This window comes from Caulobacter sp. BE254 (assembly GCF_031457295.1).
In the GTDB taxonomy this organism is placed as follows: Bacteria; Pseudomonadota; Alphaproteobacteria; order Caulobacterales; family Caulobacteraceae; genus Caulobacter.
Genome location: NZ_JAVDWJ010000001.1, coordinates 57,672 through 169,045 on the forward strand (window position 1 = coordinate 57,672; position 111,374 = coordinate 169,045).

The 111,374-nt window shown below is 69.0% G+C and carries 104 protein-coding genes, 1 tRNA gene and 3 pseudogenes (2 of these 108 cut by a window edge); 55 read left to right on the plus strand and 53 right to left on the minus strand.

The genetic code is table 11. From position 1 onward, the window contains the following. The 4 genes from J2X41_RS00235 to J2X41_RS00250 all read left to right on the plus strand — a co-directional run. On the plus strand, positions 1-779 hold the 3' portion of the coding sequence (locus tag J2X41_RS00235; RefSeq protein ID WP_310078712.1) for an MFS transporter. It extends 406 nt beyond the left edge of the window; the window shows 779 of its 1,185 coding nt (coding positions 407-1,185); the start codon falls outside the window, past its left edge; its stop codon occupies positions 777-779. 67 nt (positions 780-846) lie between these two features. Beyond that, positions 847-1,548 carry a TetR/AcrR family transcriptional regulator gene (locus J2X41_RS00240; protein ID WP_310078714.1) on the plus strand — a complete coding sequence of 234 codons (702 nt, stop codon included), beginning with the start codon at positions 847-849 and terminating at the stop codon, positions 1,546-1,548. Between the two features lie 40 nt (positions 1,549-1,588). Beyond that, positions 1,589-2,863 carry a D-arabinono-1,4-lactone oxidase gene (locus J2X41_RS00245; protein WP_310078716.1) on the plus strand — a complete coding sequence of 425 codons (1,275 nt, stop codon included), beginning with the start codon at positions 1,589-1,591 and terminating at the stop codon, positions 2,861-2,863. 11 nt (positions 2,864-2,874) lie between these two features. Continuing rightward, positions 2,875-4,026: a DSD1 family PLP-dependent enzyme gene (locus J2X41_RS00250; protein ID WP_310078718.1), complete on the plus strand. Its 1,152-nt coding sequence runs from the start codon at positions 2,875-2,877 to the stop codon at positions 4,024-4,026. Here the strand turns inward: J2X41_RS00250 and J2X41_RS00255 are convergent. Together J2X41_RS00255 and J2X41_RS00260 are read right to left on the minus strand one after the other, a co-directional pair. After that, positions 4,023-4,646 (minus strand): flavin reductase family protein, encoded by a 624-nt coding sequence (locus J2X41_RS00255; RefSeq protein WP_310078719.1) that lies wholly within the window; start codon positions 4,644-4,646, stop codon positions 4,023-4,025. The two genes, J2X41_RS00250 and J2X41_RS00255, sit on opposite strands and share 4 nt — an antisense overlap. A 105-nt stretch (positions 4,647-4,751) precedes the next feature. Continuing rightward, positions 4,752-5,441, minus strand: coding sequence for a sigma-70 family RNA polymerase sigma factor (locus J2X41_RS00260; RefSeq protein WP_310078721.1), 690 nt, complete (start codon positions 5,439-5,441; stop codon positions 4,752-4,754). 322 nt (positions 5,442-5,763) lie between these two features. Here J2X41_RS00260 and J2X41_RS00265 point away from each other — a divergent pair, with 322 nt between their 5' ends. The 4 genes from J2X41_RS00265 (at position 5,764) to J2X41_RS00280 (ending at position 8,235) form a co-directional block, all read left to right on the plus strand. Then, positions 5,764-6,432 (plus strand): response regulator transcription factor, encoded by a 669-nt coding sequence (locus J2X41_RS00265; RefSeq protein ID WP_310078723.1) that lies wholly within the window; start codon positions 5,764-5,766, stop codon positions 6,430-6,432. A 1,176-nt stretch (positions 6,433-7,608) separates the two neighbouring features. Continuing rightward, positions 7,609-7,860, plus strand: coding sequence for a hypothetical protein (locus tag J2X41_RS00270; RefSeq protein ID WP_310078725.1), 252 nt, complete (start codon positions 7,609-7,611; stop codon positions 7,858-7,860). Continuing rightward, on the plus strand, positions 7,857-8,039 hold the full coding sequence (locus tag J2X41_RS00275; protein ID WP_310078726.1) for a hypothetical protein: 183 nt from the start codon (positions 7,857-7,859) through the stop codon (positions 8,037-8,039). Before J2X41_RS00270 ends, J2X41_RS00275 begins: the two co-directional genes overlap by 4 nt. 1 nt (position 8,040) lies before the next feature. Further along, the gene (locus J2X41_RS00280; protein WP_310078727.1) at positions 8,041-8,235 is read left to right on the plus strand and encodes a hypothetical protein; all 195 of its coding nucleotides are present in this window, start codon (positions 8,041-8,043) and stop codon (positions 8,233-8,235) included. Positions 8,236-8,288: 53 nt separating this feature from the next. On the opposite strand, the gene J2X41_RS00285 is transcribed toward J2X41_RS00280, so the two are convergent. The 11 genes from J2X41_RS00285 to J2X41_RS00335 form a co-directional block, all read right to left on the minus strand. Further along, positions 8,289-8,981 (minus strand): response regulator, encoded by a 693-nt coding sequence (locus J2X41_RS00285; protein ID WP_310078728.1) that lies wholly within the window; start codon positions 8,979-8,981, stop codon positions 8,289-8,291. A 7-nt stretch (positions 8,982-8,988) separates the two neighbouring features. Beyond that, complete coding sequence (locus J2X41_RS00290) at positions 8,989-11,667, minus strand: sensor histidine kinase KdpD (RefSeq protein WP_310078729.1); 2,679 nt, start codon at positions 11,665-11,667, stop codon at positions 8,989-8,991. Next, positions 11,667-12,260 carry a potassium-transporting ATPase subunit KdpC gene (gene kdpC, locus J2X41_RS00295; RefSeq protein WP_310079831.1) on the minus strand — a complete coding sequence of 198 codons (594 nt, stop codon included), beginning with the start codon at positions 12,258-12,260 and terminating at the stop codon, positions 11,667-11,669. Before kdpC ends, J2X41_RS00290 begins: the two co-directional genes overlap by 1 nt. Before the next feature lie 42 nt (positions 12,261-12,302). Then, on the minus strand, positions 12,303-14,387 hold the full coding sequence (gene kdpB / locus J2X41_RS00300) for a potassium-transporting ATPase subunit KdpB (protein WP_310078730.1): 2,085 nt from the start codon (positions 14,385-14,387) through the stop codon (positions 12,303-12,305). An 18-nt stretch (positions 14,388-14,405) separates the two neighbouring features. Then, positions 14,406-16,118, minus strand: coding sequence for a potassium-transporting ATPase subunit KdpA (kdpA, locus tag J2X41_RS00305; protein WP_310078731.1), 1,713 nt, complete (start codon positions 16,116-16,118; stop codon positions 14,406-14,408). Between the two features lie 13 nt (positions 16,119-16,131). After that, positions 16,132-16,224 (minus strand): potassium-transporting ATPase subunit F, encoded by a 93-nt coding sequence (locus J2X41_RS00310; protein WP_310078732.1) that lies wholly within the window; start codon positions 16,222-16,224, stop codon positions 16,132-16,134. Positions 16,225-16,422: 198 nt separating this feature from the next. After that, complete coding sequence (locus tag J2X41_RS00315) at positions 16,423-17,226, minus strand: MBL fold metallo-hydrolase (RefSeq protein WP_310078733.1); 804 nt, start codon at positions 17,224-17,226, stop codon at positions 16,423-16,425. After that, the gene (locus tag J2X41_RS00320) at positions 17,223-18,002 is read right to left on the minus strand and encodes a TatD family hydrolase (protein WP_310078734.1); all 780 of its coding nucleotides are present in this window, start codon (positions 18,000-18,002) and stop codon (positions 17,223-17,225) included. The genes J2X41_RS00315 and J2X41_RS00320 overlap by 4 nt, the downstream gene beginning before the upstream one ends. 4 nt (positions 18,003-18,006) lie before the next feature. Next, complete coding sequence (locus J2X41_RS00325) at positions 18,007-19,011, minus strand: DNA polymerase III subunit delta' (RefSeq protein ID WP_310078735.1); 1,005 nt, start codon at positions 19,009-19,011, stop codon at positions 18,007-18,009. Positions 19,012-19,014: 3 nt separating this feature from the next. Then, positions 19,015-19,641, minus strand: a complete 627-nt coding sequence (gene tmk / locus J2X41_RS00330) for a dTMP kinase (RefSeq protein ID WP_310078736.1) — start codon at positions 19,639-19,641, stop codon at positions 19,015-19,017. Positions 19,642-19,694: 53 nt separating this feature from the next. Next, positions 19,695-20,702, minus strand: coding sequence for a septal ring lytic transglycosylase RlpA family protein (locus J2X41_RS00335; protein WP_310079832.1), 1,008 nt, complete (start codon positions 20,700-20,702; stop codon positions 19,695-19,697). A gap of 140 nt (positions 20,703-20,842) precedes the next feature. On the opposite strand from J2X41_RS00335, the gene J2X41_RS00340 reads away from it, so the two are divergent. Continuing rightward, positions 20,843-20,932: transfer RNA gene (locus tag J2X41_RS00340), tRNA-Ser, on the plus strand. Positions 20,933-21,037: 105 nt separating this feature from the next. Here the strand turns inward: J2X41_RS00340 and J2X41_RS00345 are convergent. After that, a complete protein-coding gene (locus tag J2X41_RS00345; RefSeq protein ID WP_310078738.1) occupies positions 21,038-21,370 on the minus strand; it encodes a hypothetical protein in 333 nt (110 codons plus the stop codon). A gap of 238 nt (positions 21,371-21,608) precedes the next feature. On the opposite strand from J2X41_RS00345, the gene J2X41_RS00350 reads away from it, so the two are divergent. Next, positions 21,609-23,234 (plus strand): DUF6880 family protein, encoded by a 1,626-nt coding sequence (locus tag J2X41_RS00350; RefSeq protein WP_310078739.1) that lies wholly within the window; start codon positions 21,609-21,611, stop codon positions 23,232-23,234. On the opposite strand, the gene J2X41_RS00355 is transcribed toward J2X41_RS00350, so the two are convergent. Beyond that, positions 23,206-23,709: a hypothetical protein gene (locus tag J2X41_RS00355; RefSeq protein ID WP_310078740.1), complete on the minus strand. Its 504-nt coding sequence runs from the start codon at positions 23,707-23,709 to the stop codon at positions 23,206-23,208. The two genes, J2X41_RS00350 and J2X41_RS00355, sit on opposite strands and share 29 nt — an antisense overlap. Before the next feature lie 215 nt (positions 23,710-23,924). Between J2X41_RS00355 and J2X41_RS00360 the strand changes: the two genes are divergently transcribed. The 3 genes from J2X41_RS00360 to J2X41_RS00370 are packed head-to-tail and all read left to right on the plus strand — an operon-like array spanning position 23,925 to position 25,820. Continuing rightward, a complete protein-coding gene (locus tag J2X41_RS00360) occupies positions 23,925-24,848 on the plus strand; it encodes a class I SAM-dependent methyltransferase (protein ID WP_310078742.1) in 924 nt (307 codons plus the stop codon). Then, positions 24,845-25,582: a pseudouridine synthase gene (locus J2X41_RS00365; protein ID WP_310078744.1), complete on the plus strand. Its 738-nt coding sequence runs from the start codon at positions 24,845-24,847 to the stop codon at positions 25,580-25,582. Before J2X41_RS00360 ends, J2X41_RS00365 begins: the two co-directional genes overlap by 4 nt. Then, positions 25,575-25,820 (plus strand): sulfurtransferase TusA family protein, encoded by a 246-nt coding sequence (locus tag J2X41_RS00370; protein WP_310078746.1) that lies wholly within the window; start codon positions 25,575-25,577, stop codon positions 25,818-25,820. The genes J2X41_RS00365 and J2X41_RS00370 overlap by 8 nt, the downstream gene beginning before the upstream one ends. Here the strand turns inward: J2X41_RS00370 and J2X41_RS00375 are convergent. Both J2X41_RS00375 and J2X41_RS00380 read right to left on the minus strand, forming a co-directional pair. Continuing rightward, entirely contained in the window at positions 25,792-26,742 is a 951-nt protein-coding gene (locus J2X41_RS00375; RefSeq protein ID WP_310078748.1) for a YihY/virulence factor BrkB family protein, read from the minus strand. The genes J2X41_RS00370 and J2X41_RS00375 overlap by 29 nt on opposite strands. 227 nt (positions 26,743-26,969) lie before the next feature. After that, the gene (locus J2X41_RS00380; RefSeq protein WP_310078750.1) at positions 26,970-28,106 is read right to left on the minus strand and encodes a CaiB/BaiF CoA-transferase family protein; all 1,137 of its coding nucleotides are present in this window, start codon (positions 28,104-28,106) and stop codon (positions 26,970-26,972) included. A 205-nt stretch (positions 28,107-28,311) separates the two neighbouring features. Between J2X41_RS00380 and J2X41_RS00385 the strand changes: the two genes are divergently transcribed. The 4 genes and pseudogenes from J2X41_RS00385 to J2X41_RS00400 all read left to right on the plus strand — a co-directional run bounded on the left by J2X41_RS00385 (position 28,312) and on the right by J2X41_RS00400 (position 31,113). Continuing rightward, positions 28,312-29,637, plus strand: coding sequence for a PleD family two-component system response regulator (locus tag J2X41_RS00385; protein ID WP_310078751.1), 1,326 nt, complete (start codon positions 28,312-28,314; stop codon positions 29,635-29,637). A gap of 15 nt (positions 29,638-29,652) precedes the next feature. Further along, positions 29,653-29,744 (plus strand): annotated as a pseudogene (locus J2X41_RS00390) (hypothetical protein); the annotation flags it as partial. Positions 29,745-29,885: 141 nt separating this feature from the next. Then, the gene (locus J2X41_RS00395) at positions 29,886-30,530 is read left to right on the plus strand and encodes a DsbA family oxidoreductase (RefSeq protein WP_310078753.1); all 645 of its coding nucleotides are present in this window, start codon (positions 29,886-29,888) and stop codon (positions 30,528-30,530) included. A 61-nt stretch (positions 30,531-30,591) separates the two neighbouring features. Beyond that, entirely contained in the window at positions 30,592-31,113 is a 522-nt protein-coding gene (locus J2X41_RS00400; protein WP_310078754.1) for a CcdC protein domain-containing protein, read from the plus strand. A gap of 831 nt (positions 31,114-31,944) precedes the next feature. On the opposite strand, the gene J2X41_RS00405 is transcribed toward J2X41_RS00400, so the two are convergent. From J2X41_RS00405 to J2X41_RS00420, 4 genes are all read right to left on the minus strand, one after another. Then, positions 31,945-32,337, minus strand: a complete 393-nt coding sequence (locus J2X41_RS00405) for an SRPBCC family protein (RefSeq protein WP_310078755.1) — start codon at positions 32,335-32,337, stop codon at positions 31,945-31,947. A 73-nt stretch (positions 32,338-32,410) separates the two neighbouring features. After that, positions 32,411-33,121: an NIPSNAP family protein gene (locus J2X41_RS00410; protein ID WP_310078756.1), complete on the minus strand. Its 711-nt coding sequence runs from the start codon at positions 33,119-33,121 to the stop codon at positions 32,411-32,413. A gap of 84 nt (positions 33,122-33,205) precedes the next feature. Continuing rightward, positions 33,206-36,673 carry a transcription-repair coupling factor gene (gene mfd / locus J2X41_RS00415; RefSeq protein WP_310078757.1) on the minus strand — a complete coding sequence of 1,156 codons (3,468 nt, stop codon included), beginning with the start codon at positions 36,671-36,673 and terminating at the stop codon, positions 33,206-33,208. 79 nt (positions 36,674-36,752) lie between these two features. After that, on the minus strand, positions 36,753-37,046 hold the full coding sequence (locus J2X41_RS00420; protein WP_310078758.1) for a succinate dehydrogenase assembly factor 2: 294 nt from the start codon (positions 37,044-37,046) through the stop codon (positions 36,753-36,755). Between the two features lie 81 nt (positions 37,047-37,127). Between J2X41_RS00420 and J2X41_RS00425 the strand changes: the two genes are divergently transcribed. From J2X41_RS00425 to mazG, 5 genes are all read left to right on the plus strand, one after another. Beyond that, a complete protein-coding gene (locus J2X41_RS00425; protein ID WP_310078760.1) occupies positions 37,128-38,588 on the plus strand; it encodes a cobyric acid synthase in 1,461 nt (486 codons plus the stop codon). Between the two features lie 93 nt (positions 38,589-38,681). Continuing rightward, on the plus strand, positions 38,682-39,875 hold the full coding sequence (gene nhaA / locus J2X41_RS00430; RefSeq protein WP_310078761.1) for a Na+/H+ antiporter NhaA: 1,194 nt from the start codon (positions 38,682-38,684) through the stop codon (positions 39,873-39,875). 16 nt (positions 39,876-39,891) lie between these two features. Then, positions 39,892-40,389: a hypothetical protein gene (locus J2X41_RS00435; RefSeq protein WP_310078762.1), complete on the plus strand. Its 498-nt coding sequence runs from the start codon at positions 39,892-39,894 to the stop codon at positions 40,387-40,389. A 95-nt stretch (positions 40,390-40,484) separates the two neighbouring features. Further along, a complete protein-coding gene (locus J2X41_RS00440) occupies positions 40,485-41,900 on the plus strand; it encodes an MFS transporter (RefSeq protein ID WP_310078763.1) in 1,416 nt (471 codons plus the stop codon). Beyond that, positions 41,860-42,702 (plus strand): nucleoside triphosphate pyrophosphohydrolase, encoded by an 843-nt coding sequence (mazG, locus tag J2X41_RS00445; protein WP_310078764.1) that lies wholly within the window; start codon positions 41,860-41,862, stop codon positions 42,700-42,702. Before J2X41_RS00440 ends, mazG begins: the two co-directional genes overlap by 41 nt. Positions 42,703-42,830: 128 nt before the next feature. On the opposite strand, the gene hflX is transcribed toward mazG, so the two are convergent. The 8 genes from hflX to dusB all read right to left on the minus strand — a co-directional run bounded on the left by hflX (position 42,831) and on the right by dusB (position 52,795). Then, positions 42,831-44,186 carry a GTPase HflX gene (gene hflX / locus J2X41_RS00450; RefSeq protein WP_310078765.1) on the minus strand — a complete coding sequence of 452 codons (1,356 nt, stop codon included), beginning with the start codon at positions 44,184-44,186 and terminating at the stop codon, positions 42,831-42,833. Between the two features lie 10 nt (positions 44,187-44,196). After that, on the minus strand, positions 44,197-44,445 hold the full coding sequence (hfq, locus tag J2X41_RS00455) for an RNA chaperone Hfq (RefSeq protein WP_012286640.1): 249 nt from the start codon (positions 44,443-44,445) through the stop codon (positions 44,197-44,199). Positions 44,446-44,581: 136 nt separating this feature from the next. After that, positions 44,582-45,445: a D-amino-acid transaminase gene (locus J2X41_RS00460; RefSeq protein ID WP_310078766.1), complete on the minus strand. Its 864-nt coding sequence runs from the start codon at positions 45,443-45,445 to the stop codon at positions 44,582-44,584. Between the two features lie 87 nt (positions 45,446-45,532). Then, on the minus strand, positions 45,533-46,921 hold the full coding sequence (locus tag J2X41_RS00465) for a sigma-54 dependent transcriptional regulator (protein WP_310078767.1): 1,389 nt from the start codon (positions 46,919-46,921) through the stop codon (positions 45,533-45,535). Further along, positions 46,918-49,161: a PAS domain-containing sensor histidine kinase gene (locus tag J2X41_RS00470; protein WP_310078768.1), complete on the minus strand. Its 2,244-nt coding sequence runs from the start codon at positions 49,159-49,161 to the stop codon at positions 46,918-46,920. The genes J2X41_RS00465 and J2X41_RS00470 overlap by 4 nt, the downstream gene beginning before the upstream one ends. 81 nt (positions 49,162-49,242) lie before the next feature. Further along, positions 49,243-50,664, minus strand: a complete 1,422-nt coding sequence (gene ntrC / locus J2X41_RS00475; protein WP_310078770.1) for a nitrogen regulation protein NR(I) — start codon at positions 50,662-50,664, stop codon at positions 49,243-49,245. After that, positions 50,661-51,791, minus strand: coding sequence for an ATP-binding protein (locus tag J2X41_RS00480; RefSeq protein WP_310078771.1), 1,131 nt, complete (start codon positions 51,789-51,791; stop codon positions 50,661-50,663). The genes ntrC and J2X41_RS00480 overlap by 4 nt, the downstream gene beginning before the upstream one ends. After that, positions 51,788-52,795 (minus strand): tRNA dihydrouridine synthase DusB, encoded by a 1,008-nt coding sequence (gene dusB / locus J2X41_RS00485; protein ID WP_310078772.1) that lies wholly within the window; start codon positions 52,793-52,795, stop codon positions 51,788-51,790. The genes J2X41_RS00480 and dusB overlap by 4 nt, the downstream gene beginning before the upstream one ends. A 98-nt stretch (positions 52,796-52,893) precedes the next feature. On the opposite strand from dusB, the gene J2X41_RS00490 reads away from it, so the two are divergent. The 4 genes and pseudogenes from J2X41_RS00490 to J2X41_RS00505 form a co-directional block, all read left to right on the plus strand. Continuing rightward, positions 52,894-54,060 carry a bifunctional 2-C-methyl-D-erythritol 4-phosphate cytidylyltransferase/2-C-methyl-D-erythritol 2,4-cyclodiphosphate synthase gene (locus J2X41_RS00490; RefSeq protein ID WP_310078773.1) on the plus strand — a complete coding sequence of 389 codons (1,167 nt, stop codon included), beginning with the start codon at positions 52,894-52,896 and terminating at the stop codon, positions 54,058-54,060. Positions 54,061-54,095: 35 nt separating this feature from the next. Continuing rightward, on the plus strand, positions 54,096-54,587 hold the full coding sequence (locus tag J2X41_RS00495) for a CinA family protein (protein WP_310078774.1): 492 nt from the start codon (positions 54,096-54,098) through the stop codon (positions 54,585-54,587). Further along, positions 54,588-55,703: an FUSC family protein gene (locus J2X41_RS00500; RefSeq protein WP_310078776.1), complete on the plus strand. Its 1,116-nt coding sequence runs from the start codon at positions 54,588-54,590 to the stop codon at positions 55,701-55,703. A 27-nt stretch (positions 55,704-55,730) separates the two neighbouring features. Further along, positions 55,731-55,828 (plus strand): annotated as a pseudogene (locus J2X41_RS00505) (hypothetical protein); the annotation flags it as partial. A 1-nt stretch (position 55,829) separates the two neighbouring features. Here the strand turns inward: J2X41_RS00505 and J2X41_RS00510 are convergent. Next, positions 55,830-56,225, minus strand: coding sequence for a hypothetical protein (locus J2X41_RS00510; RefSeq protein ID WP_310078777.1), 396 nt, complete (start codon positions 56,223-56,225; stop codon positions 55,830-55,832). A 2-nt stretch (positions 56,226-56,227) separates the two neighbouring features. Next, entirely contained in the window at positions 56,228-57,214 is a 987-nt protein-coding gene (locus J2X41_RS00515) for a glycosyltransferase family 9 protein (RefSeq protein WP_310078778.1), read from the minus strand. Between the two features lie 97 nt (positions 57,215-57,311). On the opposite strand from J2X41_RS00515, the gene J2X41_RS00520 reads away from it, so the two are divergent. Genes J2X41_RS00520 through J2X41_RS00530 form a run of 3 tightly spaced genes read left to right on the plus strand, consistent with a single transcriptional unit; the run spans position 57,312 to position 59,198 of the window. After that, positions 57,312-57,872 carry a helix-turn-helix domain-containing protein gene (locus J2X41_RS00520; RefSeq protein WP_310078780.1) on the plus strand — a complete coding sequence of 187 codons (561 nt, stop codon included), beginning with the start codon at positions 57,312-57,314 and terminating at the stop codon, positions 57,870-57,872. Positions 57,873-57,888: 16 nt separating this feature from the next. Then, the gene (locus tag J2X41_RS00525; protein WP_310078782.1) at positions 57,889-58,674 is read left to right on the plus strand and encodes a lysophospholipid acyltransferase family protein; all 786 of its coding nucleotides are present in this window, start codon (positions 57,889-57,891) and stop codon (positions 58,672-58,674) included. An 11-nt stretch (positions 58,675-58,685) separates the two neighbouring features. Then, positions 58,686-59,198, plus strand: a complete 513-nt coding sequence (locus J2X41_RS00530) for a CDP-alcohol phosphatidyltransferase family protein (protein WP_310078784.1) — start codon at positions 58,686-58,688, stop codon at positions 59,196-59,198. A gap of 16 nt (positions 59,199-59,214) precedes the next feature. Here the strand turns inward: J2X41_RS00530 and J2X41_RS00535 are convergent, their stop codons facing one another. The 10 genes from J2X41_RS00535 to J2X41_RS00580 all read right to left on the minus strand — a co-directional run bounded on the left by J2X41_RS00535 (position 59,215) and on the right by J2X41_RS00580 (position 67,017). Further along, a complete protein-coding gene (locus J2X41_RS00535; protein WP_310078785.1) occupies positions 59,215-59,415 on the minus strand; it encodes a hypothetical protein in 201 nt (66 codons plus the stop codon). Further along, entirely contained in the window at positions 59,415-59,807 is a 393-nt protein-coding gene (locus J2X41_RS00540) for an iron-sulfur cluster assembly accessory protein (protein WP_310078786.1), read from the minus strand. The genes J2X41_RS00535 and J2X41_RS00540 overlap by 1 nt, the downstream gene beginning before the upstream one ends. Before the next feature lie 14 nt (positions 59,808-59,821). Then, positions 59,822-60,190, minus strand: a complete 369-nt coding sequence (locus tag J2X41_RS00545) for an SUF system Fe-S cluster assembly protein (RefSeq protein WP_310078787.1) — start codon at positions 60,188-60,190, stop codon at positions 59,822-59,824. A gap of 5 nt (positions 60,191-60,195) precedes the next feature. Beyond that, a complete protein-coding gene (locus J2X41_RS00550; protein ID WP_310078788.1) occupies positions 60,196-61,410 on the minus strand; it encodes a cysteine desulfurase in 1,215 nt (404 codons plus the stop codon). Between the two features lie 160 nt (positions 61,411-61,570). Then, on the minus strand, positions 61,571-62,731 hold the full coding sequence (sufD, locus tag J2X41_RS00555; RefSeq protein WP_310078789.1) for a Fe-S cluster assembly protein SufD: 1,161 nt from the start codon (positions 62,729-62,731) through the stop codon (positions 61,571-61,573). A gap of 142 nt (positions 62,732-62,873) precedes the next feature. Next, positions 62,874-63,623 (minus strand): Fe-S cluster assembly ATPase SufC, encoded by a 750-nt coding sequence (gene sufC / locus J2X41_RS00560; protein ID WP_310078790.1) that lies wholly within the window; start codon positions 63,621-63,623, stop codon positions 62,874-62,876. Further along, positions 63,616-63,918: a hypothetical protein gene (locus J2X41_RS00565; protein WP_056750856.1), complete on the minus strand. Its 303-nt coding sequence runs from the start codon at positions 63,916-63,918 to the stop codon at positions 63,616-63,618. Before J2X41_RS00565 ends, sufC begins: the two co-directional genes overlap by 8 nt. Then, complete coding sequence (gene sufB, locus J2X41_RS00570) at positions 63,915-65,384, minus strand: Fe-S cluster assembly protein SufB (RefSeq protein ID WP_310078791.1); 1,470 nt, start codon at positions 65,382-65,384, stop codon at positions 63,915-63,917. The genes J2X41_RS00565 and sufB overlap by 4 nt, the downstream gene beginning before the upstream one ends. Beyond that, a complete protein-coding gene (locus J2X41_RS00575) occupies positions 65,384-66,517 on the minus strand; it encodes a cysteine desulfurase family protein (protein WP_310078792.1) in 1,134 nt (377 codons plus the stop codon). The genes sufB and J2X41_RS00575 overlap by 1 nt, the downstream gene beginning before the upstream one ends. Further along, complete coding sequence (locus J2X41_RS00580) at positions 66,514-67,017, minus strand: Rrf2 family transcriptional regulator (RefSeq protein WP_310078793.1); 504 nt, start codon at positions 67,015-67,017, stop codon at positions 66,514-66,516. The genes J2X41_RS00575 and J2X41_RS00580 overlap by 4 nt, the downstream gene beginning before the upstream one ends. A 198-nt stretch (positions 67,018-67,215) precedes the next feature. On the opposite strand from J2X41_RS00580, the gene J2X41_RS00585 reads away from it, so the two are divergent. The 3 genes from J2X41_RS00585 to J2X41_RS00595 all read left to right on the plus strand — a co-directional run bounded on the left by J2X41_RS00585 (position 67,216) and on the right by J2X41_RS00595 (position 69,737). Next, a complete protein-coding gene (locus J2X41_RS00585; protein WP_310078795.1) occupies positions 67,216-67,869 on the plus strand; it encodes an alpha/beta hydrolase in 654 nt (217 codons plus the stop codon). A gap of 101 nt (positions 67,870-67,970) precedes the next feature. Next, a complete protein-coding gene (locus J2X41_RS00590) occupies positions 67,971-68,369 on the plus strand; it encodes a VOC family protein (RefSeq protein WP_310078797.1) in 399 nt (132 codons plus the stop codon). A gap of 57 nt (positions 68,370-68,426) precedes the next feature. Next, on the plus strand, positions 68,427-69,737 hold the full coding sequence (locus J2X41_RS00595) for an FAD-dependent oxidoreductase (protein ID WP_310078799.1): 1,311 nt from the start codon (positions 68,427-68,429) through the stop codon (positions 69,735-69,737). Positions 69,738-70,559: 822 nt separating this feature from the next. Here J2X41_RS00595 and J2X41_RS00600 read toward each other — a convergent pair. Then, positions 70,560-71,693: an anhydro-N-acetylmuramic acid kinase gene (locus J2X41_RS00600; RefSeq protein WP_310078800.1), complete on the minus strand. Its 1,134-nt coding sequence runs from the start codon at positions 71,691-71,693 to the stop codon at positions 70,560-70,562. Between the two features lie 288 nt (positions 71,694-71,981). Between J2X41_RS00600 and tyrS the strand changes: the two genes are divergently transcribed. The 4 genes from tyrS to J2X41_RS00620 all read left to right on the plus strand — a co-directional run bounded on the left by tyrS (position 71,982) and on the right by J2X41_RS00620 (position 75,670). Continuing rightward, on the plus strand, positions 71,982-73,241 hold the full coding sequence (tyrS, locus tag J2X41_RS00605) for a tyrosine--tRNA ligase (protein ID WP_310078801.1): 1,260 nt from the start codon (positions 71,982-71,984) through the stop codon (positions 73,239-73,241). A gap of 136 nt (positions 73,242-73,377) precedes the next feature. Further along, entirely contained in the window at positions 73,378-73,854 is a 477-nt protein-coding gene (locus J2X41_RS00610; RefSeq protein WP_310078802.1) for a peroxiredoxin, read from the plus strand. Between the two features lie 204 nt (positions 73,855-74,058). After that, the gene (locus J2X41_RS00615; RefSeq protein WP_310078803.1) at positions 74,059-75,213 is read left to right on the plus strand and encodes a M23 family metallopeptidase; all 1,155 of its coding nucleotides are present in this window, start codon (positions 74,059-74,061) and stop codon (positions 75,211-75,213) included. After that, a complete protein-coding gene (locus J2X41_RS00620; protein ID WP_310078804.1) occupies positions 75,194-75,670 on the plus strand; it encodes a polymer-forming cytoskeletal protein in 477 nt (158 codons plus the stop codon). Before J2X41_RS00615 ends, J2X41_RS00620 begins: the two co-directional genes overlap by 20 nt. Before the next feature lie 57 nt (positions 75,671-75,727). Here J2X41_RS00620 and prfB read toward each other — a convergent pair. From prfB to J2X41_RS00635, 3 genes are all read right to left on the minus strand, one after another. Beyond that, positions 75,728-76,847 (minus strand): peptide chain release factor 2 gene (prfB, locus tag J2X41_RS00625; RefSeq protein ID WP_310078805.1). Its coding sequence is split into 2 segments (ribosomal slippage): positions 75,728-76,777 and positions 76,779-76,847, totalling 1,119 coding nucleotides; the frame shifts between segments, so codons are not numbered across the junction. 87 nt (positions 76,848-76,934) lie between these two features. After that, on the minus strand, positions 76,935-79,310 hold the full coding sequence (locus tag J2X41_RS00630) for a penicillin-binding protein 1A (RefSeq protein WP_310078806.1): 2,376 nt from the start codon (positions 79,308-79,310) through the stop codon (positions 76,935-76,937). Positions 79,311-79,486: 176 nt separating this feature from the next. Next, entirely contained in the window at positions 79,487-80,686 is a 1,200-nt protein-coding gene (locus tag J2X41_RS00635) for an N-acetylmuramoyl-L-alanine amidase (RefSeq protein WP_310078807.1), read from the minus strand. 414 nt (positions 80,687-81,100) lie between these two features. Between J2X41_RS00635 and J2X41_RS00640 the strand changes: the two genes are divergently transcribed. The 4 genes from J2X41_RS00640 (at position 81,101) to J2X41_RS00655 (ending at position 86,281) form a co-directional block, all read left to right on the plus strand. Further along, positions 81,101-81,319 (plus strand): hypothetical protein, encoded by a 219-nt coding sequence (locus tag J2X41_RS00640; protein ID WP_310078808.1) that lies wholly within the window; start codon positions 81,101-81,103, stop codon positions 81,317-81,319. Then, positions 81,243-83,942 carry a ribonuclease E/G gene (locus J2X41_RS00645; protein WP_310078809.1) on the plus strand — a complete coding sequence of 900 codons (2,700 nt, stop codon included), beginning with the start codon at positions 81,243-81,245 and terminating at the stop codon, positions 83,940-83,942. Before J2X41_RS00640 ends, J2X41_RS00645 begins: the two co-directional genes overlap by 77 nt. A gap of 147 nt (positions 83,943-84,089) precedes the next feature. Next, positions 84,090-85,520, plus strand: coding sequence for a M48 family metalloprotease (locus tag J2X41_RS00650; RefSeq protein ID WP_310078810.1), 1,431 nt, complete (start codon positions 84,090-84,092; stop codon positions 85,518-85,520). A 23-nt stretch (positions 85,521-85,543) separates the two neighbouring features. Continuing rightward, positions 85,544-86,281, plus strand: coding sequence for a DsbA family protein (locus tag J2X41_RS00655; protein WP_310078811.1), 738 nt, complete (start codon positions 85,544-85,546; stop codon positions 86,279-86,281). Here J2X41_RS00655 and J2X41_RS00660 read toward each other — a convergent pair. Together J2X41_RS00660 and thiS are read right to left on the minus strand one after the other, a co-directional pair. Then, positions 86,278-87,090, minus strand: coding sequence for a thiazole synthase (locus J2X41_RS00660; protein WP_310078812.1), 813 nt, complete (start codon positions 87,088-87,090; stop codon positions 86,278-86,280). The genes J2X41_RS00655 and J2X41_RS00660 overlap by 4 nt on opposite strands. A gap of 45 nt (positions 87,091-87,135) precedes the next feature. Next, on the minus strand, positions 87,136-87,336 hold the full coding sequence (thiS, locus tag J2X41_RS00665) for a sulfur carrier protein ThiS (protein ID WP_310078813.1): 201 nt from the start codon (positions 87,334-87,336) through the stop codon (positions 87,136-87,138). A gap of 79 nt (positions 87,337-87,415) precedes the next feature. Here thiS and J2X41_RS00670 point away from each other — a divergent pair, with 79 nt between their 5' ends. Genes J2X41_RS00670 through aat form a run of 4 tightly spaced genes read left to right on the plus strand, consistent with a single transcriptional unit; the run spans position 87,416 to position 90,439 of the window. Continuing rightward, a complete protein-coding gene (locus J2X41_RS00670) occupies positions 87,416-87,859 on the plus strand; it encodes a type II 3-dehydroquinate dehydratase (RefSeq protein WP_310078814.1) in 444 nt (147 codons plus the stop codon). A 40-nt stretch (positions 87,860-87,899) separates the two neighbouring features. Further along, positions 87,900-88,406 carry an acetyl-CoA carboxylase biotin carboxyl carrier protein gene (accB, locus tag J2X41_RS00675; protein ID WP_310078816.1) on the plus strand — a complete coding sequence of 169 codons (507 nt, stop codon included), beginning with the start codon at positions 87,900-87,902 and terminating at the stop codon, positions 88,404-88,406. Between the two features lie 5 nt (positions 88,407-88,411). Next, positions 88,412-89,755: an acetyl-CoA carboxylase biotin carboxylase subunit gene (gene accC / locus J2X41_RS00680; protein ID WP_310078817.1), complete on the plus strand. Its 1,344-nt coding sequence runs from the start codon at positions 88,412-88,414 to the stop codon at positions 89,753-89,755. A 30-nt stretch (positions 89,756-89,785) separates the two neighbouring features. Further along, complete coding sequence (gene aat, locus J2X41_RS00685) at positions 89,786-90,439, plus strand: leucyl/phenylalanyl-tRNA--protein transferase (protein WP_310078818.1); 654 nt, start codon at positions 89,786-89,788, stop codon at positions 90,437-90,439. On the opposite strand, the gene J2X41_RS00690 is transcribed toward aat, so the two are convergent. Both J2X41_RS00690 and J2X41_RS00695 read right to left on the minus strand, forming a co-directional pair. After that, positions 90,376-91,026, minus strand: coding sequence for a DUF2155 domain-containing protein (locus J2X41_RS00690; protein WP_310078819.1), 651 nt, complete (start codon positions 91,024-91,026; stop codon positions 90,376-90,378). The genes aat and J2X41_RS00690 overlap by 64 nt on opposite strands. Position 91,027: 1 nt before the next feature. Beyond that, positions 91,028-91,423 (minus strand): NADH:ubiquinone oxidoreductase subunit NDUFA12, encoded by a 396-nt coding sequence (locus J2X41_RS00695; RefSeq protein ID WP_310078820.1) that lies wholly within the window; start codon positions 91,421-91,423, stop codon positions 91,028-91,030. Between the two features lie 245 nt (positions 91,424-91,668). Here J2X41_RS00695 and J2X41_RS00700 point away from each other — a divergent pair, with 245 nt between their 5' ends. From J2X41_RS00700 to J2X41_RS00710, 3 genes are all read left to right on the plus strand, one after another. After that, a complete protein-coding gene (locus tag J2X41_RS00700; RefSeq protein ID WP_310078821.1) occupies positions 91,669-94,443 on the plus strand; it encodes a ribonucleotide reductase in 2,775 nt (924 codons plus the stop codon). Between the two features lie 69 nt (positions 94,444-94,512). Beyond that, complete coding sequence (locus J2X41_RS00705; RefSeq protein ID WP_310078822.1) at positions 94,513-95,007, plus strand: pentapeptide repeat-containing protein; 495 nt, start codon at positions 94,513-94,515, stop codon at positions 95,005-95,007. Positions 95,008-95,104: 97 nt separating this feature from the next. Next, complete coding sequence (locus J2X41_RS00710) at positions 95,105-96,040, plus strand: pentapeptide repeat-containing protein (protein ID WP_310078823.1); 936 nt, start codon at positions 95,105-95,107, stop codon at positions 96,038-96,040. 83 nt (positions 96,041-96,123) lie between these two features. Here the strand turns inward: J2X41_RS00710 and aspS are convergent, their stop codons facing one another. From aspS to J2X41_RS00720, 3 genes and pseudogenes are all read right to left on the minus strand, one after another. After that, positions 96,124-97,962 carry an aspartate--tRNA ligase gene (gene aspS, locus J2X41_RS00715; RefSeq protein WP_310078825.1) on the minus strand — a complete coding sequence of 613 codons (1,839 nt, stop codon included), beginning with the start codon at positions 97,960-97,962 and terminating at the stop codon, positions 96,124-96,126. A gap of 539 nt (positions 97,963-98,501) precedes the next feature. Next, positions 98,502-98,599, minus strand: a pseudogene (locus tag J2X41_RS25215) (hypothetical protein); the annotation flags it as partial. A gap of 286 nt (positions 98,600-98,885) precedes the next feature. Then, positions 98,886-99,599, minus strand: a complete 714-nt coding sequence (locus tag J2X41_RS00720) for an EcsC family protein (protein WP_310079833.1) — start codon at positions 99,597-99,599, stop codon at positions 98,886-98,888. Positions 99,600-99,692: 93 nt separating this feature from the next. On the opposite strand from J2X41_RS00720, the gene J2X41_RS00725 reads away from it, so the two are divergent. From J2X41_RS00725 to J2X41_RS00760, 8 genes are all read left to right on the plus strand, one after another. After that, positions 99,693-100,061, plus strand: a complete 369-nt coding sequence (locus tag J2X41_RS00725) for a hypothetical protein (protein WP_310078827.1) — start codon at positions 99,693-99,695, stop codon at positions 100,059-100,061. Beyond that, on the plus strand, positions 100,058-100,549 hold the full coding sequence (locus J2X41_RS00730) for a hypothetical protein (protein ID WP_310078828.1): 492 nt from the start codon (positions 100,058-100,060) through the stop codon (positions 100,547-100,549). The genes J2X41_RS00725 and J2X41_RS00730 overlap by 4 nt, the downstream gene beginning before the upstream one ends. 124 nt (positions 100,550-100,673) lie before the next feature. Then, on the plus strand, positions 100,674-101,375 hold the full coding sequence (locus tag J2X41_RS00735) for a chromosomal replication initiator DnaA (protein WP_310078829.1): 702 nt from the start codon (positions 100,674-100,676) through the stop codon (positions 101,373-101,375). Between the two features lie 242 nt (positions 101,376-101,617). Further along, the gene (locus tag J2X41_RS00740) at positions 101,618-103,846 is read left to right on the plus strand and encodes an RNA degradosome polyphosphate kinase (RefSeq protein WP_310078831.1); all 2,229 of its coding nucleotides are present in this window, start codon (positions 101,618-101,620) and stop codon (positions 103,844-103,846) included. Between the two features lie 79 nt (positions 103,847-103,925). Next, positions 103,926-105,305 carry an alpha/beta hydrolase gene (locus tag J2X41_RS00745; protein ID WP_310078832.1) on the plus strand — a complete coding sequence of 460 codons (1,380 nt, stop codon included), beginning with the start codon at positions 103,926-103,928 and terminating at the stop codon, positions 105,303-105,305. Positions 105,306-105,387: 82 nt separating this feature from the next. Further along, positions 105,388-106,878: a Ppx/GppA phosphatase family protein gene (locus J2X41_RS00750; protein ID WP_310078833.1), complete on the plus strand. Its 1,491-nt coding sequence runs from the start codon at positions 105,388-105,390 to the stop codon at positions 106,876-106,878. 303 nt (positions 106,879-107,181) lie between these two features. Beyond that, a complete protein-coding gene (locus J2X41_RS00755; protein ID WP_310078835.1) occupies positions 107,182-110,127 on the plus strand; it encodes a TonB-dependent receptor domain-containing protein in 2,946 nt (981 codons plus the stop codon). A gap of 185 nt (positions 110,128-110,312) precedes the next feature. Beyond that, positions 110,313-110,591, plus strand: coding sequence for a hypothetical protein (locus tag J2X41_RS00760; RefSeq protein ID WP_310078836.1), 279 nt, complete (start codon positions 110,313-110,315; stop codon positions 110,589-110,591). A gap of 143 nt (positions 110,592-110,734) precedes the next feature. On the opposite strand, the gene rnd is transcribed toward J2X41_RS00760, so the two are convergent. Then, a protein-coding gene (gene rnd / locus J2X41_RS00765; protein WP_310078838.1) for a ribonuclease D crosses the window boundary here: on the minus strand, positions 110,735-111,374 show its 3' portion. The gene runs 533 nt beyond the window's last position; only the last 640 of its 1,173 coding nucleotides appear in the window; its start codon lies beyond the right edge, outside the window; the stop codon is at positions 110,735-110,737.

Consider the following 111,374-nt stretch of genomic DNA (forward strand, 5'->3'; position numbering starts at 1 on the left):
GCATGATCGTCCGCGCGCCGCGTCCCGAGCGCTGGGCGGGCCTCTACCTGACCATCCAGACCCTGCTGCAGCTGGGCGTGGTCAGCGCGATCGGCGCCTTCGTCGTCGGACCGTTCGGACCGGACGGCGGCTTCGTGGTGCTGGCCGTCCTGACGGTTTCCGCGGTCTTGGTCAGCCTGGCCATACCCGCCGCCTACGCGCCCCTGGTCGAGACCGAGGACAACCCCAAGGGCCTGCCGAGCGCGCGCGGCTGGATCGCCCTGGCCGCGGTCTTCTGCTTCCAGGCTTTCATTCTGGCGCTGTGGATCTATGCCGAGCCCCTGTCGCGCCAGGCGGGACATCCGGCTAGCGTCGCCAGCGCCGCGTTCGCGGTGTCGCTGGCCGCCCAGGTCGCCGGCGGCGCGGCGGCCACGGCCCTGGCCGGGCGGTTGTCGTGGTTCTGGTCGCTGGCGGTCGCCGTGGCCCTGGCCATCGGCGCCCTGTTCGTGATGGCCGCCCTGCCCGCGGCCCCAGTGTTCCTGGCCGCCGCCGGGGTGTTCGGCTTCGTCTGGCTGTTCGCGTCGCCCTATCTGACGCCGCTGGCGATTGAGGCCGATCCCAGCCGTCGGGCCGCCCTGCTGGGGCCGGGCGCCAGCCTGCTGGGCTGCGGCGCGGGACCGCTGCTGGCGTCGTTCGTGGTCACCGGCGCCGATGTGCGGCCGGCGGCGTGGCTGGCCGTCGGCCTGGCCCTGGTCACCCTGGTGATCATCGCCTTCCTGCACCTGACAAGGTCGCGCTAAGACGGCGAAGCGATTGGTTTTTTCCTCAAAACGCTCTAGTTCGGAACGGACTTGAAGGAGAGACCGCATGCCGAAGGCGACGGCCCGGAAGACCGCCAGCCCCGACATCGCGCTGGACGCCAAGCTGCAGCCGACCCAGGCCCGCGGGCAGGACACCTACGAGATCGTCCTGGCCACGGCTGGCGAGATGCTGGGTGAGATCGGCTTCGAACAACTGACCACCAACGCCATCTGCAAGCGCGCCGGCCTGACCCCGCCGGCCCTCTACCGCTACTTTCCCAACAAGTACGCGATCCTCAAGGAACTGGGCGACCGGCTGATGAAGGCCCAGGACGACAGGGTCTTCGCCTGGATCGAGAGCGGCGGCCTGGAAGGCGACACGGCGGCCGAGCGCATCGACAAGAACGTCGCCATGCTGACCGAGATGATCGAGATGACCCGGCGCTTTCCTGGCGGGGCGGCGATCGGCCGGGCCCTGCGCGCCGTGCCCATGCTGCAGCAGCTGCGCTTCGCCTCCCGCGACATGGTGGCCGGCCAGTTCGCCAAGATCCTCAAGACGCGTTACCCGGCCGCGCCCGACGGCCGGGTCCGTCTGGCCATGCGGATGATGGTCGAGCTGACCTATTCGGCCACCGAGATGGCCGTCGAGGAGCCCGACCAGGACGCCCTTGCCCTCAGTCGCGAGGTCTGCCTGCTGTTCGAGCGCTATTTCGACACCTTCGGCGATCCTTCGCTGGTTCCGTGGAACGGCGCCTTGCAAGAACAGTAGTTTTTACTATCATACCGGCGTCGCAGACGGAGAGATGCGGATGACGGGGTGGAGCAACTGGTCGGGCAGCGTCGCGGCCTCCCCTCGCCTGGTCGCCCGGCCGCGCGACGCCGGCGAGCTGACGTCGCTGATCGGCCAGGCCGGCAAGGTCCGCGTGGTCGGGGCCGGCCACTCGTTCATGCCCCTGTGCCAGACCGACGACCTGCTGCTGAGCCTGTCCGACTACGAAGGCGCGATCGAGGTCGCGCCCGACCGCAAGACCGTCTGGGCCCCGGCCGGCTGGAGCCTCAAGGCGCTGACGGCCGCCCTGTGGGACCAGGGCCTGTCGCTGATCAATCAGGGCGACATCAACCCGCAGTCCCTGGCGGGGGCCATCTCGACCGGCACCCACGGCACGGGCGCGGAGCTGGGCAGCCTGTCGACCCAGGCCTGCGGCTTTCGGCTGATGACCGCCGACGGCGCGATCGTCGAATGCGGTCCCGACCAGAACCCCGAACTCTACCAGGCCCAGCGCCTGTCCCTGGGCCTGCTGGGCGTCGCCGTCGAGATCCGGATCCACGTCGTTCCCGCCTATCACCTGGAGGAACGGGTCGAGCGCCGCCCCCTGGCCGAGGTCGCCGAGCGGCTGGACGAGCTGGCCGCCGCCACCCGCCACATGGAGTTCTTCGTCTTCCCCTATTCGGACGAGGTGATCTTCAAGACCCTGCATCCGGTCGAGGTCGAGGCGACCGGCCCGCCGGCCCGGGAGATCGGCGAGGACAGCGAGGCGACGTTCAAGACCATCTGCGACCTCTGCGCCGCCATGCCGGTCCTGACGCCCTCCCTGCAGCGGCTGATGATGCGGATGATGGGCAAGGCCAGCCGTCGCGCCGGCCCGGCCTACGCCATCTTCCCGTCCGAGCGGAACATCCGCTTCGAGGAGATGGAATACGAGCTGCCGCGCGCCGCCGGCCTGCCGACCCTGAAGGCGGCCATGGCCCATATCCGCAAGCGCCGCCTGCCGATCACCTTTCCGTTCGAGTTCCGGCTGGCGGCCGGCGACGACATCTGGATGAGCCCGTTCAACGCCGGTCCCGGCGCCTCGATCTCGTTCCACCAGTACGCCAGGATGCCCTGGCGGCCCGCCTTCGCCGAGATGGAGGCGGTGCTGCGCGACGGCGCGGGCCGTCCGCACTGGGCCAAGCGCCACACCCTGACCACGGCCGACGTCCACCGGCTCTATCCGCGCGCCGGCGATTTCGTCGCCGCCTGCAAGACCTGGGATCCGGCCGGCAAGTTCGCCAACACCCACCTGACCCAGCTTTTCGGCCTCTGACGGGAACCGCCATGACCGACCAAGACTTGCATGCCGAGCTGATCGGCGCCCAAGGCTCGCGCCGCGACCTCAACACGCCGGTGCTGGTGATCGACCGCCCGGCCCTTGAGCGCAACATCGCCCGGATGGCGGCGTTCGCGGCCGAAAAGGGCGTCAAGCTGCGGCCCCACGCCAAGACCCACAAGAGCGTCGACATCGCCAAGCTGCAGATCGCCGCCGGGGCCGTGGGCCTGTGCTGCGCCAAGATCGGCGAGGCCGAGGTCCTGGCCGACGGCGGGGTGACGACGGGCCTGCTGATCACTTCGCCGATCGTCTCGGCCTCGGCCGTCGCCCGACTGGTCGCCCTGAACGGCAGGACCACCGACCTGATGGCCGTCGTCGACCATCCGGCCAATGTCGAGGCCCTGGGCGCGGCCGCCGAGACAGCCGGCAAGGCGCTGCGGGTGGTCATCGACCTGGATCCGGGCATCCACCGCACCGGCGTCGCCTCGCCCGAGGCGGCGGTCGCCCTGATGCAGGCGATAAAGGCCCAGCCGGGCCTGATCTATGCCGGCCTGCAATGCTATTGCGGCATGCAGCAACACATCGAGGGCTTCGCCGACCGCAAGGCCAACCTGGAGGACCGCGGGGCCTATATTCGCTCGGTGATCGACGCCCTGGCCGCGGCCGGCGGCCGGCCGCCGATCGTCTCGGGCTCGGGCACCGGTTCGCACCGGATCGACGCCGAGCTGGGGATCTACACCGAGTTCCAGGTCGGCTCGTACGTGTTCATGGACGGCCAGTACCTGGTCTGCGACATCGCCGGCGACGGGGCGGAACACAGCCCCTACGAGGCCGCCCTGCTGATCGACGCCCGGGTGGTCAGCGCCAACACGCCAGGCATGGTCACGGTCGACGCCGGCTTCAAGGCGCTGTCGACCGACGCCGATCCGCCCACGGTGCTGGGCGGCGCGCCGGACGGGTCGCGCTACTTCTTCATGGGCGACGAGCACGGCGCCATTCTGCCGCCGTCCGGAACCACCCCGCCGGGCCTGGGCGAGCGTGTGATCCTGGGCGCGCCGCACTGCGACCCTACGGTGAACCTCTACGACACCTACCACGTGGTGGACGGCGACACCCTGGTGGCGATGTGGCCGGTGTCGGCGCGGGGGCGCTCGCGCTAGGCGATCTCGGGCCGGAACATCTGGAACTTCCCCGCCTCGTCGATCCCGAAATAGTCGCCCGCCCCACCGCCCCGCAGGATGGGTTCGGCGGCCACGGTGTCGTAGACCCCGTCGACCAGCAGCGCTCGATCGATATGGACCATCACCACCTCGCCCAGGGTCAGCCAGGCGTCCACCGGCGCGCCCTCGGCGTCGCTGAGCCGCACGATCTGGGTCAGGCGGCATTCGAAGGCCACCGGACTTTCAGCGACGCGCGGCGCGGCGACCCGCTGCGAGGGCGCCGCCGTGAGGCCGGCCAGGGCGAACTCGTCGACATGGTCAGGGACGATCGCCGAGGTGGCGTTCACCGCCTGGGCCAGGGGCCGCGTCGCCAGGTTCCAGACGAACTGCCCGGTCTCCTGGATGTTGCGCACCGAATCCTTCCAGCCCGTGCTGGAAAAGCCGATGATCGGCGGCTTGTAGTTGAAGGCGTTGAAGAAGCTGTAGGGTGCGAGATTGGGCACGCCCGCGGCGCTGACCGTCGAGATCCAGCCGATCGGCCGGGGCGCGACGATGGCGTTCAGCGGGTCATGCCGCAGTCCATGGCCGGCCCTGGGCTCGTAGGAATGGATCGCGGTCATCGGCGCCTCGCTTGGTCGGTCCCGTCTTAGGGTGACGCGCCGCGATCCGCCAGCGGCCCGATGTTCACCGCCGTGGGCCGCAACGAGCGGGAGCGGTTTCGGGCGCTAGCCCGCTCGCGCCTCGGCCAGGGTCGACAGCTCGGTCATGATCAGATGGGCCGCCAGCGAGGCGGGTTCGGCGTCGCTGTCCACCTCGCCATGCTCCAGCAGCGACGCCAGCTTGGCGCGCGCGCGACAGACGCGGCTCTTCATCGTGCCTTCGGGCACGTCGCACATCCTGGCCGCCTCCCGATGGGAGAAGCCGCCCGCCCCGATCAGGATCATCGCCTCGCGTTGCTCGTCGCTCAGGGTGTTGAGCGCGTTGCGCAGGTCGTTGAGGAGCAGAGACTGGACCTGGCCGCCGCCGACGGTGGGGGTCTGGGCGCCGTTGGCGAGATCCAGCGGCGTCTCGCGCCACAGGCGACGGCGTTGCGAATAGAAGTGGTTGCGCGCGATCTTCAGCAGCCAGCCCTTGAGATTGGTGCCCAGCGTGAACTGCGCCCGATAGCGCCAGGCCTTGAGCAAGGTGTCCTGCGCCAAGTCGTCGCCCATCGTCGCGTCTCCGCACAGGCCGCGCGCGAAGGACCGAAGCACCGGGATGCTGGCCACGACCTGCCGCCTGAACTCGTCTTCGTCGAGCAGGGCCGAGCGGTCCGACGGGGCCGCGAAGCTGCGCGCCTCGTCCGCCAGCAGGACGCCCGCGCCGTCCCAGCGAGCGGAAGTCTCAAGAAGTTGCTCGTTCGGGCCGATGTTCATGGGAACTCCGAAAGTCAGGCGTAAGGCGCCATTCGGACTTTCCGCTCGGCGCGCGGCCGCCTCAATCGGGTGAAACCCTCGCCGTACGGATAGTGGTTCAGTTTAGCGTCACCTAAGCGTCGGCTCCGGGGAAGTTCGGGGGCGTCGGGGCCCGCCGTCGGCCGCCGCGTCGTGATTTCGCCTCATCGCGCGCAGGTGTTGAGCCGGACAACTAGAAGTTCGAACATGAGGTATCTCTCAGCTCCGCGCGGAAAATTCAGCAAGCGTTCCGTTCAAAAACGGACAATCATGGCGCACACCATCCTCGGAGCGAGAATCGAAGATGCCCTTGCCTAGCGCCCCGACCATTCTGCTCGCCGACGATCATTCGATCGTACGCGCAGGACTTCGCGAGGCGCTTGAATCACAGCCGGGCTGGACCATTTGCGGCGAAGCCTCCAACGGCCGGGACGCGATCCGTCTGGCCAAGGAGCTGGTCCCGGACGTGATGATCCTGGACATCAGCATGCCCGACCTCAGTGGCGTCATCGTCGCCCGCGACGTCCGCAAACTGAAGACCCATACCGAACTGTTGATCTTCACGATGCACGACAGCGAGCAGCTGGTACGAGAAGTGTTCAGCGCCGGAGCCAGGGGCTTCGTTTTGAAATCGGCCTCGACCGATCACATCATCGCCGCCGTCGCCTCGTTATTGAACCACAAGCCCTATTTCTGCCCCGGCATCACCGACGCCGTGCTGCGCGGCTATCTTTCGCCGGGCCCTCACGGGCTGGGCGAGATGATCGAAGGGGCCGAGACCCTGACCACGCGCGAGCTTCTGATCGTCCAACTTCTGGCCGAATCCCGCAGCAACAAGGTCATCGCCTCGATGCTCGACATCAGCGTCAAGACCGTCGAGAGCCATCGCGGCAACATCATGCGAAAGCTCGGCGCCCATTCACTGGCCGACATCGTGCGGTACGCCATCCGCAACAAGTTGATCGAAGCCTAGAGGCTGCCGAAGAGCCGCAAGGAGAGCCGGCCCGGCACATGCGTCGGGACATGGGGGCCGGCTCTCGGCCCGCGACCGCGGGCGCGCTCTTGGGGGTTGAGCGAGCCGCGGCTTGCCAAGGGAAATCGGGGGTGACGCCTTGGCGAGCGAGCCAGGCCAGATTGAGGCCCCGGTGACCCGAGCGCTATCAGGTCAAACCCTAGGTCAGCGCGAGAAAACCCTTACGACCGCGCCCTTAGGCCAGGTGGACCGAACTCTTGACCACGTCGGAGGCGGCCTGCTTTTGGCGAGCCCGTTCGATGGCCTCGTCCAATAACTTCAGGAACTCCGTCTGCATCTGTATCGACTCGACGTCCGTCGCCCTGACCCCATCCAAGGTCGATCGCCGGATTTCCTCGAGTTGCTCGAGCGACAACGCCGCGCAGAGGCGGAGGCTGAGGAACTGAAGGGCGGCTACTCGGATCTCAAGATTTGTCATCGGCATGTCGCTACGAAAACAAGGCGCGAGCAGATAGGAACGGTAAGGGGCGTCGAATGTCGGCGACAGGCCAACCATAGCCATCGAGCGCAAGCGTCGCCATGACGGACTCCCCGCAGGCGAATCCCACGGCGACACGAGACTAGAACGGACGAAACGCTGTTTGGCTCGCGTCAATTGTTAACTAATGCAAATCAGCGGCCGGAAAGATAAGGTCCAGCCGACCATTCGCGAAATTTTGCCGGACCTCGACCAAAAAGCGGGTGTGTACTCAAAAATTATCCCGCTACGCGTGGGGCGCGCAGCCGGCACGATACCGTCGGGTTCAAGGCCGTCCATTCTTATCCGAGCGTGCGGCCCCCTCGGAAATCCGGCAAATCCCTTCTCTGGCCGGGGGAAAAGACCCACGGCCAGGCGTGGTTCGGCTTTGGGAGAACCGCGGAGGCGGCCATGATCGCAAGCGCTGTTCTGGAGGCCGGGTCGATCTGCACGCCATGATCGGCCGCTTAGCCCAGGCATGGTGACAGCCCTGGCGGCCTGTTAGCTGGCCAGCGTCGATACCTGGTGAGCGCGCCTGAGGTCGAGGCTTTTTCCGGACGATAGAAAAGCATCGAAGCTATTGAGGCGCGGGCGCGTTATGGTGGATCGCGTCTGTGATCGCCCCGCGCCATGCGGGATCGCCGGCCTGAAAGGACCTCATGTCCGACCGACCGGACGCGCGTCAGGCCACGCGCTGGACCGCCCTGCTCGACCTGATCGGCTTCCACCAGATCACGGCGCAGGAAATCCGCGCCGAGACGCTGTTCCTGGGGAGCCGCCACCAGGGACGGATCGTCGAGGGCGCTCAGCTGGAACTGAAGGCGCCCGAGCTCTCCGCCCATCGCGGCGCCCTGCTGCGGGCCGTGATCCGCGCGGCCCCGCCGACCGCCGCCGTCGAGGCCGACCAATGACCGACGAGGAAGCCCAGGTCCTGAGTCGCGAAAACGACTATCTCAAGCGCCGCAACGCTCAGCTGCAGGATGACGTCACCAGCCTGGGCGGCCAGCTCCTGCGCCTGCAGCAGGAACTGGAGCGGATGAGCGGTCGCCGCGCCGCGGCCTCGCCCGATCCCCTGTCGGGCGGCCAATAGAATGACGCTTTCCCCGGGACAGCTCGTGGCCCTGAAGAACCTCGCCCGCAAGAAGGCCGGCGAGGCCGTCGACTGGATCAACATCGCCGATGCGCGCGGGTTGACCGATCTGGGCCTGGCCGAGCGCAACGGCGGCGGCTGGGTGATCACGACGGACGGCCTCGCCGCCCTGGCGAACCAGAACGCTTCGGAATAACGTCATAACTGATTGAAATCATGCCGCTATAGCTGTCAGAATTCGTGCGATACTCAGTCGGCGATGAAGCGGTAGCCGATCCCCGGTTCTGTCAGGATCATCGTCGGGGTCGACGGGTCGGCCTCCAGCTTCTGGCGCAGCTGGCCGACGAACACCCGCAGGTACTGGGTGTCCTGGGCGTGGGCCGGACCCCAGACCGCGGTAAGCAGGTCCTTGTGAGTCAGCACCTTGCCCCGGGCCTGGGCCAGGCGGGCCAGGACCTCGTATTCACGCGGCGAGACCTTCACCACGGCGCCGTCGCGGGTCACCAGATGCTTTTCCAGATCGATCTCGACCGCCCCCGCCCGGATCGGCGCCAGAGGGCCTTGAGCCTGGCCGCGCTGACGCAACGCCACGCGAAGACGCGCCAGCAACTCCCCGACTCCGAACGGCTTTTCCACATAGTCGTTGGCGCCCAGATCCAGGGCCTGGATCTTCTCGGCCTCGCGATCGCGCGCCGACAGGATGACGATCGGGCCCTCGTAGAAGGCGCGAGCCTTCTCCAGCACCGCCTTGCCGTCCATGTCGGGCAGGCCCAGGTCCAGCACCACGGCGTCCGGCGACCACAGGGCGATGCCGCGCAGCCCCTCCTGGCCGCTGTCGGCGCGCAGCGGCTCGTAGCCGGCGGCGTCCAGGGCCGGGCCGAGGAACCGATGGATCTGCGGCTCGTCGTCGATGATCAGGATGCGTTGGCGGACTGCGCTCATGGCTTGGTCATAGCAGATGATGCGGAGTCGCGATGGCCTTGGGCAGGCTGATCAGGATCCGCGTCCCCTTGCCGTCGTGGATCGGGCTGGCGGCGGCGATCCGCCCGCCCATGGCGTCGACGAAGCCCTTGGAGATCGACAGGCCCAGGCCCGCGCCCTGGTGGCGGTCGGTGGGCTCCTCCATGCGGCGGAACTTCTCGAAAACCTGCTCCAGCTCGGCGGTCGGTATGCCCCTGCCCTCGTCCTCGATGCTGATCACCACGTTGGAGCGGTCCTCGTAGGCGGCCATCTCGATCCTGGCGCCGTCCTGGCTGTAGGCGATGGCGTTCTCCAGGATGTTGACCACGGCCTGTTCCAGCAGGCTGGGGTCGGCGCGCACCAGGCTGAGCTCGACGGGGAAGTCGCGGGCCAGCACCCGGGTCTCCAGCCGACGCGAGACCCGCGCGGCCGCCGCGCCCAGCACATCGCGCACGTCGGTCCAGTCGGTGCGCAGCCGCAGCGCCCCGCCCTCCAGCCGGGTCATGTCCAGCAGGTTGCCGACATAGCGGTTCAGCCGCTCGGCCTCCTCGCGGATGCTGAGCAGCAGGTCGTCGCGCACCGCCGCCGTCATGCCCTTGCCGTAGTCGATCAGGGTGCTGGAAGCGCCCAGCACCGTCGACAGCGGCGTGCGTAGGTCGTGGCTGATCGAATTGAGCAGGGCCGAGCGGAAGCGGTCGGCGCGGCGCAGGGTCTCGGTCTCGACGGCCTCGGTGGCCAGTTCGGCGCGCTCCAGAGCCACGGCTCCCTGCTCCAGCAAGGCTAACAGCAGCCGTTCGTCCTCGGAGCCGGCGACCATGGCCCCGGCCTCGACGCCGGCCACCCCGGCCCGCGAACGCACGCCTTCCAGCGGCCAGAAGGTCCAGCGGGTCTGCGGCAAGGTGCCGGTGCCGAACCCCGCCGCCTCGCCCTTCTCCCAGGCCCAGCGCGCGGCGGCCATCGGCGCGGCGTCCAGCTCTTCCAGGGTCGGCGCGCCGGCGGCCGGCTGGAGTTCGCCATTGGCCGGCAGCAGCACCACGGCCTTGGCCCCGACCGCCGCCGCCGTCTGTTCCGCCAGGGCCTTGGCCGCCGCCTCGCGCCCGGCGGCCGCCGAGAAGGTGCGGCTGGCGGCCAGCAGGGCCGAGACCGCCGAGGCTCGCCGCTGGGCGTCGCGGCCTTGATCGCGCACCCGTCCCGCCAGCCCGCCGGCCGCCAGGGCCACGGCCCAGAAGACCACCAGGGTCAAAAAGTCGGTCGGCGTGCCGATCGCGAACGAATGGCGCGGCTCCAGGAACATGTAGTTGTAGACGAGGAAGGCCACGGTCGCCGCCGCCAGGGCCGGCCGCAGCCCGCGCAGCACCCCGGCCGCCAGCACCGCGGCCAGGAAGATCATCCCCAGGTCCACGCGGTCGAAGGCCACGTCCAGGCCCCAGGCCACGACCGTCGCGGCGGCGACGCAGCCGGCGGCGAGCAGGTAGGCCGTCCAATCCACCTTCGGCCGGCGGGGCGGAACCTCGACGACCGCCTCGTGGGTGGCCTCGGTGACCACGTGGATCGCCGCCCCGCGGGCCTCGCGCAGCAGGGCCGCCGCCAGCGACCGCCCCAGCAGCTCGCGCCAGCGGCTGTCGGCCGACTTGCCGATGACGATCTGGGTGACGTTGTTGCGGCGGGCATAGGCCATCACCGTGGCGACGATGTCGGCCCCGCTGAGCACCACGGTCGAGCTGCCCAGCTGCTCGGCCAGCTTGAGGGCGTCGCGCAGCCGGGCCGCCGCCGCCGGGCCCCTGGCCGGCTGGTCCAGGCGGTCGACGTGGGTCACCGTCCAGGGCGCGTCCATCATCATGTCCGACAGCCGCCGCCCGGCCCGCACCAGGCCCGAGGCCATGGCGTCGCCGCCGACCAGCACCAGGATCCGCTCGCCGGCCGCCCAGGGCCCCTCGACCCCCTTCTCGCGCATGGCGGCGACCAGTTGGTCGTCGACGGTCTGGGCCGCGCGGCGCAGGGCCAGTTCGCGCAGGGCCGTCAGGTTCTCGACCTTGAAGAAGTTCTCGGACGCCAGGCGCGCGGTCTCGGGCACATAGACCTTGCCCTCGCCCAGGCGGTCGCGCAGTTCCTCCGGGGTGATGTCGATTAGTTCGATGGCGTCGGCCCGCGACAGGGCGCTGTCGGGCACGGTCTCGCGCTGGCGCACGCCGGTGATGCGCTGGACGACGTCGACCAGGCTCTCCAGGTGCTGGACGTTCAGGGTGGTCCAGACGTCGATACCCGCCGCCAGCAGCTCCTCGACGTCCTGCCAGCGCTTGGGATGGCGCGAGCCCGGGGCGTTGGAATGGGCGTATTCGTCGACCAGCAGCAGAGCCGGCCGGCGGGCCAGGGCCGTGTCGAGGTCGAACTCCATCATCACGTGGCCACGATGGTCGATCGGCTTGCGTGGCAGCACGTCCATGCCGCGCAGCAGGCTTTCGGTCTCGCGCCGGCCGTGGGTTTCGACTAGGCCGACCAGCACGTCCTGACCGTCGGCCTTGCGGCGGCGGGCGGCGCGCAGCATCTCGTAGGTCTTGCCCACGCCGGGCGCCATGCCCAGGAACACCTTGAGGCGCCCCCGGCCGGCCTTGACGGCGGCGGCCAGGAGCGCCTCGGGATCGGGTCTTTTCGGATCGTCAGCCGGCACTAGCCGTCCTTCTTGCGCTGGGCCGCGAAGCGGGCGTCCAGCGCCCGGTTGACCGCCAGCACATTGACCCGCGGCTGGCCGACGAAGCCGAACAAGCGGCCCTGGACCTGGCTCTCGATCACCGCCTGTACGGCGGCGACCGGCGCCCCTCGCGCCCTGGCGATGCGCGGGGCCTGGAAGCGGGCGTACTCAGGCGAGATGTCTGGATCCAGGCCCGAGCCGGAGGTGGTCACGGCGTCGGCGGGGATGGCCGCGCCGGGGTTCTCGGCGCGCAGGGCGTCGGCGTCGGCCTTGATCCGCTTGGCGAGAGCTTCGTTCAGCGGACCCATGTTCGAGCCGCTGGAGGCCGAGGCGTCATAGCCGTCGGGGCCGGCCGCCGACGGGCGCGGGTGCAGGTAGCCGGGCTTGGCGAAGGCCTGGCCGATCAGGGCCGAGCCGACGACCGCGCCGCGGGCGTCGCGCACCAGGCTGCCGTTGGCCTGGGCCGGGAACGCGACCTGGGCGAGCCCCGTGACGGCCAGCGGATAGGCCAGGCCCAGCAGGACCGTGAACAGGCCCATCGACACCAGGGCCGGCCTCACGTTCGTGAACATCGGGTGGGAGAGCATGAGCTTCGAGTCTCCGAGAATTGCAGCTTAGGCCAAGCCGAGGCCGGATACGATCAGGTCGATCAGCTTGATGCCGACGAACGGGGCGACCAGGCCGCCCAGGCCGTAGACCAGCAGGTTGCGCGACAGGAGCTTTCCCGCCCCAACCGCCCGATATTTAACGCCTTTCAGGGCCAGCGGAATCAGGGCGACGATGACCAGGGCGTTGAAGATCACCGCCGACAGGATGGCGCTCTGCGGGCTGTGCAGACGCATGACGTTCAGCGCGCCGAGCGCCGGCAGGGCGACCACGAACATCGCCGGGATGATGGCGAAGTACTTGGCCACGTCGTTGGCGATCGAGAAGGTCGTCAGGGCCCCGCGGGTGATCAGCATCTGCTTGCCCACCTCGACGATCTCGATGACCTTGGTCGGGTCGCTGTCGAGGTCGACCATGTTGCCGGCCTCACGGGCGGCTTGGGCGCCGGTCTGCATGGCCACCCCGACGTCGGCCTGGGCCAGAGCCGGGGCGTCGTTGGCCCCGTCGCCGCACATCGCCACCAGCCGACCCTTGCCCTGTTCCTCGCGGATCAGCCGCAGCTTGTCCTCGGGCGTGGCCTCGGCCAGGAAGTCGTCGACCCCGGCCTCGGAGGCGATGGCGGCGGCGGTCACCGGATTGTCGCCGGTGATCATCACCGTGCGCAGGCCCATGCGGCGCAGGTCGGCGAAGCGTTCCTTGACGTTGGGCTTGACCACGTCTTTCAGGTGGATGACCCCGACCAGCACCCCGTTCTCGCTGACCGCCAGCGGCGTGCCGCCCGAGCGGGCGATGCGGTCGACGGCGGCCGTCACCTCGCCAGGGACCTGCCTGGGATCCAGGGCCAGCGACCGGTAGACGGCGTCCACCGCCCCCTTGCGCCAAGACATCCCGTCCGCGTCGAGGCCCGACTGGCGGGTCGTGGCGCTGAAGGCGATCGAGGTTGCGCCGACCGGCGCTTCGATGACGATCCCCTGGCTGCGGCCCAGCTCGACGATCGAGCGGCCTTCGGGCGTCTCGTCGGCCAGGGAGGCGCTGACGGCGGCGCGCAGGGCGGCGTCGGGACGCACGCCCGGCGCGGCGATCACCTCGGTGGCCATGCGGTTGCCGAACGTGATGGTGCCGGTCTTGTCCAGCAGCAGGGTGTCGACGTCGCCCGCCGCCTCCACGGCCCGGCCCGAGGTGGCCAGGACATTGTGCTTCATCAGCCGGTCCATGCCGGCGATGCCGACCGCCGACAGCAGCCCGCCGATCGTCGTCGGAATGAGCGTGATGAACAGCGCCCCCAGCACCAGCGGGTCCAGGGCCACGCCCGAGAACTGGCCCAGGCCCAGCAGGGTGACCACGGCGATCAGGAAGATCAGGGTCAGGCCGGCCAGCAGCACCGCCAGGGCGATCTCGTTGGGCGTCTTGCGACGGTCCGCGCCCTCGACCATGGCGATCATGCGGTCCAGGAACGTGCCGCCTGGCGAGGCGGTGACCCGCACCTTGATCCAGTCCGACACCACGGTGGTGCCGCCGGTGACGGCCGAGCGGTCGCCGCCGCTCTCGCGGATGACCGGCGCGCTCTCGCCGGTGATGGCCGCCTCGTTGACGCTGGCCATGCCCTCGATGATCTCGCCGTCGGTCGGGATGACGTCGCCGGCCTCGACCAGGATCACCTCGCCGGGGACCAGCTTGTGGGCGGCGGTCGGGATGATCGTGCCGGTCTTGTCATCGATGATCAGCTTGGCGTTCGTGGTCACGCGGGTGGCGCGCAGACTGTCGGCGGCGGCCTTGCCCCGCCCTTCGGCGACGCTCTCGGCCAGGTTGGCGAACAGCACCGTGGCCCACAGCCAGGCGGCCACCTGGACCGCGAAACCGGCCGCCTGGTGGTTCGCCAGCGCTGCGACAGCCGAGACCGTCGACAACAGGGCCACGATCCAGGTGGCGAAGATCACCGGATTGCCGGTCAGCTTGCGCGGGTCCAGCTTGACGAAGGCGTCCTTGGTCGCGCGGGTCAGGATGGCCGCGGACAGGCCGCCGGTCAGGGCGCTGGCCTTGCGCCGGCCCTCCCCGGTCTGGGGCTCGTCCAAGGGGGTTTGAAGGGTCGTCATCTTCAATCGCCTTTGCGATCAGGACGCGTGGGCGACCGCGGCGAGCACCTGGAAGTGCTCGACGATCGGACCCAGCGCCAATGCGGGGAAGAACTGCAGGCCGCCCAGGATCAGGATCACCCCGACCAGCAGGCCGATGAACAGGCCGCCGTCGGTGGGCAGGGTCCCGGCCGACGGGGCAAGCTTGGGCTTGGCGGCCAGCGAACCGGCCATGGCCAGGACGGCGATGATCGGCATGAACCGGCCCATGGCCATGGCCACGCCCAGGGTCGCGTCCCACCAGGGGGCGTTGGCGGTCAGGCCGGCGAAGGCCGAGCCGTTATTGGCCGTGGCCGAGGTGTAGGCGTAGAGGATCTCCGACAGGCCGTGCGGACCGGCATGCATCAGGCCCTTCAGCGCCTCGGGCAGGATCGCCGCGACGGCCGAGAAGCCCAGGGTCGAGACCGGGATGGCCACCACGGCCAGGATCGATAACTGCACCTCTCGGGCCTCGATCTTCTTGCCGAGATATTCGGGGGTGCGGCCCACCATCAGGCCGGCGACGAACACCGACAGCACGGCCATGACGACCATGACGGCGATGCCCGAGCCGATGCCGCCGGGCAGGATCTCGCCCAGGTGCATCAGGAACATCGCCATGCCGCCGCCCAGCGGCATCAGGCTGGAATGCATGCCGTTGACCGAGCCGTTCGAGGCCCCGGTGGTCATGGCGACCCAGGCGGCGGTGGCCGGCGCGCCGAAGCGGGTCTCCTTGCCTTCCATATTGACCGAGGCGTCGACATGGGCGGCGACCAGGGCCGGCGCGCTCTGCGTCTCGGTGACGTAGATCGTCGCCGCGCCGGCCGACAGCAGGACCATGCCCGCTACCACTAGGGCCCGAATGTCCTTCTTGGCCAAGACGCTACGGCCGAAAGCGAAGAAGGCGGCCCAGCCCAGAACGTCGATCGAGACCGCCGTGATCAGGTTGGTCAGCGGCGTGGGGTTCTCGAACGGGTGGGCCGAGTTGGCGTTGAAGATCCCGCCGCCGTTGATGCCCAGCATCTTGATGGCCTCCTGCGAGGCCACGGCGTAGAGCGAGATCTTCTGGTCGACGCCTTCCAGGGTGTGGGCTGTGACGCCCGCGGCCAGGGTCTGGGGCAGGCCCAGGGCGACCAGGGTCACGGCCAGCAGGAACGACAGCGGCAGCAGCACATAGAGCGTGGTGCGCACCAGGTCGGCCCAGAAGTTGCCGACCCCCTCGCCGCGATTGGCGACGAAGGCGCGGGCCAGGGCGGCGGCGACCGTCGCGCCGGTGGCGGCCGAGACGAAGTTCTGGGTGGTCAGCACCAGCATCTGGCTCAGCGTCGACATCGTCGACTCGCCGGCATAGCTCTGCCAGTTGGTGTTGGTGACGAAGCTGATCGCGGTGTTGAACGACAGGTGCCCGGAGAGCCCGGGGAAGCCTTGCGGGTTCAGCGGCAGCACGCCCTGCAGGCGCAGCACCGCGTAGACCAGCAGGAAGCCGACCAGGTTGAAGGCCAGCAGCGCGCCGGCATAGCCGTACCAGCTCTGGCTCTTGGCCGGATCGACGCCGCAGGCCTTGTAGAAGACGGCCTCGACCGGACGCAACACCGGGTCCAGCCAAGTGCGCTCGCCGTTCCAGACCCGCGACATGTAAACGCCCAGCGGCCAGCCGATCGCGACCGCCAGGCCCAGCGTCAGGGCGATTTCCGCCCAGCCTTGCCAATTCATGAGATGGGTTCCGTCAGAACTTGTCGGGTCGCAGCAGGGCCACGACCATGTACGCCGCGACGACGAGCGCCCCGGTGGCCCACAGCACGTTCACCAGCATGGTCACACGCGCCTCAGGGCGGCGGCGAAGGCGGCGAAGGCCAGGAATAGCCCGCCGCCCGCCGCCAGGAAGATCAGATCAGCCATCCTTGGCCTCCAGCTAACTTGGCTGGAGAGGACCACGGGGGAGCGTAAGGGCTCCATTCGCCATGGCGCGGATCGGCGTAAGGGGAGCGTAAAGGCGGAACGCGCCGCGCCCGAGATCTCAGGCCTCGAACCGCATCCCGTCATAGGCCGGCTCGACCCCGGGCGGAAGTTTCGCAGCCAAGGCGTTGAAATCCAGGTCGATATGCAGGTTGGTCAGGATGGCGCGGCGCGGCTTGGCGCGGGCGATCCAGTCCAGGGCCAGGCCCACATGGGCGTGGGTCGGGTGCGGCGTCCAGCGCAGGGCGTCCACCACCCAGACGTCCAGGTCGCTCAGGGCCGCCCAGCTCTCCTCGGGAAAGCCGATGGCGTCGGGCGTGTAGGCGACGTCGCCGAAGCGGTAGCCGACGGCGCGGATCTCGCCATGGTCGACGTCGAAGGTGGTCACCGGGATCGCGCCGCTGGGCCCGTCCACGGTCCAGGGCTGGCCGTGCGGCGGAATGGGATGGGCGTCGCAGATGGCCGGATAGCCGCCGTGGCTCTCGAAGATGTAGCCGAACCGTCGCCCCAGGCTCTCCGTCGTATAGGCGTCCATATAGGTGGGCACGCGCCGGCGATGGTTCAGGAAGAAGGCTCGCAGATCGTCGATCCCGTGGGCTTGGTCGGCGTGATCATGGGTGAACAGGCAGGCGTCGACGCGCCTGACCCCCGCCCTCACCGCCTGCAGCCGGAAGTCTGGGGCCGTGTCGACGACGACCGTGGTGTCGGTCGCCGGATCGCCGCCCGGCCGCCGCACCAGCATCGAGCAGCGGGTGCGCAGATTCTTCGGTTCGGCCGGGTCGCAATCGCCCCAGGCGCCGTCGGCGCGCGGCACGCCGCCCGACGAGCCGGAGCCCAGGATGGTGAACTCCAGCTTGGCGGTCATGTCCGCGGGATCCCGTCGAACAGGGCGAAGAAGGCGTCCTCGGTGCGCGCCTCGGCGTCAGTCCGGGTCCAACCGCGGATCTCAGCCAGCTTGTCCAGCACGTGGGGCAGGTAGGCCGGCTCGTTGCGGCGGCCGCGCATCGGCACGGGGGCCAGGTACGGGCAGTCGGTTTCCAGGATGATCTTGTCGGCCGGCATGTCGGCGATGATGTCGCGCACCGCCTGGGCCTGCTTGAAGGTGGCGATCCCCGAAACCGAGAACCACGCCCCCAGCGCCGCCATCCGCCGGGCCAGTTCGGGACCGCTGGTGTAGCAGTGCATCAGGATCTTGAACGGCCCCCGGGCGTGCTCCTCCTCGAGAATGTCGCCCATCACCGCGTCGGCCTCGCGGGTGTGGACCACCAGCGGCAGGTCGGTCTGGCGCGCCGCCGCCACATGGGCGCGGAACACGTTCGCCTGCACGTCTCGCGGACTGAGGTCGTAATGGAAGTCCAGCCCCGTCTCGCCGATGCCGATCACCTTGGGCCGACCGGCCAGTTCGACCAGCCGCTCGGTCGTCAGGTCCACATGGTCCTTGGCCTCGTGCGGATGGGCCCCGACCGTGCACCAGATGTCGTCATGGGCCATGGCGATGGCGTGGACGGCGTCGAACGACGGGATCTTGTCGCAGATGGTGACCATCAGCTCGATCCCGGCCTGGCGGGCGCGGTCGATCACGGCCTGGCGGTCCTCGTCGTACTGATGGGCGTGCAAGTTTACGTGGCTGTCGATGAGCATGCGGTCACATCGCCGCCCGGGCGGCGGCGCGCAAGTCCATGATCGCGGTCCAGAACACGTCCGCGCGGTCCAGGTTTACGGCCTCGGCCTCGCCCGGGGCGCGGACGATCTTCTCCCAGGCCGCCACCCAGCGGTCCAGGCCGGCCGGCGTGCGCTCGCCGGCCATGCCCGTGGCCATGGCGTGGATCTGGTCGCCCAGGCGATCGAACAAGAGCTCGAACCGCGCGGCGCCCTCGGCGCCCTTGAAGGTGTCGGCCATGGCCAGCAACGCGCCCTCGTCCAGGTCGGGCAGCTTGCGCAGAATCTCGCCGGCCGCGTCGTCGGCTTCCAGCGCCCCGGCGGCGGCCAGCTGCAGGGCGCGGCCCGGCGCGCCCTTGGCCATCCGCGCTAGGCGGTCGGCCTCGTGGGCCGAGACCCCGGCCCGTTGCTCGACCATGGCGGCGGCCCTGGACAGCTCCGGCGCGGGCACCACCAGCCGGCGGCAGCGCGAGCGAATGGTCGGCAGCAGGCGGCCCGGCGAATGGCTGACCAACAGGATCACCCCGCGCGGCGGCGGCTCCTCCAGGGTCTTCAGCACGGCGTTGGCGGCGTTGACGTTCAGGTCGTCGGCCGCGTCGATGATCGCCACCCGGTAGGGCGAGACGGCCGGAGAATTGGCGAAGAAGGCCGGCAGCAGGCGGGCCTCGTCGACCGGGATCGACTTGCGGGCCTTGCCGTCGTCGGTCGCCCGCTCCAGCACCATCAGGTCGGGGTGCGACCGCGCGGCGACCTGGCGGCTGACGAAATCGGTGGGCGCCGAGCCCAGGGCGCCGAACGCCGGATCGGGCCGCGCGCCCAGCAGGCGGCGGGCCATGCGATAGGCCAGGGTCGCCTTGCCCACGCCCTCGGGGCCGGTCAGCAGCCAGGCGTGGTGCAGCCGTCCGCGGTCCAGGGCGTCCAGGAAGGCCAGCTCGGCGGCCTCGACGCCGTCGATGGCGAACACGTCGCGGGGATGGGGCGGCGCGTCCACGGGCTACAGGCCCAGCCGGGTGGACACCGCGTCCCAGACGTCGGCCCAGACCGCGTCGATCGCGTCGTCGGCCTCGATCACCACGCAGCGTTGGGGTTCGCGACGGGCGATTTCGAGGAAGGCCTCGCCCAGGCGCTGGTGGAAGGCCAGCCCCTTGGACTCGAAGCGCGCCTCGCCGCCCCGGGCCAGGGCGCGCTTCAGACCGACCTCGGCCGGGATGTCGAAGATCAGGGTGAGATCAGGCGTCGTGCCGCCCAGGACCTGCTCCTCCAGCGCCTTGATCAGGCCGATCGGCGCCTCACCGCCCGCCCCCTGATAGGCCCGGGTGCTGTCGGCGAAGCGGTCGCACAGCACGATGGCCCCGCGGTCCAGGGCCGGGCGGATCACCCGTTCGATGTGGTCGCGCCGGGCGGCGTACATCAGCAGGGTTTCGGTGACCGGCGACCAGCGGTCGACATCGCCGTTCAGGATCAGGTCGCGGATCTGCTCGGCGCCCGGGCTGCCGCCCGGCTCGCGGGTCAGCACCACGTCGGCGCCGTCCGCCTGCAGGCGTTCGGCCAGGCGGCGGATCTGGGTGGACTTTCCAGCCCCCTCGCCGCCCTCGAAACTGATGAAGGTTCCACGCGTCACGGGCTTCAAATCGGCCGTAACGCCCGTCTTGTCCAGAGGCGATCGCGACGCTGTTAAGGACGCAGCACGGTGGCGTCGGAAAAGCCCAGGGCGGCGACGCGGTCGCGCACGCCGAAGGCCTCGGCCTCGTCGAGCCCGGCCTGGACCACCACGCGGTAGAGCACGCCCTGGGCGCGCTGGATCGACTCGATCGAGGTCTCCCCCGCCCCGCCCAGCTGGGCCACGGCCCGCTCGGCGTTGTCGCGGTTGGCGAACGACCCGGCCTGGACGCGATAGGCGCTTGGGCCGGCGCTGGCGAGGACGGGCGCTGGCTCGGCCGGTACCAGTGGCGCCGGCGCTGGCGACGCGTACGGGACATAGTCCGGGTCGGCGGCCTTGGGCGGCGGCGGCGCGGCGTAGGCCGGTTGGGCCGGCGGCAGGCCGGTCGCGTAGACGCGGGCCTTGGGCGGCGGCGCGGCGCGTGGCTCAGCGGGCGGCGGGGTCGAGGCAATCATCCGCGGCTGGTCGAAGGGGGTCTTGCCGGCCGGACCGACGTAGCGGACGCGGACATGGGCCACGCCTGCCCGGCCATAGCCCAACTGCTCGGCGGCGGCTTTCGACAGGTCGATGATGCGACCGTCGACGAACGGCCCGCGATCATTGACCCGAACCTGCAGCTTGCGGCCGTTGTCTAGGTTGGTGACCTCGACGATGCTGGGCAGCGGCAGGGTCTTGTGGGCCGCCGAGGGCACGTCCATGTCGAAGATCTCGCCATTGGCCGTGCGCCGGTTGTGGAACTGCTCGCCGTACCACGAGCCGATCCCCTTCTCGTCATAGTCGCGATCGGCCTTGGGATAGTACCAGATCCCTCTGATTTGGTAGGGCTTTTCGGTGCCGCGCAGGCCCGCGGTCGAGCCCGGGGCGGGCGGTCCCGAATAGGGTCTGGCCGTCGGTTGCGACGAGGCCGTCGGCGGCAGCCGGGTCGGCATCGGCGTGGCGCAGGCGGCCAGGCCGGCGCAACCCAGGGCCGCCACGGCGACGCCGCGCAGCAGACGCAACGCGCCTTGCGTCTCGCTTTCCATGACCACGCCGGCTCCCGAACACTGCATCTCGCCGGTCAGGGTCGTTCAGGAGGCTTGACGTCCGGTTAACCAAAGGTGCGGCCAAACGCGCCGGAATCGACTGGAGCGGCCGCGCGACCGCTGATATAGGCCCCTGCTCCGGGCAGGTGGCCGAGTGGTTTAAGGCAGCGGTCTTGAAAACCGCCGTGGGTGAAAATCCACCGTGGGTTCGAATCCCACCCTGCCCGCCAGATCAGAACAACAGTGGGCGCGCCGTCCGCCATCGGTCCCACACGGCACGCGGGCGATGCCGGGCGCGACTGGCGTAGCGCGATAGCCCGAGCGCTCCGCTGGAGTCAGTTGCCGAGGAAGCGCTTGGTGCGTTCAGCGGCATCGACCTTGATGATCGCTTCCTCGGCCGTAGCGCATTCGCCTCCGCGCACGGAGCCGTCGCGGCATCCGTCCACGACCCGCCGCGCCTCGTCGATATGCGCCACGAAATACTGCGTGCCCCGCGCCTCGCTTGCCGCCAGAGCCATAGGCGATGGACGGACAACGGCAGCTTGCTGCGTCGGCGCGATGACCGGGCGCAGGGCGAAACCGCCCGCGAAGCCGATGACCAAAGTGATGACAGCGATGATGATCGTCTTTGTTTGCAACATGACGTAGGAGCGTGGAGGCTTCTTCACGGCTGAAGAACTCTTCCTAGTTTACTGTTTTCGTCAAGCTGGCGCAGCCGGTGAATCACGTCGCGTTCGGCAACCGGATGCGAGATGGGCGACGCAATCAGCATCTGCCGCTTCCCATCGTTTCGCAGCCAAAGTCGCTATAGCGGCTCGTCCTGATCGGGCATGCCCGTCAACGATCCGCCTCGACGTTTTCGAGCGTCTTGCCGGCATCGTGCTGATCGCGGTTTGATAGGGCGCGATGAGACCGATCCATGAGATTCTGTCGGACAAGCGGCTGGAGCGGGCTGCGGGTTCCGGCGCCTTCGCGCGGGGCGCGGCCTATCACGCGCAGGGCCGCGTGGACCTGCTGTCGCTGGACGACGGCCAGGCTGTCGCGCGAGTTCGAGGAACCGAGATCTATCGGGTAAAGCTGCGCTGGCGTGGCGATGTCGCGGCAGGAACCTGCGATTGCCCGGCGTTCGACTCCACCGACTTCTGCAAGCACATGGTCGCCGTGGCCATGACCGCTCGCGAGCGGGCCGACGACGGGACAATGATCGATCGGCGCGCCCGGCTGGTCGAGCATCTGCGCCGACAGGGCCTGGACGCGGCGATCGCTCGCCTCCTGTCCCTGGCCGAGCGCGACGCGAACCTGTGGGCCGAGATCGAGGCGGACGCCCAGGACGCTCTCGAAAACGACCAGGCGCTTGTTCGCCGATACCGGGCCGAGATCGACGCGGCCTGTCACGTCGCTGGAGACGTCGGCTACTACGCGGTCGGAACCTACGCCGACGGCCTGTCCGCCCTGCTCGATCGGGTGGAGCGGTTGAACGCCAACGGCCGGGCGACCGCCGTTGTGGCGCTGATGGCGCACTTCCTCGAGGCCATGCAGGACGTCTTCGAGGCCATCGACGACTCCGAGGGCGAGCTGAGCTCCGCCGTCCAGCGGGCCCTGGAGATTCATCTGGCCGCCTGCGAGCAGACCGGGCCCGACCCCCTGGACCTGGCCCAATGGCTGTTCCAGCACGAGGTGGACGGCGAGTGGCCCGCGTTCGAAGACCTGCGCATCGACTATGCCGAAGTGCTGGGCAAGACGGGCATGGCCGAGTATCGGCGATTGGCGGAAGAAGCCTGGGCGGCGACCGCGGCCAAGGACCGGGCGCAACGCTACGCCTTGCGCGAGATCCTCGACCAGTTCGCGCGTGAAGACGGCGACCTTGACGCCCGGATCGCGCTGCGCAGCGCGGATCTTACCGGCCAGTACGCCTATCTGGAGATCATCAAGATCTGCATGGAGGCCGAGCGCCAGGACCTGGCCCTGAAGTGGGCGCGGGACGCCGTCTGGATTTTCGAGGACGCTCCCAATGTGAATTTAGTCAGCCTGGCGGCCCAACTCGAAGCCCAGGCGGGCCGAAGCGACGAGGCCCTGTCGCTTCTCTGGCGCGCCTTCGAGCGGGCGCCCGATCTAGCCCTGGTGAACCACCTGAAGCGCTTGTCGCCGATCGACGTCGTCGATCGCACCGCCGAGGTCCTGACCGCCAAGGGGCTCTGGGCGATGCTGTTCGAACTGCAGTTGGCGGAGGGGCGGCTGGACGCCGCCTGGGAGATCGCCAATCGGCGGACGCTCGGCGATTGGCGACTGAAGGCGCTGGCCGACGCCAGCCGCCAGACCCATCGCTCGGAGGCCCGGGCGGCCTACGAGCGCTTGGCGGAATCCAGCGTGCAGCTCGGCAATGCCGGCGCCTACGATACGGCGATCAAATTCATTCGCCTTCGGGGACAGCTGTGCGACGACCCCGCGTCCCAGGCCGCCTACGTCGCCGATCTCGCCCTGCGCCACAAGGCCAAGCGCACCTTTATCCAGCGCCTGGACGCGCTCCGCTGACCCGCGTCGCCTCGCGTTCGAGCGCCGCCAGCAGCAGTCGTTCGACGTCGTCGGGAACCGCCACCCGGCGCTTGACGACGGGCCAGAGCTCGATCGGCGGCTCCAGGGTCAAGGACAGGTCCAGGGTGACCGCGTGGAGATCGTCCTTGAGCCGGCGCCCGGACCCGCATTGCAGGCCCTCGCACGCCGCGCGGGGGTGGCATTCTCGAAAGCCACAGACGCGACCGAGATAGCGGCCATCGCCGTTGCACAGGAAGATGTCGGCGCCGAGATTGATCGCGCCGGCGCGGCCCTTCAGCCGCCTCGCCGCCTGGGCGAGCGACGTCAGGTCGGTGTGGTCGGCCAGGGTGACGAGGAGATCGACGTCCTTCGGGATCGGCTTGCCGGTCGAAATCGAGCCGACGAGCGCGATGCGCAGCACCTCGGGGCAGGATCGTGCTTCGCGAACGAAATCCAGCGCGGCCGCCAGCAGCACTGGGCGAGGATCGGCGACGCTGGGCCGCGGCGCATGGATGTCGGGACGGTTCCGAGCCATGGCTAGCAGCTTCGCCCAGCTGGATAGCCAGATCAATCCTTGCCCGCCTCCACGGAGAGGTTCGATCCGCCTGTCGCCCGCGCATCGCGAAACTTGATAAGACCGCGCGAAGGTCTACTGAAGCCGCCTGTTCCTTGCCGCCGAGATTCAACCCGATGCCCGATGCTCCCCGCGCCGCCGTCTACGGCTTCCCGCCCTTCGACGTGGTCGACGTTCCCGTCGGCGCCCTGCAGGTCTCGCCGCTGGTGGTGGGCTCGACCGACTGGGCCGACATCGCCGAGGGCTCGCTGGACGAGATCGTGGTCCTGGCCCCGCCTGGCGTCGCCGAGCGGCGCTATGTCCTGGCCCAGGCCCTTAAGGCCCTGAAGGTCGAGGGACGGCTGACCGCCCTGGCCCCCAAGGACCGCGGCGGCCTGCGGATGAACAAGGAACTGACGGCGTTCGGCTGCACGATCGGCGAGAGCGCCAAGCGCCATCATCGGATCTGCGTGGCCCTCAAGCCGGCCAACCCGGTCGGCCTGGACGCCGCCGTCGCCGAGGGCGCGCCTCGGCGGCTGGATGGCGACGGCCTGTGGACCCAGCCGGGCGTGTTCAGCTGGGATCGCCTGGATCCCGGCTCGGCCCTGCTGCTGAAGTCGCTGCCGCCGCTGGGCGGGGTCGGCGTCGACCTGGGCTGCGGCATCGGCGTGCTGGCGCACGCGGTGCTGACCTCGCCGAAGGTGACCAAGCTGACCCTGGTCGACCTGGACCGCCGGGCGGTCGAGGCGGCCAGGCGCAATGTCGACGATCCGCGCGTCGAGGTCCTGCAGGCCGACGCCCGGCGCGGCGCCGACCTTGCCGCCGGCCTGGACTTCGTGGTCACCAATCCGCCGTTCCACGACGCCGGGGCCGGGGCCGAGGACAAGGGCCTGGGCCAGGCGTTCATCGCCTCGGCCGCGGGCATGCTGCGCAAGAGCGGCGTGCTGTGGATCGTCGCCAACCGCCACCTGCCCTACGAGGCGGTGCTGAACGAGCACTTCAAAAACGTGCGGCCGGTGTCGGACGCCGGCGGCTTCAAGGTCTACGAGGCGCGCAAGTGACAAAAGCGCTGATGGCTCGGCTGGACCGGCTGTTGGCCAATCTCGGCTACGGCAGCCGGCGCGACGTCCAGGCCCTGGTCTCGGCCGGCAAGGTCACGCTGGACGGCGTGGCGATCAAGGACGCCGGGCTGAAGGTCGCCGTGGCCGCCGACCTGCCGCTGCGCCTGAAGATCCGCGGCGTCCCGGTCGATCCGCCGGCGCCGCTGGTGCTGATCATGCACAAGCCGCTGGGCGTGGTCTGTTCGCACCGCGAGGACGGCGAGCGGATCTACGACCTCCTGCCCAAGCGCTGGCAGATCCGCGACCCGGCCCTTTCGAGCGTCGGGCGGCTGGACAAGGACACCTCGGGCCTGATCCTGATCACCGACGACGGCGACTTCCTGCACCGGGTGATCTCGCCCAAGCGCCACGTGCCCAAGGTCTACCGCGCCACGCTGGACCGGCCGCTGACCGGGACGGAGGGCGCGGCCTTCGCCAGCGGGACCCTGCTGCTGGAGGGCGAGGAAAAGCCGCTGCTGCCGGCCAAGCTGGAGGTGCTGGGCGAGCGTGAGGCGCGGCTGACCATCACCGAAGGCCGCTACCACCAGGTGCGCCGGATGTTCGCCGCCGTGGGCAACCATGTGGTCGGGCTGCACCGCGAGCGCATCGGCGGCCTCGCCCTTCCCGACGACCTAGCGCCGGGCGAGCACCGGATCCTGACAGCCGCCGAGGCGGAGGGGGTGTTCGATGCCTGACGCCAAGCCCGAGGAGCGCCTGATGGACGCGCGCGGTCATCGCTGCCCCGTGCCGACCCTGCGTCTGCGCCGGGCGCTGGAGGAGGCTCCAGCCGGGGGCTTGGTCCGCCTGCTGGCCGACGACCCGCTGGCCCGCATCGACGTGCCGCATTTCGCCGCCAGCGCCGGCGCGACCGTGCTGGAGATCGTCGATGCTCCGAACGGCGCGATCAGCTTTCTGGTGGCGAAGGCGCCTTGAGCGGAATGGCCTTGGGGCCCTCGAGCAGGGCCCTGGGCCGCTCGTCCAGCGCGATCTCCATCTCGGTGGCCAGAGCGCCGCCGTAGAACACGGCGTTGACGCTCCAGGACAGCCAGATCAGGAAGATGATCACCGCCGAGATCGAGCCGTAGGTCGCGCCCAGATGGGCCACCTGCTCGACATAGAAGGCGCTGGCCCAGGACATGAACACGCACATCACCGCCGCGGCGAAGCCGCCGGCGATCGAGGCGCGCCAGCCGACCGGGGCGCGAGACATGGCGTAGCGATAGATCAGGGTCATGCCGACCAGCAGGCCCAGGCTGGCCCAGGTCCATTCGCTCTGGATCCACGACGCGCCGGCCAGGGGGCGAAGGTTCAGGGTGCTGGCCAGCAGGCGGAAGGTAAGGAACACGCCCGACATCACGAACAGCAGGGCGAAGGCGGCGACCAGCACCACCAGGGCCATGAAGTTGAAGCCGAAGAAGCCGCGCTGGTCCTCCTCGTCATGGATGAAGGAAAGGCCGGCCAGCAGGGCCTTGAAGCCACGATGGGCGGCGTAGAGACCGATCACCAGGACCACGGCGCTCTGGGCGGAGATCGCCCTTTCCGGGGCGTGGGCCAGGCGGGCCAGCTCGCTCTGGAAGATCGGCCGGGCGCCCGACGGCATCAGGAACGACAGCTTGTCGGCCTGGTCGGCGGCCTGTTCGGGGGTCAGCAGCATGCTGAACAGGCCGATCAGGATCGCCAGGCCGGGGAACACCGCCAGCAGGATGAAGAACGAGACGCCGCCGACATACAGCATCACGTCGCGGCCCCACAGCCGCTGCAGGGCCAGGCCCAGGACGCGCAGGATCTCTCTGGCCCAATGGATCGGATCGAGATCGAGATCTCGAAAGCGAATACGGTCCTGGGGGGAATTCATGCGGCGGAAACTGGCCTCGGCGCCGCTTCGACGCAAGCGCGCCGCCAAAAAAACATCGGTTTCGAGCACAAAGACCCGCCGCTTCAGGGAAAGCGGCGGGTCTCCGCAGGACGAACCTGAACCGATCGCCGCATCGAGGGACGGGTGGCGCGACGGCCGGTTGCAGGATCAGGTTTAGACCCTGGCGGCTGAACCGGACCTGAATGATCTCGTCAGGAGGCGGGAGGCTAAAGCGCGCCCTGGTCTTTCAGCGCCGCGATCGCCTCGGCCGAGAAGCCCCAGTCCGCGAGCGCCATGTCGTTGTCGGCCCCGATCCTCGGCGGCGGGCCCTGGATCGCGCCGGGCGTGGCCGAGAAGCGTGGCGCCGGCGCCGGCTGGGTCACGCCGGCCACCTCGACGAAGGTCTGGCGGGCGGCGTTATGGGCGTGGGCCGGAGCCTCGTCCATCGTCAGGACCGGGGCGAAGCAGACGTCGGTCCCGTCCATCAGGGCGCACCAGTCGTCGCGGGTTCGGGTCGCGATCACCGCCGCCAGCTTCTCCCGCAGCTGCGGCCACTCTTCGCGGCTCATCTGACGCTGGAACTGCGGGTCGGTGATCCCGGTCTTTTCCAGCAGGAGGAGGTAGAATTGCGGCTCGATCGAGCCGATCGAGATCCACTTGCCGTCAGCGCACCGGTAGGTGTCGTAGAAGTGGGCTCCGCCGTCCAGCAGGTTGGACCGCCGCTCCTCGCCCCACAGGCCACCGGCCTTGAAGCCGTAGAACATCGCCATCAGCGAGGCCGCGCCGTCGCTCATCGCGCAGTCGATCACCTGGCCTTGCCCCGTCGCCCGGGCGTGGATCACCCCGGCCAGCAGGCCGAAGGCCAGGTACAGCGCCCCGCCCCCGAAATCGCCGACCAGGTTCAGCGGCGGCGTCGGCCGATCCTGCGGACCGATCGCCGCCAGGGCGCCGGTGATGGCGATGTAGTTGATGTCGTGGCCAGCGGCCTTGGCGTACGGACCGGTCTGGCCCCAGCCGGTCATGCGGCCGTAGACCAGCCGGGGATTGCGCGCCAGAGCCGCGTCAGGCCCCAGGCCCAACCGCTCCATGACCCCCGGGCGGAACCCCTCGATCAAGCCGTCGGCGCGCTCCATCAGCGTCAGGCAGGTCTCGACCGCGGCCGGCGACTTCAGGTCCAGCGCCACCGACCGGCGCCCCCGGGCGGTGACGTCGGCGGGCGAACCACGCCCCGCGCCCTTGCGGTCGATGCGGACGACGTCGGCCCCCAGGTCCGACAGCAGCATGCCGCAGAACGGTCCGGGACCGAGCCCGGCGAATTCCAGCACCTTCAGGCCGGACAAAGGTCCTTGGGGTCCCTGGGCCATATGTTCCTCCCGGCCGACTCTCGCGGCGCTCGTTCCCCGGCCACTAAAAGGTCCCTGCCCTTCGGTCAGGCAAGGGCGTTTGTCCGTTCGCGGGCCTGCGGCGATGCGTACCTATGAGGGCCGTCCGCCTCTGCTATGTTGCGACGTCGAATCTCGACGGCGTCGCGCCGTCGGGCGAGGCCGGTACCCGGGGCGGAGGCTTGAGTTGGCGGTGAACGCCCGAATCCTGATCGTGGCGCGCGACGATGCTCGCGCCGGGCCGCTGTCCGAAGGGCTCGACAAGCTCGGCTGGCGGACCATCACCGCGCGCGGTCCCTACGCCGCCTTGGCCGCCCTGGGCGACCTGAACATCGAGGCGGTGATCGTCGACCTGGAGAGCGCCGGCCCCGACGCCCACTCGCTGTCGCGTCGCCTGAAAGCGGCGGTTGCGCCGCGCCGCCTGCCGGTCATCGCCATCGGCGAGCCGGGCGCGGAGGCCAACACCCAGGCTTTCGACCTGACCCTGTCGCCGCCCCTGCATCCCAGCCAGGCCGTGCTGCGCCTGGAGTCCCTGGTCCGCACCGCCATCGCCGAGGAGGAGTTCGAGCTTCGGTTGGCCACCTTCGGCGACCGCGGCCGGCGGCTGGACCTGCCCGAGCCGCAGGTCGAGCCGTTCCGCGTCCTGGCGATCGGCGAGCCGGCCCCGCAGTTCCTGGCCCTGTCCAACGCCCTGACCCGCAGCGGGGCCGACGTGGTCGGCGCCTTCACCGCCTACACGGCCTTCGATTACCTGCACGAGCGGGCGTTCGACGCCGTGGTGCTGTGGGCCGGCGACAGCCAGCAGGAAGCCTTGTCGATCGCGGCGGGCATGCGTCGCAACACCCGGCTCTTCCACATCCCGGCCCTGCTCTACCTGAAGGCCGAGAGCTATGTGACCATGTCGGAGGCCTTCCATCGCGGGGTGTCCGACGTCGCCTCGCCCGAGACGGCCGAGATCGAGACCGCCAAGCGGGTCATCGAACTGGCCCGCAACTACCGGCGCGGCGAGTCGATCCGCGGCGCCCTGGAAAAGGCCCGCAGCTCGGGCCTGATGGACGCCGCCACCGGCCTGTTCACCCGCGATCTGTTCGCCGCTCACCTGGTCCGCCTGGCCGGCGCCGCCCGCGAGCGGGCCCGGCCGCTGTCGATCTGCGTGCTGCGGGTCGCCGACAAGCCCGACACCGTCTGGGCGCGCAAGAACGGCTGGCTGGACCGCGCCATTCCGCAGATCGGCTCGATGGTGGGCCGGCTGGTGCGGGTCGAGGACACCGCCGCGCGGCTGGCGCCTGAGGTCTTCGCCCTGGCCCTGCCCGCCACCAACCAGGCCGCCGGACGCGCCGCCGCCGAGCGGATCGCCGCGGTGATCGGCTGCACGGCCTTCGACGCCGGCGACGACCGCCCGCCGTTCGTCTGCGAGTTCGACATCGGCGTGGCCCAGATCGAGGCCGGCGAGAGCGCCGTCCACGCCCTGGAACGCGCCGCCGCCCAGGCCCTGCAGCGGCACAGCGCTTAGAGGTCGGCGTGTGAAATCCTCGTCCTTCGACAGGCTCAGGATGAGGATTTTTGAAGCGCCGCGCCAGCAATCGTCCTCATCCTGAGCTTGTCGAAGGACGAGGACGCCCCTAGAGCAAGTCGCGCGATATAAGAATCGCACGGCTTGCTCTAGATTTTTGTTTTCGCATCGCTTTTGCGGAAAACCGGCATCCACTTTTCCGCGCGATGCTCTAGGTGCTGCAGCGTTCGCCATCGAAGGACCGCGCCATGGGACAGCCGCTGCTTATCGACCTCGTCGCCGACGTCGTCTGTCCCTGGTGCTATCTGGGCTGGCGGCGGGTGAAATCGGCCGTGGCCCTGCGGCCGGACGTCGAGCCGCTGATCGTCTGGCGGCCCTACCAGCTGGACCCGACCCTTCCCGAGCAAGGCGTTGACCGCAAAGCCTATATGGCCGGCAAGTTCAAGGACCCCCTGAAGCTGAAGGCGGTGCACACCGCCTTGGTCGAGGCCGGCGCCGAGGAAGGGATCGTCTTCGATTTCGACGCCATCGAACGCTCGCCCAACACCAGCGCCGCCCACCGCCTGATCCGCTGGGCGCATGGCGCGGGCAAGCAGGACGCCGTGGTCGAGGCGCTGTTCGCCGCCTATTTCACCCACGCTCGCGACATCGGCGATCCGGCGGTGCTGGCGCAGATCGGCGAGGCGGCGGGCATGGACCCCGTCGTGATCCTGCGCCTGCTGTCCGAAGGCGCGGACAAGGACACTGTCGCCCGCGAGCACGCCATGGCCGTCCAGGCCGGCGTCACCGGCGTGCCGTTCGCCATCTTCGGCGGCAAGCTGGCGGTCGTCGGCGCCGAAAGCCCGGAAAACATCGCCCAGGCCATCGACAAGGCGCTTGAACAGGCGGCCTGACGAGGCCAATTCTCCGGTCGGGGAAGCCGCCAGTCCGGCGGCGCGTTGTCGGGACTTTTCCATGCCTCATTCCAGCATCCAGATGGCGGTCACGGTCGCCGTCGTCGCCGTGGTCTTCGCCCTGCGGTTCCGGGGCATGACGCGGGAGCGGCGGCTCAGGCTGGAGCTGATGTGGATCATGCCGGCCCTGCTGGTGGCCGCCATGGTCGCCGTTCTCGCGCAGTTCCCGCCGCATGGGGTGGACTGGGCCTGGCTGGCGGCGATCTTCGCGGTCGGGGCCACCATCGGCTGGTGGCGCGGCAAGCTGATCCCGATCGCCATCGACCCGCAGACCCACCTGCTGAACACCAAGCCGTCGCCGGCCGCGATCCTGTTCCTGCTGGGCCTGTTCGTCGTCCGCTTCGCCCTGCGCGCCCTGGTCGAGAGCGAGGCCTCGGCCTGGCATATCAACGCCGCGCTGGTCACCGACGGCTTCCTCGTGCTCGGCGTGGGCCTGTTGGCTGTCTCGCGCCTGGAGATGGCCCTGCGCGCCTGGATCCTGCTGCGTGAAGCCCGCGCGGCCAGGGCGCAAGCGGCGGCCTGACGGCTCGCGCCGGCAAACCCCCTCCGGCCCTCCGGGCCACCTCCCCCAGAGGGGGAGGATCTACCTTGGAGAGATGCTCCCCCTCTGGGGGAGCTGTCGCGTAGCGACTGAGGGGGCCTTCGCGGACATAGCTTCACGCTCACGCGCCGAAGCTGCGATGGATGGGAAGGGTGCGAAGCGCCCGGGCCTCGCCCGGAATAGCTTTGATGTTTTGTACCGTTTCGACGAAGTTCAGGCGCTTCGCGTGGAACCGTTATCCGGAAGCCTTCGGGTCGCGGATTTTTAACCCGCTCCGATGGAGGCCCCCGACGGGCAGGACGTTGGCTCCGTCCTGGACCGCACGGGCGATTTCAGCCCGTGCCTGTTGCGCTTGCCGATCCCTCGCCGCCTGGGTTTCGTCCTGTGTTGCAAGGAACCTGCCCAGGACCGTCGCGAAAGGTTGTCACCGAAGACCACCGACAAACGCTTCCCGCTCGACCACCCCTAGAGCCGCATCGGTCGCCGTACGTGCGCCCTTCCCGTGCCTTCAGGTGGGATCAGGATACGGGCGGTCGAAAGGGGTGAGGATCAAATCGGGTCGAGAAAGTTCAAGGCATTGAAATCGCTGGACTTTGCTTCCTGAGCACCGAGCATAACTCGCCGGGGACGTGCTCTCACGGCAAGGCGTCGCGGATCGATCCACGGCCTCGGGGTGAGTGCATGTCCCCAACGCCATCCACGGCGCCATGGGACCTCAGCGCCGGACTCAGCGGATCCGTTGGGGACACGCACTCACGACCAGCGCCCTGCAAACCGGCCAGCGTCTTGCCGTGAGTGCGCGTCCCCGGCATTTCACCCCTCCAAGGTCGTCTTCATCGCCGCGCAGCCCAGGTCCATGAAGCCGGCCACGCGCTCGGCGGCGTCGTGCGGCAGGATGTCGGCGATCCAGACGATGCGGCTGCCCTGTCCTTCAGGCAGCACCTGCATCGCGCCGTTGTGGTGGGTCAGCAGCGCGCTGCCGACCACCGACCACGCCAGGCGGCGGGCCTCGTCGTCGACCGCGACGATCAGCTCGCGGGCCACCAGGCCGTTGGCGAAGGTGACGATCCGCGCCCCTTCCTCCACCTGGCAGTCGGTCAGGGCGCCGGGGCACATGCGCTGGTGGACATGGCCCCAGTCGCGCACGGCGTCCCAGACCTGGCCGGGGCTCGGCGCGACATCGATGGACCGGGTGATCGTGGCCATGGCAAATCTCCTCTCGGGCTTTGGCTGATCTTCGCAGACCCGCGCCACGCTGGCTGGCGGGATCCGGACCCGGTCATCTGAGCCGCGAACGCGCCGTGGGCTCCAGGCGCAGACGTTGGATCACGCCGCGTTTCGAGACGAGGCCAAAGCCGTCGCCCAGGCCCGCCCGCTCGGCGCGGACCAGGTGCTCGGCATGGGCCGACGCGTCGGCGAAGCGGCCGATCCAGGCCAGAACCTGCTCGCCCTCGCGCACCGGCAGGCGGGGAAAGCTGTTCTCGGCGGCTTCGGTGACCATCCAGCCCAGGATCTCGGCGCCGGCCGCCTCCAGGGCCGGCCGGACCTCGTCCTCGAACCGGGCGGCGAAGTCGGCGGGCGGCGGGCCGTCCAGGGCCTGGATCGTGACGCCGATTAGGGACGCCGGGCCCAGGTCCGCGCCGTCAGGCTGGCGCGGCGGCAGGTCGAGGCGGGCGGCGTCCAGCGGTGGCTTGAGCAGCAGGACGTCGTCATTGTCGTCCAACGTGGCGTTGGCCGCCTCGCGATGAGCCTGCCAGATCGGACCGCCGTAGAAGCCCTCCAGCGCCGCCTTGCGGGCCGCCATGCTCTCGAAGCCGCGCATCCAGACGAAATGGCCGGGCGCGTCGAGGTCGCGGAACTGGCCCAGCAGGCTCATGCCGCAGGCTTCCTGGCTCTCGACGAACTCGCGTTCGAACAGAGCGATCAGGTCGTCGCGGCGGCCTGGCTTCATCCGGTACTGGCGCAGCTCGATCACGGCCTGGGCGGTCATGGGAATCCTCCTCGCTGAAGCGAGCGGGATCTAAGGCCAGCCTGCTGACATCCGCTGTCAGCTACCGCCCCGCCAACGCCAGGATCACGCCGCCTTGGCCAGCTTGACCAGCTGGGCCAGGATCTTCTCGGCCGCGTCCAGCCGCTGGGCCGGGGTGTCCCACTCGCCCTTGACCACCACCTTTTGGTCGGGACGCACCTTCCAGACGATGTTGTTCTTGGCCACGAACTGCACCAGGGCCAACGGGTTGGCGAAGGTGTCGCCCCGGAAGCTGGCCACCGCGCCCTTGGGGCCGACGTCGATCTTGGCGACATTGGCCTCGCGGCACAGGCCCTTGATGGCCACCACCTTGAGCAGGCTGTCGGTCTCGGGCGGCAGCGGGCCGAAGCGGTCGATCAGCTCGGCGGCCAGGGCCTCGCGGTCGGCGGCCTTCTCGGCTTCCGACAGGCGGCGATAGAGCGACAGGCGGACATTGAGGTCGGGCACGTAGTCGTCGGGAATCATCACCGCCGCGCCGGTGTTGATCTGCGGCGACCAGCCGCGGTCCTCCAGCAGGGCCTCGGCCCCTTGGCGCTCGCGCAGCTCGGCGACGGCGTCCTCCAGCATCTGCTGGTAGAGCTCGACCCCGATCTCCTTGATGTGGCCGCTCTGCTCGTCGCCCAGCAGGTTGCCGCCGCCGCGCTGGTCCAGGTCGTGGCTGGCAAGCTGGAAACCCGCTCCAAGACTGTCCAGCGACTGCAGCACCTTCAGCCGCTTCTCGGCCGACAGGGTGATGGTCTTCTCGTTGGGCGTGGTCAGATAGGCGTAGGCCCGGGCCTTGGACCGGCCGACCCGGCCGCGGATCTGGTACAGCTGGGCCAGGCCGAACATGTCGGCGCGGTGGACGATCAGGGTGTTGGCGCTGGGAATGTCCAGCCCGCTTTCGACGATAGTCGTCGCAAGAAGCACGTCGTACTGGCCCTCGTAGAAGGCCGTCATCACGTCTTCCAGCTGGGTCGGGGCCATTTGCCCATGCCCGACCACGTACTTGATCTCCGGCACCTGGGTGCGGAGGAACTTCTCGATATCCTCCAGGTCCTTGATGCGCGGCACCACGTAATAGGCCTGGCCGCCGCGGTACTTCTCGCGCAGCAGGGCCTCGCGCAGGGTGACCGGGTCGAACGGGCTGATGTAGGTGCGCACCGCCAGGCGATCGACCGGCGGGGTGGCGATGATCGACATTTCGCGAATGCCGCTGAGCGCCATCTGCAGGGTGCGCGGGATCGGCGTGGCGGTCAGGGTCAGCATGTGCACGTCGGCGCGAAGCTCCTTGAGCTTCTCCTTGTGCTTGACCCCGAAGTGCTGCTCCTCGTCGACGATGACCAGGCCCAGGTCCTTGAACGACACCTGCTTGGACAGGATGGCGTGGGTGCCGACCACAATCTCGAACTGGCCGTTGGCCAGGCCCTCGCGGGTGTCGGCGGCCTCCTTGCCCGTGACCAGGCGCGACAGGCGGGTGACCTTGACCGGCCAGCCCTGGAAGCGGTCCTTGAAGGTCTTGTAGTGCTGGCGGGCCAGCAGGGTGGTCGGGCAGACGATCGCCACCTGCTTGCCGCTCATCGCCACCACGAAGGCGGCGCGCAGGGCGACCTCGGTCTTGCCGAAGCCGACGTCGCCGCAGATCAGCCGGTCCATCGGCTTGCCCGAGGACAGGTCCTCCAGCACGTCGGCGATGGCCGACAGCTGGTCGTCGGTCTCTTCGTAGGGGAAGCGGGCGCAGAACTCGTCGAACACCCCGTGCGGCGGGTCGGTCTCCTCCACCGACTTCAGCTGACGGGCGGCGGCGATCTGGATCAGGCCCTCGGCCATCACCCGCAGCCGTTCTTTCGCCTTGGCCTTGCGCCCCTGCCACGCCGCCCCGCCCAGCTTGTCCAGCTGGACGTTCTCGCCGTCGGTCCCGTAGCGGGTCAGCAGGTCGATGTTCTCGACCGGCAGGTAGAGCTTGGCCTCGCCGCCGTACAGCAGGTCCAGGCAGTCGTGCGGCGCGCCCTGGACGTCGAGGGTCTTGAGGCCCTCATAGCGGCCGATGCCGTGATCGATATGGACCACCAAGTCGCCGGGGGTCAGGGCGCTGGCCTCGGCCAGGAAATTGGCGGCGCGGCGCTTCTTGCGCGGCCGGGCCAAGCGATCGCCGAGGATGTCGGTCTCGGAGATCACCGCCAGGCTATCGGTCTCGAAGCCGTTGTCGAGCGGTAGGACCACGCGCTGCGGGGTCTTGGGGTCATTGGCCTTGGCCGCCTGCCAGTAGGCGGCGTAGGGGATCTTCTTCAGGCCGTGGTCGGCCAGCATCATGCCCAGGCGCTCGGACGAGCCCTCGGACCACGAGGCGAACAGCACGCGTTTCCCCTGCCCCGCCAGCGTGGTGGCGTGATCGGCGGTCGCCTGGAACAGGTTGACGCTGTCCTGGGCCCGCTCGGCGGCGAAGGTGCGGCCAAGCTTGGCGCCCATGTCGACGACGTCCAGGCCCTGCGGCTGGAACGGCGTGAACTTGCGGTTGGGGCGGTCCTCGACGGCCTGGTCCCATTCCTTGGCGGTCAGGTACAGGGCGTCGGGCGCCAGCGGCCGGTAGGCCGATTTGCGGTCAGCCGAGGCGCGGGCGTCATAGGCGTCGGCGATCATCGCCAGCCGCTCGTCGCGGCTCTCGGTGACCTGGTGGTCGACGCCGACCAGGGCCCCGGCCGGCAGGTAGTCGAACAGGGTCGCCATCCGCTCGTAGAACAGCGGCAGCCAGTGCTCCAGACCTGCGCGACGGCCGCCCTCGCTGACCGTGGCGTACAGCGGATCGTCACCCGGCGCGCCGAATGCGCGGACATAGCCGGCCCGGAAGCGCGAGACGCCGTCCTTGTCGAGCAGGGCCTCGCTGACCGGCAGCAGCTGGATCTCGCGAAGCTGCTTGGTCGAGCGCTGGGTTTCCGGGTCGAAGGCGCGGATGCTCTCCAGCGTGTCGCCGAACAGGTCCAGGCGCACGGGCTCCTCGGCGGCCGGCGGATAGACGTCGATGACGCCGCCGCGGATTGCGAACTCGCCGCGTTCCGACACGGTCGAGGCCCGGCTGTAGCCGTTGATCGCGAAATAGCGTTCCAGGTCGGCCACGTCGACGCTGTTGCCGACCTTGGCCGAATAGCTGGCGCGCAGCAGGACGGACTTCTCGGGCACGCGCTGCAGCAGGGCCGGCGCGGCGGTGACCAGCATCGCCGGCTTGTCCTTGCCCAGCCCCTCGGCCAGGCGGTGCAGGGTGGCCATGCGCACGGCGGCCACGCCGGCCGATGGACCGATGCGGTCATAGGGCAGGCAGTCCCAGGACGGGAACAGCACGGCCTCGATCTCGGGCGCGAAGAACTTCAGGGCGTCGATGAAGGCGCTGGCCCGGGCGGTGTCGCGGGCGACGAAGGCGGTCAGGCCGCCGCGCGCCCGGGCGATGTCGGCCATGACCAGGGCATCGAAGCCTTCCGGCGCGCCGGCCAGGGTCAGGCCTCCCGAGGCCTTGGCGATCTGTTTGGCGTCGTAGGCCATGCTGCTCTTCGAAGGTTGAGCCAGCGACAACGCCGCCGGTACTGATGCTGTTGCCTGAAAACGGTCCCGAAGCGAGCCGCTACATCCCGTCGCCGATCGGCCGCGAGGCATGGGCTTCGTAGCGGAAGGTCTTGATCAGGGTCAGGACGTCGGTGTCGAACTTGGCCGGCGTCGGCTCCTGGCCGACGATCCAGGCGTAGATCTCGCGATCGGACTCCTCCATCAGCGTTTCGAAGGCATCCAGCTGCTCGAGAGTCAGATTCGGGCCATGGGTATCCGCGAACGGCCCCAGAATGAGGTCCGCTTCCCGAAATCCGCGATGCCAGGCCCGGAACTTCAGCCGCCGGAGGCGGGAGTCGTGATCGATGCTCATGTGACCGGGGATATAGAGCGCTCCACGCCCCGACGCCAGCCGCGCATTGACCGCGATCCGCGCCGCCTGTAGGCGCGGGCCATGGCCTCGCTGATGATCCAGGGCTGCGGTTCGGACGTGGGCAAGTCGACCCTGGTGGCCGGCCTGTGCCGGCTGTTCGCCAACCGTGGCCTGATCGTGCGGCCGTTCAAGCCGCAGAACATGTCCAACAACGCGGCCGTCACCGCCGACGGCGGCGAGATCGGCCGGGCCCAGGCCCTGCAGGCGATCGCCTGCCGCACGCCGCCGACCGTCCACATGAACCCGGTGCTGCTGAAGCCGCAAAGCGACGTCGGGGCCCAGGTGGTGGTGCGCGGCAAGGTGGTCGGCGCTTACAAGGCCCGGGCGTTCCAGGGGCTGAAGCCCGACCTGCTGGCCACCACGGTTGACAGCTACCGCCTGCTGGCCGCCGAGGCCGACCTGGTGCTGGTCGAGGGCGCGGGCAGCCCAGCCGAGACCAATCTGCGCAAGGGCGACATCGCCAACATGGGCTTCGCCCACGCCGCCGACGTGGCGGTCGCCCTGGTCGGCGACATCGACCGGGGCCACGTGATCGCCGCCCTGGCCGGGGCGCACCTGGTGCTGGACGCCGCCGATCGCGACCGCATCAAGGGCTTCATCATCAACAAGTTCCGCGGCGATCCTTCGCTGTTCGACGACGGCCGTCGCGAGATCGTCGCCCGGACCGGCTGGCCCGACCTGGGCATGGCGCCCTGGCTGGCCCCGGCCCGCGCCCTGCCCGCCGAGGACGCCGTGGTGCTGGAGCGTCCCGTCCGGACCGACGGCGATCGGCGCGTGCGGATCGCGGTCCCGATGCTGTCGCGGATCGCCAATTTCGACGAGTTCGACCCGCTGCGAGCCGATCCCGGCATCGACTTCGCCTTCCTGCCGCCCGGCACGCCGGTGCCCGGCGACGCCGACCTGGTGATCCTGCCGGGGACCAAGGCCACCCTGGCCGACCTGGCCTTCCTGCGCGCCCAGGGCTGGGACATCGACATCCTGGCCCACGCGCGGCGCGGCGGTCGGGTGCTGGGCGTCTGCGGCGGCTACCAGATGCTGGGGCGCACGGTGAGCGATCCCGACGGGATCGAGGGGGCGCCGGGGTCGGCGGCGGGGCTGGGCCTTCTGGACGTCGAAACGGTGCTGCGGGGCGACAAGGTGTTGCGCGCGGCGTCGGGCCGTCTGCTGGCCGGCGACGCGGTCTTCTCGGGCTACGAGATGCATGTCGGCCGCACCACCGGTCCCGGTACGGCCCGGCCGATGCTGGCCTTCGACGGGGGAACCGTGGACGGCGCGGTCTCGGCCGACGGCCGGGTGGCCGGAGCCTATGTCCACGGCCTGTTCGAGCGCGGCGAGGCGCGCGCGGCCCTGCTGGCCCCGCTGGGCCTGGCGACCACGCCGCGTGATCACGCCGCCACGGTCGACGCGGCGCTGGACGACATCGCCGCGATGCTGGAGCAGACGCTGGACATCGAGGCCATCGGGCGGATCGCGGGGCTGTAGGCGCTCCTGCATCCGTCGAGGTCGGTCCCAAGTCGTCGCGTCGTCCGTCATGACAAGCTAGGGTGGCGCCTACGAATCCGCGAGGACCGCCGCATGACGACCGCCCGCCCCCGCCCGCTTTCCGCCCTGCGCGCCTTCCTGCGCAGCGAATCTTCCGGCGGGCTGCTGCTGATGGGCTCGGCCGCCCTGGCGCTGGTGGTCGCCAACTCGCCGCTGGCCGACGGTTATTTCCACGCCCTGCACGTCTATGTCGGCGGTCTCAGCGTGGCCCACTGGGTCAATGACGGGCTGATGGCGGTGTTCTTCCTGTTGGTCGGGCTGGAGATCAAGCGCGAGACGGTCGATGGCGAGCTGTCCACCTGGTCGCGGCGCGTGCTGCCGGGCGTCGCAGCCCTGGGCGGCATGATCGCGCCGGCCCTGATCTATGTGGCGGTCAACCACCACACGCCCGCCAACCTGCGCGGCTGGGCGATCCCGGCCGCCACCGACATCGCCTTCGCCCTAGGGGTGCTATCGCTGCTGGGGTCGCGCGTGCCGGGCTCGCTGAAGATCTTCCTGGCGGCCCTGGCGATCATCGACGACCTGGGCGCTATCCTGATCATCGCGATCTTCTACACCGACCACCTGACCCTCTGGGCGCTGGGCGGCGCGGCCGCGACCCTGGCGGTGCTGGTGACGATGAACCGGTTCAAGGTGATGAAGCTGTGGCCTTATCTCATTGTTGGTGCTGGACTTTGGTTCTTCTTCCTCAAGTCCGGCGTGCACGCCACCCTAGCGGGGGTGATCCTGGCCATGACCATCCCGATCACCAAGTCGCCCTCCCATCTGGACGACGCCCATTCGCCGCTGCACCGGCTGGAGCACGGGCTCAATCCCTGGGTGGCCTATCTGGTGGTGCCGGTGTTCGGCTTCGCCAACGCCGGCGTCGCCCTGGGCCAGGTGGGCCTGGCCGAGCTGACCGCGCCCGCCACCCTGGGCGCGTCCCTGGGCCTGTTCCTAGGCAAGCCGATCGGGGTGGGGCTGTTTTGCCTGGCGGCCATCAAGCTGGGCTGGGCCCAACGGCCCAGCGGCGCGTCCTGGACCCAGCTGTTCGGGGTTTCGGCGCTGTGCGGCATCGGCTTCACCATGAGCCTGTTCATCAACAACCTGGCCTTCAACTCAGCCGTCCTTCAGGACGAGACCAAGATCGGCGTGCTGGCCGGCTCGCTGCTGTCGGCCCTGCTGGGCTGGCTGGCCTTCAGCCTGGCGCCGCGTCCGCGCGATCCCCACATTCCAGGCCAAGTTTGATCCGGGAGAGTCCATCATGCGTGTCGCCCTCGTCTCCGCCCTCCTCCTGCTGGGCGCGGCCCAGCCCGCCCTCGCCGCCCCCGCGGTTTCCGAGGTCAAGGTCTCGATCGGCCCGAAGCTGGCGGAGAAGGTCAAGGACATCGGCCAGCGGGACTTCGACATCCTGGCCAGCCAGCTGCAGCGCGCGGTCGAGCGCCGGCTGCCGCCGCGGCCAGGCGGCGGAACCCTCGACCTGGTGATCGAGGACGCCAAGCCCAACCACCCGACGCCGCAGCAGATGGGCAACACGCCGGGCCTGTCCTACCAAAGCTTCGGGGTCGGCGGGGCGCGGATCACTGGCCGCTATGTCGATCCGGCCGGAAAGAGCACGCCGATCACCTACAGCTGGTGGGAAACCGACATCCGCTGGGCCCGGTACGGCTCGACCTGGCACGACGCCGAGAACGCCTTCGACCGCCTGGCCGACCGTCTGGTCAAGGACCAGTTCGACGACGGCTCCAAGCCGCGTCGCTGAAACCACCGTCTCGGACAGATCTTGCCAGCCGCCGCGACACGGCGTCTGATCACTGTTCATGAAGGCGGGGCCTACCCGCTCTCGGCGAGGAACGCATGACCGGACGGCGCTCATCCTGGACCCTGGCGGCCTTTGCCGCGCCCTGCCTGCCGCTGGCCGCGCTGGGCCTGCCGCTGGTGGTCTACCTGCCGGAATATTACGTCAGCGACCTGGGTCTATCCCTGTCGGTGGTCGGTGCGGCCTTCCTGCTGGTGCGGCTGGCCGACATCGTCCTGGACCCGATCCTGGGTGGGGTCATGGACCGCACCCGCACCCGGCTCGGTCGGTTCAGACCCTGGCTGGCCGCCGCCGCCCCGATCCTGATGATCGCCGCCTACGCCCTGTTCATGGCCAAGCCCGGGGTCGGCCCGGTCTATCTGTGGGCGGGGCTGGTGGTCTGCTACGCCGGCTATTCGATGGCGGTGCTGTCGCACACCGCCTGGGGCTCGGTGCTGTCGCCGGATTATCAGCAGCGCTCGCGGATCTATGGCTGGTGGCAGGCCGGCAACGTCGTCGGCATGATCCTGGTGCTGCTGCTGCCGCCGGTTCTGTCGATGGTCTTCAAGAGCGACCATGCCGCCGGCATCCAGGCCATGGGCTGGTTCATCATCGTCCTGCTGCCCCTGACCTTCCTGCTGGCGATCGGCGTGGTCGGCGAGACCAACGTGCCGCCGATCAAGCACCAGGCGGGCCTGCGGCAGTATCTGGGCCTGATCAAGCGGCCGTCGGTCCAGAAGCTGCTGATCGCCGACCTGCTGATGGGCCTGGCGCCGGGCATCGCCGGGGCGCTGTTCTTCTTCTTCTTCGAGCGCATCAAGGGCTTCGACAAGACTTCGGCGGGCGTCCTGCTGCTGGTCTATTTCGTCGCCGCCCTGCTGGGCTCGCCGGTCTGGCCCGCGTTGGCCAGGAAGGTCGGCAAGCACCGGGCCCTGGCCATCGGCTCGGTAGTGTATGCGGTCGTGCAGATCGCCTCGGTCTTCACCCCCGCCAATCAGGGCGGCTTCGGCTTCAACGTCCCGACCGTGATCGGCATGGCCGTACTGGTGCTGGCCGGCCTGCCCTATTCGGCCGCGCCGCTGCTGGTGCGCTCGATGATGGCCGACATCGGCGACGAGGAGCGGCTGGCCAGCGGCGTCGACCGCACCGGCCTGCTGTACGCCATCGTCAACGGCACGGTGAAGCTGGGCTACGCCCTGGCCATCGGCGTCTTCCTGCTGCTGTCCTGGCTGGGATTCGACCCCAAGGTCCCCAGTGTCCAGGGCGACACCGCCCTGATCGCCATGTACGCGGTGGCCCCGGCGGTGCTGGGCCTGCTGGTGTGCGCGGTCATCCTGCGCTATCCGCTGGACGCGACCGCCCATGCCGAGATCCGCCGTCGCCTCGACGAACGGGACGCGGCCGAGCCCCTCCCCAGCCCGACCCCGGAACCGCATGTCGCCCCCCTCGCCGCTCCCAACCCCGCCGTTGAATGATCCTCGAGAGAAGGATCAGCACCCCCTCTTCACCCTGATCGACATCATGGCCAGGCTGCGCGATCCCAACGGCGGCTGTCCGTGGGACCTGGAGCAGACCTTCGCCACCGTCGCGCCCTACACGGTCGAGGAGGCCTACGAGGTCGCCGACGCCATCGAGCGCGGCGATCTTTCGGACCTGAAGGAAGAGCTGGGCGACCTGCTGCTGCAGGTGGTGTTCCATTCGCGGATGGCCGAGGAACAGGGCGCCTTCGACCTGGCGGGCGTGGCCTCGGCGATCAATGACAAGATGGTGCGTCGCCATCCGCACGTGTTCGGCGACCACGCCTATGAGAACCAGGACGCCCAGACCGCCGGCTGGGAGGCGCTGAAGGCCCAGGAGCGCCAGGCCAAGAAGAAGGGCGGCGTTCTCGACGACGTCCCCGCCGGCCTTCCGGCCATGACCCGGGCCGTCAAGCTGACCAAGCGCGCCGCCCGGGTCGGCTTCGACTGGCCCTCGACCGACGAGGTGCTGGACAAGCTGGCCGAGGAGGTCGCCGAGCTGAAGGTCGAGATCGCGGCCGGCGACAAGGCCAAGGCCCGCGAGGAACTGGGCGACCTATTGTTCGTGGTCGCCAACCTGGCCCGCAAGCTGGACATCGAGCCCGAGGACGCCCTGCGCGCCACCAACGCCAAGTTCGCCCGCCGGTTCGCCTTTATCGAGGCGCAGCTGGCCAAGGACGGGCGCACGCCGGACCAGTCGGATCTGGCGGAGATGGACGGGTTGTGGGATGCGGCGAAAGCGGCGGAGAAGGCGCGCTAGCAGGCGCTTGCCCCCTCCGCGCCTACGGCGCTCCTCCCCCACAGGGGGAAGAGCCTGGAGCGTGCGGCTCCGCCCCCTATGGGGGCGGACAGACCGCGAAGCGGTCAGGTGGGGGCAAGTAGGAGACCCTAATCCCCCGTCGCCATCACCCACACATCCGGAAACTGCCGCTCGAACCGGCCCAGGGCCTGGGCGTCGAGGCGGGCGATCAGGCGGACGCCGCCTTCGGTCTCGTCCTCGCGGCTCTCGACCCGGCCGTTGCGATAGATCCAGGCCAGGGCCTCGCCGTCCGAGGCCGCCAGGCGCACGGCGACCGGCGGGGTGTCGTCGATCAGGCCGCCGACCCGCCTGAGCAGCTCGGGGCAGCCCTCGCCAGTGACCGCCGAGACCGCCGACGCGCCCAGGCGACGAGCCTGGCCTTCGAGGATCTCGCGAGCCTCGCCGTCGACCAGGTCGATCTTGTTCCAGACCTCGATCAGGGTCTTGCCGCCCTCGGCCTCGCCGTCGTCGCCCAGCACCTTCAGCTCGGCCAGAACCTTCTGGACGTCGCGGGCCTGGGAGTCGGTGTCTGGATTGGCCACGTCGCGCACGTGCAGCACCACGTCGGCCTCCTGCACCTCCTCCAGGGTGGCGCGGAAGGCCTCGACCAGCTCGTGCGGCAGGTCGGAGATGAAGCCCACGGTGTCGGACAGGATCGCCGGCCGGCCGTCGGGCAGCTTCACGGTGCGCAGCGTGGGATCCAGCGTGGCGAACAGCATGTCCTGGGCCACGACCGTGGCGTTGGTCAGGCGGTTGAACAGGGTCGACTTGCCGGCGTTGGTGTAGCCCACCAGGGCCACGGTCGGGTACGGGACCTTCTTGCGAGCGCTGCGGTGCAGGGTGCGGGTGCGCCGCACCTCCTCCAGCTCGCGCTTGAGCTTGCCGATCGTGCCGGCGATCAGGCGGCGGTCGAGCTCGATCTGGGTTTCGCCGGGACCGCCGGTGTTGCCGGTGCCGCCGCGCTGGCGTTCCAGGTGGGTCCAGGTGCGGACCAGGCGCGAGCGCTCGTAGTCCAGCCGCGCCAGCTCGACCTGCAGCTTGCCCTCGCGGGTGCGGGCCCGGCGGGCGAAGATCTCCAGGATCAGGCCCGTGCGGTCGATGACCTTGACGTTCAGGGCCCGTTCCAGGTTGCGCTGCTGGACCGGGGTCAGCTGGTCGTCGAACACCGCGACATCGATCTTCTCGACCTCGCAGAGGGCGGCGAACTCCTCGATCTTGCCCTTGCCGAACAGGGTGGCGGGCGTGACGAGGCGCAGGGGCGCGATCGTGGTCTCGACGACGTCGAGGTCCAGCGCGATGGCCAGGCCCACGGCCTCCTCGAGGCGCGCCTTGGGATCACGCGCCTCGAGGGCCGACTGGCCGCGCGTCGGGCGCACGGGATGGATCACGAACGCCCGGAAGATCGGCGCCGCATGGTCGATGGATTTGGAAGTGGATTTGGTCAACCGTGAGGAATCAGTCGTCTTGATCAGCGCTCGGCTCGTACAGCTGCACGGGCTGGGCCGGCATGATCGTCGAAATGGCGTGCTTGTAGACCAGCTGGGACTGGCCGTCGCGGCGGAGCAGGACGCAGAAGTTGTCGAACCAGCTGACAACGCCCTGCAGCTTCACGCCGTTCACCAGGAAGATGGTCAGCGGCGTCTTCGACTTGCGCACGCTGTTCAGGAAGGTGTCCTGAAGGTTTTGTTTTTTCTCGGTCGACATGGGGATTCCCCTCTTATTGTTTCGGAGGGCCACACGCCCCCCACACAAACAAGGTCAGACTAAAGCATTTTTCGCCGGTTGGTATGACCAATCGGCAAAGAAACCGCGCCAAGGTTCGAAACCTGGTTTTTGCGGCCTAGATCGCGGCGGCCTTGGCGCGCTCGATATAGAGACGCCGAAGCCGCGTCGCCACCGGGCCGGGCTTTCCGTCGCCGATTTGCGTCCCGTCGACGCTGACGATCGGCAGCACCAGCGTGCCGGCGCCCGTGATGAAGGCCTCGCGGGCGGCCTTGGCTTCCTCAACGGTGAACGGTTGCTCGGCCACCGGCAGGCCGGCCTCGGCGATCACCTCCAGCAGGCTGGAGCGGGTGATGCCGCGCAGGATGTTGGCCTGGGTGTCGCGGGTGCGCAGGCGGCCCTCGGCGTCGACGATCCAGGCGTTGGACGAGGCGCCCTCGGTGACCAGGCCCAGCTCGTCCACAAACCAGGCCTCGACCGCACCGTGCTCGCGGGCGACCTGCTTGGCCAGGGCGTTGGGCAGCAGGCCGATCGACTTGATGTCGCAGCGGCCCCAGCGGGTCTCCGGCACGGTGACCACCGACTGGCCCTTGGCGGCCTTGGCCTCGGCGGCGACACGGTCGACGCTCTTGGCGGTGATCACCACGGCCGGCGGCACGGCGGGATTGGGAAAGGCGTGGTCGCGCGGGGCGACGCCGCGGGTGACCTGCAGATAGACCATGCCCTCGCGCACCTTGTTGCGGCGGACGGCTTCGCGCAGCACCATGGTCAGGGCCGCCTGGCTCATCGGATGGGCGATCTTCAGCGCGTCCAGGCTGCGCCACAGCCGCGTGAAGTGCCCGGCCGCATCGGCCAGCTTGCCCCCGAACACCGCCCACACCTCATAGACGCCGTCGGCCAGCTGGTAGCCGCGGTCCTCGATATGCACGGCGGCCTCGCCGTGGCGGACAAAGCGGCCGTTGACGTAGGCGAAACGCGACATGTCTTGAATTCCCTTCCAGACGCCCATCCGAGCGCCAACACACTCAAACCGCTCGTTCCGGCGTTCGTCGGGATGAGCGGAGTTTTGCTACTCTTCCTCTTCCACCCGGGCGCCGGCGACGCCGAGGGATTTCAATTTTCGGTGCAGGGCCGAGCGCTCCATGCCGATGAAGTTGGCGGTGCGCGAGATGTTGCCGCCGAACCGCAGGATCTGGGCGTTGAGATATTCCCGCTCGAACAGCTCGCGGGCCTCGCGCAGCGGCAGGGCGATGATCCGCTCGGCCCCGATCGCCCCGGCGTTGCCGCCGGTCGGCTGTTCGTTGGCGTTCAGCATCTCGGCGGTGATCAGGTCGCCCGGTTCGCCCGAGGCGAGGATCAGCATCCGCTCGACGTTGTTGCGCAGCTGGCGGACATTGCCCGGCCAGGCCTGCACCTGCAGCGTGGCCAGGGCGTCCTCGCCCAGCCGCCGCCGCTGCAGGCCGGTGGCCTCGCAGATGCGGTCGACGAAATAGCTGATCAGTTCGGGAATGTCCTCGCGGCGCTCGGACAGGCCCGGCACTCGCACCGGCACCACGTTCAGGCGGTGGAACAAGTCTTCACGAAAACGCCCGGCGGCGATCTCGTCGCGCAGATCGCGCGAGGTCGACGAGATCACCCGCACGTCGACCTGGACGTCGTTGTCGCCGCCCACCCGCCGGAAGCGCTGCTCGACCAGGACCCGCAGGATGCGGCTCTGGGTCTCGCGCGGCATGTCGGCCACTTCGTCGAGATAGAGCGTGCCGCCGTGGGCGCGTTCGAACACCCCGACCTTGCGCGTCCGGCCGTTCTCGCCCTCCTCGCCGAACAGCTCGACGTCCAGCCGTTCGGGGGCCATGCCCGCGGCGCTGACCGCCACGAACTCGTTGCGCGAACGGCTGCTGGAGCCGTGGATTAGCCGCGCCACCAACTCCTTGCCCGAGCCGGGCGGGCCCGAGACCAGCACCCGGCTGTTGGCCGGGGCGACCTTGGCGATCAGCTGGCGCAGCGCCTGGGCCGCCGCCGACTTGCCCATCAGGCCGTCGGAGCTGAAGCTCTGCACCCGCAGGCGGCGGTTCTCGCGCTTGAGGTTGGCCGCCTCCAGGGCTCGTTCCACCACCAGCAGCAGGCGATCGGACTTGAACGGCTTTTCCAGGAACTCGTAGGCCCCGCGCTTGATAGCGCTGACGGCGGTCTCGATGTTGCCGTGGCCCGAGATCATGATCACCGGCAGGTCGGGGTCCAGGGCCTTGACCATGTCGAGCAGCTCCAGCCCGTCCATGCCGCCGCCCTGCATCCAGATGTCCAGCACCAGCAAGGCGGGCTTGCGGGCCCGCAAGGCGGCCAGCGCCTGGTCGGAGTCGGCCGCCACCCGCACCGCGTAGCCTTCGTCCTCCAGGATGCCGGCCACCAGTTCGCGGATGTCGACCTCGTCGTCGACCACAAGCACGTCAGCGCTCATATCATCTCCTCTACGCCGTTCTGGGCGTTGGCGGCGGCGAGCCGCGCGGTCGTGGGGAACTTCAGGATGACCCGGGCGCCGGTTCCGTTCAGCGCGTCGGTCAGGACCAGTTCGCCTTCGTGGTCCTCCATGATCCGCTTGACGATCGCCAGCCCGAGGCCGGTGCCCTTCTCGCGGGTCGTGACATAGGGTTCGGTCAGCCGGTCGCGGTCGCGGGTCGGCAGGCCCACGCCGTTGTCCTCGACCACGATGCACAGGTGCTCATCGTCCGAGACCAGGCTGGCGACGATGCGGCCCGGCGGTTCCGGCGAGACCTGGCGACGGGCGCCGACCGCCTCGCCGGCGTTCTTGAGGATGTTGGTCAGGGCCTGGCCGACCATCCGCGCGTCGCAGCTGATCCACACCTCGTCGCCGGGCTCCTCCAGCGCCACCTCGGTCTCGGCGTCGACGAAGCGCTGGGCGAACACCGCTTGGCGTAGCATCTCGGTCAGGTCGGCCGGCGCGAAGCGCGGGGCGGGCATCCGGGCGAAGGCCGAGAACTCGTCGACCATCCGGCCGATGTCGCCGACCTGGCGGATGATGGTCTCGGTGCAGCGGTCGAAGGTGTCCAGGTCGCTGGTGATGTCCTTGCGGTACTTGCGGCGGATCCGCTCGGCCGACAGCTGGATGGGGGTCAGCGGGTTCTTGATCTCGTGGGCGATGCGCCGGGCGACGTCCTTCCAGGCGGCGTTGCGCTGGGCGGCCATCAGGCGGGTGATGTCGTCGAAGGTCAGCACCAGGGTCTCGGCCGCCTGGCCCGCGCCGCGGAAGCGCAGCCGCCGCGTCTCGCCGCCGCGCATCACGTCGATCTCGACCTCGGCGTTGGGGCGGCCGCCGCTGATCTCCTGGATCACGGTCTCCAGTTCCGGCGCGACCTCGACCAGGGGCTGGCCCACGGCGCTCTCGTCCAGGGCCAGCAGGTCGCCGGCCCGGCGGTTGAGGGCGGTGATCCGCCCCGCGGCGTCCAGCCCGACCACCCCGGCGCTGACGCCCGACAGCACGGTCTCGATGAACTGGCGGCGCGACTCGGCGTCGAGGCTGGCCACGCGCAGCGCCGCCTGCTGGGCCTGCAGGTCGGTGGTCATCATGTTGAAGGCCACCGACAGGGCGCGGATCTCCTCGGGGCCGGCCTCGACATCGACCCGGGCGTCCAGATCGCCGGCCGAGACTCGGCCGGCCGCCTGCACCAGGCCAGAGACCGGACCCGCGATCGAATTGGCGGCGGCGATGCCCACCCAGACGGCGGCGACCAGCACCAGAAGCGCGGTCTCGATGTAGCTGAGGCCGAAGATCACCTGGATTCGGTCGCGGTTGGTGGCCGCCTCGCGGTACGAGATCAGCGATTCCTCCGACTCGATCAGGTGGGCCAGGATGCCTTTGTCGATCGGCCGGGCCACATAGAGATAGGCGTCCGGAAAGGCCTTCAGCCGATAGAGGGCCCGGAACAGGTCCTCCTCGACGAAGCGTTGCGAGGTGATGTCGCCGTCGTCGGTCCGGCGGAAGCTCGATGGCGGCGGAGCCAGGAACGGCGGCGCCGTTTCGGTCTCGGCCCGAGCCAGAATGCGGCCGTCGCGATCCAGCACATAGGCGGCCGAGAAGCCGTTCTCCTCCATGTGCTCCTTCATGTAGTGCCCGAAGGCGACCGGCGATTCGGCCAGGGTCGGGGCGGCCAGGTTCAGCACGCCGGCCATCGGGCCGACGTGCTGGCTGATATATTCGGTCTGCTCGCTGACATAGGAGCGGGCCACGGTCGCCGAGTTCTCGACCACGGTGCGCACGCGCTCGCTGAACCAGGCGTCGACGCCGCGGCTGACCAGCACGCCGAAGAACAGGGCCACGATCACGGCGGGGGCCACGGCCGCCACCGAGAACAGGCCCACGAACCGCAGGTGCAGGCGCGCGCCGGCGTCGCTGGCCCGGGCGTCCACCAGATCCAGCAGCCGCCAGCCGACGATGCCGGCGATGCAGAGAATCAGGGCGAGGTTGAAGCCCAGGACGCCGAGGATGATCGTCGTCGTCGGTCCGATCGGGCCCGTGGCGGGCGGCGAGGCTGCGAGGAACACCGCCGTGGCCGTCAGGGCGATGGCCAGGCCGTAGGCGCCGCCGAGCGTGAAGCGCGACCGCAGCAGTTCGCGCCACCAGGCCCGGCTGAAGCGGGTCGGCGGTCCTTCAAGCTCCAGCACGGATGGAACGGACGCCATTGACCAAGTTTAAGGGGGACTGTGCCCCAAACTCAACAGGTATGTGCCAATTAAGCGTCAGCGGTGAACCGCGGTCCGGCGCTAACGCCGGCCGCGAGTCATCTCCACGCCCAGGTCCTGGATCTTCTTGCGCAGGGTGTTGCGATTGAGGCCCAGGATCTCGGCGGCGCGCACCTGGTTGCCGCGGGTGGCCGACAGGGTCAGCTGGATCAGCGGACGCTCGACCTCCTGCAGCACCCGGTCGTAGAGGCCGGCGGCCGGCACCCCGTCCGGCTGGTCGGCGAAGTGCGACGACAGGTGGCGTTCGACCAGGCTGGCCAGGGTGACCGGCCCTTCGTCGGCGTGGGCGGCGGGGGTGTGGTCCTGCAGCTCGCGATCGACGATCCGGGCGGTGATCAGCTCCTCGGCGTAGAGGGCGCACATCCGCCGGACCAGGTTCTCCAGCTCGCGCACATTGCCGGGCCAGGCGTGGGTCTTCATCCGGTCCAGGGCGCTGGAATCGATGGTCTTGGCCGGCAGGCCCTCGCGGTTGGCGCGCAGCAGGAAGGTGCGGGCCAGGTCCGGGATGTCCTCGGTGCGGTCGCGCAGCGGCGGCAGGCGCACGGGGGCGACATTGAGGCGGAAGAACAGGTCCTCGCGGAACAGCCCCTGCTGGATCAGGCCCCGCAGGTCGCGGTTGGTGGCGGCGATGATCCGCACGTTCGGCCGGCGGCCGGTCTTGGGGTTGAGCACCGGCTCGGTGCCGTCGATCACCCGCAGCAGGCGCGTCTGGGCGTCCAGCGGCATGTCGCCGATCTCGTCGAGGAACAGGGTGCCGCCGTCGGCCTCGATCAGCCGGCCCTGGTCGCCCTCCCCGCGCCCGAACAGCTCGGTCTCGACCCGCTCGCGCGGCACCGCCGCCAGGTTGATGACCACGAACTTGCCGTCGCGGCGGCGGCCCAGCTCGTGCAGGGCGCGGGCCACCAGTTCCTTGCCGGTGCCGCTTTCGCCGAGGATCAGCACCGTCAGGTCGGCGCCGACCAGGCGGGCGATCGTGCGATAGACCTCCTGCATCGGGGCCGAGCGGCCGATCAGCGGCAGGCGCTCGTCGCGCATCGCCCGGGCCTGGGCCTTGGAGGCCTCGGCGTCGGCCGGCCGCGACAGGGCCCGCCGAGCGGCGGCGGTGACGTCGTCGAGGTCGAAGGGCTTGGAGATGTATTCGAAGGCGCCCGCGTCGGCGGCGTTGACCGCGGTCAGCAGCGTGTTCTGGGCGCTCATCACGATGATCGGCAGCTTGGGCCGTTCCTTGCGGATGCGCGGCAGCACGTCGAAGACGTTCTCGTCGGGCATCATCACGTCGGTGACGATCAGGTCGCCCTCGCCGTCCGTCACCCATTTCAGCAGGGTGGTGGCGTTGCCGGTCGCGCGCACCTGATAGCCCAGTCGAGTGAAGGCCTGGCTGAGCACCAGCCGCACCGAGCTGTCGTCGTCGGCGATCAGGATCTTCTTGCTGGCGGCGTTCATGCGTGGGCGTCTCCAGTGGAGGGGGCAAGCTTTCCGGTGGCCATGGGCAGCAGCACGCGGAACACCGTGCGGCCGGGCTCGGATTCGAAGTCGATCAGGCCGCCGTGGCTGGTCACCAGCTTGGTGACCAGGGCCAGGCCCAGGCCCGTGCCGTTGGCCTTGGTGGTGACGAACGGCTGGAACAGGTGGTCGCGCAGGCTGGCGGGCACGCCCGGGCCGTTGTCCTGCACGCGGATCTCGATCGGCGCGCCGGCCGTGGCCTTGCCGTCGGCCCCGCGCACCCGGACGCCGGGCCGCCAGGCGGTGTGGATCGACAGGATGCCCTGGCCGTCGCCGCGCATGTGGGCGGCCTCGGCGGCGTTCTTGACCAGGTTCAGGAACACCTGGATCAGGTGGTCTTCGTCGCCCCAGACGTCCGGCAGCGACGGGTCGTAGTGCTCCTGCAGCGCCAGGCCGTCGGCGACGCCGTTGACCACCAGGGCCCGGACGCGGTCCAGCACCTGGTGGATGTTGACCGCCTCGCGCGGGCCCGGGACCTCGTCGGAGAAGGCCTCCATGCGGTCGACCAGGCGGCGGATGCGGTCGGTCTCGTCGACGATCAGCTGGGCCAGGGGCTGGTCGGCGGCGCTGGCCCCGGTCTTCAGCAACTGGGCCGCGCCGCGGATGCCGGCCAGCGGGTTCTTGATCTCGTGGGCCAGCATGCGGCCCAGGCCGACCACCGAGCGCAGGCCGGCGGCGTCCGAAGCCCGCTCGACGCCCAGCACGCCCTTGACGTGCAGGGTCATCAGAACCGAGCCGTCGCCCAGGGGCGCGGCGGCGCCGTCGGCCTCGAACGGCGGCTGGCCGAACAGGTTGACCTCGACCCCGTGCTCGCGAACCAGGGCCCCTTCGAACAGGGCGCGATCCATCATCGAGACCAGCACCGAGCCCGGCGGCAGGGCGGCGCGGAACCGGCCTTTCGCCAACAGGGCCAGGCCTTGGCCGAACAGCGCCTCGGCCGCCTCGTTGACGGCGACCAGCGCGCCCTCGTGGTCGACGACCAGGGCGGGTTCTGGGCTGAGGTCGAAGGCGGCGACCTTCAGGCCGTCGGCGACCTTGGCGGAAACGGCGCGGGCGTGATCGCTCATGCGGCCAGCCTCCGGTTGTCCAGCCACAGGGCGGCCAGACCGTCCTCGATGGCGGAGGGATCCTCCAGCCGGCACAGGGCGGCGCGGGCGGCGCGGCGCGCCTCCTCGCCGTCCGGCCAGGGCGCGGCGTCGATGTAGGAAGCCAGGTGCTTGCGGAACATCTTCAGGCCCAGGTTCTGGCCGTAGAAGTTCAGGCTGCGGCGGAAATGGGTGACGGCGATGGCCAGGCGTTCCTCGGCGTCCGGCTCGCGAAAGCCGTCGCCGTTCAGCGCCGCCTCGATGGCCTGGGCGATCCAGGGCCGGCCGCAGACGCCACGCCCGATCATCACGCCATCGGCGCCGGACTGCTGGAGGGCCTGGCGGGCGGTGTCGCCGTCGACGATGTCGCCATTGACCAGCACTGGGACCGAGACCGCCGCCTTGACGGCCGCCACGGCGCTCCAGTCGGCCACGCCCTTGTAGAACTGGCAGCGGGTGCGGCCGTGGACTGTGATGGCCTGGGCCCCGGCGTCGACGGCCCGGCGGGCGATGTCGGCGGCGTTGCGGCTGTCGTCGTCCCAGCCCAGGCGCATCTTGACGGTGACCGGCACGTCCACCGCCTTGACAGCGGCGGCGACCAGGGCCTCGGCAAGGTCCGGTTCGCGCATCAGGGCCGAGCCCGAGGCGACGCCGCCGGTGACCATCTTGGAAGGGCAACCGAAGTTCAGGTCGATGATCTGGGCCCCGGCGTCGGCGGCCATTCGCGCGCCCTGTCCCATGAAGGTTGGATCGCGGCCGACCAGCTGGACGACCATCAGCGGCAGGCCCTCGCCCACCGCGGCGCGGCGCACCACGTCGGGACGACCCCGAGCGAACTCGGCGCAGGCCACCATCTCGGTCGCCACATAGGCCGCGCCCAGGCGGGTGGCGGTTTCCCTGAAAGGCAGGTCCGAAACGCCCGTCATCGGCGCGATCCATACGCGCCCAGGCACTTCGACCTTGCCGACTGTGAGGCCGTTGCTCATTTTCTATGCATCCCCATCGCACTGTTTTTAGGCAATTTGTGCGGCGCCGTAAACCCTTCATTATTGGACAACCGTCGCCTAGCGGCTAAACAGCCACGATGAGCTTCTCCGCCGTCATCGTCGCCGCCGGTTCCGGGACCCGCGCCGGGCCCGGCCAGGCCAAGCAGTGGCGCATGTTGGCGGGCAAGCCGGTGCTGCGCTGGTCGGTCGAGACCTTCATTAACCTAGGCGCGCAAGATGTTGTGATCGTGGCGGATCTTGGCGCGCGCACAACGTTGGGTATCGCGTTGGCGGGTCTGGAGGGCTGGACCACCGTGGCCGGCGGCGCGACTCGCGCGCTCTCGGTGCGGGCCGGTTTGGCCGCCCTCGCCGCTCGTCCGGCCGATGAACCCGTGCTGGTCCACGACGCCGCGCGCCCCTTTCTCGGCGCCGCAACAATCCAAGCGGTGCTGAAGGGCCTGGAGAACGCCGATGGCGCGATTCCGGCCTTGCCGGTGGCCGATACGCTGAAAAGCGGGGCGGCCGACGGGGCGGTCGTCACCACCCCGCGCGACAATCTCTGGCGCGCCCAGACCCCCCAGGGTTTCCGCCGCGACCGCCTGCTGGCCGCCTACGCCGCCTGGACCGGACCGAGCGAGCCGACCGACGACGGCCAGGTGGTCGAACAGGACGGCGGCCGCGTGGTGGTGGTTCCTGGCGACCCGATGCTGATGAAACTGACCTATCCGGAGGACTTCGCCATGGCTGAAACCTTAGCCGGCCGCGCACGGGTCACCCGCATGGGCCAGGGCTTTGACGCTCACCGCTGGGGGCCCCATCCTGAAGGTAGGGGCGAATCCGTCTGGCTGTGCGGCGTCGAGATCGCGCACGATGAAACCTTGATCGGCCATTCCGACGCCGACGCCGGCCTGCACGCCCTGACCGACGCAATCCTCGGCGCGATCGGCGAGGGCGACATCGGCGACCACTTCCCGCCCACCGACCCGCAGTGGAAGGGCGCGTCCTCCGATCGGTTCCTGGCCCACGCGGTCGACCTGGTGCGCCAGCGCGGCGGGACCCTGGTCAATGTCGACGTGACGCTGATCTGCGAGCGTCCGAAGATCAAGCCGCACCGCGCGGCGATGCGCGAGCGCCTGGCCCAGATCCTGGACCTTCCCCTCAACCGGGTCAGCGTCAAGGCCACCACCACCGAGGGCATGGGCTTCACCGGCCGCGGCGAAGGCCTGGCCGCCCAGGCCATCGCCGTGGTCGAGACGCCGGCTTAGGTTTCCGCCACGATAGACCGACGCAGGAGTCCCCGATGTTCCCGCTCGAAATCCAGACCCTGGCCCGCCTGCTGATCGACGAGGCGCGGGAGAAGTCCCTGCGGCTGGTCACCGCCGAAAGCTGCACCGGCGGCCTGGTGGCGGGGGCGATCTGCAACATCTCCGGCGCTTCCGACGTTTTCGAGCGCGGCTTCGTCACCTACACCAACCGCGCCAAGTCCGAGATGCTGGGCGTGCCGGGCGACCTGATCGCCGACCATGGGGCGGTGTCGGAGGTGGTGGCGCGCTGGATGGCCGAAGGCGCGCTGGAGGCCAGCAACGCCCACGTCGCCGTGGCGATCACCGGCGTGGCCGGGCCCGGCGGCGGCTCACCGCTGAAACCGGTCGGCACGGTGCATTTCGCCGTCGCCCGCGCCAACCGCTCGGTCGTCCATCGCCACGAATTGTTCGACGGCGAGACGCGCGAGGGGGTGCAGCTGGCGGCGGTGCGCACGGCGCTGGAGATGCTGCGCGAGGCGGTGGCCTAGATGCCGGAGGCCGCGCCCAGCGACTGGCGGCGTTTCGTCGGGCTGGAGCTCTCGCGAAGCGCCCTGGCCAAGGCGGCCGCCCGCAAGACCGAGCTGCGCCACGCCGTCCGGGTGTCGGCGGCGGTCGTGGCGGCCTACGCCCTGGCCACCTTGCTGCGCCTGCCCCAGGGCTACTGGGCGGTGTTCACCGCCGTGATCATCGTCCAGTCCAGCCTGGGCGCCACCATCACCGCCTCGATCGAGCGGCTGATGGGCACGGCCGTCGGCGCCGTCGTCGGCGCCGGCGCGGCGATGCTGCACGCCCGCTGGCCCGAGGCCGGCGGACCGATCCTGGCGCTCACCGCCGCTCTGCTGGCCTTCCTGGCCGCCGTCCGCCCGGCCTTCAAGGTGGCGCCGGTGACCGCCGTGATCATGCTGATCGGCACGACCACCCACATGGACCCGCTGGTCGCCGCCTTCCTGCGCGTGGCCGAGATCACGGTCGGCAGCGTGGTCGGCATCGCCGCCACCCTGCTGATCTTCCCGGCCCGGGCCCACGCCTCGGTGGTCGACAGCACCGATACGGTGGCGGGCCTGCTGGCCGAGCTGCTGGAGCACTACGCCTTGAAGCTGAAGGGCGGCGCGACCGAGCTGGACGCCCGCGGCCACTACGACGACACGCTCAAGGCCTTGTCCAAGCTGCAGACCGCCCTGACCGAGGCCGAGCGCGAGAGCGCCAGCCGGCTGAGCGACCATTCGGTCACCGACGCCCTGCCCCGCACCCTGTGGAGGCTGCGCAACGACAGCGTGATGATCGGCCGGGCGCTGCGCGAGGCCTTCCCCTCGCCGGGCCTGGCCCTGCCCTCGGCGGCCATGCTGAACGCCAGCGCGACCTTCCTGCGGGCTTGCGCGGCCCTGCTGTCGGGCGGCCCGCGCCCGGACCGCCTGGCCTTCGCCGAGGCCCACCAGGCCTTCCAGGCGGCGGTGGAGACGCTGCGGGCGGGCGGCGGCACGCGGGCCCTGGCCTTCGACGACGCGGCCCGGGTGTTCGGCCTGGTGTTCGCGATCGAGAACCTGTTCGGCAATCTCGGCGACTTCGAGGAACGGGTCGAGGAGACGGTCGGCAAGCGGGGGTGAGCGCACCGTGCGTCCTTCGAGGCTCGCCTGCGGCTCGCACCTCAGGATGAGGAATTCACAGCCAAAACGCTCCTCATCCTAAGGCGCCCGCGCAGCGGGCCTCGAAGGATTCAAGGAAGCTCCCCCCTACCCCGCCAGGTACGGCTTGTGGCTCTTTTCCTCGACGATGTCCGAACCGGCCAGCAGGTTGATCTGGCGCTTCACGGCGGCCCGGCGGTCGTTGTCGATATAGACCCGCCGGGCCAGCTCGACGAACTTCGGCCCGAAATCCTGGCGGCGCTCGCAGTCGCGCTTGCCGTCCTCGATGTCCCAGAGGGCGGCGTTGATCTCGGTCAGCTGGGCGATCAGGTCTTCCAGTTCCGGCGAATGCTGGAGTTCGCGCGCCGCGGTCTCCTCCAACAGGGCCAGCTCGGCCTTGACGTTGGCCTCCTTGGCCGGATCGCCGATCCTCAGGGCCTTGACCCGCAGGATGGTGATCTTGTCGATCAGTTCGCCGGCCGAGACGGGCGCCAGGATGGGCATTTTCAGGAAACTCCGGCGATCAGGCGTTGCAGGGCCGCGTCCACCACATCCAATGGCAGGGCGGCCATTTCGTGTCCGTAGTCCTCCGCGATCAGCAGCTCAAGGCGTTCGGCGGCGGGGCGGAACTTGACGGCCTTGCGGCGGTCCTTCTGCAGCGACAGCAAGGGCGCGCCGCCGGCCGCCAGCATGTGGCCGGGACCGGCGTCGTTGGCGACCGCGGCAGTCAGGCGGCCCGCCAGGGCGATGGCCAGCAGCGGCCCCTTCACCCCCGGAAAGCCGTCGGTGCGGTCCGCCTCTGGAAACAGAGCCTCGGGGACCGCCTCGCGCGCCGCCTGGACGTCGGCCGCCTCGTCGGGGCCGAAGAAGAACACCGCCTTGCGGCCGGACGCCTCGATGCGGCGGGCCAAGTCCAGGTAGCGCTCCAGCGGCCAGCGCTTGTCCTGGCCGCCGGCCCCGGGCGCCAGGCCGACATAGACCGGACCGCCGTAGTAGGCGGTCGGCAGCAGGGCGCGAGCGGCGTTGGCGGCGTCGGGATCGGTCAGGGCCAGGGGACGCGGCGCGCCGGCGCCGTCCGTGGCCAGGGCCAGCAGCCGGGCCAGGCGCTCGGCCACGGCGACCGGCCAGTCGGGCTTGCGGGCCTGGGCCGCGGCCGAGACGAAGGCGCCCTTGGCGGCCCGCCGGGCCACCAGGCTGCGGCGCAGGTTCTCCTGGGTGTCGATCACCAGGTCGAAGGTCCGCCCGCCGAACGGCCTGACCCACGGCAGCACGTCCAGGGCTGCGTCGCCCGTCGGGCCGTCGGTCAGGATCTCGTCGACATAGCCCGCCACCACGGCCTTCAGCGGCCCGGCATAGACCGTCTGGCCCTTGGCGGCGCACCAGGTGATCCGCGCCTTCGGAAAGGCGGCGCGAAGGCCCGCGATGAAGGGCAGCTTGATCAGGCCGTCGCCGATCACCTCGCCCATGGAATAGATCAGGATCGACTGGACCATGCCTCGGCTTAGGCCGCGGTCCGCGCAAGGGTCAACGGTGGAGTGACCGATGTGAGTAATCACTTGCATTGGGTCAAGCCCATGCTAGAGTTCCACCATGAACGCCAAGCCCCGGATCGAGCGCGCCGCCCTGCAGGTCTTCGTCGACCGCGGCGTCGACGCGGCCACCACCAAGCTGATCGCCGCTAAGGCCGGGGTGTCGGAGGGCGCGATCTATCGCCACTGGAAGAGCAAGGACGAACTGGCCCTGGGCCTGTTCATGGCCACCCACCGCCGGCTGTCGGACCTGATCACCGTCAACGCCGACATGGCCAAGGGCGTCCAGGCCAAGGCCGCCGCCGTGGTCCGCGCCTATTGCACAGTGGCCGACGAGGACTGGCTGCTGTTTTCCTTCCACCTGCTGCAGCTGCATCACTTCCTGCCCTACTACCAGGAGGACGGCCGCGATCCGGTGACCATGGTCGAGGGGCTGGTCAAGCGGGCGATGATGGAGGCGCAGCTGCCGCCCGGCGACCCGCGCGTCATCGCCGCCATGGCCATCGGCGTGATCACCCAGACCGCCCAGAACAAGGCCTATGGTCGGCTGGGCGACGACGCCCTCTCGGCCCACGCTCCGCTGATGACCGCGGCCGTCCAGGCCGTGCTTTCCGCCCGCTAACAAGGACCAGACCGACATGCGCAGCGCGCTGTTCAACGCCTATTACTGGGTTCTGTCGATCTTCTACGGCCTGTCGGCCGCCCTCTCCGCCCTGCTCCCGGGCCGCCGGCCGATCGCCTTCGCCCTGCGGCTCTACAGCCAGCGGATGATCTGGGCGCTGCGCGTCTTCGCCGGGGTGAAGATCGAGCTGAAGGGCCAGGAGAACCTGCCGCAGGGCGCCTTCATCATCGCCGCCAAACACCACAGCTGGGGCGACGGCTTCGTGATGTTCGCCAATGTCGACAATCTCAGCTTCGTGACCGGCGACCACCTGGAGAAATTCCCGCTGGTCGGCCAGATCCTGCGCAAGTTCGGGGCCATCGTCGTCGACAGCTGCGGCGGTCCCGAAGCCCGCAAGGCCCTCTCGGCCAGCGCCGCCCAGGTCGCCGCCGAGGGGCGGCGGATCCTGATCTATCCGGAGGGCCACCTAGCCGCGCCGGGCGAGCGGTTCCGCTACCGCACCGGCGTCTACCACATGAGCCGGGACTTCGGCCTGCCGGTGGTGCCGGTGGCGACGAACCTGGGCTGCTTCTGGCGGCAGACGGACAAGAAGAAGACGCCGGGCACGGCGACGATCGAGTTCCTGCCGCCCCTGCCCCAGGGCCTGTCCAAGGCTGAGTTCATGGCCAAGATGGAAGACGTCATCGAGACCCGCACCAACCAGCTGATCGCCCAGGCGCGCGGCGAGCCGGTACGGCCATCGGTGCTGGTGGAGTGGAATGGGCGCAAGAACGTGGCGGCCGGCGCGCCGCAAACCGCCTGAGCTTGCCTGGCATGGTCGCCAACCTCGTCACCCTCGTGCGTATCCTGCTACTGCCGGTGCTGGCGGCGGCGATCCTGGCGGGGCACGGCTGGACGGCCCTGGCGTTGTTTCTCGCGGCGGGGGTCACCGACATTCTCGATGGTCAGCTCGCGCGCCGGCTCGGCCAGACCTCGCCGCTTGGCGCCATGCTGGACCTGCTGGCCGACCGGTTGCTGACCTTGACGAGCCTGGGCGCCCTGATCGCGGCCGGCGCGTTCGCCGGCGCCTGGGTTGTCGCGCCCCTGGTCCTGATCGCCCGCAACTTCGCGGTCGCGGGCCTGCAGCAGGCGCTTCCGGACGGCGACTTCGACCTGGCCGCGGTCGAATATCCGAAGATCGCCCTGAACTTCCTGGGCGTGGCGCTGCTTCTGGCCCCGATCGGCGCCACCAACGCCGGCCTGTGGGCGATCGCGGCCAGCGCCGCGCTGTCGGCGGCCAGCGTGGCGATCTACGTGCGTCGGGCCCTGCCCGCCTTCCGCGACTGACGCGGCCGGCGGCGGTTCAAAGCTCTACCGGACACTCCGCCGGCACGGGCACGAACGTCCCATCCTCACGACGCTGGTCGAAATGCTTGGTCGCGCAGCCTGTCGAGCACAGGATCCCCTGGTCCGACCAATACAGCGGAGCCTGGTCCTCGTGGCGGAAGGCCGGCGCGCCCCAGGCCAGGCCGCATTCCACGCAAGACGGCGTCCGGGTCAGCATCAGTCCAGGGCTTCCGGCGCCGGCTGGATCGTGACGCTCTCGCCGCAGCCGCAGGCGTCGGTTTCATTCGGGTTGTTGAACACGAACTTCGACGACAGCTTGGTGGTCTCGTAGTCGATCGTGGTGCCGATCAGGAACAGCACCGCCTTGGGGTCGATCAGGATGGTGACGCCCTGGTCCTCGACCACCTCGTCGATCGGCCCCTTCTCGGCGGCGTATTCGAAGATGTATTCCGAGCCCGCGCAGCCGCCGTTCTTCACGCCCACCCGCAGGCCGGCATAGGGCTTATCGGCCCGGTCCATGATCTCCTTGACCCGCGCGGCGGCGGCCGGCGTCAGGGTGACGACCTTGGGGCGGGGACGGCGGACGCGGGGGGTGACGGCGGCTTCCATGGCTTTCGAACCGATCAGAACATGTTCAGTTGCAGCTTGGCCTCGTCGCTCATCCGTGAGGGGTCCCACGGCGGCTCGAAGACCAGGTCGACGTGGCACGACTTGATGTCCTTGATCTCCATGACCGCGTCGCGCACCCAGCCCGGCATCTCGCCGGCCACCGGGCAGCCCGGGGCGGTCAGGGTCATGTCGATGGCCACGTCCTTCTCGTCGCTGACGTCGACCTTGTAGATCAGGCCCAGCTCGTAGATGTCGACCGGGATTTCGGGATCGAACACCGTCTTCAGCTTCTCGATCAGCTGGTCGGTCAGGCGGTCGAGCTCGGCCTGCGGCAGGGCCGAGGCGGCTTGCAGTTCGGTGGAGGCGGCGGTGTCGTCGGTCATGAGGCTCAACTGAAGAAACTGCGGGCCTTGGCCAGCGCGTTCACGAACGCGTCGGCCTCGTCCAGGGTGTTATATAGGGCGAAGGAAGCGCGAGCGCTCGCGGTCAGGCCGAAACGGGCCATCAGCGGCTCGGCGCAGTGGGTGCCGGCCCGCACGGCCACGCCGTAGCGGTCGAGCAACTGGGCCACGTCATGCGGGTGGGCGCCCTCGACCACGAAGGTCAGCACCGCGCCCTTGCCGGGGGCCGTGCCGAGGATCCGCACGCCGTTGACGCCGGCCAGCTGGTCGACCACCCGCTGGTAGAGGGCGTGCTCGTGAGCCAGGGCGGCGTCGCGGTCGATGCCGTTCAGCCATTCGATGGCCGCGCCCAGGCCGACGGCCTCGAGGATCGCCGGGGTGCCGGCCTCGAACCGGTGCGGCGGGTCGGCGTAGGTGATCCCTTCCAGGGTGACATGGCCGATCATCTCGCCGCCGCCCTGATAGGGCGGCAAGGCGGCCAGGCGCTCGGCCTTGCCGTACAGCACGCCGATGCCGGTCGGGCCGTACAGCTTGTGGCCGCTGAACACGTAGAAATCGACGTCCAGGGCCTTCACGTCGACCTTGCTGTGGACGATGGCCTGGCAGCCGTCGAGCAGCACCGGGGCCCCGGCCGCATGGGCCAGGCGGACGATCTCGGCGGCGTCATTGATGGTGCCCAGCACGTTGGACATGTGGCTGATGGCCACCATCTTCGTGCGCTCGGACAGCAGGCCCGCATAGGCCTCCATGTCCAGCCGGCCGTCGTCGGTGACCGGCACGAACTTCAGCACCACGCCGTAGCGCTCGCGCAGGAAGTGCCAGGGCACGATGTTGGCGTGGTGCTCCATCACCGACAGCACGATCTCGTCGCCGGCCTTCAGGCTGCGCCCGAAGGTGTCGGCCACCAGGTTGACGCCCTCGGTGGCGCTCTTGGTCCAGATGACTTCCGACGGCTCGGCGTTGATGAACTTCGCGACAGTTTCCCGCGCGTTTTCATAGGCCTGCGTCGTTTCATTGGCCAGGGTGTGCAGGCCGCGATGGACGTTGGCGTAGCTGTTGCGGGCGAGCCCCGTCATGGCTTCCAGAACCGCCTCGGGCTTCTGGGCGCTGGCGGCGCTGTCCAGATAGACCAGCGGCTTGCCGTTGACCTGGCGAGCTAGGATCGGGAACTGGGCGCGGATCAGTTCGACGTCGAAGGCCATGGCTAAACTCCTCCCCTGCGCAGCGGGGGAGGTGGCGCGCTGCGAATACGCAGCGTGACGGAGGGGGCGCAGCGGAGTTCGACGCCGAACGCCCCCTCCGTCGGCTTCGCCGCCACCTTCCCCGTTTCACGGGGGAGGAGAAGGAAGGCGGAGGCGAACTTCATTCCGCCCTCCCCAGCTTGCGGGCCACCCAGGCGGCGGCGATGGCGCGGGCGCCCTCGTGCTCGATGCGCTCGACCACCTCACCCAGGAAAGCCTGGGTCAGCATGGCGCGGGCTTCGATCTCAGGGATGCCGCGCTGACGGGCGTAGAAGATCTGCTCGTCGTCGAGGGCCCCGATGGTGTTGCCGTGGGCGCAGGCCACATCGTCGGCGAAGATCAGCAGCTCGGGCTTGGCGTCGACCTCGGCCTTGTCCGACAGGATCAGGGCGTGGTGGCCCATGCGGGCGTCGGTCTGGTCGGCGCCGGGCTGGACGACGATCCGGCCCTGGAACACGCCGCGCGCCTGGTCGTCGACGACGCCCTTGGTCAGCTGGCTGGTGATCCCGTCGACGCCGCCGTGGGTGACGACCGTGGTCTGGTCGGCGTGGCGCTGGTCGGCCAGCACATAGACGCCGTCCAGCCGGACATTGGCATGGGCGCCAGGATGGTTGACCCGGGTCTCGATCCGCTGTCGGCGGGCGCCGGCGGTCAGGACGGTCTGATTGAAGGTCGCTCCGGGGGCGAGATTCACAATCGCCGTCGTTACCGCAAAGGCCTCGGCCGCGTCGTCGGCCACCACGATGCGTTCGAGCTTGGCGCCGTCTTCGAGGAAGATCTCGATCAGGGTGTTGGCGAGGTAGCGATCGCCCCTGCCCTCGTGGCTTTCAAACAAAACCGCCGACACGCCGGCCTCGACCACGACGCCGAAGCGCGCATGGTGGGACGTGGCGTCCGTGGCCGACACGAAGCGGACACTGGCCGTGTCGTCGCCCGTGAACTTGATAATCGAAGCGCGTGGCTCGATGGCCCGATCGGCCGCCAGCGCCGCCATGGGCAGATCGGCTGGATCGTAAGGATTGTCGGGCTCGTCGTGCTCGAAGAACTCGACGGTCTCGGTATCTTCGCCCGGCCACCAGTTGTGGCGGCCGTTGGCGATCACGAGTTCCGTTTCGGTCAGCCCCTTGAAGGGGCCACCAGGCTGGATCGTGTCGAAGAACACCGGCGAGATCGGCGGCAAGGTCCGCACCAGGCCGCGCAGGTCGGTCCAGCGCCAGTCCTCGTCGCGGCGCGACGGCAGCTGGGTCAGGTCGCCGGTCTTCAGGGCGGTGGCGAGGGTCATCGCGAGATCCTCCCCCCGTGGGGGAGGTGTCGGCGCGCAGCGACGACGGAGTGGGGAGTTTGCCGAGTCAGCAGGTTCCCCCCTCCGATCGCTTCGCGATCGCCTCCCCCACAGGGGGAGGGTCTGAAGTGCGCGACCCCGCTCATGCCGCGGCGCTCACATACTTGTCGTAGCCCTCGGCCTCCAGCTGCAGCGCCAGCTCCGGGCCGCCCGAGGCGACGATGCGGCCGGCGGCCAGCACGTGGACGCGGTCGGGTTTGATGTAGTCCAGCAGGCGCTGGTAGTGGGTGATGACCAGCATGCCGCGGTCGGGGGCGCGCAGGGCGTTGACGCCTTCGGAGACGATCTTCAGGGCGTCGATGTCCAGGCCCGAATCCGTCTCGTCGAGGATCAGGAACTTGGGCGAAAGCATCGCCATCTGAAGGATTTCCATCCGCTTCTTCTCGCCGCCCGAGAAGCCGACGTTCAGGCCGCGCTTGAGCATGTCGAAGTCGATCTTCAACGCCGCGGCCTTTTCCTTGGCCAGCTTCAGGAAGGCCGGGGCGGCGATCTCGTCCTCGCCGCGCGCCCGACGCTGGGCGTTGAGGGCCGTGCGGACGAAGGTCAGGGCCGGCACGCCGGGAATTTCCAGCGGATACTGGAACGACAGGAACACGCCCTTGGCGGCCCGCTCGTTGGGCTCCAGGGCGAGCAGGTCCTCGCCGTTCAGCGTGGCCGAGCCTTCGGTCACCTCGTAGCCGCCCCGGCCGGTCAGCACGTAGGATAGCGTCGACTTGCCCGCCCCGTTCGGCCCCATGATGGCGTGGACCTCGCCGGCCGGCACGTCGAGCGTGACGCCCTTGAGGATCGGCTTGTCGCCGACGGTGGCGTGGAGGTTCTGGATGTTAAGCATTGAAAGCCGTGATCTTTTCGAGCGTCTGGATAGCGAACGTGGTCGGCTTGCCGGTCAGGGTCGGCGCTTCCCATTCGTGTTCGGGGCTGTAGGCGGCGAGCTTGAGCAGCGTGGTCAGCAGCTCCCGCTCGGCGACGGCGTCGGCGTTGCCCCCCGACAGCAACTTGGCGCTGCGGTCGACCAACTCCCTGTCGTCGCCATAGGGGCTTATCCAAGCACCGTGCGCGGCATGGAAGGCCAGCTGGCGCGCGTACTTATATTCCTTGTCGTTCAGGCCGAAGCGGACAGGCGTCATCCCACCGAGCCTTCCAGCGAGATCGCCACCAGCTTCTGGGCCTCCACCGCGAATTCCATCGGCAGTTGCTGCAGCACGTCCTTGACGAAGCCGTTGACCAGCAGGGCTACGGCCTCTTCCTGCGACAGGCCGCGCTGCTGGCAGTAGAATAGCTGGTCGTCCGACAGGCGGGTCGTCGTGGCCTCGTGTTCGAACACCGAATGGCCGTTGCGGGCCTCGATATAGGGCACGGTGTGGGCCGCGCAGGTCTTGCCGATCAGCAGGCTGTCGCACTGGGTGAAGTTGCGCGCGCCCTTGGCTTTCGGGTGGGCGCTGACCAGGCCGCGATAGGTGCTGGTCGACTTGCCGGCGCTGATGCCCTTGGCGACGATCCGCGAGCGGGTGTTGGCGCCCAGATGGATCATCTTGGTGCCGGTGTCGGCCTGCTGGTGGCCGTTGGTCACGGCGATCGAGTAGAACTCGCCCGAGCTGCCCTCGCCGCGCAGCACGCACGACGGATATTTCCAGGTGATGGCCGAACCGGTCTCGACCTGGGTCCACGACACCTTGGAACGGTCGCCGCGGCAGTCGGCGCGCTTGGTGACGAAGTTGTAGATGCCGCCCTTGCCGGTCTCCGGATCGCCCGGGTACCAGTTCTGGACGGTGGAATACTTGATCTCGGCGTCGTCCAGCAGCACCAGCTCGACCACGGCGGCGTGCAGCTGGTTCTCGTCGCGCATCGGGGCGGTGCAGCCCTCGAGGTAGGAGCAATAGGCGCCCTTGTCGGCGATGATCAGGGTGCGCTCGAACTGGCCGCTGTCCTTGGCGTTGATCCGGAAATAGGTCGACAGCTCCATCGGGCAGCGCACGCCCGGCGGGATGTAGACGAACGAACCGTCGCTGAAGACCGCGCTGTTGAGGCAGGCGAAATAGTTGTCCGAGGTCGGCACGACCGAGCCGAGGTACTGCTTGACCAGTTCCGGGTGCTCGCGGATCGCCTCGCTCATCGAACAGAAGATCACCCCGACCGCCGCCAGCTCCTTCTTGAAGGTGGTGACCACGCTGACGCTGTCGAACACCGCGTCCACGGCGTAGCGCGGCGCGCCCACGACGCCGGCCAGCACTTCCTGTTCCTTCAGCGGAATGCCCAGCTTGGCGTAGACGGCCAGGATATCGGGATCCACCTCGTCGAGGCTGGCGATCCCGGCCTTCTCCTTGGGCGCGGCGTAATAGTAGGTGTCCTGGTAGTCGATCGGCGGGTGGCTGACCTTGGCCCAGGTCGGCTCTTCCAGCTCCAGCCAGCGGCGATAGGCCTCCAGCCGCCAGTCCAGCATCCACTGGGGCTCGTCCTTCTTGGCCGAGATGAAGCGCACGATGTCTTCGGAGAGCCCTTTGGGGGCGAACTCCTGGTCGATGTCGCTGGTGAAGCCGTGCTCGTACTTCTCGAGCGCCGCGACGGTATCAATGGTCTGTTTGACCGCGGCCATTACGCCACCTCCCGGCGACGAGCGCCGATACGCGAATAGGCGGCGAGCCAGGCGTCGCCGCAGGAAATCCAGTCTTGCTCGGTCGAGGCCCAGCCGCCGCTGACGCGCAGGGCGAACGGGGCCAGGTCGGCCCGGCCCATGGCGTCCACCACGCGGCTGGCCTTGACCTTGCCCGACGAGCAGGCGCTGCCGGCGCTGACCATCACCCCGGCCAGGTCCAGGCTCATCACCTGGATCTGCGAGGCGAAGCCCTCGGCCGCCAAACACAGGGTTTGCGGAAGGCGAGCAGCGCCCTCCCCGAGCACGACCGCGCCAGCGGCCTTGACCCGTTCGGCCAAGGCGTCGCGCCATTTGCCCTGATTGGTCATCGCGGGCAAGTCGCCAGCCGCCGCTTGCGCCGCCGCGCCGAAGCCGGCGATCCCGGCCACGTTCTCGGTGCCGGCCCGGCGGCCGCGCTCCTGGCCGCCGCCGTGCTGCTGGCGGACGATCGTGGCGCGCGTGCCCGCCACCAGGGCGCCGACGCCCTGCGGCCCGCCCAGCTTGTGGGCCGACAGCGCCATCGTGTCGGCGCCCAGGGCGGAAAAGTCGATGGCGACCTTGCCGGCCGCCTGGACGGCGTCGACATGCAGCCAGCCGTCGGCGGCGCGAACCAGGGCGGCGGCCTGGGCCACCGGCTGGATCACGCCGGTCTCGTTGTTGGCCAGCATCAGGCAGACCAGGGCCCGGCCCTCGTCGCTGAGCGCTTCTTCCAGCCAGTCCAGCCGCGCGACGCCGTCGGCGTCCAGCGGCATTTTCAGGACCTGCAGGCCCGAGGCGGCGGCGGTCTCGAGCACGGCGTCGTGCTCGCCCTCGCTGACGATGATGCGGTTGAAGCCGGCGAAGGCGGCGCTGCCGATGGCCAGGGCGTTGGCCTCGGTGCCGCCGCTGACGAAGGTGACCGAGCCGGCCACGACCCCGACCAGGGCCGCCACCTGGGCGCGGGCGGTCTCGATGATGTCGCGGGCGGCCCGGCCGCTGGCGTGCACCGACGAGGGATTGCCGGCGGCCTCGAAGGCGCGCAGCACCGCGTCCCGCGCCTCGGGACGGATCGGCGCGGTGGCGTTGTAGTCGAGATAGATCGAGGGCTTGGTCACGCCGCGGCCATCTCCCCTGCCTTGTTCGCCCGGGTCCTGTCCTTCAGCTTGCCGTCCAGCACGTCGGCCACCGACACGCTGGCCAGGTAGCCGTGGATCTGGCGGCCCATCTCTTCCCACAGGTCGTGGGTCAGGCACTGGGCGCCGCCGGCCATGCAGCCCTTGGGCGCGCCCTTGCCGACGCCGGCCTTGGCCCCTCCTACCTTGGAAAGACCGCAGCGGGTCGCCCGCAGGGGCTCATCCACGGCCAGGACGATGTCGGCGATGGCGGTGTCGCGGGCCTCGCGGGCCAGGCGATAGCCGCCGCCGGGACCCCGGGCGCTGACCACCAGGCCCTTGCGGCGCAGCCGGGCGAACAGTTGTTCGAGATAGGAAAGCGAGATCTGCTGGCGGGCGGCGATCTCGGCCAGGGCCACGGCGCGGCCCTCCGCCTCGTCCTGGCGGCGGGCCAGATCGGTCATGGCCATCACCGCGTAGCGTCCCTTGGTGCTCAGGCGCATGCGCCTTATCTCCTTGCGGATTCCCCGCGCATCGGCTTAGGCGTGTGCTACAAGCCGCGACTTCGCGCCGAGGCGCTTGCGAAAGACCAAGGCGCGCGGTGCGGATTTAGGAAGACCAAGCGCAGTGGTCAAGTATTCCTTCGCCTATTCCGGCGCGAGGAGACGGGCCCGTCGCCCCTTTTTGGATAGGGATCTTGAATGCCTGACGTGATTTTGACCGGAGCTTCGGGCCGCATCGAGGGCCGCTATTCGCCGGGCAAGACCGACAATGCGCCGATCGCGCTGATCCTGCATCCGCACCCCAAGGCGGGCGGGCACATGAACCACCCAGTCTCGGTGCAGCTGTATCACCTGTTCATGAAGCGCGGTTTCGCGACCCTGCGCTTCAACTTCCGCGGCGTCGGCCGCAGCCAGGGCGAGTTCGACGCCGGCATCGGCGAGCTGGCCGATGCGGCCACGGCGCTGGACTGGCTGCAGTCCAACAACCCCGCCGCCGCCCAGACCTGGGTCGCGGGCTTCGACTTCGGGGCCTATATCGGCATGCAGCTGCTGATGCGCCGTCCCGAGACCGACGGCTTCATCTCGGTGTCGCCGCCGACCAACATGTACGATTTCAGCTTCCTGGCCCCCTGCCCGGCCTCGGGCCTGTTCCTGGCCGGCTCGGCCGACACCATCACCCCGCCGGTCGAGGTGGAGCGTGTGGTCAGCAAGCTGCGCACCCAGAAGGGCATCGTCATCGACTACGAGGTGGTCGACAAGGCCACCCACTTCTGGGTCGAGCACCTGCCCAGCGTCGAACGCAGCGTCGGCGACTATCTCGACAAGCGCCTCGAGATGAACCCCATTCCGTAGGCCCTAACCGCCGTGAACCGCAGGTTACCGGTACCACCGGGCTTGCGGTTCGAGACAACTCACCGTCATTCTGCGCGGAACAGCGTTCCGGGAGAGCGACGGTGAGCCAGACCATAAGGCCGTTCCTGATGTTTCAGGCGCGGGACGCCGAAGCGGCGATGACCTTCTACGTCTCGCTGTTCCCCGACGGCGAAATCCTCGATGTCGAGCGCTACGGCCCCGCGGGCCCGGGGCCCGAAGGCACGGTGATCCGCGCCCGCTTTCGGATCGGCGGCCAGGAGGTCTTCTGCTCCGACAGCTTCGTCAAGCACGCCTTCGATTTCACGCCCGCCTCGTCCCTGTTCGTCGATTGCGGATCAGAGGACGAGATCGCGCGCCTGGCCGCCGCCCTCGCCGATGGCGGGGCCGAGCTGATGCCGCTGGGCGACTACGGCTTCAGCCGACGCTTCGCCTGGGTCAACGACCGGTTCGGCGTGTCCTGGCAGCTCAACCTGGCCTGACACGGCCCGCCTTCACCCCTATATATTCACCGTCTGAGGAATTTCTGGATGGCGGGCATGCACTACGACATCGTGATCGTCGGCGGCGGAGCCGGCGGCCTGGAGCTGGCGGCGCGCCTGGGACGCAAGCTGGGCCCCAAGGCCGGCAAGGAACGCGTGCTGCTGATCGACCGCTCCAGCTTCCACATCTGGAAACCGACCCTGCACGAGGTGGCGGCCGGCACGCTGGACACCCACCAGGAGGGCCTGTCCTATTCGATCCTGGGCCGCGCCAACCATTTCAGCTTCCTGCTGGGCGACCTGGACAGCTTCGATCCCGTCGCCAAGCGCCTGAGCCTCAAGCCCATCGTCTCCAAGGACCTGGGCGGCGAAGGCGGCCGGGTGCTGGTCCCCGAGCGCGGCGTCACCTTCAGCTGGGGCGTGCTGGCGATCGGCAGCGGCAGCAACCTGTTCGGCACGCCCGGCGCCGACCAGGCCCACCTGCTGGAGCGCACCGAGGACGCCGAGGCCTTCCACACCCGCCTGCTGGCCGCCTTCATGAAGGCCTCGTTCGCGGCCGAGAAGAGCATGAGCGTGGCTATCGTCGGCGGCGGGGCCACCGGCGTGGAGCTGTCGGCCGAACTGATCGAGGCCCATCGCGAACTGCTGGGCAGCCTGGGCGCCGAGCAGCGCTTCCGCCTGGACATCGCCATCGTCGAGGCCGCCCCGCGCATCCTGGGCGGCCTGCCCGAGAAGATCTCCGACCAGGCCACGGTCGCCCTGGAGCGCAAGGGCGTGCGGGTCCACACCGGGGCCAAGGTGTCAGCCGTCCACGCCGACCGGCTGGAGACCAGCCAGGGCGACATCCCGGCCGACCTGATCGTCTGGGCCGCAGGGGTCAAGGCCGCGCCGACCAACGCCGACTACGGGCTGGAGATCAACCGGACCAACCAGTTCGTGGTCAACGAGCGGCTGGAGACCTCGGCTCCGGACGTCTGGGCCCTGGGCGACTGCGCGGCCGCGCCCTGGGTCGGCACGGCGGGCAAGGAGGGGCGGATCATCCCCGCCCGCGCCCAGGCCGCCCACCAGCAGGCCAGCTACCTGGCCAAGGCCCTGATCGCCCGGATGGGCCAGCGCCGCGTGGAGGCGCCGTTCGTCTATCGCGACTTCGGCTCGCTGCTGTCGCTGGGCGAGAACAAGGGCGTCGGCGCCCTGATGGGCGGGCTTGGCGGGCCGAACTTCTTCGTCGAGGGCCTGATCGCCAAGTGGGCCTACATCTCGCTGCACCTGGACCACCACCGGGCGATCATGGGCACGCCCAAGACGATCGTCCTGGCCCTGGCCCGCCTGCTGCAGCAGCGGGTGGCGGGACGGCTGAAGCTGCATTGAGCGGAGGACAGCCGGGGACGCGCACTCGAGGCGGTGCGTTGGCCGGCTTGCAGGGCGCTGGCCGTGAGTGCGTGTCCCCAACGGACCCGCTGAGTTTGGTGTCGAAGTCGCATGGCGCCGTGGGTGGCGTTGGGGACATGCACTCACCCTGAGGCGGTGGATCGATCCGCGAGGCCTTGCCGTGAGTGCACGTCCCCGGCTTATGCTCGGCGTTCAGCCAGCAAAGCCCCACGATTCCAACGTCCTGAACTTTCTCGACCCGATTTGATCCCCACCCTTCCAGACCGCCCGTATGCTGTACCCACCTCGTCGCGGGGAAAGGGCGCATGGCCAGCGACCGATGCGGCGGCGGGGGGCGATCGAGCGGGAAGCTCCGTCGGCGGTCCCTTGGGACCAAACCTCGCGTCTCCAGGGCCGGCCGGGCATGGAACACTAAAACGGCGTGGCGCGAGGGCTGGCGGCGCAACAGGCGGGCGGTGACGCGCTCGCGGTCCGGGACTAGGGTTCGTTGACCTGGCCCGCCCGTCGGAGGCTTCAAGGCGGCGAGGCTCCAACAGGGCTCAGCGCCGCGGGCTTCCGGATAACGATGGCGCGGAGCGATCGGGCTTCGTCGAAAACGGTTACTACTCAAACACTCCGGACGATGTCCGGCGCTCCGCGTCCCTTTCCATCAGCTCAGCGGCTAGCCGCGTGAGGCGGCGAAGCCGCGCCAGTCAGATCCTCCCCCTGTGGGGGAGGTGTCGGCGCAGCCGACGGTGGGGGGAGTGATCAGCCGATGACCACAGCCCGGATCGCCAACCCTAAAACTCCCCCCACCGATCGCTACGCGATCGCCTCCCCCACAGGGGGAGGATTTGGATTTACGATCCTCCCGCCCGTCATCGGCGCGGCCACCCCCGTCGTTCCGGGGAAGCTGATCGGCAGACCCCGCGCCGTGCGGGCGGCCAGGAAGGCGAAGGCCTCGGCTTCGATGGCGTCGCCGCGCCAGCCGACCGCCTCGGCGGTGCGGACCGGCACGGGGGCGCGGTCGGCCAGGGCCTTCATGATCTGCGGATTGTGGCGGCCGCCGCCGCAGACGATCAGGGCCTGCGGACGCTGGCCGTGCTCGAAGGCCTTGACGACGGCCTCGGCGGTGAAGGCCACCAGGGTGGCGGCGGCGTCCTCGGAGGACAGGTGATCCACCAGGTCAAGCGGAAAATCGTAGCGGTCCAGCGACTTGGGGGCCGGTCCGGAGAAATAGTCGCTGGCCAGGAAGGTCTTCAGCACGGCCTCGTCGACGGCCCCGGCCGCCGCCAGCCGGCCGTTCTCGTCGAACCGTCCCAGCCCCCTGGCCTGCAGCATCAGGTCGATCATGCCGTTGCCCGGGCCGGTGTCGAAGGCCAGCAGGTCGCCGTCCGGGCCGATCAGGGTGATGTTGGCCACGCCGCCGATGTTCAGGGCCGCCACCGGCGCGGCCAGGCCCGAGGCCTGGGCCCGGGCGGCGTGATAGACCGGGGCCAGCGGCGCCCCCTGCCCGCCCGCCGCCACGTCGGCGGTGCGGAAATCGAACGCCACCGGCCGCCCGCAGGCCCTGGCCAGCCGCTCGGCGTCGAGCAGTTGCACGGTGCGGCCGATCCGCCCCGGATGGGGCCGCTCATGGAGCACCGTCTGGCCATGGACGCCCAGCAGGTCGAACTCGGGCCAGGCCAGGCCATGCTCGGCCAGGAAGCTCTCGGCGGCGTGGAAGTGCTCGTCGGCCACCGCCTGGGCGGCTTCTTCGAAGATGTCCGGCGCCGGCTTGTCGCGCGGCCAGCCGCGGGCCACCTCGGTGGCGACCAGCAGCAGGTCGCGGGTTTCCTCGCGCAGCTTGCGCTCACCCGCCGGCCCGAAGGCCTGGATGGTTTCGCCGTCGGTCTCGAGCACCGCCATGTCGACCGCGTCGAGCGAGGTGCCGGTCATGAATCCCAGGATACGCATGGTCCGGTTGACTGCCACGGCCCGGCCCGGCTAGCTAGGCCCCATGATCGATCACCGCCGCCCGACCCGCGCCTATTACCGCCCGCTGTCCTAGCGGGAGGCCGACCGATCACGTCGATGCGCCCGCCTCCTCCGGCGACGCGTCAGGCCAGCGAACGTCTCCGGATCCCTTCCCAGGAGACTTCCACGATGAAACCCTCGCCACAGACCGCCTCCCCCGTGCTAGACGCGCGGTCACCCGAACGCCCGGCGCCGGAATCCCGGGCGCCCGAACTAGAGAGTCGAACCATGTCCGCCCCCGCGTCCTTCAAGTCGGAATTCCTCCAGACCCTGCAGGCCCGCGGCTATATCCACCAGATCACCCATCCGGACGAGCTGGACGCGGCCGCCGCCGGCGGGATCGTCACGGCCTATGTCGGCTTCGACGCCACCGCCTCGTCGCTGCATGTCGGCAATCTGATCTCGATCATGATGCTGCGCCGCCTGCAGCAGACCGGCCACAAGCCGATCGTGCTGATGGGCGGCGGCACCACCAAGGTCGGCGACCCGTCGGGCAAGGACGAGAGCCGCAAGATGCTCAGCGAGGACGGCATCAAGGCCAATATCGCCAGCATCAAACGCGCCTTCGAGAAGTTCCTGACCTTCGGCGACGGTCCCACCGACGCGGTGATGGTCGACAACGACGAGTGGCTGAGCAAGCTGGGCTACATCGAGTTCCTGCGCGAATACGGCACGCACTTCACCGTCAACCGGATGCTGGCCTTCGACTCGGTCAAGCTGCGCCTGGACCGCGAACAGCCGCTGACCTTCCTCGAATTCAACTACATGCTGATGCAGGCCACCGACTTCCTGGAGCTGAACCGCAAGCGCGGCTGCGTGCTGCAGATGGGCGGTTCGGACCAGTGGGGCAACATCCTCAACGGCGTCGAACTGATCCGCCGCGTCGACCAGAAACCGGCCTTCGGCCTGACCACGCCGCTGCTGACCACGGCCTCGGGCGCGAAGATGGGCAAGACCGCCGCCGGGGCGGTCTGGCTGAACGCCGACGCCCTGAGCCCCTACGACTACTGGCAGTTCTGGCGCAACACCGAGGACGCCGACGTCGGCCGGTTCCTGAAGCTGTTCACCGACCTGCCGCTGGATCGCGTCGCCGAACTGGAAGCCCTGCCGGGCGCCCAGATCAACGAGGCCAAGAAGGTGCTGGCCGACGAGGCCACGCGGATGGCGCATGGCGAGGACGAGGCCCGCAAGGCCCGTGACGCCGCCGAGAAGGCTTTCGAGCAAGGTGCGCTTTCGGCCGACCTGCCGACGTTTGAGGTCGCCGCCGCGGACCTGAAGACCGGGATCGTCCTGGCCAACCTGTTCGCCGACGCCGGCCTGGCCGCCTCGCGCGGCGAGGCCCGGCGCCTGGCCCAGGGCGGCGGGGTCAAGGTCAACGACAAGGCCGAGCCCGACGCCAACCGCGTGGTCACCGAGGCCGACCTCGTCGACGGCGTCGTCAAGCTGGCGGCGGGCAAGAAGAAGATCGTGCTTGTGAAACCCATCTAACCGTTGTCATCCCGGAAGCCCCGCAGGGGCTGTCCGGGTCCCAGAGGACTGGGCCAAGGCGGTGCGGCTGTCCTGGATCCCGGACAGCGCTACGCGCTTCCGGGATGACAACTGAGAATTTGACGTGGAGAGACAGATGCTTGAAGCCGGCGACAAGGCCCCTGATTTCGACCTGGCCACCGACACCGGCCGGATCAGCCTTTCCAGCCTGAAGGGCAAGGCCGTCGTGCTCTACTTCTACCCCAAGGACGACACCGCCGGCTGCACCTCGGAAGCTCTTCAGTTCTCGTCCGAGGTCGAGGAATTCGCCAAGCTGGGCGCGGTGATCGTCGGGGTGTCCAAGGACAGCGTCGCCTCGCACGCCAAGTTCCGCAAGAAGCACGACCTGACCGTCGAACTGGCGGCCGACCCCACCGGCGAGACCGTCGAGGCCTATGGCGCTTGGGTCGAGAAGAGCATGTACGGCCGCAAGTACATGGGCATCGACCGCTCGACCTTCCTGATCGACCGCGAGGGCGTGATCCGCAACGTCTGGCGCAAGGTCAAGGTGCCCAACCACATCAAGGCCGTGCTGACGGCGGCGCGAACCCTGAAGGAAGGGGCGGGCAAATAACGGTGTGGCTTTCCCGCCTCGGGCGTGCGGTCATCGCAACAATGCCGCGCGCCGACGATGGAATTCGGGCACGGAACCTTCTACCGATTGAATCGCCAAGGCAAAAAGTCGCGCCGCGTTCACGCTCGGCGCGAAGCATCTTGCGCGTTTCCGCTTTCTCGTTGCATATCGCCGGAACCTTGAAAACGGGGGTTTCCTAGGGCGATGGCGATCACGCGCTTCAAGCGAATCCGACAGTCCCTGGAAGACCTCTTCCCCGAGCGGCACCTCTATGTGCGCTCCGGCGGCGAGATGCGCGGCTACGTTTTCTCCACCGGCAAGCAGCTGATGTGCGCCGCCGGCGTCGCCGCGGCGGCCCTGTGGATGGGCGTCTGCACCGCCTCGATGATGGTCAACGTCCTGTCGGTCAGCTCGACCGACCAGGTGGTCATCAAGCAGAAGGCCTATTACGAGCGCCTCAACGCCGATCGCCAGGCCCGCCTGAACAGCGCCATGGTGCAGCTATCGGCCAGCAGCGGCTCGCTGGACGAACTGGCCAACTCGGTCGAGAAACGCCACGCCGCCCTGGCCCTGCTGGTCAGCGACTTCCGCGGCGTGCCGGGCGCGGCCCAAGCCCTGCAGGTCGCCAAGCCGCGCCTGCCCGGGGCCTCGCCGGTCGAGCGCATCCAGGCCACGCGCATGGACCAGGAGCGGCTGATCGACGCCGCCGAGACCTTCGCCAAGAGCCGGGCCGAGCGCCTGCGCCTGGCGATGCGGATGGCCGGCCTCGACGCCGGCGACTTCGTCAGCCGCGACGGCGGCTCGCTGGGCGGCCCGCTGATCGAGGCCAAGGACCCGCGCGCCCTGGCCGCCGTGCTCGACGTCGACGAGGACTTCGCCGGCCGCATCCAGCACGCGGCCACCGACATGTCGGACATGCGCCAGCTGAGCGCCGCCTCGCAACAGCTGCCCTTCTACCGGCCGACCAACAATCCGGCGCTGAGCAGCAGCTACGGCGTCCGCTTCGATCCCTTCACCCATCGCCCGGCCTTCCATTCGGGCCTGGACTTTCCTGGCGCGTTCTACACGCCGATCATGGCGACCGCGCCGGGCGTGATCTCGTTCGTCGGCGTGCGCTCGGGCTATGGCAACGTGGTCGAGATCGACCATGGCAACGGTTTCAAGACCCGCTACGCCCACCTGCAGGCCTCTTCGGTCCGGGTCGGTCAGCGCGTGGCCATCGGCCAGCGCATTGCGGCCATGGGCTCGACAGGCCGTTCCACCGGTCCGCATCTGCACTACGAAGTATGGGTCAACGGTCGGGCTCAGAACCCGAACCGCTTCTTGAAGGCTGGTGAGTATGTTCAGCAAGCAAGCTAAGGCGTCCAAGGGCTCGGTTCATATCGAACCGCTGCCCATGTCCATGGCCCCCGCCACGGCCGAAGCCGGCCGCAAGGCCCAGCCGAAGGTGGCGTCCCTGGTCTCCCCCGACATCACCATCGAAGGGGGCATCACGGGCGACGGCGAACTGCAGATCGACGGCGTGGTGCGCGGCGACGTGCGGGTGGGCCGGCTGACGATCGGGGAAACCGGCCACGTCGAAGGCTCGATCTACGCCGAGGCGGTCGAGGTCCGCGGTCGCGTCGTCGGCGCGATCACCGCCAAGCAGGTCCGGCTTTACGGCACCGCCTATATCGACGGCGACATCACCCACGAGCAGCTGGCGATGGAAACCGGGGCCTTCTTCCAGGGGCGCAGCCTGAAGTTCCAGCGTCCAGCCGCCCCACAGGCCCAACCGGCTCCCCCGGCGATGCTGGAATCCAAGCCCGCCGGCTAGAAACAACAACGCCCCCGGATCGCTCCGGGGCGTTTTGCATTGGGGCCGACGGCCAGGCTAGGCCTGGGCGTCCCGGGTCGCCCCTACCCGCTGGGCCAGCGAAGCGCCCATGAACTGGTCGAGATCGCCGTCCAGGACGCCCTGGGTGTCGGACGTCTCGACATTGGTCCGCAGGTCCTTGACCATCTGGTAGGGCTGCAGGACGTAACTGCGGATCTGGTGGCCCCAGCCGATATCGGTCTTCTGGTCCTCAAGCGCCTGCTGGGCGGCTTCCCGCTTCTGCAGTTCGGCCTCGTAGAGCCGGGCGCGCAGCATCTTCCAGGCTTCCTCGCGGTTCTGGTGCTGCGAACGGCCGGCCTGGCAGGCCACCGCGATGCCGGTCGGAATGTGCGTCAAGCGCACGGCCGAGTCGGTCTTGTTGATGTGCTGCCCGCCGGCCCCGGAGGCCCGATAGGTGTCGGTGCGCACGTCCGACGGGTTGATCTCGATCTCGATCGTGTCGTCGACCACCGGATAGACCCAGGCGGAAGCGAAGCTGGTGTGGCGCTTGGCGGCGGCGTCGTAGGGGCTGATCCGCACCAGGCGATGGACCCCGGCCTCGGTCTTCAGCCAGCCATAGGCGTTCGTCCCCTTGACCAGCAGGGTCGCCGACTTGATGCCGACCTGGTCGCCCGAGGTCTCTTCGACCAGTTCGACGCTCATGCCATGGGCGTTGGCCCAGCGGCTGTACATGCGCAGCAGCATGCCGGCCCAGTCGCAGGACTCGGTGCCGCCGGCCCCGGAGTTGATTTCGACATAGCAGTCGTTGCCGTCGGCCTCGCCGGACAGCAGGGCCTCCAGTTCGGCGCGGCCGGCGCGTTCCTTGAGGTCCTTGAGCTGGGCGCGGGCGTCCTCCAGCAGGGCCTCGTCGCCCTCCATGTCGGCCAGTTCGGCGTATTCCAGCGCGTCCTTCACGCCTCGTTCCAGCACCTGCACGGCCTCGACGCGGGCGGCCAAAGCGGCACGTTCGCGGGAGACGGCCTGGGCTTCCGCCGGGCGGTCCCAAAGGGTCGGGTCTTCGACCCGGGCGTTCAGCTCATCGAGCTTTCTAAGGGCGACATCCCAGTCAAAGACGCCTCCTGAGCAGCCCAACGGACTGCTCGATGTCAGCCGCGGAGGCCTCGACATCCGGTCTCATCACGTTGCTCCGTGACAGTGTTGAAGGGCGCGGGACATAGCCCGCGCCCGGAGTCGGCGCAATGACCCCGGACGAATTGGGCGACGATTAATAGAGCCCGCTGATGTCCGGCGCCTGGGGCGGCGGCTTGGCGGGTCCCTGGGTCGGAGCCGGTCCGATCTGGCCGTCCGGCCAGACCTGGCCGTAGGGCTGCGGTCCGCTGCTCTCGGTCGGCACGAAGACCTTCGGCTCCGTGCCGGGGCGGAAAGCCTCGCGAATGCCGCGCACCATGGCGAACTTGGCGTTGGCGGGCGCCTTGAACTCGGTCTTAGGCTGGCCCTTCAGCGCCTCGCGCATGAAGTCCATGAAGATCGGCACCGGGCCGGTCGCGCCCGTCTCGCCCTCGCCCAGCGAGCGGTTGTCGTCGAAGCCGATGAAGACGCCGACCACCAGGCTGGGCGAATAGCCCATGAACCAGGCGCTGCGGTATTCGTTCGTGGTGCCCGTCTTGCCGGCCAGCGGATAGCCTAGCGAGCTGGCCTGGGCCGCGGTGCCGCGCTGGACCACGCCCTGAAGCATCGAGGTGATCTGGTAGGCGGTAATCGGATCCATGACCTGTTCGCCCAGCGCCGGGATGCGCGGACTCTCGTCGCCGTTGAAGCCGGCGTTGCAGCGGACGCAGTCGCGCTTGTCGGCGCGGAAGATCACCTTGCCCTCGCGGTCCTGCACCAGTTCGATCAGGTGCGGCTCGACCCGGCGGCCGCCGTTGACGAACGGGGTGTAGGCCGTGGTCAGCTTGAACGGCGTGGTCTCGCCCGCGCCCAGGGCCATGGCCAGCACCGGCGCCATGTCACGGGTCACGCCGGTCTTCTTGGCGGTTTCGACGATCTTCTTCATGCCGACGCTCTGGGCCAGGCGCACGGTCATGGCGTTGATCGACTGCTCCAGACCCTTGCGCAGCGGCAGGGCTCCGTAGAACTTCTTATGATAGTTCTCCGGGCTCCAGTCCTGACCGTTGGCCCCCTTCAGGGTGATGGCGCTGTCGACCACCACGCTGGCCGGCGTGTAGCCGTTCTCCAGGGCCGTGGCGTAGACGAAGGGCTTGAAGGCCGAACCCGGCTGGCGCATCGCCTGGGTCGCGCGATTGAAGTTCGACAGCGAGAAGCTGTAGCCGCCGACCAGGGCGACGACACGGCCCGTATAAGGCTCCATGGCCACCAGGGCGCCGTTGACGATGGGAACCTGGCGCAGGCGATAGGCCGCCGCGCCGTCCGGCTTTTCGACGAACACCAGGTCGCCGACCTTGAGACCCTTGGTGGCGTTGGCCCAGGCCATGTCCTCGCCGGCGATGGTCCCCTCGCCTTCGCCCTTGGCCAGGCGGACGCCGCCCGAGGTCGAGGTGACGATGGCCGGCCGCCAGCCGCGGCGCTCGGAGGCCGGGGCCTTCTTCAGCGCCTGCTTTTCCCAGTCGGCGTCCAGGGTTTCCACATGACCCCAGGCGCCGCGCCAGCCATGGCGACGGTCGTACTTTTCCAGGCCTTCCATCAGCGCCACCCGGGCCGCGGTCTGCAGTCTGGGGTCCAGGGTGGTGCGCATGTAGTAGCCACCCTCGTTGAGGCGCGGACCGAGGGTGGCGACGCCGCGCTGGCGCACCTCCTCGACGAAATAGTCGGCGTCACGATAGGCGGCGCGCTTGGGGGCCGGCTGGACGATGAGGTCCTCGGCCATCGCCTTCTTGGCGTCGGCCTGACTGACCCAGCCCAGGTCGGCCATCTGGCCCAGGATCCAGTCGCGGCGGGCCTTGGCTTTCGCCTTGTTGCGGATCGGATGATAGTTGTCCGGCCCCTTGGGCAGCGCCGCCAGGAAGGCGCTTTCGGCCAGGGTCAGCTCGGGCAGCGACTTGCCGAAATAGTTGTAGGCGGCCGCGCCGACGCCGTACGAGCGATAGCCCAGCCAGATCTCGTTCAGGTACAGCTCGAGGATCTGCTGCTTGTCGAGCGACTGTTCGAGGCGGTGCGCCAGGATCGCTTCCTTGAACTTGCGCCCGACGGTCGCGTCGCTGGTCAGCAGCACGTTCTTGGCGACCTGCTGGGTGATCGTCGAGCCGCCCTCGAGGCGACGACCGCGCGCGGCGTTACCGACATTATTGAGCATGGCGCGCGAGAAACCGCCGACATCGACCCCGCCATGCTTGAAGAAGTTGTGGTCCTCGGCCGCCAGGAAGGCCTGGGCCAGCTGGGTCGGGATCTGATCGTAGGGCACGAAGATCCGGCGCTCTTTGGAATATTCGCCGATCAGGGTGCCGTCCCATGCATAGACGCGCGTGGCGGTCGGCGGGCGATAGTCCTGCAGTTCGCCGGCGTCGGGCATGTCGTGGAACAGCCAGGCGGCGTAGATGGCGATGGCGAAGCCGGCCACGGCGATCGCGGACAGCACCGTGACACCGGCGATGGCGATCCATCGTTGTCTGGGCTTTAAGTCCACGCCGCCTCCGTCGGGCGACGCACTTTCGCCCGCTCCGTTCGAATCCTCTAGAGCGCGATCGGCAAAAACGTAAGCGGTTTTGCGGTCACGGGGAGCGGCCGCGTCCGAAGCGCCCTCCTCCCGATGGCTCTAGCGCGCATCGGGCGAGGCGCCAACGGCCCGTCGAAAACCCCGCCCTACCGCGCGGCGAGACGCGTCTCGGCTGCGAAATAGGATTCGATCGACCCGGCGACGGCGTCCATCAGCCGGCCTCGGCCGGCGGAAGACTTCAAGAGCTGCTCGTCGTCGACATTGGTGATGAAGCCCATCTCCAGCAGCACGGCCGGCACGTCGGGGGCCAGCAGCACGATGAAGCCAGCGTCGCGGTGGCTGCGGCGCAGCAGGGTCGTCTCCTCGCCCACCGACTGCAGCAGGGTTTCGGCGAAGGCGGCCGAGCGATTCTTGGTGGCGCGCTGCGACAGGTCCAGCAGGATCTGGCTGACGGCCCGATCACGACCCGGCAGATTGGCCTTCATCAGCCAGTCGTCCTTCTCCAGCACCCGCGCCACGCGCTCGGTGCCCTTTTCCGACAGGGTGTAGACGCTGGCGCCGCGGGTCGTGGCGTCGGGCCCCGAATCAGCGTGCAGCGAGATGAACAGGTCGGCGTCGGCCCGACGGGCGATCTGGACCCGCGCTTCCAGCGGCACGAAGGTGTCGGACTGGCGGGTCATGACCACGGTGTAGCGGCCGGACTTCTCCAGCCTGGCCTTCAGGGCCTTGGCGGCGGCCAGGGTGACGTCCTTCTCGGCGGTCTTGGCGCCCGACGAGCCGGGATCCTTGCCGCCGTGACCCGCGTCGATGACGATCACCTTCTTCAGGCGCAGCGCCGGGGCTTTCAGGGGCGCTGAGACCATCATCGGCTTCAGGTCTGGTGTCCGGACCGCGCCAGGCGCGTCCGTCGACTTCAGGTCGATGACATAGCGATAGGCCGAAGCGCCGTCGCCCGGCGGCAGCAGGAAGCGCCGGCGGACCTCGGCGTTGGCCTTGAGGTCCAGGCGCAGGCGGGCGCCGCCGGCGGCTTCGTCGATCGCCCAGCGCTCGACCAGACCCTGGCCCGCGCCCTGCAGATCGCCGGCCGTCGAGACGTTGGGCAACGCGATCACGATCCGGCGATCGGCGGCGCCGTCGGCTAGCAGCTTGCCGGTGGCGGCGCGATCGAGGTCGATGACGATGCGGGTTTCGTTACGGTCGCCGCCGAAGCGGACCTTCTGGACGCCGGCAGCGGGTGCGGGCCCTTGAGCCATGGCCACGGCGACGCCAGCCAGGGCCAGGCCGCCGACGATCATCGCCGCCCGCGCCCATCCCGTCCTAGTCGCCGAGATCAATATCCTGCTCATGCCGTCCATCGCCCCCGAAGGCGCTTAACCTAAACCGAAACTGATATCCGCATTTCCGGGTAGAGAAAGCGTTAACCCAAGCCGCGACACGGCGGCGCATAGGCCCTCAGTCGAGCGCTTTTCTTTTGCGATACGATGTTGCTACACTATGGTCCGCGCGCTGAGCGCCGTGATCGTCATGGCGGAAAGCGTGAGCGGCTCCTATCTCACGGACGGGCTTGCATTCCTTGGATGCAATTCGTCCATGGCCGGAACCGCCGGACTGAAACGAGTTTGGGCTCGATTACCAGCGTGAGGCGCGAAGCCTTCGCCTGGATCGACCCGCGGGGTTCGCGTCGAATCCTTAAGCCGCTCCGGCGTCGACGCTCCATCCGATCCGCGCCCTCCGGCGCGTTTAAGGAACACAGAAACCTTATGGGCTGCGCCGCACCCGACCGCCTCTGGCGACCGACCTTCCGCAACCGCTTCGGCGGGGCGACGGGCGGTGACGTGCGCGCCTTTCAATCATATCGGCGCCCGAACCTCGCGTTCGCCGCGCGCCGTGGAGATACCCTTTATGTCGAAGAAGATGTTGATCGACGCCGCCCACGCCGAAGAGACGCGTGTGGTGGTCGTGGACGGTACGCGGGTTGAAGAATTCGATTTCGAGAGCCAGACCCGAAAGCAACTCCGAGGAAATATCTATCTCGCCAAGGTGACCCGCGTTGAGCCCAGCCTGCAGGCTGCGTTCATCGAATATGGCGGCAATCGCCACGGCTTCCTGGCCTTCAACGAAATCCACCCGGACTATTACCAGATTCCGGTCGCCGACCGCGAAGCGCTGATGCGCGACGACTCGCACGACGACGAGGACGATCACCATCACGCCCGCGAGGACGATGACGGCGACGCGGTCGACGACGAGGAAGACGCCGTCGAAGAAGAACTGGCGCGCCGCAAGCGCCGCCTGATGCGCAAGTACAAGATCCAGGAAGTGATCCGCCGCCGGCAGATCATGCTGGTCCAGGTCGTCAAGGAAGAGCGCGGCAACAAGGGCGCGGCCCTGACCACCTATCTGTCGCTGGCCGGCCGCTACGGCGTCCTGATGCCCAACACAGCCCGCGGCGGCGGGATCAGCCGCAAGATCACCACGGTCACCGACCGCAAGCGTCTCAAGAGCGTCGTGCAGGGCCTGGACGTGCCGCAGGGCATGGGCCTGATCGTCCGCACCGCCGGCGCCAAGCGGACCAAGGCTGAGATCAAGCGCGACTACGAATACCTGCTGCGGCTGTGGGAAAACATCCGCGACAACACCCTGCACTCGATCGCGCCGGCGCTGATCTACGAGGAGGAAGACCTCGTCAAACGCGCCATCCGCGACATGTACGACAAGGACCTGGAAGGCATCTGGGTCGAGGGCGAGGCCGGCTACAAGGAAGCGCGCGACTTCATGCGCATGCTGATGCCCAGCCAGGCCAAGAAGGTCTTCCCGTACCGCGAGCCGGCCCCGCTGTTCGTCAAGCACAAGATCGAGGACCATCTGGCCCAGATCTATTCGCCAGTCGTGCCGCTGCGGTCCGGCGGCTATCTGGTGATCAACCAGACCGAGGCCCTGGTCGCCATCGACGTCAACTCGGGCAAGGCGACGCGCGAGCGCAACATCGAGGCCACCGCGCTGAAGACCAACCTGGAGGCCGCTGAAGAGGCCGCCCGCCAGCTGCGCCTGCGCGACCTGGCCGGCCTGATCGTCATCGACTTCATCGACATGGATGAAGGCAAGAACAACCGCGCCGTCGAGAAGGTCCTCAAGGACTCGCTCAAGGACGATCGCGCCCGCATCCAGATGGGCAAGATCAGCGGCTTTGGCCTGATGGAAATCAGCCGCCAGCGCCGCCGCACCGGCGTGCTGGAAGGCACCACCCATGTCTGCGAACACTGCGACGGCACCGGCCGCGTCCGCTCGGTCGAATCCAGCGCCCTGGCCGCCCTGCGCGCGGTCGAGGTCGAAGCCCTGAAAGGCGGCGGCGCCGTCACCCTGAAGGTCAGCCGCCCTGTCGGCATCTACATCCTCAACGAAAAGCGCGCCTACCTGCTGCGCCTGCAGCAGACCCACGCCCTGTTCGTCACGGTGCTGGTCGACGACAGCCTGCACCAGGCCGAACATGACATCGACCGCACGGAGCTGGGCGAGCGCCCCGCCCCGCAGATCTTCGCGCCGATCGAGCCCGAGCCCGTCTATGACGACGAGGCCTTCGACGACGAGGAGGACGAAGAAGACGAGGACATCGTCGCCGGCGACGAGGACGAGAGCGAGGACGACGAGGCGCCGCGCGTCGCTCGCCCGGCCCGTGTCGAAACCTCCGAAGACGAAGGCCGACGCGGTCGCAAACGCCGCCGCCGCGGCGGCCGTCGCGACGATCGTGACGAGGCTCCGGCCGAGGCCGCTGGCGAAGACGAGGACGACGACGCCGACGCCGAGGGCGCGGATCGCGTTGAAGGCGACATCGAGGGCGAGGACGAGGAATCGCGTCGCCGCCGTCGTCGTCGGGGACGTCGCGGCGGTCGTCGCGGCGGTCGCGAGGACGGCGATCGTCCGGCCGACGCCTTCACCTGGACCCGTCCGCGGGTGCCGTTCGGCGAGAACGCCTTCGTCTGGCACGATCCCGAAGCCCTGGACGGCCGCCGTCCGACCAACGAGCGCCCGGAGCGCGGCGAGCGTCCGGAACGCGTCGAAGCGCCGGTCGCCGAACGGGCCGAGCGTCCGGAACGCGCCGAGCGCAGCGAGCGGAGCGGCCGTCGTGGGCGCGGACGTGGCGAACGCAGCGAGCGGATCGAGACGTCCGACGCACCGCGCGCCGAATACAGCCCCGCCCCGCGTGTCGACGTCGCCGAGCTGGAGGTCGCGCCCCTGGCCCCGGCCGTGATCGAAGGCCCGCCGGCCGATGTCTGGGTCGAACTGCCGGCTCAGGACGAGGCCCCCAAGAAGGCGCGTCGTCCTCGTAGCCGGGGTCGCAAGACCGCCGACGCCGAGACTCCAGCCGAAGCCGCCATTGAGGCGCCCGTCGTCGAAGCGCCTTCTGTTGAAGCGCCCTCGGTCGAAACGGTCGAGGAAACGCCCTTGGTCGCGGCGGAAGTCGAGATCGCCGCTCCTGTCGTCGAACCGGAACCTGTCGCGGTCGCCGCGGTGGAAGCGGCTCCGCTCGCCCTGGAGCCCGACCCCGCCGAGATCGTGACCCCGCCGGAGAAGCCCAAGCGCGGCTGGTGGCGTCGGGGCTGACGATCCTGGATGAAGCTCGGCGGGCCCCTGGTCCCGCCGAGCTTCACGCCTATATCGATGGAACGCCTTCAACGGGATGTTCCCAGGTCGTCGAGAACCACGCTAGACTGTCGGCTTGAGCGCGGGGGCGCGATCAGGAGAGTTTCGATGACCTCCCGGACAAGGGCGGCTTCCGAAAGAACGATCAGGAAGACGGGATCGGCGCTGTCGGCGCTGGCCCTGCTGGCGGCTATTCTGGCTCCTGTCGCGCCGGCCCATGCGCAGGACGGCCCCTCGCTGATCCGCGACACCGAGATCGAGGAAATCCTTCACCACGACGCCGATCCGATCTACGCGGCGGCCGGCCTGGATCCCAAGACGGTCCGCATTCTGCTGGTCGGCGACAAGGAACTGAACGCCTTCGCGACCCAGGGGCTCATGATGGGCCTGAACACCGGCCTCATCCTGCAGACCGAGACGCCCAATCAGTTGAAAGGCGTCATCGCCCACGAAACCGGACACCTGGCCGGGGCGCACCCGCTGCGCTCGGGCGAGATGATGCGCGCCGGCCTCAAGCCGATGATCCTGACCATGGGGCTGGGCGTCCTGGCCGCCCTGGCCGGCGCTCCGGACGCCGGCGCGGTGCTGATGGGCAACGCCTCCTATTTCGGCCAACTGGGCGCGCTGGGCTACAGCCGGGACCAGGAATCGCGCGCCGACCAAGCCGGCGCCGGCTTCCTCGAAGCCACCGGCCAGTCCGGCCGCGGCCTCGTCGAATTCTTCGACAACTTCCGCTACCAGGAGGTCTTCGACCAGTCGCGGCGCTTCGCCTATTTCCGCAGCCACCCCCTGTCGGGCGACCGGATCGACGCCCTGCGCGGCCGCGTCGAAAAGCTGCCGCACTACAACACCGTCGATGATCCGCAGTCGCTGGCCGAGCACGAGATCATGAAGGCCAAGCTGGAGGGTTTCATCAATCCCGGCGTGGCGATCGTGAAATACAAGGAAAACGACCGGGGTTTCCCGGCCCGCTACGCCCGCGCCATCGCCTATTACCAGATGAAGGAGCCCGACCGGGCCCTGAAGATCCTCGATGGACTGATCTCCGAGAACCCCAACAATCCCTACCTCTGGGAGCTGAAGGGCCAGATCCTGTTCGAGTTCAACCGGGTCAAGGACGCCGAGGAACCGCAACGCCGCTCGGTGGCGCTGAAGCCCGACGCCGCCTTGCTGCGGGTCAATCTGGGCCAGACGCTGATCGGGCTCGACGATCCCAAGAAGGTCGAGGAAGGCATCAACGAGCTGAAGCGCTCGCTGCTGGACGAGAGCGACAATTCCGTCGCCTGGCGCCTGCTGGCCCAGGCCTATGACAAGCGCGGCGAAGACGGCCAGGCCCGCCTCGCCACCGCCGAGCAGTATTTCAACATGGGCGCCACCCAGGAAGCCCGGGTCTTCGCCATGCGGGCCCGCGAACTGCTCAAGAAGGACAGCGTGGAATGGCGCCGCGCCACCGACATCGTCCTGACCTCCAACCCTTCCAACCAGGACCTCAAGGACCTGGCCAAGGAAGGCGCCGTCACCTCGGGCCTGCGCCGCTAGGCCGCCCTCCTCCAGAGATTTCCATGCCCCTGAAGACCCGTCCGCTGGCGTTGGCCGCCGCGTCCATCGCCGCCCTTTCCCTGATCGGTTGCGGACAGGCCAACGCCGACAAGGCGTTCGGCGAGAAGGTCCATGCCTATCTGATCGAGCATCCCGAGGTGCTGGTCGAGATGAGCGCCAAGCTGCAGGAAAAGCAGACCGCCGAGAAGACGAAGAACGCCAAGGGCGCGATCAACAAATATCGTCAGGCGCTGGAACGCGATCCGCGTGACTTCGTGGCCAATCCAAACGGTTCGATCACGGTCGTCGAGTTCTTCGATTACCGCTGCGGCTACTGCAAGCTGGCCGCGCCGCAGATCGTCGAGCTGATCCAGAAGAACCCGGACGTGCGCTTCGTCTTCAAGGACTTCGTGATCTTCGGCCATGATTCCGAGGTCGCGGCCCGCATGGTCCTGGGCGCCAAGGACCAGGGCAAGACGATCGAACTGCACAAGCGCCTGATGGCCGAAAAGAGCCTCGACGAGGCCGGCGTCATGCGCGTCGCCCAGCAGCTCGACATCGACCTGTCCAAGGCTCGCGCGTCGGGGACCTCCGAAGCCGTCACCCAGCACCTGGCCGACACCCACGCCCTGGCCGAGGCCCTGGCCATCGAAGGCACGCCCGCCTTCTTCGTCGGCGACCAGATGATCCCCGGCGCCGATATGCACGCCCTGAACCTGGCGATCGACCAGGCCCGGGCGGGCAGGGCCAAGAAGGTCTAGATCAGGCCAGCTAGGGGCGAGCTGGGATCGGCGTAGAGCCGCTTCTGCATCCGGCCCGCCAAATAGGCTTCGCGACCGGCGATCACCGCGTGTTTCATCGCCCTGGCCATGCGGATCGGATCCTTGGCCTCGGCGATGGCGGTGTTCATCAGGATGGCGTCGCAGCCCAGCTCCATGCCGATCGCCGCGTCCGAAGCCGTGCCCACCCCGGCGTCGACCAGCACCGGCACCTTGGCGTTCTCGACGATGATCCGCAGGTTCACGCGGTTCTGGATGCCCAGGCCCGAGCCGATCGGCGCGCCCAACGGCATGATCGCCACCGCGCCGGCCTCTTCCAGCTTGCGGGCGTAGACCGGGTCGTCCGAGCAATAGACCATGACCTGGAAGCCTTCGGCGACCAGCAGCTTCAGCGACCGCAGGGTCTCTTCCATGTCCGGATAGAGGGTCTTGGGATCAGACAGCACCTCCAGCTTCACCAGGTCCCAGCCGCCGGCCTCGCGGGCCAGGCGCAGGGTGCGCACCGCGTCCTCGCCGGTGAAGCAGCCGGCGGTGTTGGGCAGGAAGGTGAATTCGGTGGGTTTGACATAGTCGACCAGCAGCGGATGGGTCGGGTCCGTCAGGTTCACCCGCCGCACCGCCACGGTGACGATCTCGGCGCCCGCCGCCTTCGCCGCGGCGGCGTTGGTGGCGTAGTCCTTGTACTTGCCGGTGCCGACGATCAGTCGCGAGCGGAAGGTGCGGCCAGCGACGGTCCAGGAGTCGTCTTCGACGGTGGCGATGGCGGATTCGGGGGGCACGTGCGCGTTCATGGGCCCGGTTTACGCCTCCGCGTCCAGGGTTTCAAACGTCCAGGCCTAGCCGCCGCCGATGAAAGTAACGATCTCGATCCGGTCGCCGTCAGCCAGGGCGGTATCGGCATAGGTCGAGCGCGGCGCGATCTCGAGATTGCGCTCCACCGCCACCTTGCGGGCGTCCAGGCCCAGGGCGGATACAAGATCCGCGATGCTGATAATGCCGGCGATCTGCCGTTCTTCGCCGTTCAGTAGAAGCCTCATGTCACCTCCGAAGCGAGCCCTGCTTGTGACGCGGGGGAACCGGCTATACAAGACCTCCCGGAATCGACGGCGGAGCCGAATGGTAAAACCGATCCATGTGCTGAGCGGACCCAACCTCAACCTGTTGGGAACGCGCGAGCCCGAGATCTACGGCAAGGACACGCTCGACGATGTCCGTACGCGCTGCGAGGCGCGGGCGGCCGCTCGGGGTCTTTCCGTCGTCTTCCGGCAAAGCAATCACGAAGGTGTGCTGATCGACTGGGTTCAGGAAGCCCGGACGGAAGCCTGCGCGTTGGTGATCAATCCGGCGGGCTATGGACATACGTCGATCGCCCTCCTCGACGCCCTGAAGACCTTGAATATACCGGTCATCGAGTGTCACCTGTCGAACCCGGCGGCGCGTGAGGATTTCCGCCGCCACACCTTCGTTTCGCTCGCGGCGACCGGGATCGTCTCCGGCTTTGGCGCGGCGAGCTATGAACTGGCGATCGAGGCCGCAGCCGGCCTGATCGGCGCGAACTAGCCGGCGACCCCGGCTTCAGAAGACAGCAAGGTAAGCTTCCATGTCCAATCCCAAGGCCCCCGCCGATCCGGTCGAGACCCCGTCGATCGACGCCCGCCTGGTCCGCAAGCTGGCCGACATCCTGAAGGACACGGGCCTGTCGGAGATCGAGGTCGAGCACGCGGGCCTGAAGATCCGGGTGGCCCGCGAACTGACCGTCGCCGCAGCAGCGACGCAATATGTCCACGCCCCCGCCGCCCCGGCCTATGCGCCGGCTCCGGCCGCCCTCGCGCCCGCCACCGAAGCCGCCGCGCCCGCGCCGGCCGCCCACGCGGGCGAGGCCGTGAAGTCGCCGATGGTCGGCACCGTCTACCTGTCGCCCCAGCCCGGCGCCGACGCCTTCATCAAGGTGGGCGATACCGTCACCGCCGGCCAGACCCTGCTGATCGTCGAAGCCATGAAGACCATGAACCCGATCTCGGCGCCCAAGGCCGGGAAGATCGTCGAGATCCTGGTGGCAGACGCCCAGCCCGTCGAATTCGGCGAGCCGCTCGTCATCGTCGAGTAATCGGCATGTTTGACAAGATCCTCATCGCCAACCGAGGCGAGATCGCGCTTCGGGTTCACCGCGCCTGCAAGGAAATGGGCATCGCCACAGTGGCGGTCCATTCCGAAGCCGACGCCAATTCCATGTGGGTGCGGCTGGCCGACGAGAGCGTCTGCATCGGCCCGGCCTCGGCCGCCAAGTCGTATCTGAACATCCCATCGATCATCGCGGCCGCCGAGATCACCGGCGCCCAGGCGATCCACCCGGGCTACGGCTTCCTGTCGGAAAACGCCCGCTTCGCCGAGATCGTCGGGGCCCACGGCTACACCTTCATCGGGCCCAAGCCGGAACACATCCGGATGATGGGCGACAAGATCACCGCCAAGCAGGCCGTCAAGGACGCCGGCATTCCCGTGGTCCCCGGCTCGGACGGCGGCGTGTCGACCGAGGAAGAGGCCTTCGCGGCCGCCGAGCAGATCGGCTTCCCGGTGCTGATCAAGGCCGCCTCCGGCGGCGGCGGCCGCGGCATGAAGGTGGCCCAGACCCGCGAGGACCTGGCCGAAGCCGTCTCCACCGCCCGCTCGGAGGCCCGAGCGGCGTTCGGCGACGACACTGTCTATATGGAGCGCTACCTCCAGAAGCCGCGCCACATCGAGCTGCAGGTCATCGCCGACAGCCACGGCAACGTCGTGCACCTGGGCGAGCGCGACTGCTCGCTGCAGCGCCGCCACCAGAAGGTGCTGGAAGAGGCCCCCTCGCCCGCCCTGGGCGCGGCCGACCGCGCCAAGATCGGCAAGATCGTCGTCGATGCGGTCAAGGCCATCGGCTATCTCGGCGTCGGCACCATCGAGTTCCTGTGGGAGAACGGCGAGTTCTTCTTCATCGAGATGAACACCCGACTGCAGGTCGAGCATCCGGTCACCGAGGCCATCACCGGCATCGACCTGGTGCGCGAGCAGATCCGCATCGCCGCCGGCCTGCCCCTGTCCTTCACCCAGGACGAGGTGGTGTTCGAAGGCCACGCCATCGAGTGCCGGATCAACGCCGAGAACGCGCGGACCTTCACGCCCTCGCCGGGCACCATCACCGACTTCCACGCCCCCGGCGGCCTGGGCGTGCGGCTGGATTCGGCGATCTATACCGGCTACGCGATCCCGCCCTATTACGACAGCCTGATCGGCAAGCTGATCGTCCACGGCCGCGACCGCGAGGAGTGCATCGCGCGCCTGCGTCGTTGCCTGGGCGAGATGGTCGTCGGCGGCATCGAGACCACGATCCCGCTGTTTCAGGACCTGCTGGTGCAACCCGACATCCTGGCCGGCGATTACGACATCCATTGGCTGGAGCGCTGGATCAAGGCGCAGGGCTAGAGGCCTGCTCAAAGGGTCGGGCGGAACGCCATGGACGACGCCTTCACGGTCGATGATCTCATCGCCTGCTACGAGCGTGGCGTCTTTCCGATGGCGGACGCTCGCCAGGACGAGAGCATCTTCCTGATCGACCCGGAACGCCGGGGCGTGCTGCCGCTGGACGGCGTGCACGTCCCGCGCCGCCTGGCTCGCACGGTCCGGGCTCAGCCATTCGAGATCCGCATCGACACCGCCTTCGACGCCGTGGTCGAAGCCTGCGCGACCGCCCGGCCGGGGCGGTTGGAAACCTGGATCAACAATCCGATCCAGCGGCTCTACGGCCAGCTGTTCGCGCGGGGCTTGGCGCACAGCGTCGAGTGCTGGGACGGCGAGGAACTGGTCGGCGGGCTCTATGGCGTGGCGTTCGGCGCCTGCTTCTTCGGCGAGAGCATGTTCTCGACCCGCCGGGACGCCAGCAAGGTCGCCTTGGTCCATCTGGCGGGCCGGCTGATCGCCGGCGACTACCGCTTGCTCGACACGCAGTTCATCACTGAGCATCTCGAACAGTTCGGAACGGTGGAAATCTCGCGTGCGGACTATCGCCGCCGGCTGGGCCGGGCCTGGACGGCCCAGGCCGACTTCTACCGGCTGGCGGCGGGCGCGACCGGCGCGGAGGTCTTGCAGGCGATCAGCCAGGCGTCATAGACGGGATGCTCCAGCGGGTTCAGGCCCGGGGAATTGGCGTACATCCAGCCCTTGTAGATCTGGCGGCCGGGCGGCGCCACGCGGCCGGGCAAAGCCTTGGGCTGGGTGTCGACCGTGACGTAGGCCACCGAGTCCGGGGCGTCCTCGTCGGGCGCGGTCGTCTCGCAGGCGCGGACCGTGAAGATCAGGGTCTTGTAGCGGATCGGCTGACCCACCGGCGCCTCGAACCTCATCGTCTCGGTCGTGACCTTGTCCAGCGCCTGGAGGATGGCGACCGACGAGCGCGCCCGCTTGAGGGGTTCGGCCGGCTTGTCGGGCGTCGTCGTCGGTTTGGCGGCCGTCGCGGGCTGAGCCTGCGCGGCTGTCGTGGAAGCCGACGTCGCCGCGGCTGGCGGCGCTGGACGCGGTGCTGGCGCGGGGCGCGACTGCTGTGGCGCGGGGATCGGGGCCGGCGTGAGCGCCGTCGGCGGCGTCTGGGCGGCCGGCGGTTGCTGCGGCGCGTTCTGCAGCGCCCAGGCTCCGCCGCCGGCGAGCGAACCCGCCAGGGCCAGCACCGCCACGCCTGTCAAGGACCGGCGGGTCGTCATCCTATTCGGGGAACCAGGGCTTGTAGTCGCTGGTCGCCGCCGCGCGTTCGCCGCCGCGGGTCAGCGAGCCCTTCGGACGCCAGGCGTGGATCGTGCCGGTCAGGTTGGGATGGTGGTCCTTTTCCCAGGCGCGACGCTTCAGCGGCGCCGTGGTCGGCGGCTCGTCGAAGGTATAGTGCAGCCAGCCGCTCCATTCGGGCGGCACCTTGGAGGCCTCGGCATAGCCGTCATAGATGACCCAGCGACGCTTGCGGTCGTCATAGCTGTCGCTGTTGTCGCGCGCCTCGAAGTAGCGGTTGCCATAGTCGTCCTGGCCCACGAACACGCCGCGACGGCTAATGTGGAAGCGCTGACCGATGGTCGCGCCGTTCCACCACGTGAAGATCGCTTTCAGCACCGCGTCAGCACCAATCTCGCAAGGGTCCCGGATTCGGGAGGGTTTCGGGCAACGCCAAGGCGTTGCGAAGCGGCCGGACTATAGGTCGGCGACCTCCCAGCGTCCAGCATCCGGCGCGACGTTGGCGTTTCAACATCTTGTGGATCAGGAGGTTGCGACACCCCACATCTATTGAAGGCCGCCGTTCGGCGATCTAGGATGGCTAATTCTTGGCGCACCTCGGCGCCCAGGCCGCGGAATCGCCCATGCGCATCCAGTCCAGACACTCCGCCTACGCCCCGCGCGTCGCCTTGCGCGAGATCGAGCGCCCCGGCGCCGTCATCGAGGTATTGGCGCCTGAGGATTGGACGGACGCTCGGGTCGAAGCCTGGCTGGACTGGGCGGCTCGCGACCAGAACGACGGCGTGGTCGATCCCCAGGCGCCGCTGGGCGGCGGCCCCGCCCGCTACGCCGACCGCCTGGCCAGGACGGGCCTGGCCGACGGCCTGTTCGGCGACGCCGCCGACGCCGACGCCTTCCGCGACGCCCTGCTGGCCACCATGCTGAACGGCGCGGCCTCGCCGGCCGGCGGCGCGACCGCGCCGCAGCGCCTGCCCGACATCGGGGAAATCGAGTTCAAGCCAGCCGCCGAGGGTCACCTGACGCACTGGCGATCGGCGCGCCTGGCCGCCAGGGCCGCGGCGCGCCTCGACGCCGCCCTGGCCCAAGTCGGCGACGCCGTCCAGCGCTGCCACGGCGACGCCAAGGCCTGCGCCGATCCGTCCAAGAACAGTGCGCTCGGCCGCGCCGCCCGCCGGGCTCGCGACCTGGGCGCCGACGACCGGATGATCCTCGACGCGATCGCCCTGGCCGGCGCGCCCCGCACGGGCCTGATCGAGCGGGACGCGAAGGCCCCCGTCCCGCTCGTCGCCTCGGCTTCCCGTCAGGGTGTTGCGGCGGTGGACGAAGCCGCCACTTTCGCCGCCCAGGTCGGCTGGGAGACCAGCGCCCTGGTGCTGGCCTTGTCGCCCGAAGACGCCGATGCCCTGGCGCGAGGCGCGCCGGTTCGCGCGGCGATCGACGTCGCCGCCTTCCAGCACGGTGAAACCTTCGACACGGCCGGTTTCAACCAGGTGGTCGGCCTGTGGGCCACGGCCCTGGAGATCGAGCGCGGCGACCGCCCGTCCGAGATCGGCCTGGCGGGGGTCGGCGACTGGCTGCTGACCCAAGGCCTCTCCGCCGCCGGCGAACTGGGGCGCGACGCCGCCTCGGCGCTTTGGGCCCTGGCGGTCGGCGCCGCGCTCAGCGCCAGCGCCGAAGCCGCCGCCGCGCTTGGCGCCGATCCCACCTTCGCCCAGGAGCGCCAGACGGTGCTGCGCGGCCTGGCCGAGCGCCGCGTGCGCGCCGCCGCCCTGCGCTCGCCCCTGGCTTCGGAGGCCGCCGCGACCCTGGCGGTCGCCCATGGCCTGGCGCGTAAACACGGCCTGCGCTCGTCCCGCCTGGTCGCAGCCTTCGCCGATGCGGAGGCGGCCCTTCGGCTGGGGGGCAAGCCCCTGGGCCATGCCGCCGCCGCCACACCGGTCTCGACCGCGCAGACCGCCGACGGCCTGCTGGTCCCCACCTTCAGCGCCGCGGCGCACCTCTGCCTGACCGAAGCGGGCGCCGACTTCGACGCCGCCCGCCGTCACGCCATGGGCCACGGCTCGCTGGCCGAGGCTCCGGCGATCGACCACATGCTCCTGCAGGCCCGCGGCTTCACCGCCCACGAGATCGAACTGGCCGAGGACGCCCTGCGCCAGGCCGACGACCTGCGCGCCGCCTTCGCCCCGGCCGTGATCGGCGCGGGCTTCCTCAGCGACGTCCTGGGCGTTCCCGCCGACAGCCTCGCCGACCCCGATTTCGACACCCTGGCCTTCGCTGGCTTTTCCGAGGCTGAGATCGAGGCGGCCGAGCGCCATGCGCTGGGCGCGCGCCGGCTGTCCGACTGCGAGGCCCTGGAAGGCGAACTGCGGGCGCTGTTCGCCGCCGTGGAGGCCCCCGTCCTGGCTGACCGGCTGGCGATGCAGGCGGCGGTGGAGACCTTCACCTGCCTGGCCAGCCCGGCCGTGCTGGACCTGCCCTTCGACGCTCGTCCGGCCGACGCCGCTCGCCTGCAGGCCGCGGCGGCGCGGGCCGGGGTCCGGGCCCTGCGCCTGAACCGCGCCGCGCCGCCCGCGGGTTTCGCCCTGTCCTTGCCCGAAGCCGAAGTCGAGGCGCCCAGGGCGGCTCGCGCCGAGATCGCCGTCGCCGAGCCTGCCCCGGTCAAGGAGCGTATCGTCGAACGGGTGGTCGAGCGGGTCGTGGAGCGTGGCGGCCGCGCCCGGCGCAAGCTGCCCGATCGCCGCAAGGGCTATATCCAGAAGGCCGCGGTCGGCGGCCACAAGGTCTATCTGCACACCGGCGAATACGAGGACGGCGAGGTCGGCGAGATCTTCATCGACATGCACAAGGAAGGCGCGGCCTTCCGCAGCCTGATGAACAATTTCGCCATCGCCATCTCGATCGGCCTGCAATACGGCGTGCCGCTGGACGAGTTCGTCGACGCCTATGTCTTCACCAAGTTCGAGCCGGCCGGGCCAGTCACCGGCAACGATTCCATCCGGTCGGCGACCTCGATCCTCGACTATATCTTCCGCGAGCTCGGCGTCTCGTACCTGGGCCGGGACGACCTGGCCAACGCCGATCCGGGCGAGTTCAACGCCGACGGCCTGGGCCGGGGCGAAGGCGCGCCGGAGGGCGAGGTCGAGGCCGAACCCCTGCCCGCCAGCAAGTTCATCTCCAAGGGCTTCTCGCGCGGCGCCGCGCCCGACAACCTGGTGTTCCTGCCGTTCGGCGGCCGCCGCGATCAGGAGTCCCGCCCGGCGGATTCCCAAGCGGGCAAGGGCGGCGACGTCTGCCCGGCCTGTGGCGACCTGGCCCTGAGCCGCAAGGGCGGGCTGGTGGTCTGCGACAGCTGCGGAACCCAGGCCAACGCTTCCGCCGGTGAGAGCGACGCCGGCTAGCCGTTTGCCTGGCCTTAAGCTTGCGTGGCCATGCTTGATCGCCGTTCCCGTCGAAAGACCCGTGCCAGAATGAAACCGCTGCTCCCGATCCTCGCCGCCGCCGGCCTCCTGGTCCTGGCCGGTCCCGCGATGGCCCAGAACGCCAGCCAGATCGCCCAAGTCCGCGGCGGGGCCAATTGTCCGCGCTGCAACCTGTTCCAGGCCGATCTCTCCGGCTTGGCGCTGAAGGGCCGGAACCTGGCCGGCGCCCGCCTGCGCCAGGCCGACCTCAGCCTGGCCGAGATGAACCGCACCAGCTTCGCCGGCGGCGACCTGCGCGATGTCAACTTCTATGGCGGCGTGTTCGGCGGGGCCAGCTTCGCCGGGGCCAACCTGACCAACGCCAGCCTGGTCGGCGCCTATCTGGAAGGGGCAAACTTCCGCGGTGCGATCCTGGCCGGCGCGAACCTTTCCGGAGCCGAGATGGACCGCGCCGTGGGCCTGACCCAGGCCCAGCTGAACCGGGCCTGCGGCGATATGTCCACCCGCCTGCCACGCGGCCTTTCCGTGCCCGCTTGCCGTTAAACTTCCGTCATTACCGCGATTTAAGTGGCGCTTGGACGCCGTGGGCCCCAAATCGTAACCCACACGGTCGCTTATCTTGACCGGTCTGGAGGTTTCGATGTCCCGCTTGCGGATCACGGTCGCCGCTCTGTCGCTCGCCCTGTCAGCCATGGCCCACCAGGCCTATGCCGGGGTCGAGGACAAGGACGTGGCCCGGATGATCTCGCTGGGCGGCGCCTGCGTGAGCTGCGAGCTGTCGGGCCGCAAGCTGACCGGCGCGCGCTTCACCGGCGCCAACTACGCCAAGGCCAACCTGATCGGGGCCGACCTGCGCGGCGCCAGCTTCTTCGGCTCCGACTTCACCGACGCGGACCTGTCGCGGGCCGACCTGCGCGGCGCCGAGATGCGCGGCGCCAAGTTCGTCCACGCCATCTTCACCGACGCCCGCCTGTCGGGGATCGAGAGCAGCGGCGCCAACTTCATCGGCGCCGATCTGGGCCGGGTCGACCTGTCGAGCAGCGAACTGCACGGCGCCAGCTTCCAGGGCGCCAATCTGGAACGCGCCAACCTGTCCAGCAGCGAGCTGATCGGCGCCAACCTGCAGGGCGTCAACGCCCGGGGCGCCAATTTCAGCTCGGCCGAGCTGAACGCCAGCAACCTGACCGGCGGCATCTATGAGCGGGCCTCGTTCCGTGACGCCGAGTTCACCGGCACGATGCTGCGCGGCGCGATCTTCAACGGGGCCGATTTCGCCGGCGCCGACCTGTCGGGCGCCAACCTCGGCGGGGCCGACCTGTCGAACGCCCGGGGCCTGGACCAGGACCAGCTGGACGAGGCCTGCGGCGACGGCGGCACCCGCCTGCCGCGCGGCCTGAGCGTGCGCAGCTGCAACGTCAATGTCCGCGTCCGCGTCAGCTCCAGCTTCGAACGCGCCCAGGCCGAGGCCGCCCGGGCTCAGGTCGCAGCCGCCGCCCGCCAGGCCGCCCCGCCCCGGCCGCCGAGACCGCCGCGCCCGCCGGCCCCGGTCAAGCCGGTCAGGGAGCTGGACAACTAGCTCCGGCCCCGCCGCCAGACAAAGAAGCCCTCCGATCCTTCTGGACCGGAGGGCTTTTTCGTAGGGGCGGACCCTCGCCAGGCCTACACCTTGATCGGCGGGGCCGAGCGGATGTGCAGTTCCTTGTACTGCCGCTCCTGGGCCTCGGCCGGGGCGTTCATCAAGAGGTCCTGGCCCTGCTGGTTCAGCGGGAAGGCGATCACCTCGCGGATGGCCACCTGCTCGGCCAGCAGCATGACGATCCGGTCGATGCCGGGCGCCAGGCCCCCGTGCGGCGGGGCCCCGAAGCGGAAGGCGTTGAGCATGCCGCCGAACTGGGCCTCGACCACCTCGGCGCCGTAGCCGGCGGTCTCGAAGGCCTTGAGCATGATCTCCGGCTTGTGGTTGCGGATCGCGCCCGAGCACAGCTCGTAGCCGTTGCAGACGATGTCGTACTGGTAGGCGCGGATGGTCAGCGGGTCCTGGGTCTCCAGGGCCTCCAGACCGCCTTGCGGCATCGAGAACGGGTTGTGCGAGAAGTCGACCTTCTTCTCGTCCTCGTTCCATTCGAACATCGGGAAGTCGACGATCCAGCAGAACTTGAACTGGTTCTCGTCGACCAGCTTCAGCTCGGTCCCGACGCGGGTGCGGGCCAGGCCGGCGAACTTGGCGAACACGGCCGGGTCGCCGGCCACGAAGAAGGCCGCGTCGCCCTGGCCCAGGCCCAGCGACTGCATCAGCGCCTGGACCGGCTCGCCCAGGTTCTTGGCGATCGGGCCGCCCCAGCCGCCCTGGTCTTCCGACCAGAAGACATAGCCCAGGCCCGGCTGGCCCTCGCCCTGCGCCCACGAGTTCATGCGGTCGCAGAAGGCGCGGCTGCCGCCGGTCGGGGCCGGGATGGCCCAGATGGCGTTCTTGGCGTCGGCGCCGAGGATCTTGGCGAACAGGCCAAAACCGCCGTCACGGAAGTGGCCGGAGACGTCGGCCATCTTGATCGGGTTGCGCAGGTCCGGCTTGTCGCTGCCGTACCAGGCCATCGACTGGGCGTAGGTCAGGCGCTCGAAGCCCTTGTGCTCGAGCGTCGCGCCGAAATCGTTGGTGAAGGTATGGACGCCGTCGATCGGCGACACCGGCTTGCCGCCCGAGAATTCCTCGAACACCCCGTGCATCACCGGCTCGATGGCCGCGAACACGTCTTCCTGGGTGACGAAGCTCATCTCGACGTCGAGCTGGTAGAATTCCAGGCTGCGATCGGCGCGCAGGTCCTCGTCGCGGAAGCACGGGGCGATCTGGAAATAGCGGTCGAAGCCCGAGACCATCAGCAGCTGCTTGAACTGCTGGGGGGCCTGGGGCAGCGCGTAGAACTTGCCCGGATGCAGGCGCGAGGGCACCAGGAAGTCGCGGGCCCCTTCCGGCGACGACGCCGTCAGGATCGGGGTCTGGAACTCGTTGAAGCCCTGGGCGAACATCCGCGAGCGGATCGACTGGATCACCTTGGACCGCAGCACGATGTTCCTGTGCAGGGTCTCGCGGCGCAGGTCGAGATAGCGGTGCTTGAGGCGGATCTCCTCGGGATAGTCCGGCTCGCCGAACACCGGCAGCGGCAGCTCGGCGGCCTCGCTCAGCACCTCGACGGCCGAGACGCGGATCTCGATCTCGCCGGTCGGCAGGTTGGGGTTCACGACGCTGGCGTCGCGGGCCACCACCTCGCCGTCGACCCGGATCACGCTCTCGGCGCGCAGGCGCTCGACCACCTCGAAACCGGGGGTCTCGGGGTGCAGCACCAGCTGGGTCAGGCCGTAATGGTCGCGCAGGTCGATGAAGACCAGGCCGCCGTGGTCGCGCTTGCGGTGGATCCAGCCCGACAGGCGGACGGCGTTACCGGTGTCGGAAGCCCGCAGGGCGCCGCAGGTATGGGTGCGATAGGCGTGCGTCGAGGTCATGAAAAGTCTTTGGAACGCGTGATTTGCAAGGCGCGGAAAGGCGCATGGGGGGGCGTGGATGTCAAGGATTCTGGGGCTAAAGTCCCTCCCCCCGTGGGGGAGGCGGCCGAAGGCCGGTGGGGGGCGTTTTCGGATTGTCGATCGTAGGTCCGGCCACCGGCCGATCACTCCCCCCACCGTCGGCTGCGCCGACACCTCCCCCACAGGGGGAGGATCTGACTGGCGCGGCTTCGCCGCCTCACGCGGCTGGCCGCTGAGCTGATGGAAAGGGACGCGGAGCGCCGGACATCGTCCGGAGTGTTTGAGTAGTAACCGTTTTCGACGAAGCCCGATCGCTCCGCGCGGTCGTTATCCGGAAGCCCGCGGCGCTGAGCCCTGTTGGAGCCTCGCCGCCTTGAAGCCTCCGACGGGCGGGCCAGGTCAACGAACCCCGGTCCCGGACCGCGAGCGCGTCACCGCCCGCCTGTTGCGCCGCCAGCCCTCGCGCCACGCCGTTTTAGTGTTCCATGCCCGGCCGGCCCTGGAGACGCGAGGTTTGGTCCCAAGGGACCGCCGACGGAGCTTCCCGCTCGATCGCCCCCCGCCGCCGCATCGGTCGCTGGCCATGCGCCCTTTCCCTGCGTCGAGGTGGGATCAGGATACGGCGGTCTGGAAGGGTGGGGACCAAATCGGGTCGAGAAAGTTCAGGGTGTTGAAATCATGGGGCTTTGTTGGCTGAACGCCGAGCATAAGCCGCCGGGGACGCGCACTCACGGCAAGGCCCGGGCCCATCGGCCTCCAAACGTGGGGTGAGTGCGTGTCCCCACCGTCACCCGGCGCCATGGGCCTTCACGCCAAGCTCAGCGGACGACTTTGGGGACACGCACTCACACACAGCCCCTTGCAATCCGGCTGATGCTCTGCCGTGAGTGCGCGTCCCCAGCTCACGCGTCCCGCCCTTCCCGCGCCAGCCACCGCATCCGGTAGGCCATTATCGCCGTCTTCCCCAGATGCGCCGTCAGCCGCCAGTTGACCACGGCCCCCACCGGGGCGCCGACCACGGGCAGCAACTGGGCCAGCTTGGCCAGGTCGATGTGGTCGCGGTACTGCTGCTGGAACGCGCGCCAGTCGAAGCCCTTCAGGTCGGCCGGGTGGGCGCGCGCGTCCCAGTCGTCCATGGCCTCCAGCACCTTGACGCGGTGCTCCACGTCCGAGAAGGCCAGCTCGAAGATGTGCAGGATATAGAGCCGCTCGCTCAGCACGCTGCCGTCGTGGCCGTAGAGGGCGGCGATCTCGAACAGCAGCTTCAGTTTGAAGCTCATCAGCAGCGGGAAGTCGGCCGCCGCCAGCAGGAACCCGCCCGCCCCGGCCACCCCGCCCTCGGCCCCGGCGGCGGTCTTCCAGCCCTGGATCGCGGCCGCCACCTTGGCCTCGCGCTGCTCGAGCGTGGCGTTTTGGAGCGGCGAGGCCGTGGCGAAATCGGCCCCGGTCAGGATCGCCCGGGTCATGGCCTCCATGGCGGCGGTGATCGCGGCGTGGACCTTCTCGGGAATGATCGTGTTGATCTTCCGCTGCACGGCCCGCGAGGCCTTGCCCAACGGCCCGGCGGGCTTGGTGATGCGGGCGCGCCAGGCGGCGAGGTCGGATGAAATGCCCATCATCTAGGAACTCCACTGCTCCGTCTTATAGTTGCAACTGGCACGGCAATGGTGGAGGTTGCGTGTGCCAAATCACCGAAGATCCAGCGCAACATGCCATCTGACGGCACGTCCAACCTAACGGAACCGCAGCTCGTTCCCGCAAAGGAACTGCTTACGCCGCCGCACGAATACATTGCGAATTACTACCCGTTGCAAGAAGTTCAATGGGTAAGAATGAGCACACTTAACTACTCTGTGACCGCAGCGGGAGCTATATTTAGCTCAATTACTGCAACCGCAGTCGTTGTGGTTGGAAAGTGGATAACAAAAACAGAGGTGCCAAAATACGAACTTACCTCTCTAGCAATACTCTTTATAATAACAATTATATTTGGAATTATAGCCATCATTGCTGATGTCGAAAGGAAAAGAGTAATATCAGAAATAAGAACATATTTCAAAGATCGGTCTTCCAAATGACACCTCACATCGCAAGAAGCGAAATTGAAGATGTCCCGTTTGATTATGCGCCATATTCTGAGGTTAATTTCTGCAGCAACAAGCTTACAAACGTAAGATTTTTAATTGAAATCGCTGGATCGCACCCGATACTCATCGGCCAAGGTGCCGTGCCATATGTGTGGGTCAGGGCTCCCGCAGATAAATCATTTTCAAAATGGACACCTGCCATTGAAAGAAATGCAGCGCTTTCGCCGCAGTTCGTAGTCACGGTAAGCAATGGGATACCCTCCATCTCCAGCGCTGCCGTGGTGGAGATTTTTGCTTTTGGAAAAAGGATTATCAGAATCGTTAGAAGCAGCAAAACTTCTATCGATATCGACATGGTTGATCTCACGCCAATTGGTATAAACATGATTGGCGATAAGAATGGGCTTAGGGTTGGCGGAATGAGTTTTTCCAAAAGCTCCATGAACAACGTGGGGACCTTTATTGGTCTAGGAAGATGAGTTCCTTCAACCCCATCCACACCTCCCCGCCCCTCATCCCCAGCCAAACCGTCCGCCCACCTCGCCCTGCCCGCTTGCCGGCCCTATATCTCCGGTAACCGAGTAACCCTGTCCGGACGCCGCCTTGCCCCGTCAGTTCCGACTGCCGCTGACCGTCCCGCCCCGCTGGGACCGGGAGTCGTTCGCGTCGTCGCCGACCAACGCCGAGGCGCTGGAGGGGCTGGACGCCTGGCCGGCCTGGCCCGACGGGCGGCTGGCCCTGGTCGGGCCGGCGGGGACGGGCAAGACCCACCTGGCGCGCGACTGGGCGCGGCGGACCTCGGCCGTGGTCATCAAGGCCGCCTCCACCGGTGTCGGGCCGCTGGACCTGGCCGCCCTGCGCGGCCGGCCGCTGCTGGTCGAGGACGCCGACCGCCGCACTGAAGGCGACCTGGTCGACGACGAGACCCTGTTCCACCTGATCAACATGGCCGGGGTCGACGGCGGCAGCCTGCTGCTGACCGGCCGCCTGGCCCCGGTGGCCTGGGACGCGGGCGTCCCCGACCTGCGCTCGCGGCTCAACGCCCTGACCGTAGCCCGGATCGCCGAGCCCGACGACGTGGTGCTGGAGGCGGTGCTGCGGCGCGGCTTCGAGGCGGCGGGCATCCGGCCGGCGGCGGACCTCTATCCCTACCTGATGGCGCGCTTGCCGAGGTCGGCGCCCGCGGCCCTGGCGGCGGTGAGCGCGCTGGACGAGGCGTCGATCCAGCAGGGCCGCGAGGTCAACAAGGCCCTGGCGTTGGCGGTGCTGGATTTCGGGGAGGCGGAGGACGAGGAGGACGAGTAGTCCGCCCTCGCCCTATTGCCGTTGTCATCCCGGAAGCGCGTAGCGCTGTCCGGGATCCAGGACAGCCGCACCGCCTCAGCCCAGTCCCCTGGGTCCAGGACAGCCTCTGCGAGGCTTCCGGGATGACAACGGGTTGTGTGGATGACGATGGTTTCGCGGCCGCCCTGGCAGTCCCCCGTCCCCAATGTCTTGCTCCTGTCACCACCCTCCGTCACTCTGTGCACAGTAGACCGGAGCCCCCCATGACCGACGCCGCCGCCCTCGACCTGCCCGCCGCGCCTTCGCCGGCCGCGCCGGACCTGGCGGGACTGCGGCTGGACGACGAACTGCTGGGCTCGCCCGAGCGGTTCTTCAACCGCGAGACCTCGTGGCTGGCCTTCAACCAGCGGGTGCTGGAGGAGAGCGCCAATCCGCGCCACCCGCTGCTGGAGCGGCTGCGGTTCCTGTCGATCAGCGCCAACAACCTCGACGAATTCTACATGGTCCGGGTGGCCGGCCTGAAGGGCCAGGTGCGCGAGGGCGTGCGGGTGGTCAGCCAGGACGGGCTGACGCCGGGCGAGCAATTGCTGCGCATCAACGCCTCGGCCGCCGAGCTGATGGCCGAGCAGCAGCGGATCTGGACCCAGGTGCGGGCCGAGCTGTGGGGCGAGGGCCTCAAGCTGCTGGACGCCAAGGACATCGTCGGCCCCGACCGCGAGCGGGCCGAGGAGATCTTCCTGACCCGGATGTTCCCGGTGCTGACGCCGCTGGCCATCGACCCGGCCCACCCGTTCCCGTTCATCCCGAACCTGGGCTTTTGTCTTGCTCTGAAGCTGCGCCGCATAGCGGACGACAAGCACCTCTACGCCCTGGTGCCGGTGCCCAGCCAGGTGCAGCGTTTCTGGGAGCTTAGCCAGGCGCCGGCCAAGAGCACGCGCAAGCGCGAGCGGCGGATCGTGGCGCTGGAAAGCTTCATCATCCTGTTCCTGGGCCACCTGTTCCCCGGCTACGAGGTCGAGGGCCGCGGTCTGTTCCGCCTGATCCGCGACAGCGACCTGGAGATCGAGGAAGAGGCCGAGGACCTGGTGCGCGAGTTCGAGGCGCGGCTGAAGAAGCGCCGGCTGGGCCGGGTGGTGCGGGTCAAGATCCAGACCACCATGCCCGACGACCTGCGCGAGTTCATCATCGAGGGCCTGCGCGCCCAGCCCGAGGACGTGATCCTGGTCGACGGCAAGCTGGGCCTGGCCCAGATGGCCGAGCTGATCCCGCCCGACCGCCCGGACCTGAAGTTCAAGCCGTTCAACGCCCGCTTCCCCGAGCGCATCCGCGACCACGGCGGCGACTGCTTCGCGGCCATCCGCGAGAAGGACATCCTGGTCCACCACCCGTTCGAGAGCTTCGACGTGGTGGTGCAGTTCGTCCGCCAGGCGGCGCGCGACCCCAACGTGCTGGCCATCAAGCAGACCCTGTACCGGACGTCCAAGGACAGCCCGATCGTCGCGGCCCTGATCGAGGCGGCCGACAACGGCAAGAACGTCACCGCCCTGGTCGAGATCAAGGCGCGCTTTGACGAAGAAAACAATCTGAAGTGGGCTCGAGACCTGGAGCGGGCCGGGGTCCACGTGGTGTTCGGCTTCGTCGACTGGAAGACCCACGCCAAGCTGTCGGTGGTGGTGCGGCGCGAGGGCGAGGCCCTGCGCACCTATTGCCACTTCGGCACCGGCAACTATCACCCGCAGACGGCGCGGGTTTATACGGACCTGAGCCTGTTCACCTGCGATCCGGCCCTGGGCCGTGACGGCGGCAAGCTGTTCAACTTCATCACCGGCTACGCCCAGCCCCATGGGCTGGAGAAGCTGTCGTTCTCGCCGGAGACGCTGAAGCCGGACCTGCTGACCATGATCGCGGCCGAGGCCCGCAACGCCCGCGACGGCAAGCCGGCCTCGATCTGGGCCAAGATGAACGCCGTGGTCGACCCCCAGATCATCGACGCCCTCTACAGCGCCAGCCAGGACGGGGTGCAGATCGACCTGGTGGTGCGCGGCATCTGTTGCCTGCGTCCGGGCATCAAGGGGCTGTCGGAGAACATCCGCGTCAAGTCGATCGTCGGCCGGTTCCTGGAGCACGCCCGGGTGGTGGCCTTCGCCAACGGCGGCCCGATGCCCAGCCCCCAGACCCGGGTGTTCATCAGCTCGGCCGACTGGATGCCGCGCAACCTGGACCGCCGGGTCGAGAGCCTTGTCCCGGTCGAGAACCCCACCGTGCACCAGCAGGTGCTGAACCAGATCATGGTCGCCAACCTCAATGACGAGGCCCAGAGCTGGAACCTCGACCCCGAGGGGCACTACGCCCGCGACCCGGCCTGGGACCGCAAGGGCGCCTTCTCAGCCCACGAATACTTCATGACCAATCCCAGCCTGTCGGGCCGCGGCCACAAGGTGAAGGACCTGCCGCAGGCCTTCGACCACGTGGGACCGCGGCGCAAAGGATGAGGCGCGATCCCGCAGCCCGGATTTCGCCCTTATCTCCACCTTAGATGGCGCAGCCCGGTTCGGGCGAGCGGGGGCGCGCATGACCATGACCAGTTGGGCGACCGGGTGGAAGGCGGCGTTCGTCCTGGCCTGCACGGCCGCGATCGGCTGGAGCCAGGCCGCGGTCGCCGCGCCCAAGGCTGGCGAGATCGTGATGGAGCGCGGCGTGACCACGACCGGCGACGGCCGATCGATCGCCTACGAGATCGGCACGCTCTACGCGCCCGAGAACCGCGCCGCGTCGGGCGGCCGGATCATCGGCGTCGGCTTCGCGCGCCTGAAGGCCGCCCACCCCACCGGCGCGCCGCCGATCTTCATCCTGCCGGGCGGTCCGGGCCGCAGCTATCTCAACGCCTTCACCGACACCGACGAGGCCGGACGAAGCCGCCTGGCCGAGGTGTTGGCCTATACCGAGGCCGCCGACGTGGTGGTGGTCGACCAGCGTGGCTGGAGCCGGCGCGGCGACGTTCTGGAGCTGTCCGCGCCCGACCAGCCTCTGGACCGCCCGCGCACGCTGGCGGCCGACGCCGCCGACATGAACGCCCTGGCCCGAGCGGCGGTGGCCGCCAATTCCGGCAAGGACCTGGCCGGCTACACCATCGTGCAGTGCGCCGAGGACGTGAACGACCTGCGCCGGGCGCTGGGCTACGAGCGGATCGCGCTGTCGGGGCAGAGCTTCGGTTCGCAATGGAGCTTCGCGGTGATGCGCCTGCATCCCGACGTGGTGGCCCGCGCCGTGCTGTCGGGGGGCGAACCTCTCGACGACGCCTTCGACATGCCCTCGCAGATCCTGGCCTCGTTGCAGCGCGTGGCGTTCGAAGCCGAGCAGGACCCCGGCCTGAAGCCCTACCTGCCGGCCGGCGGGTTGATGGGCGCAGTGCGGACGGTCCACTCCGGCCGTTACGACGACTGGGCGCGCGAAACGATCGAGCGGCGCCGCAACGCCGAGGGCGCGGTGCGGCTGATCGAGCCGCTGATCGATTCCAGCCTGGGGGTTTCGGCGGCGCGCGGACATCGACTGCGCACCGACCCCGCCGCCGACATCCTGGGCTTCTGGGATTTCGACGCGGTGACGGCCACGGCGGCCGACTGGCCCACGCCCGACCTGGACGACGCCTTCCGCCTGCCCGTCGTCAATCCGACCCCGGTGGTCTTCATCCATGGCGACTGGGACATCTCGACGCCGATCGACAACACCCTGGGCGTGCTGCCCTATTTCCCCAATGGCCACGCGATCCTGGTGCATCGCGGCACGCACCACACGCGCGAGCCGCTGCTGGCTGGTCAGCCCGAGCTGCGGACCCGGCTGATGGCCTTCCTGCGGACCGGCGACGCCGCCGGCCTGCCAGTCGAGGCCGCCCTTCCCGCTCAGGCCTTCACGCGGCCGTCCTTTCCGCCGCCGACAAGATCATCGCCCTGAGGCGGCGGGTCTTCCCCAGCGAAAATCCCGTCATCGCCCGATCCCGCCTTCCCCTCCCCGCCCAATGCGCTAAACCAGCCTCATGCCTTTTGCGGCGCCGCGCGACGCGGCCGTTATCGATATCGGCTCCAACTCGGTCCGCCTCGTGGTGTACCGGCTGGAAGGCCGCGCCATCTGGACGGTGTTCAACGAGAAGGTCCTGGCCGGGCTGGGCCGTGACCTGGGGGCCGGCGGCCGGCTTAATCCCGAGGGCGTGGCCCAGACCCTGGCGGCCCTGAAGCGCTTCCGCGCCGTGCTGGAGGCCGTCAAGCCGGCCGAGACCTTCATCGCCGCCACCGCCGCCGTGCGCGAGGCCAAGGACGGGGCGGCCTTTGTCGAACAGATCAAGGCCGAGACCGGCTTTTCCACCCGCGTGCTGTCGGGCGAGGAAGAGGCCCGCTACGCCGCCGTCGGCGTGCTGGCCGGAACGCCCGACGCCACCGGCGTGGTCGGCGACCTGGGCGGGGCCAGCCTGGAGCTGATCCGCCTGGAGACCACCGGCGCCGGCCTGGGCGTGACCCTGCCGCTGGGCCCGTTCAGCCTGGGCCTGTCGGAGGGCTTCGATCCGGAGCGGGTGCGGCGGCTGTGCGCCCAGCGCCTGGCGCCGGTGGCCCAGGCCTTCAAGACCGACGTCTTCCACGCGGTCGGCGGCGCCTGGCGCAACCTGGCCCTGCTGCACATGCGCCTGACCGGCTATCCGCTGCACGTGGTCCATCAGTACAGCATCGGCCGCGCCGAGGCCCTGGACGCCGCCCGCCTGGTCGCCCACCAGTCCAAGAGCTCGCTCGAGCGCATCGAGGGCATGAGCAAGAAGCGCTCGGAGACCCTGCCCTACGCCGCCGTGGTGCTGGAGCAGCTGATCGAGAGCCTGGACCTCAAGCGCATCGAGATCTCGGCCTACGGCGTGCGCGAGGGCCTGCTGTTCGAGGCCATGCCGCCGCGGGTGCGGCGGCTGGACCCGCTGATCGAGGGTTGCTCGTCCCTGGGGGCCCGGCAGGGGGTGGCCGACGAGTTGGGCGAGGCGCTGGACGCCTGGCTGGCCCCGGCCCTGTCGGCCCTGCCGCCCTGTTTCAGCCCCGAACGCGACCCGGTGCTGATCTCGGCCGCCTGCCGCCTAGCCGACCTGGGCGCGCGGCTGCACCCGGACCATCGCGCCGACCTGGTGTTCGAGCAGGTGCTGCGGGCGCCCATCGCCGGCCAGACCCATGCCGAGCGGGCCTTCCTGGCCGCCGCGGCCTTCGCCCGCCACGCCAGCGCCTTCACCCCGCCGGAACTGGAGGTGCTGGAACGCCTGCTGTCGCCCGGCCGCCTGAAGCGGGCCCGGGCCCTGGGCGCGGCCATCCGCCTGGGCTGCGACCTGTCGGGCCGCAGCGCGCCGCTGCTGGCCCGGTCGCGACTCGCCATCGACAAGGGCGACCTGCTGCTGGCCGCCGAGCCGGGCTACGCCGACCTGCTGCTGGGTGAGCAGACCGCCAAAAGAGCGGGCGCCTTGGCGGCCTTGCTGGGTCTGAAGCTGAAAATTACGGCAGCTTAACAGCGACCCATGGGCGCACCTTCAAGGCGTATTCCGTATGGAGGGCTGCGTTTTTACAGCCGTCGCTCGTCTACGGCGTTGAAAAACGATAATTTTTGTCATGAGAAAAGGCTGCGGTCACCGAACACAATCATGCGACAAAAAAGCCACGTTGCATTTCAGAAATGCAATGGTCCGTTGACCCGGGATCCCAACCGTATGTAGCCATTCTGCAATTAGCCTCAGAATATCTATGGCTAGGCAACCTTTGTGTCAGATCTGACACAAGCCCACCCGGGGGGACCCACCTTGAAGACTAACTCCATGCGCGAGCGCTTGCTCGCCTCGACGATGATTTGCGGCGCCGCCGTGGCGATGTTCGGCGCCGGCCAAGCCGCCGCCCAGACCGCGCCCGCACCGGAAGCGACCGAAGTCGAAGAAATCGTCGTCACCGGCTCGCTTTTCCGCCGCACCGATACCGAAACCCCTTCGCCGGTCACCGTGCTGACGTCGGAAAGCCTGGCCCGCGCCGGCATCACCACCGCCTCCGACGCCATCCGCACGATCTCGGCTGACGGCGCCGGTTCGATCGGCACCGGCTTCCAGAGCGGCTTCAGCGCCGGCGGCTCGGCCGTCTCGCTGCGCGGCCTGGGCGTCTCCTCGACCCTGGTCCTGGTCGACGGCCTGCGTTCGGCCAACTTCCCGATCAACGACGACGGCCACAACGCCTATGTCGACCTGAACACCATCCCGTTCAGCCTGATCGACCGGATCGAAGTCCTGAAGGACGGCGCCTCGTCGTCGTACGGCGCCGACGCCATCGGCGGCGTGGTGAACCTGAAGCTGAAGAAGACCTTCGTCGGCGTCGCCGGCAGCCTGGAAGCGGGCGAGAGCGATCGCGGCGACGCCGAGCACCGCCGCGCCGACATCACCCTGGGCTACGGCGACTACAAGGAGAGCGGCTGGAACTTCTACATCAACGCCGAATACCAGAAGGACGACCGCGTCACGACGCACAGTCGCGGTTTCCCGTTCAACAACCGCGACCTTACCTCGATTGGCGGCCTCGACAACAACTCGGCCGACAACAGCATGGCGACGCAGACGCCGAACGCCGTGGTCTATCGCACCAGCGTTCGCGACCTGAACGACCCGCGGACCGGCACTGGCACGGTCCTGGACCCGGCGAAGGTCTACACCTCGCTGAACCTGAACTGCGCCGACGGCACCTTCACCCAGACCAGCGCCAACGTGAACGGCACCGGCTGTAAGTGGAACCTGGTCGACAAGTACAACCAGATTCAGCCTCTGCAAAAGCGCTACGCCTTCAATGGTCGCCTGAGCATGCGCCTCAGCGACAACATCGAAGCCTACGCGACCGGCAGCTATTCGAGCAACGAAGTCGACATCAAGAACGTACCGCGGGCTGTCCAGAACACCCAGCCGTTCGGCGCCCAGCCGTCGCTGTCGGCCCTGCAGATCACTCTGCCGGTCTGGATCTGCTCGACGGGTATCAATTGCGCCACCGCCGGCGCCCCGGGCCGCGCCCTGAACCCGAACAACCCCTACGCCACCGCGTTCCAGAACGATCCTTCCAACGGCGCCGCGCGTCTCTACTACCTGTTCGGCGACATTCCGGCCGGCAGCAACCGCGTCAATGAAGTGATCCGTGGCACCGCGGGCCTGAAGGGCGAGTTCGGCGACGGTTGGAACTGGCAGATCGACGCCGCCGGCGCCCGCGACAACCTGCGCATCCGGCAGCGCGGTTACCTGAACATCGCGGCCCTGATGACCGCGATCAACACCGGTTCGTACAACTTCGTCGATCCGTCGAAGAACACCGCTGCGGTGCGCAACTCAATCGCGCCCGATATCGTGACGAACTCGCACTCGTCGATGATGTCGTTGGACGGCTCGGTCACCCACAAGCTGTGGTCCCTGCCGGCCGGCGACATGATGCTGGCCGTCGGCGGCCAGATCCGTAAGGAAGTTCTGGAAAACAACAACCAGAACGCTCGTCTGGACACCTACAGCCTGACGACCTCGTCGGCCTTCGGCAAGCACACGGTCAAGGCCGCGTTCTTCGAAGTGGAGGCTCCGGTCACCGAGGACCTGGAAGTCAACGTCTCGGGTCGTTACGACGACTACTCGGAAGGCTTCAGCCACTTCTCGCCGAAGATCGGCGCCAAGTATACGCCGATGAAGCAGTTGGCGTTCCGGGGGACCTACTCGAAGGGCTTCCGCGCTCCGACCTTCGCCGAGTCGGGTCCGCGTTCACAGTACGCCGGCTTCGCGACCTACGTGCCGCCGACCTCGTTCGTGACCGCCCACGGTGGATCGACCAACCCGTACGCCCTGTCCTACTCGCTGGGTTCGGGCCTGGTCGGCAACCCGGACCTGAAGCCGGAAACCTCGCGCAGCTTCACGCTGGGCACCATTGTGCAGCCGACCAGATGGCTGTCGCTGACCGTCGACTATTACAACGTCAAGAAGAACAACCTGATCGTCAGCGGTTCCAAGATCGCCGAGGCGAAGGGCGCGTACTTCAAGGGTGCGACCCAAGCCGAGGGCTGCGCCTTGGTGGCGGCCGTTGGCCCGGGCTACTCGTGCAACGTCGTCGACGTGCCGGATCCGCTGTTCCCGACCGCCCTGCCGCGCGTCCTGATCATCAACGCGCCGTTCGAGAACGCCAACTACTCGCAAACCTCGGGCATCGACTTCGCGGCCCAGGCCAACCTGAACGTCTGGGACGGCGTCAACTGGACCAGCCGCGTGGAAGTCACCCACGTGCTGAAGTACGACCTGCACACCGCCGACGGCAAGGTGCAGGAATACGCCGGCACCCTGGGTCCGTACGAACTGTCGTCGGGCAACGGCACGCCGGATTGGCGCGGCAACTGGCAGAACACCCTGGCGTTCGGCCGCTACACGGTTTCGGCGACCACCTACTTCGTCAACAAGATCAAGCAGGTCGCCGCTGACGACTACGGTACGACGGACTGTATTGCTGGCAACACCTACGCCAACAACAACAAGACGGGCATCGCCGAAAGGTTCTGCCATATCAAGAAGTTCGTCTACACCGACCTGAACGCCACGGCCCAGATCAACGATCAGGTCCAGGTCTACGGCAACGTCGGCAACGTGTTCGACCAGAAGTCGCCGCTCGCGGCTGGCTCCTACGCGTCGAACCCGAACTTCCTGACCACGTTCCACTACGCCGGCGCTATCGGCCGGACGTTCAAGATGGGCGTGCGCTTCACCTACTAAGATCGACTCGCCTTCGGGTGTGTCGGGGGGCCGGTTCCGAAAGGAGCCGGCCCTTTCTTTTTGCCGCCCGGCGCCCGAGGCGAGGTCGCCGCGACACGCCGCCGCAGCATAACAGCGCTCGCCGAGCACGGTTTGTTATCCACGGCTCCCGCAAGCTCCACCGATCAACACGGGGGAGAGCGTCCATGCAGAAGCAGCGGATCGTCGAAGTCGAACACGCCGAGGACCAGATCATCGCCTTTCCGGCGCCGCGTGCGCGGCCTCAGCTGCGGCTCGCTAGCGCCGACGACGTGTCGGTGGTCGGTCCGGCCCGCCGCCTGCAGAACGACCTGGCCCGCGCCTTCGCGGCCGACGCCGGCTGGTCGGTCAAGCGCACGGTGATCGTCGGTTGCGTGTTCCACGGCGTGGTGCTGGCCTCGCTGGCCCTGGCGGCCAGCAATCTCGTCCCGCACATCGCGCGTTAGGGCGCCGACGCCCGGTCACGGGAAGCAGGGCTCAGAAACGAAGACGCCGCGACAGTCGAAGGACCGTCGCGGCGCTTTTTGTTGGGCGTCTCGTTCCGCGGCCGCGGCGCCATCCCCTCCCGCAAGGAAAGAAGGATCAGATCCTAATCGGCCTTGGGCGCCGCGCGCCGAACCTCGACGACCCGCACGCGGGCTCCGTCCAGCACCAGGGCCAACTCGCCGCGCTTGATCTTCAGGGCGTCCGAGCCGAAGGCCTCCAGCCGCCAGCCTTGCAGGGCGGGCGTGTTGGCCTCGTCGTCGGCGGCGATCTTTTCCAGGTCCGAGACCGTGGCGATCAGCTTGGAGGCCACGCCGGCTTCCTCGGCGCGGGCCTTGAGCAGCACCTTCAGCAGCTCGACGACCGCGCCGGCCGAGGCGGGCGGCGGCGGGCCGGACTTCTCCAGCACCGGGGCGTAGCCTTCGGGGTCGGCCAGGGCGGCCTTGATGGCGGCCAGCAGGTCGGGACCGAACTTGGAGCCGCCGAAGCCCTTGGGCACGCTGCGCAGGGTGTTGAGGCCCTCCAGCGAGGTCGGGGCCTGGGTGGCCAGCTCGTCGATGGCCTCGTCCTTGAGGATGCGGCCGCGCGGCTGGTCGCGGCTCTGGGCGGTGCGCTCGCGCCAGGCGGCCACGGCCTTGAACACCGCCAGGTACTTGGCCCCGGTCTTGCGCGGGCGCAGGCGACGCCAGGCCTTTTCCGGGTCGACGTCGTAGGCGGCCGGATCGTTGAGCGCCTTCATCTCCTCT

What these genes read in the sequence shown, in the direction of transcription:
- J2X41_RS00240 (WP_310078714.1), top strand. Translation starts at nt 847, where the DNA reads ATGCCGAAGGCGACGGCCCGGAAGACCGCCAGCCCCGACATCGCGCTG.
- J2X41_RS00245 (WP_310078716.1), top strand. Translation starts at nt 1,589, where the DNA reads ATGACGGGGTGGAGCAACTGGTCGGGCAGCGTCGCGGCCTCCCCTCGC.
- J2X41_RS00250 (WP_310078718.1), top strand. Translation starts at nt 2,875, where the DNA reads ATGACCGACCAAGACTTGCATGCCGAGCTGATCGGCGCCCAAGGCTCG.
- J2X41_RS00255 (WP_310078719.1), bottom strand. Translation starts at nt 4,646, where the DNA reads ATGACCGCGATCCATTCCTACGAGCCCAGGGCCGGCCATGGACTGCGG.
- J2X41_RS00260 (WP_310078721.1), bottom strand. Translation starts at nt 5,441, where the DNA reads ATGAACATCGGCCCGAACGAGCAACTTCTTGAGACTTCCGCTCGCTGG.
- J2X41_RS00265 (WP_310078723.1), top strand. Translation starts at nt 5,764, where the DNA reads ATGCCCTTGCCTAGCGCCCCGACCATTCTGCTCGCCGACGATCATTCG.
- J2X41_RS00270 (WP_310078725.1), top strand. Translation starts at nt 7,609, where the DNA reads ATGTCCGACCGACCGGACGCGCGTCAGGCCACGCGCTGGACCGCCCTG.
- J2X41_RS00275 (WP_310078726.1), top strand. Translation starts at nt 7,857, where the DNA reads ATGACCGACGAGGAAGCCCAGGTCCTGAGTCGCGAAAACGACTATCTC.
- J2X41_RS00280 (WP_310078727.1), top strand. Translation starts at nt 8,041, where the DNA reads ATGACGCTTTCCCCGGGACAGCTCGTGGCCCTGAAGAACCTCGCCCGC.
- J2X41_RS00285 (WP_310078728.1), bottom strand. Translation starts at nt 8,981, where the DNA reads ATGAGCGCAGTCCGCCAACGCATCCTGATCATCGACGACGAGCCGCAG.
- kdpC (WP_310079831.1), bottom strand. Translation starts at nt 12,260, where the DNA reads ATGTTCACGAACGTGAGGCCGGCCCTGGTGTCGATGGGCCTGTTCACG.
- kdpB (WP_310078730.1), bottom strand. Translation starts at nt 14,387, where the DNA reads ATGACGACCCTTCAAACCCCCTTGGACGAGCCCCAGACCGGGGAGGGC.
- kdpA (WP_310078731.1), bottom strand. Translation starts at nt 16,118, where the DNA reads ATGAATTGGCAAGGCTGGGCGGAAATCGCCCTGACGCTGGGCCTGGCG.
- J2X41_RS00315 (WP_310078733.1), bottom strand. Translation starts at nt 17,226, where the DNA reads ATGACCGCCAAGCTGGAGTTCACCATCCTGGGCTCCGGCTCGTCGGGC.
- J2X41_RS00320 (WP_310078734.1), bottom strand. Translation starts at nt 18,002, where the DNA reads ATGCTCATCGACAGCCACGTAAACTTGCACGCCCATCAGTACGACGAG.
- J2X41_RS00335 (WP_310079832.1), bottom strand. Translation starts at nt 20,702, where the DNA reads ATGGAAAGCGAGACGCAAGGCGCGTTGCGTCTGCTGCGCGGCGTCGCC.
- J2X41_RS00350 (WP_310078739.1), top strand. Translation starts at nt 21,609, where the DNA reads ATGAGACCGATCCATGAGATTCTGTCGGACAAGCGGCTGGAGCGGGCT.
- J2X41_RS00360 (WP_310078742.1), top strand. Translation starts at nt 23,925, where the DNA reads ATGCCCGATGCTCCCCGCGCCGCCGTCTACGGCTTCCCGCCCTTCGAC.
- J2X41_RS00370 (WP_310078746.1), top strand. Translation starts at nt 25,575, where the DNA reads ATGCCTGACGCCAAGCCCGAGGAGCGCCTGATGGACGCGCGCGGTCAT.
- J2X41_RS00375 (WP_310078748.1), bottom strand. Translation starts at nt 26,742, where the DNA reads ATGAATTCCCCCCAGGACCGTATTCGCTTTCGAGATCTCGATCTCGAT.
- J2X41_RS00380 (WP_310078750.1), bottom strand. Translation starts at nt 28,106, where the DNA reads ATGGCCCAGGGACCCCAAGGACCTTTGTCCGGCCTGAAGGTGCTGGAA.
- J2X41_RS00395 (WP_310078753.1), top strand. Translation starts at nt 29,886, where the DNA reads ATGGGACAGCCGCTGCTTATCGACCTCGTCGCCGACGTCGTCTGTCCC.
- J2X41_RS00400 (WP_310078754.1), top strand. Translation starts at nt 30,592, where the DNA reads ATGCCTCATTCCAGCATCCAGATGGCGGTCACGGTCGCCGTCGTCGCC.
- J2X41_RS00405 (WP_310078755.1), bottom strand. Translation starts at nt 32,337, where the DNA reads ATGGCCACGATCACCCGGTCCATCGATGTCGCGCCGAGCCCCGGCCAG.
- J2X41_RS00410 (WP_310078756.1), bottom strand. Translation starts at nt 33,121, where the DNA reads ATGACCGCCCAGGCCGTGATCGAGCTGCGCCAGTACCGGATGAAGCCA.
- mfd (WP_310078757.1), bottom strand. Translation starts at nt 36,673, where the DNA reads ATGGCCTACGACGCCAAACAGATCGCCAAGGCCTCGGGAGGCCTGACC.
- J2X41_RS00420 (WP_310078758.1), bottom strand. Translation starts at nt 37,046, where the DNA reads ATGAGCATCGATCACGACTCCCGCCTCCGGCGGCTGAAGTTCCGGGCC.
- J2X41_RS00425 (WP_310078760.1), top strand. Translation starts at nt 37,128, where the DNA reads ATGGCCTCGCTGATGATCCAGGGCTGCGGTTCGGACGTGGGCAAGTCG.
- nhaA (WP_310078761.1), top strand. Translation starts at nt 38,682, where the DNA reads ATGACGACCGCCCGCCCCCGCCCGCTTTCCGCCCTGCGCGCCTTCCTG.
- J2X41_RS00435 (WP_310078762.1), top strand. Translation starts at nt 39,892, where the DNA reads ATGCGTGTCGCCCTCGTCTCCGCCCTCCTCCTGCTGGGCGCGGCCCAG.
- J2X41_RS00440 (WP_310078763.1), top strand. Translation starts at nt 40,485, where the DNA reads ATGACCGGACGGCGCTCATCCTGGACCCTGGCGGCCTTTGCCGCGCCC.
- mazG (WP_310078764.1), top strand. Translation starts at nt 41,860, where the DNA reads ATGTCGCCCCCCTCGCCGCTCCCAACCCCGCCGTTGAATGATCCTCGA.
- hfq (WP_012286640.1), bottom strand. Translation starts at nt 44,445, where the DNA reads ATGTCGACCGAGAAAAAACAAAACCTTCAGGACACCTTCCTGAACAGC.
- J2X41_RS00460 (WP_310078766.1), bottom strand. Translation starts at nt 45,445, where the DNA reads ATGTCGCGTTTCGCCTACGTCAACGGCCGCTTTGTCCGCCACGGCGAG.
- J2X41_RS00465 (WP_310078767.1), bottom strand. Translation starts at nt 46,921, where the DNA reads ATGAGCGCTGACGTGCTTGTGGTCGACGACGAGGTCGACATCCGCGAA.
- J2X41_RS00470 (WP_310078768.1), bottom strand. Translation starts at nt 49,161, where the DNA reads ATGGCGTCCGTTCCATCCGTGCTGGAGCTTGAAGGACCGCCGACCCGC.
- ntrC (WP_310078770.1), bottom strand. Translation starts at nt 50,664, where the DNA reads ATGAACGCCGCCAGCAAGAAGATCCTGATCGCCGACGACGACAGCTCG.
- J2X41_RS00480 (WP_310078771.1), bottom strand. Translation starts at nt 51,791, where the DNA reads ATGAGCGATCACGCCCGCGCCGTTTCCGCCAAGGTCGCCGACGGCCTG.
- dusB (WP_310078772.1), bottom strand. Translation starts at nt 52,795, where the DNA reads ATGAGCAACGGCCTCACAGTCGGCAAGGTCGAAGTGCCTGGGCGCGTA.
- J2X41_RS00490 (WP_310078773.1), top strand. Translation starts at nt 52,894, where the DNA reads ATGAGCTTCTCCGCCGTCATCGTCGCCGCCGGTTCCGGGACCCGCGCC.
- J2X41_RS00495 (WP_310078774.1), top strand. Translation starts at nt 54,096, where the DNA reads ATGTTCCCGCTCGAAATCCAGACCCTGGCCCGCCTGCTGATCGACGAG.
- J2X41_RS00500 (WP_310078776.1), top strand. Translation starts at nt 54,588, where the DNA reads ATGCCGGAGGCCGCGCCCAGCGACTGGCGGCGTTTCGTCGGGCTGGAG.
- J2X41_RS00510 (WP_310078777.1), bottom strand. Translation starts at nt 56,225, where the DNA reads ATGCCCATCCTGGCGCCCGTCTCGGCCGGCGAACTGATCGACAAGATC.
- J2X41_RS00515 (WP_310078778.1), bottom strand. Translation starts at nt 57,214, where the DNA reads ATGGTCCAGTCGATCCTGATCTATTCCATGGGCGAGGTGATCGGCGAC.
- J2X41_RS00520 (WP_310078780.1), top strand. Translation starts at nt 57,312, where the DNA reads ATGAACGCCAAGCCCCGGATCGAGCGCGCCGCCCTGCAGGTCTTCGTC.
- J2X41_RS00525 (WP_310078782.1), top strand. Translation starts at nt 57,889, where the DNA reads ATGCGCAGCGCGCTGTTCAACGCCTATTACTGGGTTCTGTCGATCTTC.
- J2X41_RS00530 (WP_310078784.1), top strand. Translation starts at nt 58,686, where the DNA reads ATGGTCGCCAACCTCGTCACCCTCGTGCGTATCCTGCTACTGCCGGTG.
- J2X41_RS00535 (WP_310078785.1), bottom strand. Translation starts at nt 59,415, where the DNA reads ATGCTGACCCGGACGCCGTCTTGCGTGGAATGCGGCCTGGCCTGGGGC.
- J2X41_RS00540 (WP_310078786.1), bottom strand. Translation starts at nt 59,807, where the DNA reads ATGGAAGCCGCCGTCACCCCCCGCGTCCGCCGTCCCCGCCCCAAGGTC.
- J2X41_RS00545 (WP_310078787.1), bottom strand. Translation starts at nt 60,190, where the DNA reads ATGACCGACGACACCGCCGCCTCCACCGAACTGCAAGCCGCCTCGGCC.
- J2X41_RS00550 (WP_310078788.1), bottom strand. Translation starts at nt 61,410, where the DNA reads ATGGCCTTCGACGTCGAACTGATCCGCGCCCAGTTCCCGATCCTAGCT.
- sufD (WP_310078789.1), bottom strand. Translation starts at nt 62,731, where the DNA reads ATGACCCTCGCCACCGCCCTGAAGACCGGCGACCTGACCCAGCTGCCG.
- sufC (WP_310078790.1), bottom strand. Translation starts at nt 63,623, where the DNA reads ATGCTTAACATCCAGAACCTCCACGCCACCGTCGGCGACAAGCCGATC.
- J2X41_RS00565 (WP_056750856.1), bottom strand. Translation starts at nt 63,918, where the DNA reads ATGACGCCTGTCCGCTTCGGCCTGAACGACAAGGAATATAAGTACGCG.
- sufB (WP_310078791.1), bottom strand. Translation starts at nt 65,384, where the DNA reads ATGGCCGCGGTCAAACAGACCATTGATACCGTCGCGGCGCTCGAGAAG.
- J2X41_RS00580 (WP_310078793.1), bottom strand. Translation starts at nt 67,017, where the DNA reads ATGCGCCTGAGCACCAAGGGACGCTACGCGGTGATGGCCATGACCGAT.
- J2X41_RS00585 (WP_310078795.1), top strand. Translation starts at nt 67,216, where the DNA reads ATGCCTGACGTGATTTTGACCGGAGCTTCGGGCCGCATCGAGGGCCGC.
- J2X41_RS00595 (WP_310078799.1), top strand. Translation starts at nt 68,427, where the DNA reads ATGCACTACGACATCGTGATCGTCGGCGGCGGAGCCGGCGGCCTGGAG.
- J2X41_RS00600 (WP_310078800.1), bottom strand. Translation starts at nt 71,693, where the DNA reads ATGCGTATCCTGGGATTCATGACCGGCACCTCGCTCGACGCGGTCGAC.
- tyrS (WP_310078801.1), top strand. Translation starts at nt 71,982, where the DNA reads ATGTCCGCCCCCGCGTCCTTCAAGTCGGAATTCCTCCAGACCCTGCAG.
- J2X41_RS00610 (WP_310078802.1), top strand. Translation starts at nt 73,378, where the DNA reads ATGCTTGAAGCCGGCGACAAGGCCCCTGATTTCGACCTGGCCACCGAC.
- J2X41_RS00615 (WP_310078803.1), top strand. Translation starts at nt 74,059, where the DNA reads ATGGCGATCACGCGCTTCAAGCGAATCCGACAGTCCCTGGAAGACCTC.
- J2X41_RS00620 (WP_310078804.1), top strand. Translation starts at nt 75,194, where the DNA reads ATGTTCAGCAAGCAAGCTAAGGCGTCCAAGGGCTCGGTTCATATCGAA.
- J2X41_RS00635 (WP_310078807.1), bottom strand. Translation starts at nt 80,686, where the DNA reads ATGAGCAGGATATTGATCTCGGCGACTAGGACGGGATGGGCGCGGGCG.
- J2X41_RS00640 (WP_310078808.1), top strand. Translation starts at nt 81,101, where the DNA reads ATGGGCTGCGCCGCACCCGACCGCCTCTGGCGACCGACCTTCCGCAAC.
- J2X41_RS00645 (WP_310078809.1), top strand. Translation starts at nt 81,243, where the DNA reads ATGTCGAAGAAGATGTTGATCGACGCCGCCCACGCCGAAGAGACGCGT.
- J2X41_RS00650 (WP_310078810.1), top strand. Translation starts at nt 84,090, where the DNA reads ATGACCTCCCGGACAAGGGCGGCTTCCGAAAGAACGATCAGGAAGACG.
- J2X41_RS00655 (WP_310078811.1), top strand. Translation starts at nt 85,544, where the DNA reads ATGCCCCTGAAGACCCGTCCGCTGGCGTTGGCCGCCGCGTCCATCGCC.
- J2X41_RS00660 (WP_310078812.1), bottom strand. Translation starts at nt 87,090, where the DNA reads ATGAACGCGCACGTGCCCCCCGAATCCGCCATCGCCACCGTCGAAGAC.
- thiS (WP_310078813.1), bottom strand. Translation starts at nt 87,336, where the DNA reads ATGAGGCTTCTACTGAACGGCGAAGAACGGCAGATCGCCGGCATTATC.
- J2X41_RS00670 (WP_310078814.1), top strand. Translation starts at nt 87,416, where the DNA reads ATGGTAAAACCGATCCATGTGCTGAGCGGACCCAACCTCAACCTGTTG.
- accB (WP_310078816.1), top strand. Translation starts at nt 87,900, where the DNA reads ATGTCCAATCCCAAGGCCCCCGCCGATCCGGTCGAGACCCCGTCGATC.
- accC (WP_310078817.1), top strand. Translation starts at nt 88,412, where the DNA reads ATGTTTGACAAGATCCTCATCGCCAACCGAGGCGAGATCGCGCTTCGG.
- aat (WP_310078818.1), top strand. Translation starts at nt 89,786, where the DNA reads ATGGACGACGCCTTCACGGTCGATGATCTCATCGCCTGCTACGAGCGT.
- J2X41_RS00690 (WP_310078819.1), bottom strand. Translation starts at nt 91,026, where the DNA reads ATGACGACCCGCCGGTCCTTGACAGGCGTGGCGGTGCTGGCCCTGGCG.
- J2X41_RS00700 (WP_310078821.1), top strand. Translation starts at nt 91,669, where the DNA reads ATGCGCATCCAGTCCAGACACTCCGCCTACGCCCCGCGCGTCGCCTTG.
- J2X41_RS00705 (WP_310078822.1), top strand. Translation starts at nt 94,513, where the DNA reads ATGAAACCGCTGCTCCCGATCCTCGCCGCCGCCGGCCTCCTGGTCCTG.
- J2X41_RS00710 (WP_310078823.1), top strand. Translation starts at nt 95,105, where the DNA reads ATGTCCCGCTTGCGGATCACGGTCGCCGCTCTGTCGCTCGCCCTGTCA.
- aspS (WP_310078825.1), bottom strand. Translation starts at nt 97,962, where the DNA reads ATGACCTCGACGCACGCCTATCGCACCCATACCTGCGGCGCCCTGCGG.
- J2X41_RS00720 (WP_310079833.1), bottom strand. Translation starts at nt 99,599, where the DNA reads ATGGGCATTTCATCCGACCTCGCCGCCTGGCGCGCCCGCATCACCAAG.
- J2X41_RS00725 (WP_310078827.1), top strand. Translation starts at nt 99,693, where the DNA reads ATGCCATCTGACGGCACGTCCAACCTAACGGAACCGCAGCTCGTTCCC.
- J2X41_RS00730 (WP_310078828.1), top strand. Translation starts at nt 100,058, where the DNA reads ATGACACCTCACATCGCAAGAAGCGAAATTGAAGATGTCCCGTTTGAT.
- J2X41_RS00740 (WP_310078831.1), top strand. Translation starts at nt 101,618, where the DNA reads ATGACCGACGCCGCCGCCCTCGACCTGCCCGCCGCGCCTTCGCCGGCC.
- J2X41_RS00745 (WP_310078832.1), top strand. Translation starts at nt 103,926, where the DNA reads ATGACCATGACCAGTTGGGCGACCGGGTGGAAGGCGGCGTTCGTCCTG.
- J2X41_RS00750 (WP_310078833.1), top strand. Translation starts at nt 105,388, where the DNA reads ATGCCTTTTGCGGCGCCGCGCGACGCGGCCGTTATCGATATCGGCTCC.
- J2X41_RS00755 (WP_310078835.1), top strand. Translation starts at nt 107,182, where the DNA reads ATGCGCGAGCGCTTGCTCGCCTCGACGATGATTTGCGGCGCCGCCGTG.
- J2X41_RS00760 (WP_310078836.1), top strand. Translation starts at nt 110,313, where the DNA reads ATGCAGAAGCAGCGGATCGTCGAAGTCGAACACGCCGAGGACCAGATC.